Source organism: Pelomicrobium sp. P1 (genome assembly GCF_052805615.1).
This window is the reverse complement of record NZ_JBRBEM010000011.1, coordinates 54,023-141,322: the sequence shown is the minus strand read 5'-3', so window position 1 is coordinate 141,322 and position 87,300 is coordinate 54,023. Positions and strand designations below refer to the sequence as shown.

85 protein-coding genes, 1 other RNA gene and 3 pseudogenes (1 of these 89 running past the window's edge) are annotated in these 87,300 nt (G+C 67.2%); 35 read left to right on the top strand and 54 right to left on the bottom strand.

The window, feature by feature from the left end:
- The 9 genes from ACUVYZ_RS12210 to ACUVYZ_RS12170 form a co-directional block, all read left to right on the top strand.
- Positions 1-164: citrate/2-methylcitrate synthase (locus ACUVYZ_RS12210; RefSeq protein ID WP_446033068.1), on the top strand; the 164-nt coding region annotated here is incomplete at its 5' end.
- An 80-nt stretch (positions 165-244) separates the two neighbouring features.
- Entirely contained in the window at positions 245-1,687 is a 1,443-nt protein-coding gene (locus ACUVYZ_RS12205) for a bifunctional 2-methylcitrate dehydratase/aconitate hydratase (RefSeq protein ID WP_439934716.1), read from the top strand.
- A gap of 67 nt (positions 1,688-1,754) precedes the next feature.
- Positions 1,755-4,592 carry an aconitate hydratase gene (locus ACUVYZ_RS12200; protein ID WP_439934715.1) on the top strand — a complete coding sequence of 946 codons (2,838 nt, stop codon included), beginning with the start codon at positions 1,755-1,757 and terminating at the stop codon, positions 4,590-4,592.
- Positions 4,593-4,727: 135 nt separating this feature from the next.
- Positions 4,728-5,129, top strand: a complete 402-nt coding sequence (msrB, locus tag ACUVYZ_RS12195; protein WP_439934714.1) for a peptide-methionine (R)-S-oxide reductase MsrB — start codon at positions 4,728-4,730, stop codon at positions 5,127-5,129.
- On the top strand, positions 5,126-5,821 hold the full coding sequence (locus ACUVYZ_RS12190; protein WP_439934713.1) for a hypothetical protein: 696 nt from the start codon (positions 5,126-5,128) through the stop codon (positions 5,819-5,821). Before msrB ends, ACUVYZ_RS12190 begins: the two co-directional genes overlap by 4 nt.
- 83 nt (positions 5,822-5,904) lie before the next feature.
- Positions 5,905-6,444, top strand: coding sequence for a septation protein A (locus ACUVYZ_RS12185; protein WP_439934712.1), 540 nt, complete (start codon positions 5,905-5,907; stop codon positions 6,442-6,444).
- 6 nt (positions 6,445-6,450) lie between these two features.
- The gene (locus ACUVYZ_RS12180) at positions 6,451-6,753 is read left to right on the top strand and encodes a YciI family protein (protein WP_439934711.1); all 303 of its coding nucleotides are present in this window, start codon (positions 6,451-6,453) and stop codon (positions 6,751-6,753) included.
- A complete protein-coding gene (locus ACUVYZ_RS12175; RefSeq protein ID WP_439934710.1) occupies positions 6,750-7,010 on the top strand; it encodes a BolA family protein in 261 nt (86 codons plus the stop codon). Before ACUVYZ_RS12180 ends, ACUVYZ_RS12175 begins: the two co-directional genes overlap by 4 nt.
- A gap of 22 nt (positions 7,011-7,032) precedes the next feature.
- Positions 7,033-7,851, top strand: coding sequence for a peptidylprolyl isomerase (locus ACUVYZ_RS12170; RefSeq protein WP_439934709.1), 819 nt, complete (start codon positions 7,033-7,035; stop codon positions 7,849-7,851).
- A 15-nt stretch (positions 7,852-7,866) separates the two neighbouring features.
- Here the strand turns inward: ACUVYZ_RS12170 and ACUVYZ_RS12165 are convergent, their stop codons facing one another.
- Entirely contained in the window at positions 7,867-8,304 is a 438-nt protein-coding gene (locus ACUVYZ_RS12165; RefSeq protein WP_439934708.1) for a NifU family protein, read from the bottom strand.
- A complete protein-coding gene (purL, locus tag ACUVYZ_RS12160) occupies positions 8,262-12,254 on the bottom strand; it encodes a phosphoribosylformylglycinamidine synthase (protein WP_439934707.1) in 3,993 nt (1,330 codons plus the stop codon). The genes ACUVYZ_RS12165 and purL overlap by 43 nt, the downstream gene beginning before the upstream one ends.
- Before the next feature lie 134 nt (positions 12,255-12,388).
- Between purL and ACUVYZ_RS12155 the strand changes: the two genes are divergently transcribed.
- Positions 12,389-13,897: an NAD(P)H-hydrate dehydratase gene (locus tag ACUVYZ_RS12155; RefSeq protein ID WP_439934706.1), complete on the top strand. Its 1,509-nt coding sequence runs from the start codon at positions 12,389-12,391 to the stop codon at positions 13,895-13,897.
- Between the two features lie 8 nt (positions 13,898-13,905).
- Here ACUVYZ_RS12155 and ACUVYZ_RS12150 read toward each other — a convergent pair whose 3' ends face one another.
- The 12 genes from ACUVYZ_RS12150 to ACUVYZ_RS12095 form a co-directional block, all read right to left on the bottom strand.
- On the bottom strand, positions 13,906-15,027 hold the full coding sequence (locus ACUVYZ_RS12150) for an ABC transporter ATP-binding protein (protein ID WP_439934705.1): 1,122 nt from the start codon (positions 15,025-15,027) through the stop codon (positions 13,906-13,908).
- The gene (modB, locus tag ACUVYZ_RS12145; RefSeq protein ID WP_439934728.1) at positions 15,020-15,688 is read right to left on the bottom strand and encodes a molybdate ABC transporter permease subunit; all 669 of its coding nucleotides are present in this window, start codon (positions 15,686-15,688) and stop codon (positions 15,020-15,022) included. Before modB ends, ACUVYZ_RS12150 begins: the two co-directional genes overlap by 8 nt.
- An 8-nt stretch (positions 15,689-15,696) precedes the next feature.
- Positions 15,697-16,482, bottom strand: coding sequence for a molybdate ABC transporter substrate-binding protein (modA, locus tag ACUVYZ_RS12140; RefSeq protein WP_439934704.1), 786 nt, complete (start codon positions 16,480-16,482; stop codon positions 15,697-15,699).
- An 86-nt stretch (positions 16,483-16,568) separates the two neighbouring features.
- Positions 16,569-16,898: a winged helix-turn-helix domain-containing protein gene (locus ACUVYZ_RS12135; protein ID WP_205617518.1), complete on the bottom strand. Its 330-nt coding sequence runs from the start codon at positions 16,896-16,898 to the stop codon at positions 16,569-16,571.
- A gap of 117 nt (positions 16,899-17,015) precedes the next feature.
- Positions 17,016-17,468: a molybdopterin synthase catalytic subunit MoaE gene (gene moaE / locus ACUVYZ_RS12130; RefSeq protein WP_439934703.1), complete on the bottom strand. Its 453-nt coding sequence runs from the start codon at positions 17,466-17,468 to the stop codon at positions 17,016-17,018.
- 1 nt (position 17,469) lies between these two features.
- The gene (gene moaD, locus ACUVYZ_RS12125; protein ID WP_439934702.1) at positions 17,470-17,724 is read right to left on the bottom strand and encodes a molybdopterin converting factor subunit 1; all 255 of its coding nucleotides are present in this window, start codon (positions 17,722-17,724) and stop codon (positions 17,470-17,472) included.
- Between the two features lie 7 nt (positions 17,725-17,731).
- Positions 17,732-18,277, bottom strand: a complete 546-nt coding sequence (gene mobB, locus ACUVYZ_RS12120; RefSeq protein WP_439934727.1) for a molybdopterin-guanine dinucleotide biosynthesis protein B — start codon at positions 18,275-18,277, stop codon at positions 17,732-17,734.
- A gap of 32 nt (positions 18,278-18,309) precedes the next feature.
- The gene (locus tag ACUVYZ_RS12115) at positions 18,310-20,382 is read right to left on the bottom strand and encodes a sensor histidine kinase (RefSeq protein ID WP_439934701.1); all 2,073 of its coding nucleotides are present in this window, start codon (positions 20,380-20,382) and stop codon (positions 18,310-18,312) included.
- Between the two features lie 34 nt (positions 20,383-20,416).
- On the bottom strand, positions 20,417-21,817 hold the full coding sequence (locus ACUVYZ_RS12110) for a sigma-54-dependent transcriptional regulator (protein ID WP_439934700.1): 1,401 nt from the start codon (positions 21,815-21,817) through the stop codon (positions 20,417-20,419).
- A 153-nt stretch (positions 21,818-21,970) separates the two neighbouring features.
- A complete protein-coding gene (locus ACUVYZ_RS12105; protein ID WP_439934699.1) occupies positions 21,971-22,807 on the bottom strand; it encodes a substrate-binding domain-containing protein in 837 nt (278 codons plus the stop codon).
- Positions 22,798-23,541 (bottom strand): ABC transporter ATP-binding protein, encoded by a 744-nt coding sequence (locus ACUVYZ_RS12100; RefSeq protein ID WP_439934698.1) that lies wholly within the window; start codon positions 23,539-23,541, stop codon positions 22,798-22,800. The genes ACUVYZ_RS12105 and ACUVYZ_RS12100 overlap by 10 nt, the downstream gene beginning before the upstream one ends.
- A complete protein-coding gene (locus ACUVYZ_RS12095; protein WP_439934697.1) occupies positions 23,534-24,241 on the bottom strand; it encodes an ABC transporter permease in 708 nt (235 codons plus the stop codon). Before ACUVYZ_RS12095 ends, ACUVYZ_RS12100 begins: the two co-directional genes overlap by 8 nt.
- Before the next feature lie 150 nt (positions 24,242-24,391).
- On the opposite strand from ACUVYZ_RS12095, the gene ACUVYZ_RS12090 reads away from it, so the two are divergent.
- From ACUVYZ_RS12090 to moeA, 6 genes and pseudogenes are all read left to right on the top strand, one after another.
- Positions 24,392-25,501: a substrate-binding domain-containing protein gene (locus ACUVYZ_RS12090; RefSeq protein WP_439934696.1), complete on the top strand. Its 1,110-nt coding sequence runs from the start codon at positions 24,392-24,394 to the stop codon at positions 25,499-25,501.
- A 1-nt stretch (position 25,502) separates the two neighbouring features.
- On the top strand, positions 25,503-25,715 hold the full coding sequence (locus tag ACUVYZ_RS12085) for a TOBE domain-containing protein (protein ID WP_439934695.1): 213 nt from the start codon (positions 25,503-25,505) through the stop codon (positions 25,713-25,715).
- A gap of 88 nt (positions 25,716-25,803) precedes the next feature.
- Positions 25,804-26,886, top strand: a complete 1,083-nt coding sequence (locus tag ACUVYZ_RS12080) for an iron ABC transporter substrate-binding protein (RefSeq protein ID WP_439934694.1) — start codon at positions 25,804-25,806, stop codon at positions 26,884-26,886.
- Positions 26,883-27,923, top strand: coding sequence for a FecCD family ABC transporter permease (locus ACUVYZ_RS12075; RefSeq protein WP_439934693.1), 1,041 nt, complete (start codon positions 26,883-26,885; stop codon positions 27,921-27,923). The genes ACUVYZ_RS12080 and ACUVYZ_RS12075 overlap by 4 nt, the downstream gene beginning before the upstream one ends.
- Positions 27,917-28,513 (top strand): annotated as a pseudogene (locus ACUVYZ_RS12070) (ABC transporter ATP-binding protein); the annotation flags it as partial. The gene ACUVYZ_RS12075 and the pseudogene ACUVYZ_RS12070, both read left to right, overlap by 7 nt.
- A 291-nt stretch (positions 28,514-28,804) precedes the next feature.
- Positions 28,805-30,079: a molybdopterin molybdotransferase MoeA gene (moeA, locus tag ACUVYZ_RS12065; RefSeq protein WP_439934726.1), complete on the top strand. Its 1,275-nt coding sequence runs from the start codon at positions 28,805-28,807 to the stop codon at positions 30,077-30,079.
- A 152-nt stretch (positions 30,080-30,231) separates the two neighbouring features.
- Here the strand turns inward: moeA and ACUVYZ_RS12060 are convergent, their stop codons facing one another.
- The 10 genes from ACUVYZ_RS12060 to ACUVYZ_RS12015 all read right to left on the bottom strand — a co-directional run bounded on the left by ACUVYZ_RS12060 (position 30,232) and on the right by ACUVYZ_RS12015 (position 39,569).
- Entirely contained in the window at positions 30,232-30,510 is a 279-nt protein-coding gene (locus ACUVYZ_RS12060) for a hypothetical protein (protein WP_439934692.1), read from the bottom strand.
- Positions 30,511-30,521: 11 nt separating this feature from the next.
- Complete coding sequence (locus tag ACUVYZ_RS12055) at positions 30,522-31,580, bottom strand: formate dehydrogenase subunit gamma (protein WP_439934691.1); 1,059 nt, start codon at positions 31,578-31,580, stop codon at positions 30,522-30,524.
- Positions 31,581-31,589: 9 nt separating this feature from the next.
- Positions 31,590-31,829 (bottom strand): hypothetical protein, encoded by a 240-nt coding sequence (locus ACUVYZ_RS12050; protein ID WP_439934690.1) that lies wholly within the window; start codon positions 31,827-31,829, stop codon positions 31,590-31,592.
- Between the two features lie 2 nt (positions 31,830-31,831).
- Positions 31,832-32,455: a formate dehydrogenase FDH3 subunit beta gene (gene fdh3B, locus ACUVYZ_RS12045; protein WP_439934689.1), complete on the bottom strand. Its 624-nt coding sequence runs from the start codon at positions 32,453-32,455 to the stop codon at positions 31,832-31,834.
- A 22-nt stretch (positions 32,456-32,477) separates the two neighbouring features.
- Positions 32,478-35,399: a formate dehydrogenase subunit alpha gene (locus tag ACUVYZ_RS12040; protein ID WP_439934725.1), complete on the bottom strand. Its 2,922-nt coding sequence runs from the start codon at positions 35,397-35,399 to the stop codon at positions 32,478-32,480.
- Positions 35,400-35,423: 24 nt separating this feature from the next.
- Positions 35,424-35,621 (bottom strand): twin-arginine translocation signal domain-containing protein, encoded by a 198-nt coding sequence (locus tag ACUVYZ_RS12035; protein ID WP_439934688.1) that lies wholly within the window; start codon positions 35,619-35,621, stop codon positions 35,424-35,426.
- A 30-nt stretch (positions 35,622-35,651) separates the two neighbouring features.
- Complete coding sequence (locus tag ACUVYZ_RS12030; RefSeq protein ID WP_439934687.1) at positions 35,652-36,272, bottom strand: TorD/DmsD family molecular chaperone; 621 nt, start codon at positions 36,270-36,272, stop codon at positions 35,652-35,654.
- The gene (locus ACUVYZ_RS12025; RefSeq protein WP_439934686.1) at positions 36,269-38,356 is read right to left on the bottom strand and encodes a 4Fe-4S binding protein; all 2,088 of its coding nucleotides are present in this window, start codon (positions 38,354-38,356) and stop codon (positions 36,269-36,271) included. Before ACUVYZ_RS12025 ends, ACUVYZ_RS12030 begins: the two co-directional genes overlap by 4 nt.
- Positions 38,357-38,509: 153 nt before the next feature.
- Positions 38,510-39,121, bottom strand: a complete 612-nt coding sequence (locus tag ACUVYZ_RS12020; protein WP_439934685.1) for a DUF3306 domain-containing protein — start codon at positions 39,119-39,121, stop codon at positions 38,510-38,512.
- A complete protein-coding gene (locus ACUVYZ_RS12015) occupies positions 39,099-39,569 on the bottom strand; it encodes a DUF3305 domain-containing protein (protein ID WP_439934684.1) in 471 nt (156 codons plus the stop codon). The genes ACUVYZ_RS12020 and ACUVYZ_RS12015 overlap by 23 nt, the downstream gene beginning before the upstream one ends.
- Before the next feature lie 230 nt (positions 39,570-39,799).
- Here ACUVYZ_RS12015 and moaA point away from each other — a divergent pair, with 230 nt between their 5' ends.
- From moaA to ACUVYZ_RS11995, 4 genes are read left to right on the top strand one after another with little or no spacing between them, the layout of a single operon-like run.
- The gene (moaA, locus tag ACUVYZ_RS12010; protein ID WP_439934683.1) at positions 39,800-40,807 is read left to right on the top strand and encodes a GTP 3',8-cyclase MoaA; all 1,008 of its coding nucleotides are present in this window, start codon (positions 39,800-39,802) and stop codon (positions 40,805-40,807) included.
- A 4-nt stretch (positions 40,808-40,811) separates the two neighbouring features.
- Positions 40,812-41,627, top strand: a complete 816-nt coding sequence (locus ACUVYZ_RS12005; protein ID WP_439934682.1) for a formate dehydrogenase accessory sulfurtransferase FdhD — start codon at positions 40,812-40,814, stop codon at positions 41,625-41,627.
- On the top strand, positions 41,624-42,208 hold the full coding sequence (gene mobA / locus ACUVYZ_RS12000) for a molybdenum cofactor guanylyltransferase MobA (RefSeq protein ID WP_439934681.1): 585 nt from the start codon (positions 41,624-41,626) through the stop codon (positions 42,206-42,208). The genes ACUVYZ_RS12005 and mobA overlap by 4 nt, the downstream gene beginning before the upstream one ends.
- Entirely contained in the window at positions 42,193-43,113 is a 921-nt protein-coding gene (locus ACUVYZ_RS11995; RefSeq protein WP_439934680.1) for a substrate-binding domain-containing protein, read from the top strand. The genes mobA and ACUVYZ_RS11995 overlap by 16 nt, the downstream gene beginning before the upstream one ends.
- Here ACUVYZ_RS11995 and glk read toward each other — a convergent pair.
- Genes glk through ACUVYZ_RS11980 form a run of 3 tightly spaced genes read right to left on the bottom strand, consistent with a single transcriptional unit; the run spans position 43,097 to position 47,280 of the window.
- Positions 43,097-44,125: a glucokinase gene (gene glk, locus ACUVYZ_RS11990; RefSeq protein ID WP_439934679.1), complete on the bottom strand. Its 1,029-nt coding sequence runs from the start codon at positions 44,123-44,125 to the stop codon at positions 43,097-43,099. The genes ACUVYZ_RS11995 and glk overlap by 17 nt on opposite strands.
- Before the next feature lie 4 nt (positions 44,126-44,129).
- Positions 44,130-46,511 (bottom strand): EAL domain-containing protein, encoded by a 2,382-nt coding sequence (locus ACUVYZ_RS11985; RefSeq protein ID WP_439934678.1) that lies wholly within the window; start codon positions 46,509-46,511, stop codon positions 44,130-44,132.
- Positions 46,504-47,280: a M90 family metallopeptidase gene (locus ACUVYZ_RS11980; protein WP_439934677.1), complete on the bottom strand. Its 777-nt coding sequence runs from the start codon at positions 47,278-47,280 to the stop codon at positions 46,504-46,506. The genes ACUVYZ_RS11985 and ACUVYZ_RS11980 overlap by 8 nt, the downstream gene beginning before the upstream one ends.
- Positions 47,281-47,412: 132 nt before the next feature.
- On the opposite strand from ACUVYZ_RS11980, the gene ACUVYZ_RS11975 reads away from it, so the two are divergent.
- A complete protein-coding gene (locus tag ACUVYZ_RS11975; protein WP_439934676.1) occupies positions 47,413-48,099 on the top strand; it encodes a Bax inhibitor-1/YccA family protein in 687 nt (228 codons plus the stop codon).
- A gap of 37 nt (positions 48,100-48,136) precedes the next feature.
- Here ACUVYZ_RS11975 and rlmD read toward each other — a convergent pair whose 3' ends face one another.
- From rlmD to gyrA, 21 genes are all read right to left on the bottom strand, one after another.
- On the bottom strand, positions 48,137-49,438 hold the full coding sequence (gene rlmD / locus ACUVYZ_RS11970) for a 23S rRNA (uracil(1939)-C(5))-methyltransferase RlmD (protein WP_439934675.1): 1,302 nt from the start codon (positions 49,436-49,438) through the stop codon (positions 48,137-48,139).
- Between the two features lie 46 nt (positions 49,439-49,484).
- Positions 49,485-50,264 carry a 3'-5' exonuclease gene (locus ACUVYZ_RS11965; RefSeq protein WP_439934674.1) on the bottom strand — a complete coding sequence of 260 codons (780 nt, stop codon included), beginning with the start codon at positions 50,262-50,264 and terminating at the stop codon, positions 49,485-49,487.
- On the bottom strand, positions 50,261-50,683 hold the full coding sequence (locus tag ACUVYZ_RS11960; protein ID WP_439934673.1) for a YdbL family protein: 423 nt from the start codon (positions 50,681-50,683) through the stop codon (positions 50,261-50,263). Before ACUVYZ_RS11960 ends, ACUVYZ_RS11965 begins: the two co-directional genes overlap by 4 nt.
- 16 nt (positions 50,684-50,699) lie before the next feature.
- A complete protein-coding gene (locus ACUVYZ_RS11955; RefSeq protein WP_439934672.1) occupies positions 50,700-50,900 on the bottom strand; it encodes a hypothetical protein in 201 nt (66 codons plus the stop codon).
- Positions 50,901-50,944: 44 nt separating this feature from the next.
- A complete protein-coding gene (locus ACUVYZ_RS11950) occupies positions 50,945-52,798 on the bottom strand; it encodes a hypothetical protein (protein ID WP_439934671.1) in 1,854 nt (617 codons plus the stop codon).
- A gap of 151 nt (positions 52,799-52,949) precedes the next feature.
- Positions 52,950-53,867 (bottom strand): cysteine synthase CysM, encoded by a 918-nt coding sequence (gene cysM, locus ACUVYZ_RS11945; protein ID WP_439934670.1) that lies wholly within the window; start codon positions 53,865-53,867, stop codon positions 52,950-52,952.
- A 54-nt stretch (positions 53,868-53,921) separates the two neighbouring features.
- Positions 53,922-54,929 carry an ADP-glyceromanno-heptose 6-epimerase gene (gene rfaD, locus ACUVYZ_RS11940; RefSeq protein WP_439934669.1) on the bottom strand — a complete coding sequence of 336 codons (1,008 nt, stop codon included), beginning with the start codon at positions 54,927-54,929 and terminating at the stop codon, positions 53,922-53,924.
- An 18-nt stretch (positions 54,930-54,947) separates the two neighbouring features.
- Complete coding sequence (gene rfaE1, locus ACUVYZ_RS11935; protein ID WP_439934668.1) at positions 54,948-55,883, bottom strand: D-glycero-beta-D-manno-heptose-7-phosphate kinase; 936 nt, start codon at positions 55,881-55,883, stop codon at positions 54,948-54,950.
- A gap of 40 nt (positions 55,884-55,923) precedes the next feature.
- Positions 55,924-56,622, bottom strand: a complete 699-nt coding sequence (gene pyrF, locus ACUVYZ_RS11930; protein WP_439934667.1) for an orotidine-5'-phosphate decarboxylase — start codon at positions 56,620-56,622, stop codon at positions 55,924-55,926.
- Positions 56,619-57,794, bottom strand: a complete 1,176-nt coding sequence (gene lapB / locus ACUVYZ_RS11925; RefSeq protein WP_439934666.1) for a lipopolysaccharide assembly protein LapB — start codon at positions 57,792-57,794, stop codon at positions 56,619-56,621. Before lapB ends, pyrF begins: the two co-directional genes overlap by 4 nt.
- A gap of 47 nt (positions 57,795-57,841) precedes the next feature.
- Positions 57,842-58,102, bottom strand: coding sequence for a LapA family protein (locus ACUVYZ_RS11920; RefSeq protein WP_439934665.1), 261 nt, complete (start codon positions 58,100-58,102; stop codon positions 57,842-57,844).
- Positions 58,103-58,234: 132 nt separating this feature from the next.
- Positions 58,235-58,537: an integration host factor subunit beta gene (locus tag ACUVYZ_RS11915; protein WP_439934664.1), complete on the bottom strand. Its 303-nt coding sequence runs from the start codon at positions 58,535-58,537 to the stop codon at positions 58,235-58,237.
- A gap of 10 nt (positions 58,538-58,547) precedes the next feature.
- Positions 58,548-60,263 (bottom strand): 30S ribosomal protein S1, encoded by a 1,716-nt coding sequence (gene rpsA, locus ACUVYZ_RS11910; RefSeq protein ID WP_439934724.1) that lies wholly within the window; start codon positions 60,261-60,263, stop codon positions 58,548-58,550.
- A 247-nt stretch (positions 60,264-60,510) separates the two neighbouring features.
- On the bottom strand, positions 60,511-61,161 hold the full coding sequence (cmk, locus tag ACUVYZ_RS11905; RefSeq protein WP_439934663.1) for a (d)CMP kinase: 651 nt from the start codon (positions 61,159-61,161) through the stop codon (positions 60,511-60,513).
- Positions 61,162-61,214: 53 nt separating this feature from the next.
- Positions 61,215-62,525 carry a 3-phosphoshikimate 1-carboxyvinyltransferase gene (gene aroA / locus ACUVYZ_RS11900; RefSeq protein WP_439934662.1) on the bottom strand — a complete coding sequence of 437 codons (1,311 nt, stop codon included), beginning with the start codon at positions 62,523-62,525 and terminating at the stop codon, positions 61,215-61,217.
- On the bottom strand, positions 62,522-63,397 hold the full coding sequence (locus ACUVYZ_RS11895; RefSeq protein ID WP_439934661.1) for a prephenate dehydrogenase: 876 nt from the start codon (positions 63,395-63,397) through the stop codon (positions 62,522-62,524). Before ACUVYZ_RS11895 ends, aroA begins: the two co-directional genes overlap by 4 nt.
- Positions 63,394-64,488, bottom strand: a complete 1,095-nt coding sequence (gene hisC / locus ACUVYZ_RS11890) for a histidinol-phosphate transaminase (protein ID WP_439934660.1) — start codon at positions 64,486-64,488, stop codon at positions 63,394-63,396. The genes ACUVYZ_RS11895 and hisC overlap by 4 nt, the downstream gene beginning before the upstream one ends.
- A 2-nt stretch (positions 64,489-64,490) precedes the next feature.
- Positions 64,491-65,555, bottom strand: coding sequence for a prephenate dehydratase (gene pheA, locus ACUVYZ_RS11885; RefSeq protein WP_439934659.1), 1,065 nt, complete (start codon positions 65,553-65,555; stop codon positions 64,491-64,493).
- The gene (locus tag ACUVYZ_RS11880) at positions 65,539-66,741 is read right to left on the bottom strand and encodes a phosphoglycerate dehydrogenase (protein ID WP_439934658.1); all 1,203 of its coding nucleotides are present in this window, start codon (positions 66,739-66,741) and stop codon (positions 65,539-65,541) included. The genes pheA and ACUVYZ_RS11880 overlap by 17 nt, the downstream gene beginning before the upstream one ends.
- A gap of 9 nt (positions 66,742-66,750) precedes the next feature.
- Positions 66,751-67,833: a 3-phosphoserine/phosphohydroxythreonine transaminase gene (gene serC / locus ACUVYZ_RS11875; RefSeq protein ID WP_439934657.1), complete on the bottom strand. Its 1,083-nt coding sequence runs from the start codon at positions 67,831-67,833 to the stop codon at positions 66,751-66,753.
- Positions 67,834-70,428 carry a DNA gyrase subunit A gene (gyrA, locus tag ACUVYZ_RS11870; protein ID WP_439934656.1) on the bottom strand — a complete coding sequence of 865 codons (2,595 nt, stop codon included), beginning with the start codon at positions 70,426-70,428 and terminating at the stop codon, positions 67,834-67,836.
- Between the two features lie 339 nt (positions 70,429-70,767).
- Between gyrA and ACUVYZ_RS11865 the strand changes: the two genes are divergently transcribed.
- From ACUVYZ_RS11865 to ACUVYZ_RS11850, 4 genes are read left to right on the top strand one after another with little or no spacing between them, the layout of a single operon-like run.
- Entirely contained in the window at positions 70,768-71,463 is a 696-nt protein-coding gene (locus ACUVYZ_RS11865; protein WP_439934655.1) for an OmpA family protein, read from the top strand.
- A gap of 56 nt (positions 71,464-71,519) precedes the next feature.
- Positions 71,520-72,869, top strand: a complete 1,350-nt coding sequence (locus ACUVYZ_RS11860) for a TRZ/ATZ family hydrolase (protein ID WP_439934654.1) — start codon at positions 71,520-71,522, stop codon at positions 72,867-72,869.
- Between the two features lies 1 nt (position 72,870).
- Positions 72,871-73,596 (top strand): bifunctional 2-polyprenyl-6-hydroxyphenol methylase/3-demethylubiquinol 3-O-methyltransferase UbiG, encoded by a 726-nt coding sequence (gene ubiG / locus ACUVYZ_RS11855; protein WP_439934653.1) that lies wholly within the window; start codon positions 72,871-72,873, stop codon positions 73,594-73,596.
- Positions 73,593-74,246, top strand: a complete 654-nt coding sequence (locus tag ACUVYZ_RS11850; RefSeq protein WP_439934652.1) for an HAD-IA family hydrolase — start codon at positions 73,593-73,595, stop codon at positions 74,244-74,246. The genes ubiG and ACUVYZ_RS11850 overlap by 4 nt, the downstream gene beginning before the upstream one ends.
- Before the next feature lie 24 nt (positions 74,247-74,270).
- Here the strand turns inward: ACUVYZ_RS11850 and ACUVYZ_RS11845 are convergent, their stop codons facing one another.
- Complete coding sequence (locus ACUVYZ_RS11845; RefSeq protein WP_439934651.1) at positions 74,271-75,185, bottom strand: adenylate/guanylate cyclase domain-containing protein; 915 nt, start codon at positions 75,183-75,185, stop codon at positions 74,271-74,273.
- 140 nt (positions 75,186-75,325) lie between these two features.
- On the opposite strand from ACUVYZ_RS11845, the gene ssrA reads away from it, so the two are divergent.
- The 10 genes and pseudogenes from ssrA (at position 75,326) to chrA (ending at position 82,515) form a co-directional block, all read left to right on the top strand.
- Positions 75,326-75,721: a transfer-messenger RNA gene (ssrA, locus tag ACUVYZ_RS11840) on the top strand.
- 74 nt (positions 75,722-75,795) lie between these two features.
- Positions 75,796-76,521, top strand: a pseudogene (locus ACUVYZ_RS11835) (RNA polymerase sigma factor); the annotation flags it as partial.
- A gap of 20 nt (positions 76,522-76,541) precedes the next feature.
- A complete protein-coding gene (locus ACUVYZ_RS11830) occupies positions 76,542-76,664 on the top strand; it encodes a hypothetical protein (protein ID WP_439934723.1) in 123 nt (40 codons plus the stop codon).
- A 322-nt stretch (positions 76,665-76,986) separates the two neighbouring features.
- Entirely contained in the window at positions 76,987-77,478 is a 492-nt protein-coding gene (locus ACUVYZ_RS11825; protein ID WP_439934650.1) for a VOC family protein, read from the top strand.
- A 44-nt stretch (positions 77,479-77,522) separates the two neighbouring features.
- Complete coding sequence (locus ACUVYZ_RS11820) at positions 77,523-77,906, top strand: YciI family protein (RefSeq protein ID WP_439934649.1); 384 nt, start codon at positions 77,523-77,525, stop codon at positions 77,904-77,906.
- Positions 77,903-78,010 carry a DUF1579 family protein gene (locus ACUVYZ_RS11815; RefSeq protein WP_439934648.1) on the top strand — a complete coding sequence of 36 codons (108 nt, stop codon included), beginning with the start codon at positions 77,903-77,905 and terminating at the stop codon, positions 78,008-78,010. The genes ACUVYZ_RS11820 and ACUVYZ_RS11815 overlap by 4 nt, the downstream gene beginning before the upstream one ends.
- A 121-nt stretch (positions 78,011-78,131) precedes the next feature.
- Positions 78,132-79,244: a glycosyl hydrolase gene (locus tag ACUVYZ_RS11810; RefSeq protein ID WP_446033066.1), complete on the top strand. Its 1,113-nt coding sequence runs from the start codon at positions 78,132-78,134 to the stop codon at positions 79,242-79,244.
- 13 nt (positions 79,245-79,257) lie between these two features.
- Positions 79,258-79,515 (top strand): MoaD/ThiS family protein, encoded by a 258-nt coding sequence (locus ACUVYZ_RS11805; RefSeq protein ID WP_439934646.1) that lies wholly within the window; start codon positions 79,258-79,260, stop codon positions 79,513-79,515.
- 244 nt (positions 79,516-79,759) lie between these two features.
- The gene (locus ACUVYZ_RS11800) at positions 79,760-80,965 is read left to right on the top strand and encodes an MFS transporter (RefSeq protein ID WP_439934645.1); all 1,206 of its coding nucleotides are present in this window, start codon (positions 79,760-79,762) and stop codon (positions 80,963-80,965) included.
- A gap of 185 nt (positions 80,966-81,150) precedes the next feature.
- Positions 81,151-82,515 (top strand): annotated as a pseudogene (gene chrA / locus ACUVYZ_RS11795) (chromate efflux transporter).
- 86 nt (positions 82,516-82,601) lie between these two features.
- On the opposite strand, the gene ACUVYZ_RS11790 reads toward chrA, so the two are convergent.
- From ACUVYZ_RS11790 to ACUVYZ_RS11770, 5 genes are all read right to left on the bottom strand, one after another.
- A complete protein-coding gene (locus ACUVYZ_RS11790; protein WP_439934722.1) occupies positions 82,602-83,021 on the bottom strand; it encodes an ExbD/TolR family protein in 420 nt (139 codons plus the stop codon).
- 5 nt (positions 83,022-83,026) lie between these two features.
- A complete protein-coding gene (locus ACUVYZ_RS11785) occupies positions 83,027-83,710 on the bottom strand; it encodes a MotA/TolQ/ExbB proton channel family protein (protein WP_439934721.1) in 684 nt (227 codons plus the stop codon).
- 63 nt (positions 83,711-83,773) lie between these two features.
- Complete coding sequence (locus ACUVYZ_RS11780; protein WP_439934644.1) at positions 83,774-84,418, bottom strand: energy transducer TonB; 645 nt, start codon at positions 84,416-84,418, stop codon at positions 83,774-83,776.
- Between the two features lie 9 nt (positions 84,419-84,427).
- The gene (locus ACUVYZ_RS11775; protein WP_439934643.1) at positions 84,428-86,413 is read right to left on the bottom strand and encodes a TonB-dependent receptor; all 1,986 of its coding nucleotides are present in this window, start codon (positions 86,411-86,413) and stop codon (positions 84,428-84,430) included.
- A gap of 227 nt (positions 86,414-86,640) precedes the next feature.
- Positions 86,641-87,300, bottom strand: the 3' portion of a protein-coding gene (locus ACUVYZ_RS11770; RefSeq protein ID WP_446033065.1) for a HoxN/HupN/NixA family nickel/cobalt transporter. 240 nt of this gene lie beyond the right edge of the window; the window shows 660 of its 900 coding nt (coding positions 241-900); its start codon lies off the right edge, out of view; it ends in the stop codon at positions 86,641-86,643.

Genomic DNA, 87,300 nt, shown 5'->3' with positions numbered 1-87,300 from the left:
GCATTCCCACCCCCATGTTCACGCCCCTTTTCGTGATCGCGCGCACTACGGGCTGGTCGGCCCACGTGATCGAGCAGCGCCAAGACGGCAAGATCATCCGCCCGAGCGCGAACTACATCGGCCCCGAACCCCGCCCTTGGGTACCCATCGAACAGAGGGGGTAGGAGGAGTCCGGCCCGCGGGGCGATGCCCCGCGGGATACCGGACCCTGGCCGTCCCTTGCATGAGCCTGCGAAGGAGAACCATGGAAGCACAATTCTCAAACGTCCGCCCCGCTCCCGACCAGGAGCTCACAGACATCGCCGATTACGTCACCCGGTATGAGATCAGGAGCGAGGAGGCCTATTCCACCGCCCGGCTGTGCCTGATGGATACCCTAGGCTGCGGGCTGGAAGCTCTGGGCTATCCGGCCTGCACCAAGCTGCTGGGTCCCATCGTGCCGGGCACGGTGGTTCCCCACGGTGCCCGCGTCCCGGGCACCCAGTTCCAGCTCGATCCGGTGACGGCCGCCTTCAACATCGGCACCATGATTCGCTGGCTGGACTTCAACGACACCTGGCTCGCCGCCGAGTGGGGCCACCCTTCCGACAACCTGGGGGGCCTCCTGGCCACCGCCGACTGGCTGTCCCGCACCGCCATCGCCCAGGGCAAGCCCCCCCTCACCGTGCGCCACGTGCTGGAGGCCATGATCAAGGCCCACGAGATCCAGGGGGTGATCGCCCTGGAGAACAGCTTCAACCGGGTGGGCCTGGATCACGTGATCCTGGTGAAGGTGGCCACCACCGCCGTGGTGGCCCGCATGCTGGGGTGCACCCACGAGGAGATCATCAACGCGGTGTCCAACGCCTGGATCGACGGCCACAGCCTGCGCACCTACCGCCATGCCCCCAACACGGGCTCGCGCAAATCCTGGGCGGCGGGCGACGCCACCAGCCGGGGGGTGCGCCTGGCGCTGATAGCGAAGAAGGGTGAGATGGGCTACCCGTCCGCCCTCACCGCCAAGACCTGGGGCTTCTACGACGTGCTGTTCCGCGGGCAGCGGCTCAAGTTCCAGCGGCCCTACGGCTCCTACGTGATGGAGAACGTGCTGTTCAAGATCTCCTTCCCGGCGGAGTTCCATGCCCAGACCGCGGTGGAATGCGCCATGCAGCTCCATCCCCAGGTGAAGGACCGGCTCGAGGAGATCGACAGAATCGTGATCCGCACCCACGAGTCCGCTATCCGCATCATCGACAAGAAGGGACCCCTTCACAACCCGGCGGATCGGGACCACTGCCTCCAGTACATGGTGGCGGTGCCGCTGATCTTCGGCCGGCTGACCGCCGCCGACTACGAGGACGAGGTGGCCGCCGACCCGCGCATCGACCGGCTGCGGGAGAAGATGGAAGTGGTGGAGGATCCCCAGTTCAGCCGGGACTACCTCGACCCGGACAAGCGCTCCATCGCCAACGGCGTCACCGTCTATTTCAAGGACGGGACCAAGGCCGGGGAAGTGGTGGTGGAGTACCCCGTCGGCCACCGGCGCCGCCGCAGCGAGGGCATTCCCCTGCTGGAAGCCAAATTCCGCACCAACCTGGCGCGCCGCTTCCCGCCGAAGCAGGCTTCGGCCATCTTCGCCCTATGCCAGGACCAGAAGACCCTGGAAGCGACCCCGGTGCACGAATTCGTCGACATGTTCGTGATCTGACTTGCGTGGCAGCATCGATCCACCTCATACGCGAACCCGGTCAGGGACCGAGAAAGGACTTCAGGCCATGAGCCACAATCTCTTCCATTCGCTCAAGGAATTCGCCCCCGCCAAGGGCAGGAAGGGCAAGCTCTATTCCCTCGCCGCCCTGGAGAAGGCCGGCCTGGGGAAGGTGTCCCGCCTGCCCGTGTCGCTGCGCATCGTCCTGGAGTCGGTGCTGCGCAACTGCGACGGCAAAAAGATCACCGAGGAGCACGTGCGGGAGCTCGCCGCCTGGCGTCCCAACGCGCCCCGTACCCAGGAGATCCCTTTCGTCGTCTCCCGCATCGTGCTACAGGACTTCACCGGCGTGCCCCTGCTGACCGACCTAGCGGCCATGCGCGGCGTCGCCCAGCGCTTGGGCCGGGATCCTAAGCTGATCGAGCCCCTGGTCCCCGTGGACCTGGTGGTGGACCACTCGGTGCAGATCGACTACTACGGGAGCCGGGCGGCGCTGGACCTCAACATGAAGCTGGAATTCCAGCGCAACCGGGAGCGCTACCAGTTCATGAAGTGGGGCATGCAGGCCTTCGACAGCTTCCGCGTGGTGCCGCCGGGCATCGGCATCGTGCACCAGGTGAACCTGGAATATCTGGCGCGGGGCGTGCATCGCAAGAACGGGGTCTACTTCCCCGACACCCTGGTAGGCACCGACAGCCACACCACCATGATCAACGGCATCGGCGTAGTGGGCTGGGGGGTGGGGGGCATCGAGGCGGAAGCGGGCATGCTGGGCCAGCCGGTGTACTTCCTCACCCCGGACGTGGTGGGGGTGCACCTCAAGGGACGGTTGCGCTGGGGCGTGACCGCCACCGACCTAGTCCTCACCATCACCGAGATGCTGCGCAAGGCCAAGGTGGTGGGCAAGTTCGTGGAGTTCTTCGGCGAAGGCGCGGCGGCCCTTCCCGTGCCGGATCGGGCCACCATCGCCAACATGGCCCCCGAATACGGCGCCACCATGGGCTTCTTCCCCGTGGACGACAAGACCGTCCAGTACCTGGAAACCACGGGCCGCACCCAGGAAGAGGTCTCGGCGTTCAAGGCCTATTTCCAGGCCCAGGGGCTCTTCGGCATGCCCAAGACCGGCGACATCGATTACAGCCAGGTGCTGGAGCTGGATCTCGGCGCGGTGGAGCCGTCCCTGGCCGGGCCCAAGCGACCCCAGGACCGGATCCAGATCGGGCAGGTGAAGACCCGGTTCACCGAGCTTTTCGCCAAGCCCATGACCGAGAACGGCTACAACAAACCCAGGGGGGAGCTGGGCAAGCGCTACCGGGCCACCCTGGCTCCGGGCAACCCGGCGAGTGGCGGCGGCGTGATCGCCCCCGAATCCGTGAACGCCGGGGCGCCCGTGGACGTGGTGGAGATGGTGGATAACCGCCCCACCCCCGACCTGGTCACCCTGGAGCGCCCGGCGCCGGAGACGGTGGAGATCGGCCATGGGGACGTGCTGATCGCCGCCATCACTTCCTGCACCAACACCTCCAACCCCAGCGTGCTGATCGCCGCGGGCCTCCTGGCCAAGAAGGCGGTGGAGAAGGGGCTCACCGTCAGGAAGCACATCAAGACTTCCCTCGCCCCCGGATCCCGAGTCGTGACCGAATACCTGAAGCGCTCGGGACTCCTCCCTTACCTGGAGAAGCTGGGCTTCTACGTCTCCGCCTACGGCTGCACCACCTGTATCGGCAACGCCGGTCCCCTCGATCCCGGCATCGAGGAGGCGATCGTGAAGAACGACCTGGTGTGCGCGGCGGTCTTGTCGGGCAACCGCAACTTCGAGGCCCGCATCCACGCCAACATCAAGGCCAACTTCCTGGCGAGCCCACCCCTGGTGGTGGCTTACGCCATCGCCGGCACCATGCTCAAGGACCTGATGACCGAGCCCCTGGGCATCGGCAAGGGGGGCAAGCCCGTATACATCGGCGACGTCTGGCCCAGTCCTCAGGAAGTAGCCGACGCCCTGCAGTACGCCACCGACCCCAAGGTGTTCCGGCGGCTGTATTCCGATTTCACCAAGGACAACGCCCTGTGGGAGAGCATCCCGGCGCCCGAGGGGCAGGTCTACGACTGGCCGGCGTCCACCTACATCGCCGAGCCGCCCTTCTTCAAGGACTTCGACCTGCAGCCGGGCGCGGTGCCGGACATCCTGGGGGCGCGGGCGCTGGGCATCTTCGGCGATTCCCTCACCACCGACCACATCAGCCCGGCCGGCGCCATCAAGGAGGACTCCCCGGCGGGCCGCTACCTCATCGAGCACGGCGTGGGCAAGGCGGACTTCAACAGTTACGGGGCCCGCCGGGGCAATTACGAAGTCATGGTGCGCGGGACCTTCGCCAACGTGCGGATCAAGAACCTGATGCTGCCCCCCAAACCCGACGGCAGCCGGGTGGAGGGGGGCTACACCCTGTACCAGCCCAGCGGCGAGCAGATGACCATCTTCGAGGCGGCCATGCGCTACCTCGCCGAGAGAATTCCCACCGTGGTCTTCGGCGGCGAGGAATACGGCACCGGGTCGTCCCGGGACTGGGCCGCCAAGGGGACCCAGCTCCTGGGGGTGAAGGCGGTGATCGCCCGCAGCTTCGAGCGCATCCACCGGTCCAACCTAGTGGGCATGGGCGTGCTGCCGCTTCAATTCAAGGGCTCCGACAGCGTCCAGTCCCTGGGCATCCGCGGCGACGAGCGCTTCGACATCCTGGGCCTTAAGGATATCCGCCCCCAGCAGGACGTGGACCTAGTGATCCACCGCCGGGACGGCTCCCGCCAGCAGGTGACCTTGCTCTGCCGCATCGACACCCCGATCGAGGTAGACTACTTCCGACACGGCGGCATCCTGCCCTACGTCCTGAGGCAATTGATGGCGTCCTGAGCGACACGCCCGTTCACCCCCAGGGGCCTGTCCGGCTGTGCCGGGCGGGCCCCTGCCGTTTCCGGGGTCCGCCCGGGACGGAGTAAAATTCCCGAAACGGCGCAGCGGGCCGGGGCTTTCCAGGAGGTAACACAGATGGCGGAGAAGGTCGTGAAAAGCGACGAGGAATGGAAGAGACTGTTGACCCCCGAGCAGTACCGGATCACCCGGCATAAGGGCACAGAGCGGGCCTTTACCGGCGAATACTGGGACTGCAAAGAGCCGGGCCTCTACCGCTGCGTGTGTTGCGGAGCGGCGCTTTTCAGCTCCGAGACCAAGTTCGATTCCGGCACCGGCTGGCCCAGTTTCTGGGAACCCGTTTCGCCGGACGCGGTGGCGACGGAAGAGGACTATTCCTTTTTCATGCAGCGCACGGAAGTGTTGTGCAGCCGCTGCGACGCCCACCTGGGCCATGTATTCGACGACGGTCCCCAACCCACGGGGCTGCGCTATTGCATCAACTCCGCCGCCCTGCGCCTGGACCCCGGGAAGGAATGACTAGCCTCACCCAGGCTGCCAGAGTGCTGCTCGCTGCCCACGAGGCCCGGGGCGGTCAAGGCGAAGGCGCGACACCCGCCCAGTTGATCGAGGCCCTGGAGCAGGCCCTGGCCGCTTTCGCCGCCCTGGACCGGGCCCACGGCCCCACCGGAGCGCTGGAGGACGAGGACCCCAGCACGCTGGGAGAATACGCCCTGGCGTGCCTGTCCGATCTCAACCTCTGGGTCCACTGGTTGGGTTGCAGCGAAGAGCGCCAATGGCTGGATCAGGCCACGCTGGACGTGGCCGACTGGATCGTTCGCCACGGGGGCCAGCTGCGCATCCTGGAGCCCCTGGTGAACGCCTTCGCCGCCCGGGCGAATCGCCTGCAGGCGCGGGAGGCCCTGGCAGCCCTGTTCGACGCCATGGGTCCCTTCATCGACCGGGTGGACCTGGCCATCCGGACCGACCCGGACCGGGCCGCGCCCGAGCACCCGTGGCGCATCCTGCTCTCCAACTACGCTATCGTGGCCACCCGCACCCAGGATCCCGAGCGCATGGCCAGGGCCTACCGCTTGATGGAAGCCTGGCTGCCCGAAGCGTGCCCGGAGTTCTTCGAGGAGGCGCTACGCCAATCCCGCAAACCCGTGTACGGAGACGAGGTGCGGACCCTAGTGCGGGAATACCACCGGCGCTGGACCGTGCGGCATTGATCCCCTCGTGCTACAATATGCCCCTTTGATCCTCCATTCGTGATCGCCCGCGACCTCCTGGCCGTCCGGCTGCCGACCCGTTCGTGAAGCTCCTGTTCGATCTTTTCCCGGTCATCGTCTTTTTCGTTGCGTTCAAGCTTCAGGGCATCTACGTCGCCACGGCCGTCGCCATCGCGGCCACCTTCGTCCAGATCGGTTGGGTCTGGTGGCGGCGGGGCGCCGTGGACACCATGCTGTGGGTGAGCATGGCGGTGATCGTGGTCTTCGGCGGCGCGACCCTTTTGCTCCAGGACGAAACCTTCATCAAGTGGAAGCCCACGGTGCTCTACTGGCTGTTCGCGCTCGCCCTGGCCGGAGCCCGGGTCTTCTTCGGCAAGAATCTGATCCGGGTCATGCTGGGGGGGCAAATGGCCCTGCCCGACCCGGTCTGGGCCCGGCTCAACCTGAGCTGGATGGCCTTCTTCGCCGGAATGGGCGCAGCCAACCTCGCCGTCGCCTATACCCTCTCCACCGAGAGCTGGGTCAACTTCAAGGTGTTCGGCGCCATGGGCCTGCTCCTGCTTTTCGTGCTGGCGCAAGGCGTCATGCTGGCGAAATACTTGCAGGATGAGCGCGGCGGATAGCTGCCCATGCTCTACATGATCTTCGCGGAAGACGCCCCCGACAGCTTGGAGAAGCGGCTGGCTGCGCGACCGGCCCACCTGGAGCGCCTGAGGGCCCTGCAGCAGGCGGGCCGCCTGGTGCTGGCGGGGCCGCTCCCCGCCCTCGACAGCCCCGACCCCGGGCCTGCGGGATTCTCCGGCAGCTTCATCGTGGCTGAGTTTCCCTCCCTCGCCGACGCCCGGGCCTGGGCGGAGGCCGATCCTTACGCAACGGCGGGCGTCTACGCCCGGGTCACGGTGCGGCCGTTCAAGAAGGTGTTGCCGGTATGAGCACCGAGGAACGGATCCGGGAGCGGCTGAAAGCCCTCGCGCCCGAAGCGCTGGAGGTGGTGGACGAGAGCGCTCTCCACGCCGGCCACCAAGGGGCGAAGAGCGGCGGCCACTACCGGCTTACCGTGGTTTCCCCCCGATTTGCCGGCCAGAGCGTCATGGCGCGGCACCGGATGATTTACGAAGCCCTGCGCGACCTGATGCAGAAGGAGATTCATGCCTTGAGCATCCGGGCCCTCGCCCCCGACGAGTTTTAACCCCTTTACCCCAAGGAGTGTCATGACCCCCGTTTGGAATCGAATCACCCTGGCCGCGGCCTTCGCCGCGGCCGCCCTCTCGCCAGCGCTCCATGCCCAGGAAAGCGCCAAGCCCCCCGCCAAAGAAAGCAAGGCGGCCGTCGTGAACGGCGTCGTCATCCCCCAATCCCGGGTCGACCAATTGGTCAAGGAGCGGGTATCCCAAGGGCAGCCCGACACCCCCCAGTTGCGGGAGAGCGTGAAAGAGTCCCTCATCACCCAGGAGGTGGTGACCCAGGAGGCCGTCCGCCAGGGCATCGACAAACGCCCCGAAGTGGCCACCCGGCTGGAGCTCGCGCGCCAGAACGTGCTGATCCGCGCCTACCTGGAGGACTACTTCGCCAAGAACCCCGTCACCGACCAGGCGGTCAAGCAGGAATACGATCGGCTGAAGGCCCAACTGGGGGACAAGGAATACAAGGCGCGCCACATCTTGGTGGAGACCGAGGCGGAAGCCAAGAGCCTGATCAGCCAACTGAAGGGCGGGGCGAGCTTCGAGAAGCTGGCGGCGGAAAAATCCAAGGACCCCGGCTCCAAGGAAAACGGGGGCGACCTGGGCTGGAACTCGCCGGCGAGCTACGTCAAGCCCTTCGCCGAGGCCCTCACGAAACTGCAGAAGGGCCAGACGACCCAGCAGCCGGTGCAGACCAGCTTCGGCTGGCACGTGATCAAGCTGGAGGACGTGCGGCCCCTCAAGGCGCCTCCCTTGGAGGAAGTGCAGGACAACATTCGCCAACAGCTCCAGCAGCAGGCGCTGATGAAGCTGGTGGCCCAGCTACGCCAGAAGTCCAAGATCGAATAACGGCGAGCGGGCCCGCTAAAAGGTGTTCTCCACCCGGGTGATCTGGGGGAACTCCTGGCGGATCGCCCGCTCCACCACGTGCTTCAAGTCCAGCACGGAGCGCGGGCAGCCGACGCAGTTGCCCTTGAGCCGCACCCGCACCACCGTGCCGACGATTTCCACCAGCTCCAGGTCGCCCCCGTCCCGCAACAGCACCCGCCGGGCCCGCTCCAGGGCCGAGCGGAGCTCTTCCTCGGTGGGCGGCGGCGCGTCGGGGGCGGCGACGACCCGGGCCTCCAGCTCCCGCGCCAGCATCGCCTGCCGGCGGGAGATGCGCAGCGCCAGCATCGGGTCCCGTTCGTAGAGGGCGTCCAGCTCCTCTTCGGTGTAAAACGGCGGATCGTAGGTTTTGCTTTCTCCGCCCATCGGACTCACCCGATCCACCTCCGGGCATTGCGGAACATCCTCAGCCAAGGTCCCTCCTCGCCCCATTCGTCCGGGTGCCAAGAAAACTGCACGGTGCGGAACAGCCGCTCGGGGTGGGGCATGAGGATGGTAAAGCGCCCGTCCCGGCTAGTGAGCCCCGTGATGCCCCGGGGCGAGCCGTTGGGATTGCAGGGATAGATTTCCGTGGGCGCGCCTCGGTGATCGATGTAGCGCAGCGCCACCAGGGGAAGGGCGGCCTCGAGCCGCTCCTCGTCGGCGAACTCGGCGTAGCCCTCCCCGTGGGCCACCACGATGGGCAACTGGCTTCCTTCCATGCCGGAGAAGAACAGGGAGGGGCTACGGGTCACCTCCACCATCACCAGGCGCGCTTCGAACTGGTCGGAGCGGTTGCGCACGAAATGGGGCCAGGCCTCCGCCCCCGGGATGAGATCCCTGAGGCTCGCCATCATCTGGCAGCCGTTGCACACCCCCAGGGCGAAGGTGTCGCCGCGGCGGAAGAAGGCCTCGAACGCCTCCCGCGCCCGGATGTTGAACAAGATCGACTTGGCCCAGCCTTCCCCCGCTCCCAGCACGTCGCCGAAGGAAAAGCCGCCACAAGCAGCCAAGCCCTGGAAGCCCGCCAGGGTTTCCCGGCCGGCGATCACGTCGCTCATGGTCACGTCCACCGCCTCGAACCCGGCCCGGTGGAAGGCAGCCGCCATCTCCACCTGCCCGTTCACCCCCTGCTCCCGCAGGATGGCCACCCGGGGACGGACGCCGGTGGCGATGAAAGGAGCGGCCACGTCGTCGGCCGGGTCGAAGGCGAGGCGCGCCGAAAGGCCCGGATCGGTCTCGTCCAACAGCCGGTCGTGGGCTTCCTGGGCGCATTGGGGATTGTCCCGCAGCTTCTGCAGCTCGTAGCTCGTCTCGCTCCAGGCCCGCTGCAGATCGGCGCGGCTCGCCGCCAGCACCGTCACATTGTTGTGGATGAACTCGATCCGGTCGTTATCGGTCAGCCCACCGATCACGTGGAACTCGGCCCCCAGGCCCGCTTCGACGAAGGCCTGCATCACTGTCTGGCGGTCGCGCCGCCTGATCTGCAGCACCGCGCCCAGCTCCTCGCTGAACAGCACCTCCACCATGCGCCGGTGGTACACGCCGCCCATGGGCTGGGTGCGGATCTCGGCGGCGTCCACATCGCCCAAGTGGGTCAAGTAGCAAAGCGTGTCCAGGAGCACGTAGAGGCCCGTGTGGCCAGCAAAGGCCATTTCGCATAAGGTGGCGAAGAGACCCCCGTCGGAGCGGTCGTGATAGGCGAGGATCCTGCCTTCCGAGCGCAGCCGCTGCACGGTGGCGAAGAACGCTTTGAGCTTGTCCGGATCGTCCAGATCCGGCGCCCGATCGCCCACCTGGTTATAGACCTGGGCGAGGGCCGAGCCCCCCAGCCGGTTGCGGCCGCTGCCCAAATCGATCAGCACCAGCTCGGTCTCTCCCGCGTCGGTGCGCAACTGCGGCGTAAGGGTCGTGCGCACGTCCGCGACCGGCGCCACCGCGGTGACGATAAGGGAAAGGGGGGCGGTGACTTCCTTGCGCTCCGGCGCGTCCCATACCGTCTTCATGGACAGGGAATCCTTGCCCACCGGGATGCTCACCCCAAGGCGAGGGCATAGCTCCAGCGCCACCGCCCGTACCGTGTCGTAGAGGGCCGCATCCTCCCCGGGATGGCCCGCCGCCGCCATCCAGTTGGCGGAGAGCCGGATGTCGCCTATGGAGGCCACCGGCGCCGCGCACAGGTTGGTGATGGCCTCCCCCACCGCCATTCGTCCCGACGCCGGAGCGTCGATCAAGGCCAGAGGCGAGCGCTCCCCCAGGGCGAAGGCTTCGCCCCGGTAGGTGTCGAATCCCATACAGGTCACGGCCACGTCGGCCACCGGCACCTGCCACGGTCCCACCATCGGATCCCGGACCGAAAGCCCCCCTACGGTGCGGTCGCCGATGGTGATGAGGAAGGTCTTGTCCGCCACCGCCGGCAGTCGCAGCACCCGGTACGCCGCCTCCTCCAGGGAGATGGGGTACGGGTCGAAGGGCGGTAGCCGCCGGTGCAAACGGTTCGCCTGGCGGGTCATCCGGGGAGGCTTCCCCAGGATGACCGCCAGGTCCACGTCTACCGGGCGGTTGCCGAACACCGGGTCCGTCACCACCAGGCGCCCGTCCCCGGTGGTCTCCCCCAGCACGGCGTAGGGGCAGCGCTCCCGCTCGCACAGGGCGGCGAAGCGTCCCAGGTCCTCGGGAGCGATGGCGAGCACGTAGCGCTCCTGGGACTCGTTGCACCAGATCTGCATGGGGGACATGCCCGGCTCCTCGGTGGGGATCCTGCGCAGATCCACCCGGGCGCCCCGCCCCGACGCGTGTACCAGCTCGGGCAGCGCGTTGGCGAGCCCCCCGGCGCCCACGTCGTGGATTGCCAGGATGGGATTGGCCTCCCCCAACTGCCAGCAGCGGTCGATCACCTCCTGGGCGCGCCGCTGCATTTCCGCGTTGCCCCGCTGGACCGAATCGAAGTCCAGGTCGGCCACGTTGGCCCCGGTATCCATGCTGGAGGCGGCCCCTCCGCCCAAGCCGATCAGCATGCCGGGCCCCCCGAGCTGGATGAGGAGCGCACCCACGGGCAGCTCGCGCTTGAACGCTTGCCGCTCCAGGATGTTGCCGATCCCGCCGGCGATCATGATGGGCTTGTGGTAGCCCCGCACTTCCCCCGCCACCTCCACCTCGAGGGTGCGGAAGTAGCCGCCCAGGTGGGGCCGGCCGAATTCGTTGTTGAAGGAGGCGGCGCCGATGGGGCCCTCCAGCATGATTTCCAGGGCCGAGGCGATGCGCTCGGGCTTGCCATAGGGAGGCCGGCCCGGGACGTCTCCTTCCCACGGTTGCAACCACCCGGGAATCCGCAGGTTGGAGACGGAGAAACCGGTCAATCCCGCCTTGGGCTTGGCGCCCCGGCCGGTGGCGCCCTCGTCCCGGATCTCCCCGCCGGCGCCGGTGGCCGCCCCCGGGAAGGGGGAAATGGCCGTCGGATGGTTGTGGGTCTCCACCTTCACTAGGATGTGAAGGTCCTCCTCGTGGAAGCGGTACACCCGGTCCTGGGCGTCGGGACCGAACCAGGCCACCCGGGCGCCCCGGATGACGGCGGCATTGTCCGAATAGGCCACCAGCGTGTCCCGGGGGCGCCGGGCGTGGGTCGTACGGATCATGCCGAACAGGGTGTCCGGCTGCTCCACCCCGTCGACCACCCAGCGGGCGTTGAAGATCTTGTGGCGGCAGTGCTCCGAGTTCGCCTGGGCGAACATCATAAGCTCCACGTCGGTGGGGTTGCGCCCCGCCGCCTGGAAGCTCGCCGCCAGGTAGTCGATCTCGTCCTCGGAGAGGGCGAGCCCCAGGACCCGGTTGGCCTCCTCCAGGGCCGCCCGGCCCCGGGCCATGAGGTCCACCTCCTTGAGGGGAGCGGGCTCGTAGTGGCGAAACAGCCGCTCCGCATCCTCCAGGGTGGGGAAGACCGCCTCGGTCATGCGGTCGTGGATCAAGGGGGCGAGCGCCGCCTGATCCTGAGGTCCCCAAGGCCCCTCCATCATCACCCGGTAGACCACGCCCCGCTCGATGCGCTCCACGGCGCTGAGCCCGCAGCGCCGGGCGATGTCGGTGGCCTTGGACGACCAGGGGGAGAGGGTCCCCGGCCGGGGCACCACCAGGAGCATGGGAGCGGCCGCCTCCTCCGGGGAGGGGGCAACCCGGGCGGAAGCCGGTCCGTAGCTCAAGAGGGAAGCGAGGACAGCGCGGCGCTCCGGCTTGAGCTCCCCCCGCAGGGCGACGAAGTGCCAGTACCGGGCGTCCACGTCCCGCACGGCGGGGAGCTGGGCCCGAAGGCGGGCGAGGAGCTTGTCGCGCCGGAATGGGGTAAGGGCCCGAGGGCCGGGCAGGCGCAGGATGGAGGTTTCGCGCAGCATTTAGAAAAGTTTAATTTTATCCGAGAAAGGGCCCTTGGCCACGAACCCACGCGAACTCTCCTAGCCCGGGCCAGGTTGCCCGCCCTGTGCCGATCGCCGAAAATAGCCGCGCAAATCCTCCCCGCCCTGCCCTTATGCTCGCCCCCCCTTTCGGCCGCGTCTACACCACCGAGGAAATCCGCGCCATCGAGCACGCCGTGCTAGGTCGTCCCGACCCGCCTCCCCTCATGGAGCGGGCGGGCCTGGCCGCGGCCAAGTTCGCCCATGCCCGGATGCTGGACGAGCGCCGCACTTCGGTGCTGGTTCTGGCCGGCCCGGGGAACAATGGGGGCGACGCCCTGGTCGCGGCGCGCCATCTCAAGGCCTGGTGGTACCGGGTGGACGTGGTGCTCGCTGGCGATCCCGGCCGCCTCCCCCGGGACGCGACCCAGGCCCTGGAGCGCTGGCGCGCCGCGGGGGGTCGAGTGCTGGACCAGATCCCCCCGGGGCGCCGCTGGGATCTCGTGATCGACGGGTTGTTCGGGTTGGGGCTGACGCGGGACGTGGAAGGCCGCCACCGGGCCCTCATCGAATGGATGAACGGCTCCCGGCTGCCGGTGCTCGCCATCGACATTCCCAGCGGCCTGGACAGCGACACGGGCCGGGTCCGGGGCACCGCCGTGCGGGCGGCGGCCACCGTCACCTTCATGGCCTTGAAGCCTGGGCTACTGACCCTGGACGGTCCCGACCATTGCGGCGAGATTGCCGTGGATCCCCTGGGGCTCGTCCCCGAGGACTTCCCGCCCCAGAGCGTGTTCCTGGTGGAGCGGGACCGGGCCCTCGCCCCCTGGAAGCCCCGTCCACGCAACAGCCACAAAGGCCTGTTCGGCAGCGTCGGCATCCTGGGCGGTGCCCCCACCATGGTGGGCGCGGCCCTGCTGGCGGGACGCTCCGCCCTCAAGCTGGGGGCCGGCCGGGTGTACGTGGGATTGATGGCCCGGGACGGGCCCGCCTGCGACCCGGGTCAGCCCGAGCTTATGCTGCGGCCGCCGGAGGCCTTGTTCCAGCTCGAGCACCTGAGCTGCCTCGCCGTCGGGCCGGGCATGGGCCTGTCTTCCGACGCGTACCAGTGGCTCAAGGCCGCCCTGGAGACCCGGCTCCCCCTGGTGCTGGACGCCGACGCCTTGAACCTCCTCGCCGAATTCCCCCCCCTGCGGGAGGCCCTCGCCGCCCGGGGCCACGCGGTGCTCACTCCCCATCCCGCCGAAGCCGCGCGACTGCTCCAGACCTCCACCGCCCAGGTGCAATCGGACCGCCTGGCGGCGGCCCGGCGCCTGGGGGAAGCCTTCCGCTCGCCCGTGGTGCTCAAGGGGGCGGGGAGCGTCTGCGCCCTCCCCGACGGCACGCGCCATATCAACCCCACGGGCAATCCGGGCATGGCGAGCGCCGGCATGGGGGATGTCCTCACCGGCATGATCGCGGCCCTCATCGCCCAGGGGCTCTCTCCCGAGCAGGCCCTGCTTCTCGCCGTGCACCTGCACGGCGCCGCCGCCGATCGCTGCGTCGAGCAGGGCTGCGGGCCGGTGGGCCTGACCGCCGGGGAGACGGCGGACGCGGCCCGGGAGCTGCTCAATCAGTGGATCGGGCTCAAAGGCTCTACTTAACCGCGAAATCAGCGCTCGGCTGCGGATTCGGGAGGCATGAGGTGGATGGCCTCCGCCAGGAGGGACACCCGGATCGGCTCCCCCGGCGCCACCCGGTTGCGCCGGGCCACGTGGGTGGGCACCGAGAGGGCCAGGGGCAGCGCCTCGCTCCCTTCCACCCGCATGGTCACCGCGGTCATCTCCCCCAGGGGGATGCATTCGTCCACCACCCCCGCCACCGGGTTCTCCCGTTCCCCCCGGGAGGGGCGGTCGCGCCGGTGCAGGATCACGCTCTCCGGCGGGATCAACCAGGCCACGGCGGTGCCCGCGGGGAAGCGCGGGTCGTGGCGCGCCTCCAGCGTGAGGTCCCGCCAGCGGATGAGGGAAAGGCCTCGCTCGGGCCGCTCTTTCATGACAACGCCATGGAACAGGTTGGTGTGGCCGAGCAGCCGGGCCACCGCGACGGAGCCCGGGCGGGCCATCAGCTCCTCCGGCGCCGCGGCGGTCAGGGTCGCGCCCCGCTGCAGGATCACCATGCGGTCGGCCAGCATTCGCGCCTCCTCCAGGTCGTGAGTCACCAGCACGATGGGAAGCCGCAAATCCCGGCGCAACTGCACCAGTTCCCGCTGCAGCTTGCGTCGCGTGACATGGTCCACCGCCGAAAAGGGTTCGTCCATGAGCAGCACTTTGGGTTCCCGCGCGAGCGCCCGAGCCACCGCCACGCGCTGCTGCTGGCCGCCGGAGAGTTCCTTCGGTCGGCGAAATTCAAGGCCATCCAGGTGGACCTGCTTCAGGAGCTGTCGCGCCCGGGACAGTCGCTGTTCCCGCGGCAGGTGTCCCAAGGCGGCCGCCACGTTCTCCACCGCGCTCAGATGGGGAAAGAGCGCGTAGTCCTGGAACACGAAACCCACCGACCGCTCCTGGGGTCGGCGCACGATAGCGCGCCCGGTATCGAGCCACACTTCGCCATCACAGCGCACCTGTCCCCACGAGGGACGATACAAACCCGCTATACACCGAAGAATGGTGGACTTGCCGCTGCCCGATGGACCCACCAGCACCACCAGCTCTCCGGGCGCGCAGTGGAACTGGGCGTTGAGTGGAATAGGACCTGTTTGGCGAAATTCGACGGCAAGTCCCAATTCAGACACGGTAGCGCGGTGAGCGGTGGGTGATGAGGTAAACGATGCCGGTAGAGAAAAAAGAAAACGCCAACAACAGGGCCGACATGGCTCCAGCCGCCTGATGGTCGAAAGCCTGGACCCGGTCGTAGATGGCGATGGCGATGGTCTTGGTCTCTCCCGGGATGTTGCCGCCCACCATGAGCACCACGCCAAACTCCCCCAGGGTATGGGCGAAGGTAAGCGTCGCAGCGGTGAACACGCCTGGCCAAGCCAGCGGCAGCTCGATTCGCCAGAAGGTCCGCCAAGCAGACATGCCGCTGCACCAAGCCGCTTCCCGCACTTGATCGGGAATCGCTTCAAAAGCCCGTTGCAACGGCTGCACGGTGAAAGGAATGTTGAACACGATAGAGGCGATCAATAGCCCCTGGAAGCTGAATACCAGCGTTTTTCCGAACAAGGATTCGTAGAGCTGGCCGATCGGGGAGGCAGACCCCATGACCACGAGCAAGTAATAGCCCAGCACCGTGGGTGGCAGCACGAGCGGCAGCGCTACTGCCGCTTCGATCCATCCTTTACCGCGAAAAGCGTTCCACGCCAGGGAACGAGCGACGAGGATGCCAAGCGGCAGCAGCACCGCCACCGTGGCCGCAGCCAGCTTGAGCGAAAGGATGAGCGCCGTCCAGTCCATGGAAGCTTTCATCCCCCCTCGGCCGGGAGAACGAAACCGTAGCGTCTGAATACCTCTCGAGCGTCGGAAGATTGCAAGTAACGGTAAAACAGCCGCGCAACCTCCCCTGCGCCGCGCATGAGTACCATGCGTTGGCGTAACGGCGGATGCCAGTCCTCGGGGATCAGGGCGAACCGACCCAGCTCCTTGAGCTTGGGCGATAGCGCCAAAGAATAGGCGATGATGCTCCCTTGGGCGGAGCCAGAAGCGGCGAACTGGGCCGCCTGGGAAACATTCTCTCCCAGCACGAGCCGGGGCGCGATCTTCTCCCACAACCCCCGCCGACGCAACGCCGCTTCTGCCGCCCTTCCGTAGGGAGCGTGCTCAGGATTGGCGATGGCGAAACGGCGCAACCGCCCCTCATCCAAAGCGCGCGCCAAGTCCTCGAGCCGGCCGTCCGGCTCGAGGGGCGAGCCTTTGGGAACAAACAGCACGATGCGCCCCACGGCATAGAGTGTGCCCGTGTCCTCAGTGCGTCCCTGCGCAGCCAGGCGTAAGACGTAATCTTCATCGGCGGACAGAAACAGCTGGAACGGCCCGCCTTGGAGGATCTGGTGATAGAAATTCCCCGACGAGCCGTAGCTCAGCCGCAGCCGATGGCCCGTTTGTCTTTCGAACTGCTGGGCAATTTCCGACAGCGCGAACTGAAGGTCAGAGGCAGCGGCGATGACTGGCGCCTCCCCGGCCCGCGCTGGCCAGCCGAACGAAAGCGCCCAGACGAAGGCGGCGAGCACCGCCCAGGTCCTGCGGCCCATGGGAAAGCTCCGTTATGTTTTATTGAATATAACGAACCCGCGAATTATCGACGCACCCCTCGGACGATGTCAACAAACCGGTGAGGCTACTCGCCCGAACGCAGCAAGCGCCGGAACGACTCCACTTCCCCTTCTACGCTCATCCGCGCTTTGTGCTCCATGGCCCGGTAGCGCACGAGCACTTCGCGCCCGAAGGGCGTCAACACCGCGCCGCCTCCGTGACTGCCGCCGGTCGCTGTTTCCACCAGCGGCTCGCGGAAAGCTTGATTCATGCGCGCCACCAAGCTCCAAGCTCGGCGGTAAGACATGCGCATGCGCCGGGCCGCGCCGGAGATAGAGCCCGTTTCGGCGATGGCTTCCAGGAGATCCGCTTTGCCGGGTCCAATGCCCAGTTCCCGCCCCAGCAGCACCCGCACCTTGAGGGGACGAGACGAGCTTGGGGGCGATTGAGTCGTGTCGCTCGCCTTCGGTCTAGATTGGGGACGCGATGCAGAGCGGACCGAGACAGCGGGAGCGCGAGTCATGAGACGGCATCAAGCCTGCCAGCGGGCCGCGGCAATGTCGTCGGATTCGCGCGCCTCGACCCAACGGGTCCCGGAGGGCGTCTGCTCCTTTTTCCAGAAGGGCGCTCTGGTTTTGAGGTAGTCCATGATGAACTCGCAGGCGGCAAAGGCATCGCCCCGGTGCCCGCTTGCCACGGCCACCAGCACGATCTGGTCGGTGGGCTTGAGGGGCCCGACGCGATGGATGACCAGGATATCGATGACGTCCCAGCGGTCCTTCGCCTGGGTCACGATGTCCTCAAGGGCTTTTTCGGTCATGCCGGGATAGTGCTCCAGCACCATGTCCCGTATCGACTCCCCCTCGTTCACATCCCGCACCAGTCCTACGAACGCCGCTACTGCGCCCACCTTGGGATTATTCCGGCGCAGCGCCTGGATCTCCAGGCCCACGTCGAAATCTTCGGTCTGAACGCGAACGCTCATGTCAGCCTCCCGTCACGGGGGGGAAAAAGGCGACTTCGTCGCCGTCTCCGACGGCGGTGCCCAGGTCTGCCATGCGCTGGTTCACGGCCACCCGCACGGCCCGCCCTGGCGCCAGCTCCTCGGCCCACGGGCTTCCCCGCGAGCGCAGCCATTCCACCAGGGAAGCCACGTCGCGAATGCCCGAGCCCATAGCCACTTCTTCGGCGCTCGTCCCCAGGGCTTCCCGCAACCGCGCGAAATAGAGAATCCTCACCATCGCCCGATCAGCCTCCTTGCGACGTCCCGAACCTGCTAGGGCCGCGCGCTGACAGCGCGCGGCGCAGACCCGTGAAGTCCATTATAAAGCCGCAGATGGCGTCGTAATCGCAAAGATCGAACTGCGGAAGGCCGGTCTCAAGGGGCTCGTCGGTGGCCACCGCCACCACGTGGCGGTCGGTCGGATGCAGCAGCGGCTTCCCGGTGGCCTTCCGGTGCACCTCGAGCTTGGGGAAGTCTTGTTTCTTGAAACCCTCGATCAGCACCAGATCGCAAGGCGAGAAGCGCTTGAGGTGCTCTTCCAAGGCGGGCTCGGGCCGACCCCGCAGCTCGTGCATCAGCACCCAGCGGCTCGGCGAAGTGACCAGCACTTCGAAGGCGCCGGCCTCCCGGTGCCGGTACGAGTCCTTTCCCGGCTGGTCCACATCGAACCCATGGTGCGCGTGCTTGATGATCGACACCCGCAGCCCCTCCATCACGAGACGCGGAATGAGCTGCTCGATCAACGTGGTTTTGCCGCTGCCCGAGTAGCCGGCGATACCGAACACTTTCATCATTACAGCTCCTGTACCGGCCACCTCTGTCTTCACGCGTGACGATAGCGGGCGATCAGGCTGGACGCCGCCCCGGGGGCGCGCTCCTGATAGACGGGCTCCGAAAGCAGCCACACGCTAAACTCTGCCCCCTTGCCGTACTCGCTGTCCACCGAGAGGGTACCGCCGTAGCGCTCCACCAGGGTGTAACTGATGGACAGCCCCAGGCCCGTGCCGTGCTGCTTCTTGGTCGTATAGAAGGGATCGAAAATCCGGCTCAGATCCTCCGGGCGGATGCCCGGCCCCGTGTCTCGCACCGACACCACCACGCCCTTGTCCTCCCAATCCCGGCTGCTCAAGGTCAGGGTCCCCCCTTCCTCCATGGCCTGCACCGCGTTGACGATGAGGTTGATCAGCACCTGCTGCAGCTCGTTGCGATTGATACCCACGCTGCGGGTGGCCTGGTAGCGGCGCGCGATCTGGATGTCGCTCTTGGCGAGGACGTGCCGCACCAGCACCAGGCAGTCATCGAGCACGGCGTTGACCTCCACCGGCTCCACGTAGCCCGCGAATTCCGAGGGCCGGGCGAATTGCAGCAGCTTGGTCACGATCTCCCGGATGCGGTTGGCCTGCTCGTCGATTAGCCGGATCTCCCGCTTGACCGGCTCGGCCGCGGGCCCCAGCACCTCCCGCACCACCTCCAGGTTGCCCTGGATCACGGCGATGGGGTTGTTGATCTCGTGGGCCACCCCGGCGGTGAGTTCGCCGATGGCCGCCAACTTTTCCGACATGACCAGTTGCCGCTGGGCGTCGCGCAAATGGCGGTTCGCCTCCTCCAGCTCGCGGGTGCGCTCGATCACCTTCTGGTCGAGTTCGTCGGCGAGCTGCTGAAGTTCCCGGTTGCGCGCCTGGAGCCGGTCCAGCAGCTCGTCGAAGTGGGCCGCGAGCCGCCCGATCTCGTCGCGGCTGCGCACCGGACCGACCCGGGCCTCCGCTTCCCCCGCCTCCACCGCGCTCATGGTCTGGCTCATGCGCTCCAGGGGCTGGAAGACGTTGCGCGCCCAGCGCAGGGAGACCACGCTGCCCAGCACGCCCACCAGCAAGAACAGGGCGCCGATCACCCCCAGGGCGTGAAGCTTGGCCCGCTCGAAAGGCGCTTCCAGGTAGCCCACGTACAGCATGCCCACCCGCCGGCCGCGGTCGTCGGTGACGGGCTCGTAGCCGGAGACGTACCAGTCGTTGACCACGAACGCCCGGTCGAGCCAGGTATCGCCCTCCTCCAGCACTTTCTTGCGCACTTCCGCCGACACCCGGGTGCCCAGCGCCCGCTCGCCCTGGAACAAACGCACGTTGGTGGCGATGCGCACGTCGTCGAGAAATAGGGTGGCCGTGCCTTTGCTTCCGAGGGGAAGGGACCCCTCCCGGTACACGATGCTGTTGATGTTGTCCACGAAATCCAGGTTGCGGTTGAGGAGCACGCCGCCGTGCAGCACGCCCGCTAGCCGACCGCTCGCGTCGAAGACCGGCGCCGCGGAATGGATCATCATGCCTCGGTCCTCGCTCTTGCGCTCCGTGGGCACGGCCTTCTCGGTAGGCACCAGGGGAATGAAGGCCTGCTCCTTGAGCCGCGGGCTCAGCGCCCCGAGTTGCTCGGCGGAAAAGATGGCGATGGATGTGCCCCCCTCGCCGTGGGACGCGCCTTGCACCACGGGCCATTCCAGGTAATTGGCCGGCTGCCACAGATCGTGGCCGGCCGCCACCACGTTGCCCTCCAGGTCCAGCAGGTGGAGGAAGTCCAGGTGCAGATCGCCCCGCTCGGCGGAAAGCAGCCGGGCGAGGGCCTCCCGCCGGGGCGCCGTGGCGGCGGTCACCAGTCGGTGGGACGAGGCGAGCCCGTGCACCTGGGCGCCCACGCTGGCGATCACCCGCTCGAAGTACTCATGGGCCACCGCTAGGTCGGAGTTGACCTTGAAGATGAGCAGGTTGTGGTAGGAGGTGTTGCCCCAGTAGATCACCAGGGCGAGCAGGATCGGCAGCACCACCGTGATCGGCAGCAGCACCATGGCGAGCAGCTTGGCGCGCACCGACGAGCGGAAGCGATGGTGCAGGAAAAGGACGAAGGGCATGGAACGAAGCCGCGGCCGGAAAGATCGGCCTCTGTCAAGAGACCTTCCACAGAGCGCACTTGCGCTCCAGGGTCTTGCGGGAAATCCCGAGCCGCCGCGCCGCCTCGGACTTGTTGCCCGAGACCGCCCGCAGGACGTTGAGGATATGCTGCTTCTCCACTTCTTCCAGGGGCAGGACGGAAGCGGGGGCGTGCTCCTGAGCCACGGACACGGCCGCTGGCAGGTTCTCCAGGGGCACCCGCCCGAGGATCAGGGAGCGCTCCACCAGATTGCGCAGCTCCCGGGCGTTGCCCGGCCAAGGGTAGCGGACCAGGGCTTCCAGCACCTCCGGGGTGAGGGGGACGCGGGGCACGCCCAGCCGGCCCGAGAGCTCCTCCATGAAGCGGCGGGCCAGCACGGGGATGTCCTCCGGGCGCTCCCGCAGGGGCGGGATGAGGATGTTCACTACGTCCAGGCGGTAGAACAGGTCCTGCCGAAAGCGGCCTGCGGCCACCTCCGGAGCCAGGTTGCGGTTGGTGGCGGCGACGATGCGCACGTCCACCGGGATCTCCCGCTCGGAGCCGACTGGCCGGATTTTCTTCTCTTCCAGCACCCGCAGTAGCTTGGTCTGCATGGGAAGGGGCAGCTCCCCGATCTCGTCCAGGAACAGGGTGCCCCCCTGGGCGTAGAAGAAGAGCCCGTTGCGGGATTCGCTGGCCCCGGTGAAGGCTCCTTTCACGTGGCCGAAAAGCTCGCTCTCGATGATCTCCGGCGAGATGGCGCCGCAGTTGACCGGCACGAAGGGCCGCTGGGCCCGGGGGCTCAGCTTGTGCAGCGCCCGGGCGGCCACCTCCTTGCCGGTGCCGGATTCGCCCTGGATCAGGACGGTAGTGGGCAGGGGCGCCAGCCGGCGGATGATTCGGCGCAGCTCTTCCGCCGCCTCGGATTCCCCCACCAGGTCCTCCAGCCCCGCCAGCTCCCGCACTTCCCGGCGCAACACGAAGTTTTCCCGAGCGAGCCGCGCCCGGTCGAAGCAGCGCTGGATGGAATTGAGGAGCTGGTCGATGCGGAAGGGCTTGAGGATGAAGTCCGAGGCGCCCGCCCGCAGGGCGTCGATGGCGGTCTCCAGGTCCGCAAAAGCGGTGATCAGGATGACTTCCCCGTAGAACCCGGACTCCCGCAGCTCCTTGAGCCAGACCACCCCCGCCTTGCCGGGGAGGGCGATGTCCAGGATGACCAGGTCGAAATGGCAGCGCTCCACCAGCCGCGCCCCTTCCTCGGCGGTGGCCACCGTCTCCACCAGCCCGCAGCCCCGATTCTTGAGGGCGCGGCTGATGAAATTGCGCATTCCCTCCTCATCGTCCACCACCAAGACGGCGTATTGGTCCCAAGGGGTGTCCGCAGGCGTGCGTTGGACTTCCGGCGGTGCAGCCCGGGTTCTTCCAGACCCAGCCATATTCCTCCGCAGAAAACTGTTTTTTTGACAGAGCATTAGAGCATTATTGAGACATTTTGTCCACTATTTTAAGCCCCCCGCGAAGGGGGGTTAAAAAAGATCATGATCCCCAAGGCCTACCTTCCCGCGTCCTCGACCGCAAAAGGCGCATGCTCAGCGAGCTTTTGCGGTGCTCGGACCGGCGTTCGGAAAGAACAACTGCTCTCCGTCGATTTTGAAGCTCGCGATGGCCTGCTGGCCCTCCGGGGAGACGAGCCAGTCGATGAAAGTCTGCCCCCAGTCCCGCCTGACGTAGGGGTGCCGGGCCGGATTCACCAGGATCACCCCGTATTGATTGAACAACCGTTGGTCCCCTTCCACCAGGAGGGCGAGGCCGCCCCGGTTCCGGAAGCTCAACCAGGTCCCCCGGTCGGACAGGAGATAGGCGTTCATGGAGGCGGCGGTGTTGAGGGCGGGTCCCATGCCGCAGCCGCACTCCCGGTACCAGGGCCCCTTGTGCCGATCGATGTCGATCCCCGCCAGCGCCCATAGCCTGCGCTCGGCGGCGTGGGTGCCGCTCTTGTCTCCCCGGGACACGAAGGGGGCTCGCGCCGCCTCAATGTTCTTGAGGGCGGCCACGATGTCCTTGCCGCCTGCCCCAGCCGGGTCCGAGCGGGGCCCGATGAGAATGAAATCGTTGTACATCACCTGCCGGCGTTCGACCCCATGGCCCTCGGCGACGAATTTTTCTTCCGCCGCCTTATCATGGACGAACACCACGTCCGCGTCCCCCCGCCGGCCGATGTCCAGGGCCTGGCCGGTACCCACCGCCACCACCCGCACCTGGATGCCGGTTTTCTGCTCGAACAGGGGAAGCAGGTGCTTGAACAGCCCCGATTGCTCGGTGGAAGTGGTGGAAGCCACCGTGATATAGCGGTCCTCTGCCCAGGCGTTGGCGAGGGTGACCAAAGCAAGCGCCAAGACGAGGGAAATTCGCCGCTTCAATGCCATGGAAGCTCTCCCTGAATGAATGCCTCGGCTTCGACCGAGGCGGGTTTGCGGAAAAACTGGTCTGCGGCGCTCCGCTCCACCAGCCGCCCCTCGTAGAGGAACAGGACCTCGTCGGCAAGGCGGCGCGCCTGCCCCAGGTTGTGGGTGGTCATCACGATCTTGGTCCCTTCGGCATGGATCGCGGCGATGATAGCCTCCACCTCCCGAGAGGCCCCCGGGTCCAGGTTGGCCGTGGGCTCGTCCAAGAACAGGACCTCGGGCTTCAAGGCCCAGGCCCGGGCGATGGCCAGGCGCTGCTGCTCGCCACCGGAGAGCACCCGGGCCGGACGATCGGCGAGGGCGGAAAGCCCGACCCGCTCCAGGGCCTGCCAGGCCCGGGCTTCCCGCTCTCGCCGCGGCACGTGGGAAAGCTTCAGGGCATAGCGGATGTTGTCGATGGCCGAGCGGCGCAGCATCACCGGCCGCTGGAACACCATGGCTTGCCGCCGGGGCTCGCCGGGCGCCTCCGGCGCGTTCCAGCGTATCGAGCCGCTGGTCGGGGCGAGCAGCCCGTGGCACAGGCGCATGAGCACGCTCTTGCCCGCTCCGTTGGGCCCAAGGATGACGGTGCGCTGCCCCGGCCCGATCTCCGCCGTGATGCGGTCGATGAGGATGCGGCCGCCGGCCCGGTAGCTCACCTCCGTGAGGACGAGGGGCAGCAAGGAGGCGTCGAGCTTGGTCGCGGACCTATCCATAGCGGCGCTGGGCCATTTCCTTCACCAGGTACGCCGCCGCGTTGAGGGACAGCACGATGGCCATGAGGATGATCCCCAGCCCCAGGGCGAGGGGAAGATCCCCCTTGCTGGTCTCCAGGGCGATGGCGGTGGTCATGACCCGAGTCACCCCGTCGATGTTGCCGCCCACGATCATCACCGCCCCCACCTCGGCGGCGGCCCGCCCGAAGCCGGCGAGGATCGCCGTCACCAGGGAAAAGCGGCAGTCCCACAACAGGGTGAGGGCCCATTGCACCGGGCCCGCCCCCAGGGACTTGAGCTGCTCCGCGTATTCGTTCCAGGCGTCCTCGACGGCCTGGCGCGCCAGCGCGGCGATGATGGGGGCGACCAGCACGGTCTGGGCGATCACCATGGCGGCGGGGGTAAACAGCAGGCCCAGCTCGCCCAAAGGCCCAGCCCGGGACAAGAGCAGGTAGATGAGCAATCCTGCGATCACCGGTGGCAGCCCCATGAGGGCGTTGAGGATCACGGTCACCGCCCGGCGGCCGGGAAAGCGGGCCACCGCCAGGGCGGCCCCCACCGGCAGGCCGATGAGGGCGGCGAGCCCCACCGCCGTGAGGCTCACCCGCAGGCTCAAGCCCACGATCTCCCACAGGGCGGAATCGGCGCCGCCGATGAGGGCGAGGGCCTGGGAAAAAGCCAGCCCCAAGGTGCCGTTCACAGGAACAAGCCCTCCGGCCGAGAACCGCACCCCGTCTCCCCGCCCGTCGCAAAGCTTAATATGCAACTGTTATTCATAAATCGTTATATTGATTGATGCACAATACTATTTTTCGTTGCTTATTCTTGCAATATGCTCTATTTTGCATATATGCAAATCCTTGAACCCGAGCTTGCCTGGTCCCTTCAAGGGGATGAAAAGCTCCTCCTGGACGGAGGCTTTCTCGCCTTGCTCCGGGCGGTGGGCGCCACCGGCTCCCTCGCCCGGGCGGCGCGGGCGACGGGCGTTTCTTATCGCCACGCCTGGGGGCAGATCGTCCGGGCCGCCGAGGGGCTGGGCGCTCCCCTGGTGCAACTGGAACAGGGCCGGGGCGCGCGCCTCACTCCCGTCGGGGAACGCCTCCTGGCCATGGATACCCGCTTGAGGCGGCGGCTGAACACCGAAGCCGCGCCCCTCCTCGCAGAACTGGCCGAGGCGCTCCCCCACCTCGAAAAACCCAGCGGCGGAGCGCTCCCCATCCGCGCGAGCCATGATCTGTTGCTGGCGGCCTTGCGGGAGCGGCTCGATTCAGCCCTGCCCATCGACATCGTTTTTCAGGGAAGCTCGGAAAGCCTGGAGTCCCTACGGCGCGGCCAGTGCCGGCTCGCCGGATTCCACCTGTGCCCGCAAACCCTGCCTGACGGGCGGCGCATGCTGGAGCCGTTCCTCCGCGGCCATTCCATCGTCATCGTTCTGCTCGCCTGGCGGGAGCAGGGATTGATGGTGGGGCAAGGCAATCCCCGGTCGATCCGGAAGCTGGCCGATCTTACCCGCCCGCAGGTGCGTTTCATCAACCGCCAGCGGGGATCCGGAACGAGGCTGCTCTTCGACCGGCTGCTGGCCGAGGCTGGCGTGTCCGCCGCGGGCATCACAGGCTATTCCCACGAGGAATTCACCCATCAGGCGGTGGCCGCCACGGTGGCGAGCGGCGGTGCCGACGCGGGCTTCGGCATCCGCGCCGCGGCCCATCTCTACGGCCTGGAGTTCATCCCGCTGGCCCGGGAAGTCTACTATCTCGCCTGCCGGCGCAGAAGCCTGGGGGAGCCGGCCGTGCAGAAACTTTTGCAGGCGATCCGCGGATCCGAGTTGCGGGCCGCGGCCGCGGCGCTCCCCGGCTACGACGTGACCGGGGCCGGAAAGATTTTCAGCCTGTCGGAGTTGCTGGCATCGGAAACGATGTCCTCGAAGCCGGCCGGCGGCCCACACCATGGAGGCTCTTGATATGAAGCTGAGCGCACGCAACGTCCTTCCCGGAAAAATCAAACAGATTCGCAAAGGCCCCATCAGCACGGAAGTCGTTCTGGAGGTGGCCGCGGGGGTAGAGATCGTTTCCGTGATCACCACCGGATCGGCGGAAAACCTCGGGCTTAAAGAGGGCGAGGCGGCCTACGCCGTATTCAAGGCCGACAGCGTGATGGTGGGCGTGGACCGCTGAAGCCGGGCTTGTCCGCAGCCGGGAAGGCGGGGCTGCTAAAATGATTTTTTGCCGCGTTTGGTCCGTGCCGTCGCTTCGAGGGAGCCGCTTGACCCGTGCCCAGGTTGAAAAGGCCGCCGCCCCTTGGGGCCGCAGGGAGCTCGCCGGCGCGGCCTTCGCCGTCCTCCTGATGGCAGCCCTTCTTGCCAGGGCCGAGACGACGGTGACCTTCGAAGACTCGGCGGGACGGCGGATCGCCGTGCCGGCCCGAGTGGAGCGGGTGTTCGCCGCGGGACCGCCTGCCAGTGTCCTCGTCTTCGCCATCGCCCCCGATACCCTTCTCGGATGGAACCGGGCCATGACGCCCGAGGAGGCCCGCTTCATTCCCCCGCGTTACGCCGCCCTTCCGGCCCTGGGTCGGCTGACGGGGCGCGCCAACACCGCTAACGTGGAAACGGTGCTGGAGGCCCGCCCCGATCTCATCCTGGACGTGGGCTCCGTGACGCCCACCTTCGTATCCCTCGCTGATCGGGTGCAGGCCCAGACCGGCGTGCCCTACGTGCTGCTGGACGGGCGGCTCGAAGCGCTGTCTCGCACTTTGGAGCTGGCAGGGGCCCTGCTAAGGCGCGACGACCGCGCCCAGCGGCTCGCCCAGTACGTGGGCCGCACGCTGGAGGAGGTGCGCACCCAGGTATCGATGATTGCCGAAGAGCAGCGCCCGCGGGTGTACTACGCCCGGGGACCGAACGGGCTGCAGACGGCCCTGCCCGGCTCCATCAACGTGGAGGCGCTGGAGTTCGTAGGCGCCCGCAACGTGGCTGCGGGCCCACCCGGCGGCGGGCTAATCAACGTGTCCCGGGAACAGGTGCTCGCCTGGAATCCCGAGGTGATCGTCACCATCGATCCCAACTTCTACGCCGCGGTATGGAGCGATCCCGCCTGGGCCGGGGTGGCGGCCGTGCGCAGCGGACGGGTGCACCTCTCGCCCCATCTCCCGTTCGGATGGGTGGACTTTCCGCCCGGCCTCAATCGGGTGATGGGCGTGCGCTGGCTGGCGGCCGTCCTGTACCCTGATCGCTTCCCCGGCGACCTGCGGCGCGAGACCGAGGGGTTCTACCGCCTGTTCTACCATTGCTCCCCGGATCCGGCGCTCCTCGACGCGCTCCTTGCGCCGCAGAGGCCTCTCCGATGACCAGCGTCTTCGCCTTGCGTCGCGGCTCCGGGAGTGGCCTGTCCCAGTGGCCCCTCTGGGCGTCTTCCGCCCTGCTGCTGGGCTTAGTGGTCGTAGCCCTCATGGTGGGCAAATTTCCCGTCTCCCCCGGCGAGCTCTTCCACGTCCTGGTCGCCCGGCTGGGCGGGACAGCCGCCGCCCCTTCCGCCGTGGAGACCGTGATCTTCCAGATCCGCGGGCCGCGCATCGCCGCCGCCATCGTGGTGGGCGCCGCCCTCGCCGCGGCGGGGGCGGCCTACCAGGGCATGTTCCGCAACCCCCTAGTCTCCCCCGACATCCTCGGGGTCTCTTCCGGCGCAGCCTTAGGGGCGGCCCTCGCCATATTTTTTTCCCTGGGGGTCGTGGCGATCCAGGGATTCGCCTTCGTGGGAGGGCTCCTTGCCGTGGCCGTGGTGTACGCAGTGGGCTCGGCGGTGCGCCGCCACGACCCCATCCTCACCCTCATCCTGGCGGGCGTTGTGATCGGAACCCTCCTCGGGGCGCTACTCGCCCTGATCAAATACCTCGCCGACCCCTACAATCAGCTGCCCGCCATCACCTACTGGCTCCTGGGGAGCCTGGCCGCCATCACCCCCTCGGACCTGCGGGTGGCGGCGCCCCTGGCCCTCGCCGCGCTGCTGCCGCTCACGCTGTTGCGCTGGCGCATGAATCTCCTCTCGCTCCCTGACGACGAGGCCCGGGCCCTGGGCGTGAACACGGCAGCCCTGCGCCTCGCAGTGGTGTGCGCGGCGACCCTTATGACAGCGGCAAGCGTCGCGGTGAGCGGGGTGATCGGCTGGGTCGGGCTCCTCGTGCCCCACGCGGCCCGGCTCCTGGTGGGGCCGGACTTCGGCCGCCTGTTGCCCCTCAGCATGGTGTTCGGGGCGTGCTATCTGCTGGCGGTGGACACGCTGGCGCGGACCCTGGCGGCGATCGAAATCCCTCCCGGCGTGCTCACCGCCGTGATCGGGACGCCGGTGTTCCTGTGGCTGCTCGCCACCACCCGGCGGGGATGGTGATGCACCCTGCGGCGCTTGAGGTCAACGACCTCGCTTACGGCTACCCGGACCGGGTCATCGGGGCGGGATTCCGCTTTACCCTGGCGCCAGGCCAGGTGATCTGCGTGCTGGGGCCCAACGGCTGCGGCAAGACCACCCTCTTTCGCACCGTCCTGGGCCTGCTGCCCCCCAAGGCGGGGGACATCCTCGTCGAGGACGTGCCCATCGGGCGCTGGCGCCGGGACGCCCTCGCCCGGGCCATGGGCTACGTTCCCCAGGCCCACAGCGGCTATTTCGCCTTCACCGTGCGGGAGATTGTGCTCATGGGGCGCACCGCCCACCTGCCCCTGTTCGGGGCACCCGGCCGCCGCGACCACGAAGCGGCAGAGCGGATCATGGCCATGCTGGGCATCGACCACCTGGCGGACCGGATCTACACCCAGGTGAGCGGCGGCGAGCGGCAGCTCGCCCTCATCGGGCGGGCCTTGGCCCAGGAGCCGAAGCTGCTGGTGCTGGACGAGCCCACGGCCAACCTGGACTTCGGCAACCAGCTCCTGGTGCTCGCCCAGATGCGCGCCCTCGCCCGGGAAAGCATCGGCATCCTGTTCTCGACCCACGATCCGGACCAGGCCTTCATCTGCGCCGATCGGGTGCTGATGTTGCGCGACGGGGCCATCTTGTGCGACGGCCCGCCGGCGGATGCCATCACCAGCGAGAACCTGTACCGGGTGTACGGCGTCCATGTCCAGGTGATGGATGTCCCCGTGGGCCCGGGCGAGACCCGCAAGACCTGCGTCCCGTCCCTCGCGCGAAGGAATGCCGCCCCCCACGGCATCCCTCGACCGGGACGGCGTAAAATTCGAAGACCAGCCAGGCCCGAAAGAATCCACGGAGCGAAGACCATGCAACCAGCGAAATCCCTGCAGGCGGCGAGCTGCGCCGACGATTACGACCCCAACTCCCTGCCGGTGGACAAGGCCCGGCAGCTCATCCGGCAGTTTCTCGTTCCTGTGACCGGCACCGAGCGGGTGAGCCTGCGCGCCGCCCTGGGGCGGGTGCTGGGGGAGGACGTGATCTCCCCCCTGGCCGTTCCCGCCCACGACAATTCCGCCATGGACGGCTACGCCGTGCGCCACACCGATTTGAAGCCTGACGGAGAAACCGCACTCCGGGTGCTGGGCACCGCCTTCGCCGGAGCGCCTTTCCGTGGCGCGGTGGGGCCCGGCGAGTGCGTGCGCATCATGACCGGTGCCATCGTTCCCGCCGGCGCGGACACGGTAGTCATGCAGGAGCAGGTGCAGTCCGACGGGCAGACGGCCCGGATCGGGCCGGGGAACTACAAAGCCGGGCAGAACGTGCGTCGGGCGGGGGAGGATCTCAAGCCGGGACAGGTGGTGCTCGTCCGGGGCAAGCAGCTCCGGCCCGCGGAGCTGGGGCTGCTCGCCTCCCTGGGCATCGGCGAGGTCCCGGTGTTCCGGCGCCTGCGGGTGGCCTTCTTTTCCACGGGGGACGAGCTGGTGTCCATCGGCACCCCCTTGGGGGAAGGCCAGATCTACGACAGCAACCGCTATACCATCTACGGCATGCTCGCTCGCCTGGGGTGCGAGGTGATCGACATGGGGGTGGTGCGGGACGACCCGGCGGCCCTGGAGCAGGCCTTCCAGGAAGCCGCCGCCATGGCGGACGTGGTGATCACCAGCGGCGGGGTGTCCGTCGGGGAGGCCGACTACACCAAGGATCTCTTGGACAAGCTGGGGGAGGTGGTGTTCTGGAAGATCGCCATGAAGCCCGGCCGGCCCCTAGCCTACGGCAAAGTCGGAGGAGCCCACTTCTTTGGGCTGCCGGGAAACCCGGTCTCCGTCATGGTGACCTTCTACGAATTCGTCCGCGACGCGCTGCTCGTGCTGATGGGGCGAAGCGACGTGACACCCCTGCCCACCTTCCAGGTGAGATGCGTCACTCCCCTCAAGAAAGCACCCGGCCGTACCGAGTTCCAGCGGGGGATTCTGTCCCAGGAGCCCTCGGGGGAATGGGTAGTGCGGGTCACGGGGGAACAGGGCTCCGGCATCCTGCGCTCCATGGCGGAGGCCAACTGCTTCATCGTCCTGCCCCACGACCAGGGTCCCCTGCCCGCCGGCAGCCTGGTGGAGGTGCAGCTTATGGAAGGCCTGGTATAGGGGGACGGGCGGCCCGGGTCAGGTCGCCACCAAATCGAGCAGCCGCTCAATGCGCTCGATCCGCGCATCCAATCCGAACGAAAAAGCCCGGGGCGCACCAACAAAAAAGCGCAACCCGAAGGTTGCGCCCCATTTTCCGAACCGGCGGTCAGTTACTTCTTTGTCTCTTTCGCGGCGGCCGCGGCGACCGGCTTGGCAGTCTCGGGGGCCGCCCCGGCCTTGGCGCGCTTGTAGCGCTCGGAAATCATGTCTTGCACCCGGGCAAGGGCCTCCGCTTGCTTCTTCGCCGCCTCCTCGGCCTTGCGCTTGGCTTCCTCCATCTTGGCTTTTTCTTCTTCCGTCGGCGGCGGCAGCTTGGCCTGAACCGTGCCCGCCGCGCCGACCGCGAGCAGGGCCCCCATCGCCGCGGCGATCCATGTGCTGCGCTTCATTTGCCTCCTCCTCAAGCCCGTTGCGGGGCGCCGCCCACGGTGGGCGCGGCCTGGGCCCCCGCCTTCTGCTGGGCCTTGACCTCCTCGTACCAGTACTCGTGGTGGGCCTTGGCCCAGGCCTCGTCCACCATGCCGTCGTAGCGCATGGAGTGGTAGGCCCCCTGGACGCCGATGGTGCCCAGGTAGATGTGGCCCATGCCGAAGGCCATGTAGAGCAGCGCGCCGATGGCGTGGATCACGTTGGCGAGCTGCATTGCCTCACGCCCCTGCCCGAAGTTCGGGAAGTCCAGGATCAGCCCGGTGACGCTCACCACGATGGTGAGGAAAACGACGCCGATCCAGAACCACAGCTTCTCGCCGGCGTTGAAAAAGCCGGAAGGCACCTCCTTCTTGCTGAAAAAGCCCCCCAGCTTGGCGAGCCACTGCAGGTCGTAGGCGCGGGGGAGGTTGCGCCCCATGTAGGTGGCAATCATGGCCAGCGCCGAGACGATGAAGTACGGCCCCACGAAGTTGTGCAGGTTTTTCGACAGGTTGGCGAAAAACGCGAACACCGTGTAACCGAACACCGGCAGCAGCACGAACTTTCCGAAAAGGATGACGAGGCCGGTGATGGCCAGGATCACCCAGGAGATGGCCGTGGACCAGTGGATCACCCGGTCCCAAGCGCTGAAGCGCAGGATCTTGCGCCCGGTGTCGGGCTCGTGCTGCCCGATGGGGCCCCGGATCAGGTAGAAGGCGAGGATCAGGAGCGGAACCGCGATCATCAGGATGCCGCCATACAAAGTGACGGGACCGTTGCGCAGCTCCCGCCAGGTCTCTCCCTGGGACTGGACCAACACCCCGGTTTCGACGCCGCGCACCTGGGTGATGCCCTGACCCGAGCGCACCTCGCGCCACACCGGCGCGTTGTTGAGGGGCTGGGTCTCCTGGCGCGCTTGCTGCTCCTCGACCCGCTGCATCGGGACATCCACGAACGGCTGCTGCCCGGGAGCGGCCAGCGCCGTCCCCCCGATCAGCGCCAGGCCCAGCAGCCCGGTCGCCGCGAAACGGGCACAGACAAGGTTTGGCATGGATTCCTCCTATCGTCCGGCCGTATCGCCCGCGATGCGGACGTACTCGTTCTGGCCCAACTGCCGGGTCTTAATGCTCTTCTCCCAGGCCGCCTTATCGCCCTTGAACTCCTCGTTGTCCCACGGCAGGCTGTCCGGCTTGCCCTGGTACTTGCCCGCCTTGTACTGGGTCACCTGCGGCCTCTCGCCGCAGGCCCCGAGTCCCAAGGCGAGCAGGGCCGCGATGGCGGCCGCTGCCACCTTTTTCATGATCAGCCTCCTTTCCCGGCCGGCGCGCTCGGCTGCTGCTCAGGCCGCCCGTAGGCGGTCGCCCAGCCCCAGACCTCCGCGCCCCTGCCGCGCACCAGGACCCGCTGCCGATAGATGTCCGCCAGCACGTCCCCATCGCCGCCCAGGAGGGCCTTGGTGGAGCACATCTCGGCGCAGGCGGGGAGCTTTCCTTCCGCGATGCGGTTGCGGCCGTACTTCTTGAATTCCACCTCGGAGAAGTCCGGCTCGGGGCCGCCGGCGCAGAAGGTGCACTTGTCCATCTTGCCGCGCAGCCCGAAGCCCCCGTCTTGGGGAAACTGGGGCGCGCCGAACGGGCAGGCGTAGAAGCAATAGCCGCAGCCGATGCACAGATCCTTGTCGTGCAGGACGATGCCCTCCGAGGTCTTGTAGAAGCAGTCCACCGGACACACCGCCATGCACGGGGCGTCCGAGCAGTGCATGCACGCCACCGAGATGGAGCGCTCCCCGGGCACGCCGTCGTTGATGGTCACCACCCGCCGGCGGTTCACGCCCCAGGGCACCTCGTGCTCGTTCTTGCACGCGGTCACGCAGGCGTTGCACTCGATGCAGCGCTCCGCGTCGCATATGAACTTCATTCGAGCCATGGTCTAGCCTCCTCCGAATCCGTTACGCCTTGGAAATGCGGCAGAGCGTCGTCTTAGTCTCCTGCATCATGGTGACCGCGTCGTAGCCGTAGGTGGTGGCGGTGTTGACCGCTTCCCCACGGACGATGGGCGCCGCCCCCTGCGGATACTTGTCCAGCAGGTCCTGGCCCATCCACCATCCCGCGAAGTGGAACGGTAGGAACACCGTTCCCGGGGCCACGCGCTCGGTGACCAGCGCCTTGACCTTGATGCGCGCCTTGGTGGGGGACTCCACCCACACGTACTCGCCGTTGCGCACCCCGGCGTTGTTGGCGTCCTTCGGGTTCACCTCGACGAACATGTCCTGCTGCAGCTCGGCGAGCCACGGGTTGGACCGGGTCTCGTCGCCCCCGCCCTCGTACTCCACGAGCCGGCCGCTGGTCATGATTAGCGGATACTCCTTGGAGATCTCCTTGTTCGCCATCTGGATGGTCTTGAACAAGGTGGGCATGCGCCAGAACGCCTTCTTGTCGTCATGAGTGGGATACTTCTCTACAAGATCCGGCCGCGGCGAGTAGAGGGGCTCCCGGTGCTGCGGGATGGGATCGGGGAAGTTCCACACCACCGCCCGGGCCTTGGCGTTGCCGAAGGGATGGCAGCCGTGGTTCTTCATCACCACCCGGATGATGCCGCCGGAGAGGTCGGTCTTCCAGTTCTTGCCTTCGGCCTCCTTCTTCTCTTCCTCGGTCAGCTCGTCCCACCAGCCTAGTTTTTTGAGGAACACGTGGTCGAACTCGGGATAGCCGGTAGTGATGTCGGCGCCCTTGGAGTGGGAGCCGTCCTCCGCCAGCAGCGATACTCCATCCCGCTCCACGCCGAAGTTGGCGCGGAAGTTGCCGCCGCCGTCCATGACGTGCTTGGAGGTGTCGTACAGGTTGGGGGTACCCGGGTGCTTCAGCTCCGGCGTCCCATAGCAGGGCCACGGCAGCCCGAAGTAGTCGCCGTCCAGCACGTACCCGGTCTCCTTATCCACCCCGCCCTTGGCCCGCAGAGTCTTCACGTCGAAGACGTGCATGTTGCGCATGTGGGCCTTCAACCGCTCCGGCGACTGCCCCGTGTAGCCGATGGTCCAGGTCCCTCGGTTGATCTCCCGCAGGATCGATTCGGGTTCGGGTTCCTCGAACTTGTCTGGATCGGGCTTGACGATCTTCAGGTTCTTGGCGAACTCTTTTTCGAACCCGAACTTCTTGGCCAAAGCGTACATAATCGCCTGGTCGGTCTGGGACTCGAATAGGGGCTTGATCACCCGCTCCCGCCACTGGATCGACCGGTTGGACGCCGTGCAGGACCCGGACGTCTCGAACTGGGTGGCTGCCGGCAGGAGGTACGCGCCGTCGGTGCGGGCGAGGGCAGCCATGGCCGCAGTGGCGGACGGGTAAGGGTCGATCACGACGATGAGGTCGAGCTTCTTTATCGCCTCCAGCATGTCCTTGTTGCGGGACTGGCTGTTGGGCGCGTGGCCCCAGTAGATCACCGCCCGCAGGTTGGGATCTTGGTCGATGTTCTCGTTTTTCTCCAGCACCGCGTCGAACCAGCGGGACACGGTGATGCCCGGCTTGGTCATCATGGCCTCGGAGGCGAAGCGGCCCTTCAGCCACTCGTAGTCCACGCCCCACACCCTCGCCCAGTGCTTCCACGATCCCGGCGCGATGCCGTAGTAGCCCGGCAGGGAATCCGGGTTGGGCCCCACGTCGGTGGCGCCCTGCACGTTGTCGTGGCCGCGGTAGATGTTGCACCCGCCCCCTGAGACGCCCACGTTACCGAGGGCGAGCTGCAGGATGCAGGAAGCGCGCACGATGGCGTTGCCGGTGGTGTGCTGGGTCTGGCCCATGGCCCACACGATGGTGGACGGCCGGTTCTCCGCCATAAGCTTAGCCACCGTGTAGACCGACTTTTCGTCCAGGCCGGTGACGTCTTCCACCTTGTCCGGAGTCCACTTGGTCAGGACTTCCTCCTTGACCTTGTCCATGCCGTAGACCCGCTGGCGGATGTACTCCTTGTCTTCCCAGCCGTTCTTGAAAATGTGATAGAGCAGCCCCATCAGGAACGCCACGTCGCTACCGGAGCGGGTGCGGAAATAATAATCCGCCTTGGCCGCGGTGCGGGTGAAGCGGGGATCCACCACGATCACCTTGGCCCCGTTCTCCTTCGCGTGCAGCGTATGCAGCATCGACACCGGGTGCGCCTCGGCGGCGTTGGAGCCGAAGAACAGGATGCACTTGGAGAACTGCTCGTCGTTGTAGGAGTTGGTCATGGCCCCGTAACCCCAGGTGTTCGCCACCCCCGCCACGGTGGTGGAGTGGCAGATGCGCGCCTGGTGGTCGCAGTTATTCGAGCCCCACATGGACACGAACTTGCGCAGCAGGTAAGCCTGCTCGTTGCTGTGCTTGCTGGAGCCGATCCAATACACCGCGTCGGGGCCGCTCTCCTTGCGGATGGCGAGCAGCTTGTCGCCCACCTCGTTGATCGCCTGCTCCCAACTGATCTTCTGCCACTTGCCGCCCGCGAGCTTCATGGGATAGCGCAGGCGATGCTCGCCGTGGCCGTGCTCGCGCACGGATGCGCCCTTGGCGCAGTGTGAACCCAGGTTGATGGGCGAATCGAACACCGGCTCCTGCCGCACCCACACCCCGTTCTTCACCACGGCGTCGATGGCGCAACCCACCGAGCAGTGGGTACACACGGTGCGCCGCACCTCCACGGAACCCGCGCCTTCGGCCTTGGCGGCCTGGGCCCTATCCATCATGGAGAAGGGCAACTGGCTGGCAAAGGCGCCGGCACCGACCGCGATGCCGGAGCGCCTGAGGAAGGTGCGCCGGTCCATGGTGTTGCCCAGGAAAGCGGCCACGCTACGGCTCAGGCGACCCGAGCGCTGGACCTCAGTCGTCGATTTCTTGATCAGCAACATGTTTAGAGCCTCCTCCTTCCGTCAGACCCGGGCGGTCTGGTAGTACTGGCGCACGTGGGCCGTCTCCTGGTAGCCCCGCTTGGCGGCCGCCGCTTTCCCGGCTTTCGCCTTGAGGTGCGCCGGGGAAGTCCCGGTCAAAGCGGCCGTCGCGGCCGCCGCGCCGCCGGCGGTGAGCGCCAGCATGAACTTGCGCCTTCCGGCATTGGTCGTCGCGCTCATGGTCTTTACCCTCCTCTTCTCTGTCAGCCGTCAATCGGCAATGTCGAACGAAGCCACTTCCACATCGAAAAAAGCTGCAGCAAACCTGGCCACGTGCCTGAAAAAATCGGCCTCCTCGGTCCGCGCCAGGCTCTCGGCGAGCCTCGGGTACCAGGATTTCACATGGGCGGAGAAAAACCGCTTCTGGGTCTCCAGCCCGGCCCCGGAAAGAATCAGGATGCGCATCACATCGCACAGGGCCGCGATGTGATCCTCGGGTTCGCCGGCGGTGAGCTTGCGGGAAAACCCCAGCACCGCCAGGTCGTCCCGCAGCGCCGCCAGGGGCTTTTCCATCATAAACCCGGCCAGGTAATAGGAGCCGAACACCATGACCTTGGGCCGCCCCACGCCGTAGAACAGGGTCTCGAACTCTTCCCGCACCCGCGCCGGATCGGCCGCCGCGGCCGCGGCCTTCAGATCGCGCCAGGCGGAAGCGAAAGGCGACGCCCCCTCTCCTCCCGGCCCCGCATCGGATTGGGCCACCAGGCGCAGCAGCTCGTCCGACGGCGGCGCGTAGAACAAGTTGGAGATCAGCGCGTACATGTCGGCCCGGGCCAGATCCTCCGGAGCCACCGGCGCCGGGGCGTGCACGGTCATGGCGCTGCCGCTCATCGGGTCACCTCGAAGATGGACACCTTCTTCTCGCCTTGCATGAGGTCGATCACCCGGCAGTCGGCGCACATCTGCAGCCGGGTGAGCGCCCCCGCTTCGGCGAACATGGAATGGGAGGCGAGCTTGGCCGTCATGTTGTCGATCATCTGCTTCGTGGCGAAGGGCTTACCGCACTTCACGCAGTGGAAAGGCTCCGCCTCGTTGAGCACCCGCGGCTCCTTGGACGCCTTGGACAGCAGCAGCCGGGGCGCCAGGGTGATGGCACCCTCGGGACAGGTCTTGGCGCACAGGCCGCACTGCACGCAATTGGCCTCGACGAACTTGAGCTGGGGCAGCTCCTTGCCGTCCAGCAGGGCGCTCTCGGGACAGGCCCCGACGCAGGCCATGCACAGGGTGCAGCGTTCCTTGTCGAGGCGCACCTCGCCGTAAGGCGCTCCCGCCGACAGGGCGACCGCCTCCATGGGGCGGGGGGCATGGCGCAGGAGGTGCTCGAAGACGAAGTCCAGGGTGCTGCGCTTGTCGTTGGACAGGTTGAAAAGCGCGGGCGGACAGGTCTCGGCTCGGGGAAGATCCCACAGGGCCTCTTCCAGCGCCTCCACGTCAGAGGCCTCCACCAGATGCAGGTGGGTGCCGCCATAGCCCAGCCCGTGGAGAATTTCCTGGCCGTAGGTCATCTGTTGCCGCAGCGCCGCCAGATAGCCTTCCGCCTCGCCCCCGGTGCTCAACACCGCCACCTGGCCAGCCCCCAGGGCGATGGCGCCCAACATGAGGTCCAGCCCCACGGAACCCACGTGAAAGACTTCCACCGGAATCACCCGGGCGGGCAGGCCCTGGCCTTGGCGGCCGAGCTTCAAGAGGAGCTCGCGCCCGTCGGTGGCGTTGTGGAACAGCAAACAAGCGTCCTTCCCTCCGGCCCGGAGGTAGGCTTGCAGCAGAGCGCGCAAGCGAGTGCCCATGTCCGCGACCCGGGGATAGGCGTAGGTCATGGCGCCGGAGGGGCACACCGTGGCGCACCCGCCGCAACCCATGCACAGGTGAGGCTCCACCCGGACGTGATCCCCCTCCTCCGAAATGGCCGCCGTCGAGCAGACGTCGAGGCACTTGCTGCACCCGGTGATTTTCGATCGGCTGTGGGCGCAGATACTTTCTCTGTAGACGAAAAACTTCGGTTTCTCAAATTCGCCCACCAGCCCGAGCAGTTGCTGCGCCGCAAGAGCCTGGTCCAGGGGATCCCGGCCGGGGGCGAAATAGCCCTGGGGCGGCTGGGGCATGGACAACAGGGGCTTCTCGGACAGGTCCAGCACCAGGTCCCAGGTTTCCGAGCGCTCCCGCTCCGCCCGCTCGAAGTCGATGGCCCGCACCTCGCCGCAGGCCACCACACACTGGCGGTGGGCCTTGCACCGGTCCAGATCGATCTGGTAGGTGAAATCGATGGCGCGCTCCGGACAGACCCGGATGCAGGCGCCGCACCGGGTACAGACCTCCAGGTCGATGGGATTCGCCTGCTCCCAGCGGACTTGGAAAGCACCCAGGTATCCCCTGATTTCTTTCACCCGACCCGAGAACACCGGGTAGCGGCGCTCGGCGCCCAGGTCTCCCCCGCCGGCGGTGCTCGCCACCAGCACGCTCACCTCGAGTTGATTCGCCAGGCGGTCGGCCCAGGCGACGCAGGCCGCCGCCTGGCCGATGATCAGCAGGCGCCCTTCGGACTTGTAAGAGACCCGGGGTACCGGCTCGGGATCCGGCACCAGGGCCGCCGCCAGGAGGGCCGCCATCTTGGGACCGGCGTTGCGGCCGTCCCGGGACCAGCCGGCGGTTTCCCGGATATTGACGAAGCGCACCGGTGCCTGGGCGTCGATGCCCGCCGCCACCTCGGCGAAAAGGGGCGCCTCCTGGGTACAGGCCACCACCGTGTCCCCGCCGCTCTTCAGGGCCGCTTCCACTTCCCCGATCTGCCGCCGGCAAAGCTGTTGGTGGACGGGGAGAGGCGCGTCGAGCTGCATGCCCTTGGCCAACAATGACCCATCCACGGTCATCGTGCCATTGCAGGTACAGACCCGGATCGCCTTGTCGTTCAACGGCATTTCAATGGGTTAGCTTCGCTTGCGCAAAACCCTGTTGTTTATAGACCTCATAAATTCCAGCAATCCACGAGCCGGAGAAAACATGAAAGAAACGACAAGAAAGGAGAAATAAGGACAACGCCCCTTTCCGCCCGCCGATCTTTCCGGCCAGGTTCAGGCGCGGGCGTCGGGGTTCCGGGGCTCTGCTTGGTCGGGGGACGGGGTATCGGGGGCGGCGGGCGCTCCCTCGCCCCGGGCCTCGGAGGGCTCCGGGGCGGCAGGCGGCTCTTGCCCCGGCGGCGGGAGGCCCTCCCCGGCCTGGGCCAGCGCCGGTCCTTGCGGCGCCTCCTCCTCCCGGGAGCGGCTCTGCAGCAAGTGCTCCACGGTATGGGTCAGCCTGGCCAGCAGCTCTGGCTCCAGGGGCTCGAACTTGTTGTAGTCGTCGATGTACACGTCGAGCCCGTCCATGACGTTGAAATGGGGGTCGCCGAAGAGCTTTTTCAGCGCCGCCCGGCGCAGCCCGTCCTCCACCTTGGGGTGCATGAATGCCCGGAAATCCGAGTCGAAGCTCAAGCTTTCCAGGGGCGGCAGGGGCGGAGGCGGGTCGTCCGCCGGCTTGCGCTCGGGGCCGCCCGGGCTCCCTTGAGCGGCCCGGGACTCTCGCTTGAGCCGGGACCAGCGGGCGAGGAAAGGCTCCTCCCCTCGCCGCGGGACGGGCGCGGGTTCCTTCCGGCCTTCGGCCGGCTTGCCGGCGGAGGGCGGGTCAGTCCTGTCGGAGCTTGCCATGGTGTTCCAGCCTGCTGGAGGCGTAGCGGCGGCGTTTTTTCGCCTCGGGGTCCGGCCGGTAGTGGGTTTCCACGAATTCCCCGACCCAGCGGTAGATCTCCGGCGACATGGGCACCCCGTCCACCTGCTCGTTGGCGTCCATCCACCGGGCCGCTTCCCCGTAGCTCACCGTGACGAAGGCGGGACGCGCTTCTCCTTGCTCGTCGTAGCGCCACAGGACGAAGACCCGGGGCTCGCTCGCCGAGACGTTGAGCCAGTAGTCTTCTGCCTCGTCCCGGCGTAGCTCCAGGCGGAAGCCGGTATGGAGCACCCGTCGGTGCCGTTCGTCCTCGAAGATCACCCGGGGCGGGGTCTCCGGGGGCGCGCCGTCCTCCACCACCCCGATAGCCTCCCAACGGTGGGAGCACCAAGGATTGTCCAGGCGCAAACGCTCCATGACGACCGCCACGGGCAAAGTTTCTGCAGGCATAGGATCCAATATAGTCTAAAGTAACAGGCAGCGTTCGAGCCTACCGGTTCCCCCGGAAACTTCAACGCCTTCGGATCGAAACGGGTGCACGGGCGCCTTGAGCATATGTCGGAGTTTTTGTAATAATTTTTCCGCTCTTACCCGTGCGGCCCCGGAACGACCCTTGCAACAGCTATTCGGAACCGTCCTAGAAACGAGGATTGGAAAAAATGAGCCATGACCTTGGGGCAAGCCCGCTGATAGACAAGTTCGGCCGCACGGTCAACTACATCCGCCTCTCGGTCACCGACCGCTGCGACTTCCGCTGTACCTACTGCATGGCGGAAGAGATGACTTTTCTTCCCCGCGCCCAGGTCCTGTCCCTGGAAGAATGCCTGCGGCTTGCCCGGGTGTTCGTGGGCCTGGGGGTCACCAAGATCCGCATCACCGGGGGCGAGCCCCTGGTGCGCAAAAACGTGCTCTGGCTGTTCCAGCAGCTCGGGCGGCTCCCGGGGCTCAAGGAGCTGGTGCTCACCACCAACGGCTCCCAGCTCGAGCGGTTCGCCCGGCCCCTGGTGGAAGCGGGGGTGCGCCGGGTAAACGTGAGCCTGGACAGTCTCGACCCGGACAAATTCAGGCGCATCACCCGAGTCGGGGACCTGGACAAGGTGCTGCGCGGGATCGCTGCGGCCAAGGCGGCGGGCTTCGCCGGCATCAAGCTCAACACCGTGATGATCCGGGGCGTGAACGAGGACGAGTTCTGCGACCTGGTGCAGTTCGCCGTGGACCAGGAGCTCGACATCGCCTTCATCGAGGAAATGCCGCTGGGGGACGTGGGCCACGCCCGGATCGACACCTACTACAGCTCGGACGACGCGCTGGCGCTCTTGGGCAGCCGCTTCGAGCTGGTCGCCAGCACCGAGACCACCGGTGGTCCGGCCCGCTACTGGCGCATCCCCGGCACCCGAACCAAGGTGGGATTCATCTCCCCCCACTCCCATAACTTCTGTGCCGCCTGCAACCGGGTGCGCGTCACCTGCACGGGCGAGCTTTTCCCCTGCCTGGGACAGAACGATTCCGCAAATCTGCTGCCCCTGCTGCGCGCCTATCCCGACGACGACCAGCCGGTGCGCCAAGCCATCATCGATGCCATGGGCATCAAGCCCCGGGGCCACGACTTCAACCTGTTCCAGGCCAAGCCCAAGGTGATCCGCTTCATGTCGGTGACGGGAGGCTGAGGCGGTGGACGCGCCTTATCGTCCCCGGCTCACCAACGCCGCCCGCCCCGCCACTTTCACCATCACGGCGGTCAACGAGCGGGGCGAGGAGCTGCCGACCCAGATCGCCGGCGAGCATCCCCTCACCCTGTACGTGGACAAGCGGGAGATCGTCACCCTCATGACCCTGGGAGGCGCCCCGGAAGCCCTGGTCATCGGCTACCTGCGCAATCAGCGGCTGGTGAACAGCATCGAGGACATCGTGGCGGTGCAGGTGGACTGGGAGACCGAGGCGGTGGCGGTCACCACCCGCAACGGCCTCGGCGATATCGATGAAAAGATGGAGAAGCGCACCGTCACCACCGGCTGCGGCCAGGGCACCGTGTTCGGCGACCTGATGGAGGAGATCGACCGGATCCGGCTGCCCGCCGACGTGACCCTCACGGAGGAGACCCTCTATGGGCTACTAGACAACGTGCGCCGCTACGAGTCCATCTACAAGCAGGCCGGCGCGGTCCATGGCTGCGCCCTGGCCAAAGGGGCCGACATCCTCATGTTCGTGGAGGATGTGGGACGACACAACGCGGTGGACGCCATCGCGGGCATGATGTGGCTGGACCGGCTGGAAGGGGCCGACAAGATCTTCTACACCACGGGGCGGCTCACCTCCGAAATGGTGATCAAGTGCGCCCAGATGGGGATTCCCTTCCTCGTCTCCCGCTCGGGCCTCACCCAGATGGGCTACGAGATCGCCCGCAAGGTGGGCATCACCATGATCGGCCGGGCCACCGGCAAGCACTACCTGCTGTTCACCGGTCGCGAGAGGTTCGTCAAGGCGTGAAGGTCACCGGGGTCCTCCTCGCCGGCGGCATGGGCAGGCGCATGGGGGGCGTGGACAAGGGCCTGCAGCTTCTCCAAGGCAAACCCCTGGCCCAGTGGGTGCTGGAGCGCTTCGCCCCCCAGGTGGATGAAGTGCTGGTCAACGCCAACCAGAATCTCGAGCAGTACGCCCGCTTCGGCTACCGGGTCGTTCCCGACCAGGTGGGGGGCTTCGCCGGCCCCCTGGCCGGCCTGCACCGGGGCTTCAGCGAGGCCGCCCATCCCCTGGTGGCCACAGTGCCCTGCGATTCCCCTTTTTTGCCCCTGGACCTGGTGGCGCGGCTACGCACCGCTTTGGAAGCGAATGATGCCGACCTGGCGGTGGCCAAGACCTTCGATCAACCCCACCCGGTGTTCTGCCTGGGCCGCCGAGCCCTCAAGGACCACCTGGAACGATATCTGGCGAGCGGCGGCCGCAAGATCGACGCCTGGTACGCGAGCCTGCGGGTGGCGGAAGTCCCCTTCGACGACGAGGCGGACGCATTCCGCAACATCAACACCCCGGAGGAGCTGGACCAGTCCGCCCAGTGGGTGAGGCCGTGAACGAAGCGGGAGAACCTCGGGACTACTTCACGGTCAAGGAGGTGGCGGAATACCTCCACCTCAACGAGAAGAAGATCTACGCCCTGGTCAAGGAGGGAGCGATTCCCGCCACCAAGGCCGCCGGCAAGTGGTTATTTCCCCGCAGGCTGGTGGACGAGTGGCTGCTGGAGTCGGCCCACGGGGGCGTGCTCACCGACCGCCTGGTGATTGCCGGCAGCGACGATCCCCTGCTCGCCGCCGCCGTAGCCCAGCTCGCCAGCCAAATGGGGGCATCCGCCCTGGTGACCCTGTCCCCCACAGGAACCCGCCTGGGGCTCGCCCTCCTCGCCCAGCGCCGGGCCCATGCGGCGGCCATCCACTGGGGCCCGGCTGCCGCCGCCGACCGGCGCCACCCCCAGCTCGCCCGCAGCTACCCCACCCACCGGGGCTGGATGCTGGTGCGGCTGGCGCGCCGGGAACAGGGCATCCTCCTGGGCCCCGCCGTCGCCGGGGCGACCGGGCTGGAGACCCTAGTGAAACCCGGAATACGCTGGGCCCTGCGCCAGGAGGGCGCCGGCTCCCAGCACTTCCTGGAAACCCAGCTCACCCAGCGGGGGCTCACCCTTCCCGAGGACCTGATAACCGCCCGGGCCCTCTCGGAGCGCCACGCCGCGGCCCTCATCGCCCAGGGCCAGGCCGACTGCGCGCCGGGGGTACACGGGGCCGCAGGGGAGTTCGGGCTCGCGTTTCTCCCCCTGGGCTGGGAATGTTTCGACCTGGTGCTGCCCCGGTCCGTGTACTTCCGCCGCCTGTTCCAGGATTTCCTGGAGGTGCTGCGCGGGTCGGAAATGGCCGCCGTCGCCGCCGCGCTGAAAGGCTACGATCTGGAGCCCCTGGGACGGATCCTGCCTATCCCGGAGGATTGATCCGGCGAGACCGCAAGGCCAGGGCAGCCGCCCGCCGGGAAGCCCCCTTGAGACCCACCCCCTCGTCCAGCACCACCGCTACCGGCATCGCCGCCAGCAAGGCGGAGAACCGCCCCTTGGCGCGGAACGGCTCGAGGAAAGCGGCACTCGTGAGGCGCGGGAGGATCTTGGGCGCGATGCCGCCGGCGAGGTAAACCCCGCCGGTGGCGAGGAAGGCCAGGGCCACGTTCCCCGCGAAGGCGCCGTACACCGCCACGAACAAGTCCAGCGCTTGATCGGCCACTGGGTCCTCCCCCGCCAGGGCAAGGGCAGTGATCTCCCGGGCGGTGCGCTGCCGGGGCGGCGCACCGGCCTGGCTCTGCAGGTAGCGGTCGATGGCCTCCAGCCCGGCCCCCGAGAGGACCCGCTCGTAGGACACCCGCCCGAAGCGGTCGGCCAGGGCCTCGGCCAGGCCCGCCTGGCGGGGTCCCAGGGACGCGAAGTCCATGTGGCCCGCCTCGGAGGCCACCGCCTGGTAGCGCTCCCCGGTCCACACCAAGGCCGCCACCCCCAGGCCGGTCCCCGCCCCCAGGACCACTTTGGCGCCGTGGGGCGCGGCGACACCGGGCTGCAGGACCGCCTGGTCTGGGGGGGCCAAGGCTTCGACCCCGTAGGCCGCCGCGACGAAATCGTTCAAAACCTCCACCCGGGCCACCCCCAGATCGGCGGCCAGTGCCGTAGCCTCCACCTGCCAGGGGAGGTTGGTGAACCGCGCCCAGCCTTCCTGCACCGGGCCGGCCACCGCAAAGCAGGCGGCCGCAAGCCGCTTGCGCAGCTCCCGGGCTCGGGGCTGGGCGAGAAACGCCTGCGCTGCCGCGGCGAGGCTGGGGTAGCCGGCGCTTAGATATACCTGCTCCAGGAGGGGCTGGGGCGCACCGCCCGCCACCCGTCCCAGTTGCAGTCGGGTATGGGTGCCGCCGATGTCGCCGGAGAGATAGGCGAGCTCCCCTTCCCCGCGGTCGCGGCCCGCCATGGGCTCACCTAGCGGCGATGGCGGGACTCGCCACCACCCGCACCGCCAGGGGTTCCGGGGCGCCGATCAGGTCCCCCTGGGCGTAATCCACCTGGAGCTCCCTGAGCTTTTCCAGGGTGACCCGGTCGGTCACGAACTCGGCCACCGTCTTCATCCCTAGTAGATGGGCGATGCGGTTGATCGCCTCCACGATGGCGTAATCCACCGGGTTGGTGGCCAGGTCGCGGATGAAGCTGCCGTCGATTTTCAGGAAGTCCACCGGTAGATGCTTGAGGTAGGCGAAGGAGGACATGCCCACGCCGAAATCGTCCAGGGCGAAGCGGCAACCCAGGGCCCGCAGGTCGTGCATGAACTCGCTCGCCTTGGTGAGGTTGGAGATGGCGGTGGTCTCGGTCACTTCGAAGCAGAGCCGCCGGGGTGGCACCCTCGCCGTCTCCATTCGGCGGCGCAGGAAGTCGGCGAAGGTGCTGTCGTTGAGGCTCGCCCCGGACAGGTTGATGGAGTAGCTGCTCTCCAGCTCTGCCCCTTGGTTTTCCGCTTCCCGGGTCATGAAGTCGAGGAGCGCTGTCACCACCCAGCGGTCCACCATGGGCAATAGGTTGAAGCGCTCGGCCGCCGGCATGAAATCGTTGGGGGCGAGCAGGTGGCCGGATTCATCCACCATACGCACCAGCACCTCATAATGGGGGCATCCGGCCCCCTCCGCCACCGGCACGATGGGCTGGCGATAGAGCCGGAAGCCGCCCTTTTCCAAGGCGCCGGTGATCTGGTGCACCATGGCCACGTCGCCCTGGGGCGTGCGAGTGAGGCCGGTGCCGGGCTGATACAGCTCCACCCGGCTGCCGCCTTTTTCCTTGGCCGCGTAGCAGGAGGCGTCGGCCGCGGCCAGCACGTCGGCCACCGTGCCGCTGTCGGCGTCCACCATGACCAGTCCGATACTCGCTCCCAGGGAGAAGGTTTTGCCTTTCCAATGGAAGCGGAAGTCGCGCACGATTTCCCGCAGGCCGTTGGCGATGCGGATGGCCTGGTCCGCGGGGCACGCCTCCAGCAACACGCCGAACTCGTCGCCGCCGAGGCGGGCCAGGGTGTCGCTGCCCCGGATCTTGACGTGCATCACCGCCGCAAGCTGTCGCAGCAGTTCGTCCCCCGCCACGTGGCCGCAGGTGTCGTTCACCGCCTTGAACCTGTCCAGGTCCAGGTAGAGCAGGGCGTGCTTGCGGCCGTCGGTCTTGGCCGATTCCAGGAGGTAGGCGAGCCGGCGCTCGAATTCCCGGCGGTTGACCAGGCCCGTGAGGGGGTCGTGGCTCGCCTGCCAAGTGAGCCGCTGGGCCATGGCGCGCACGTGGCTCACGTCGTGGAACACTACCACCAGCCCGGTCACCGTCCCGTCCGGCCCCCGGATGGGGGAACAGGCCTCCTCCACCGGGATGCGCCGTCCGTCCCGAGCCTTGAGGATCGCCGCCCGGGTGACTAGGGTGCGGCCCGCCGCCGCGCCGAAGCCGTGGGGCAAGGGCTTCTGGGTCTCCTCGTCCAGCACCACGTAGACCGTATCCAGCGGCAAGCCCCGCGCCTCGGCGCTGCGCCAGCCGGTGAGCTGCTCCGCCACGGCGTTCAACACCTCGATTGAGCCCCGGGCGTCGGTGGTGATCACCCCCTCGGCGATGGAGTGCAACGCCACCTCGGCCCGCTCCTTTTCCCGGTGCAACGCCGCCTCCGCCCGCCCGATGTGACGGATCACCAGCACCGCCACCAGCGCGCCGATCACCAGCAGGCCGCCCCCCAGCACGGCGAGGAATAGATACGCCCCCCGGGCGCCGGTGAGGGCCTCGTCCATGGCGGCGAGCATCTCCGCCCGCTGGGTGGCCACCGCCCCCATGAGCAGTTCCTCGAAACGGCCAGCGGGCTCCGCCTGGGACGAGCGCAGGCGTAGAGCTTCGTTGATCTGGCCCGCCTGGAGGGCGGCAGCCAGGGCGTCGTGCATCCGCTGCAGGGCGCGGCCGGCGTGCAGGAGCTCCTCCAGGGCGGCCCGCCTGGCGGGGTCCTGCTCCAGGGCTTCCAGCCGGTCCATGAGCTGGGCGGAGCGCCGTCCTAAGGCCTCGAAGCGGCGATAGGGCTCCGCCTGCTGGCGCAGGGTCCGGTCCACGAAGAGGACCCCTAGCAGCTCCGAGCGCTGGCGCGTCACGTCCAGCAGGTCGGCGGTGACCTGCATCTTGGTCCCCTGACGGTAAGCGATATGGTCGATGCGGCCGGTCAACTCGTCGAGCCGCGCCATCCCCATGGCCACCAGCTCCACCATCAGGACCAGCATGACGGCGAAGCCGGCTACCGCTACCGCCCGGGGCTTGAGCCAGCGGCGCCCCCGCGTCCAGGCCAGGGTCTCAGCCATGGCCGCCACCCCGCGCGGCGGGATGCTGGCGGTAGAACCGGCGCATTTGCTCGTACACCGCCGGATAGGCCGCCTTGAGGGTCCGGGGCGCCTGGAAGAAGGCCTCGCTCGCTACCGCGAAGAACTCCCCCGGCGCTTCCGCCCCGTAGGGGTCGATCGGGGTGGGCAGGCCCCGTTCGGCGCGCCAGCGCAGGTCCTGGTAGGCCTCCTCGAAGGCCGTCTTCCAGGCCTTCGGGTCCATGCCCGGATGAAGGGGCGGCATACCGTTAGCATCGCCGTTCAGCATGTCCAGCTTGTGGGCGAACTCGTGGATCACCACATTCACCGGTCCCTCGTGCCAGGACGGGTCCACGTCGGCGGCCGAGAGGATCACGGGCCCTTGCAGCCAGGATTCTCCGGCCAGGGGCTCCCGCACCGTGTGGACCACGCCCGCCTCGTCCACGTATTCCCGCTCCGGAACGAACTCGTCGGGATAGACAATCACCTCCACCCAGTCCTTGTAATAGTCCAGATCCAGGTTGAGGATCAGAAGGCACGCCTGGGCCCCGATGACGAGCCGCGTTTCCTCGTCCACCTCGTAGCCGCCGGCGCCATGGATGCTCTTCTCGTGGAGGAAGAGAGCGGTCCAGTCTTTGAGCCGCGCGCCCTCGTCCTCGCTTAGATCCTTAAGGAACGGCACCCGTTCGATCACCCCGGCCCAGGCGCCGGGGTCGATGGGATGGCGCGCCAGCACCCGCCTGCGCTGCCATTTCCGTATTCGCCTCAGCATGGAGCCGAGTATAGCTCGACGGAACATCCCGGGTTGAAACTTCCCAGCCGCTCCGTTAGGCTTGCGGCTGAAACGACCACAGCCTCCACAATCGGAGCAGGACAATCCAAACCACCGAGGGAGAAGCGACCGATGGACCCCGTTCACAGCATCGCCCGCACCCACGCCTTAAGCCTGGAACAGCAGCGGGTGCTGCGCAACACCTACTGGCTGCTGGGCCTGTCCCTCATTCCCACCGCCCTGGGAGCGCTGCTGGGCCTGCGCATCCCCCTGTCCGTCCTGCAGGCGCATCCCATCGTCTACGGCGTCGCGGTGCTCGCCGTGTTCTACGGCATGATCTTCGCCATCGAGCGCAACCGTAACAGCAGCGTGGGCGTCTACCTGCTCCTCGCCTTCACCCTGCTCATGGGCGTGTTGCTGGGTCCCCTGCTGCAGGTTGCCCTGGGCCTCAAGAACGGCGCCCAACTGGTGGCCCTGGCCGCGGGCGGCACCGGCCTCACGTTCTTCCTGCTCTCCGGGATTGCCACCGCCGCCCGCCGGGATTTCGGCTTCCTGGGCAGCTTCCTCATGGTGGGCGTCGTCATCGCCCTGATCGGCGTGGTAGCGAACCTGTTTCTGGCGAGCCCGGTGCTGCATCTCACGCTGTGCGCGGCGATCATGCTGCTCTCGGCCGGGCTCATCCTGTGGCAGCTCAACGCCATCGTGCGCGGGGGCGAGACCAACTACGTCTCGGCCACCCTCACCCTCTACGTGAGCGTGTACAACCTGTTCAGTACCCTACTCCAGCTCTTGATGGCGTTCGGGGGCGAGCGCGAATAGGGCGCTTTCGCCAGTCTGCCCTTCCGTTCAATCCTCTTCACCGGCCGCGCTCGAAGAGGGCGATGGACTCCACGTGGGCGGTGTGGGGAAACATGTTGACTACCCCTGCAGCCCGCAGGCGGTAGTCTTTGGCGTGCACCAGCACCTGGGCGTCCCGGGCCAAGGTCGCCGGGTTGCATGAGACGTAGACGATGCGCCGGGGCGCCTCTTCCCCCAGCGCCTTGACCGCTTCAATGGCCCCGTCCCGGGGCGGATCGATCAGCATCTTAGCGAAGGCGCCTTGGTCCTGCATCCAGGCCTCGTCGGCCGCGAACAGGTCGGCGGCCACGAACCGCACCCGCTCCGCAAGGCCGTTCCCCTGGGCGTTGCGCAGGGCGGAGCGCACCAGGGCCTCCTCCCCCTCGTAGCCCACCACCTGGGCGCCGGCCCGGGCCAGGGGCAGGGAAAAATTGCCCAGCCCGCAGAACAGGTCCGCGATCCGCTCCCCGGGGCGAGGCTCCAGCAGGGCCACCACCCGGCGCACCAGCACCCGGTTCACCGCGGGATTCACCTGGGTGAACTCGGTGGGTCCGAAGCGCATCCTCAGGTTGAACTCGGGCAGGTCGTAGTAGAGATCGGCCTCCACCGGAGGATGAAACGGCGCCGCCGTGGCCGGTCCGCCCGGCTGGAGATAGAGGTGTACCCCGTGGCTTTCGGCGAACGCCCGGAGGGCGGCTTCGTCTTCCGGGGTCGGGGGCTCCAGCACCCGCAGTACCAGGACGGTGGCGGCATCTCCCACCGCCGCCTCCACCTGGGGCAGGCGCGCCCGGATGGAGAGCCCGCCGATCAGCGCCCGCAAAGGGGCGATCAGCCGCGATAGCCGCGCCGGCACCACCTCGCAGGAGGCCATGTCCGCCACGTAGCTGGAGCGCCGCTCGTGGAAACCCACCAGGACTCCGCCCTTGCGGGGCACGTAGCGCACGGCGAAGCGCGCCCGGTGCCGATAGCCCCAAGCCGGGCCGTGGACCGGGGGCAGCAGGGTCTCGGGCTTGACCCGGGCGACGTGCCAGAGCTGATCTTCCAGCACCCGCTGCTTGACCGCCACCTGGGCGTCCGGCTCCAGGTGCTGCAGGCTGCAACCGCCGCAGGTCCCGAAGTAGGGGCAACGCGGCGTCGTGCGCAGATACGACGGCCGCAATAGCTCCCTCACCTGGGCGAATTCGTAGGTGGGTTTCTTCCGGAAGGACGTGTAGGCGATCCGCTCCCGGGGAAGGGCGCCCTCCACGAACACCACCTTGCCCCCGTCCCGGACGACGCCGTGGCCTTCGTGGTCCAGGGACTCGACGGTGGCGACTTTCATGGCGCGGGAAAAACATTCGCCCGATACCCCCGGGCGCTGGGGAGGCTCAGACGTCCGGATTCCAGCAGGCGAGGAATTCCGACCAGTGGCTTTCCGTGGAGCGTTCCAGGGTGGAGCGCACCAGGGCGCACTCGGTCCGGTACTGGTCCGGGTCCAGGACGCCGCGCATGAGCTGGAAGCGCAGGAACACCAGGTAGGTGTTCAACACGTCCGCCTCGCAGTAGCGGCGTACGGCGTCCCCCTCGCCCCGGCGGTAGGCGTCCCACACGGCGCCCCCCTCCAGGCCCAGCTTGCCCGGCAGTCCCAGGAGCTGGGCCAGCTCGTCCAGGGGCACGTTGGCCCGGGACTGGTACAGGGCGAGAAGATCCATGAGGTCTAGGTGCCGGGTATGGTAGCGGCTGATGTAGTTGTTCCACTTGAAATCCCGGTCGTCATCGCCCAACTCCCAGTAGCGGGGCGCCTGGACGCCGTGGATGAGTCCCCGATAGTGGAGCACCGGGAGGTCGAAGCCGCTTCCGTTCCAGGACACGAGCTGGGGCGTGTACTTCTCGATGCCCTCGAAGAAGCGCCGCACCAGGTCGGCTTCCCCCTCCCCCGGGCCCAAGGACCAGACCCGGAAGCTGTCCCGGTCCCGCAGGGCGCAGGAGATCACGACCACCCGGTGCAGGTGCAGGGGAAGAAAGTCGCTCCCCGCCTGCTGCCGCCGACGCTGGAACGCCATCTCGGCCACCTGCACGTCCGGGACTGAGGGGCCGAGCCCGTGCAGGCGCCTCAGCCCCTCGATGTCCGGTACGGTCTCGATGTCGAAGGCGAGGACGGGGATCACTTGCGCGCCCAGGTGCCGTCGGGCCTGCGGTACCACCAGCCCGGCTGGGCCTTGTCGATCCAGCGCTGGGCGAAGGTGGCGCGGATGTCCTTTTCCCACTCGGGGTGGCCGTTGGCCCGGGCGATTTCCCGGTACAGGGCGAGGCGGTCCTGGTTTTCCGCCGCGATCAAGGCGTTGACCGCGGCCCGCTGGGGCAGGGGCACCGCGTTGGCGTCCCGCAGGCCCACCAGCCCGTCCTGGGTCAGCCCCACGGCGCCGCTCGCGTAATGGGGCGCGAGCTGGGCGTGGCGTCGCTGCATGCTCTCCTTGAGGGCCGCGATGGCCGGGGTGTTGATCTCCAGGTCCGCCTGGGCCCAGGCGGTAACCCCAACCAGCATCAGGGCAAACAGTGCCACCAGGCGGTGAAATGGGCGCTTCATATTCCCTCTGTCTGCATCACGGGGTGCGGGAAGGGGCAGGACCCTTCTGCTCCGATCCCTGACTTCCGCCTCCCGGTTCCTGGAGCCGCCATACCTCGTCGATGATCCGGTCGGCCGCCTTCTCGGCGGCCGCGGCGGGAAAATAGATGTTAATGGTGACGCAACCGCCCGCCGCCACCGCGGCGGCAAGCAAGAGCGCGCTTCGCCCCCGCTTCATGGCGTGCCTCGCGGGCGGTGCGCAGCCCTTGGCTTTTTTGCGCGTCATTGGATGACGGGCCGAACGTTTTCCTGGGTGATGCGCCGGAGCCGCTCCAGCAGCTCGCTCCAGCCGACCGCGCGATTGTAACCGATGACCGTGATGGCCGGTATGCCGCCGCCCTCCACGATCACGTAGCCGCCTGGCGCCTCGGTGATGCCGCCCATTTCGCACACCCCGCCGGCGAGCCGGCAGGACAGGCCCAGGCGGCGATAGCGGAAGCGCTCGAAGAAGCGCAGGAAACTGCGCTGCAACGCCGCCGCCGCGCCCGCACCCCCCAGGGCGGAGATGTTCTCCACCGCCCGCTGGCTGATGGTCCTGGGGTAGTCCCCCGGGCTGCTTTCCAGGCGGGCATCGAAACGCACGGGCTTCCACCGAACGAGCTCGAGCCCCTTCACGTCTACGTCCACCCGCCCCTCCATGCTGCCGAAGGAGAAGGTGCGGGTGAGGAGATCCAGATCCAGGCGGCGCATCTCCAGGTCGGCGAACAAACGCGGCACCCGCCCCAGGGGATCCACCAGGCGCAGGTTCCGCATCACCGCTGTCCCGTCGAATACCCGGAAGAGCAGCGCCCCGTCCACGGCGAGAACCGAATCGGCGTAGGAGACCCGGGGAACCACCGCGGACAGGCTCCCGTGCATGGGGGTGATGTCCAGGGCTTCGCACAACGCCTCCATGGACACCGCGCTCAAGCCCCCGGTCACCTGCCAGCGCCAGCCCTCGGTCGATCGGCCCACCCGCCCGTCCCGCAGGCTCAACACCCCGTCCAGGACCGGCACTTCCAGGGGTTCGAACCGGGCCTCCTCCGGAAACAATCGCCAGCGCACCGTGCTCGGTCCGAACGGGATTCTCAAAAGCTTTCCCCCGCGCCATCGGAGCCATCCCGCCCGGGGCGCATCCCCGTCCCAGGCGATCTCCGCGTAGAGCCCTTCCAGGGCAAACCGCCGCTCCTCCACGCGGGCATCGCGCAGGACGACGTCCAGCGCCTGCCAGCGCCCCTGGGCGAAGGAGAGTCGCACATCGGCGCTTCCCGCCACAGTGGCGTCGGCAAGCTGGAGCGCCGGCGCGAGGGGCGCCAGGAAGCGCTGGTACAGGCCGCCCAGGTCGAGCCGGCGGGCATGGAGGACCAGCTCGGCGAGCGCCCGGCGGTCGAGCCGGTATGTACCCCGGCCTTCCAGCCGGCCGACCTCCGTGACTTCGGCGCTGAAGGCCTTGACCGTCACCGCCTCCCGCACCGCCTCTCCCTCCGCTTCCAGCTTCACCCCCGCCGGCAGGTAGACCGGTTGCCAGAAAATCCCGCCGGCATGCCAGTCCACGCCGGCGCGGAAGCGTCCTCCCCCAGCGGAAGCCCGCCAGGAAAACTCGACCCGGACGCCCAAGCCCTCCCCCGCGCGCAACCCCGCGGCGTCGGAAAACGCTGCCCCCTCCACGTCGAGCCGCGCTTCCAAGGTATCCAGGCGGGCGCCGTCCCCCTGGAGCGCCACCGTGCCGCTCGCAGTGCCTGCGCCGGGGCGCGGCGCTTCCCGGGGCAGGAGCCCCGCAAACCGATCGATGCGGGCCCTGCGCAGCTCCACGGTGGCGCTCCACCGCCCGTCTTTGACCCGGCCCCGAGCCCGCCACCGCTCCCCGGCGGGAGAGAGGACGAGGTCGAAGTCGCCCGTGTCGGCGCGAAAGCGAAAGCTGAGCGGGACACGTTCCTTCGCGGCGTCCAGCACGCCCCGGGCGCAGGCGATGCGTGAGGGCTCCAAGCGCGCGGCGCGGCAATCGAGGGCCACGTCCCGGAACCTTCGTCCCGCCACCACCAGCCGTTCTGCCGTGAGGCGTAGGCGCGCCTCCTCCGCCGTCCAGTGGCCGCGCAAGCCCGAGACGGAAAACCCTGGCCCCTCCAGTCGGTCGATGGACAGGCTTAGCGTGGGCGGGGAAGGAGAAGCGCCGCCCGCGCTCAGGAGAAGGAGGGCCCAGGCAGCGCCGGCCCGAAGGCGCGGCGCAAGGCCAGGCGCTGGAGGTTCCTCAGGCGGGAAACACGCCGGTGGAGAGATACCGATCCCCCCGGTCGCAAACGATGGAGACGATGACCGCGTTCTCCACTTCCCGCGAGATCTTCAGCGCCACCGCCATGGCGCCGCCGGAAGAAATCCCGGCGAAGATGCCCTCTTCCCGCGCCAGGCGCCGGGTCATCTCCTCGGCCTCCGCCTGGGATACCAGCTCGATGCGGTCCACTCGGGACGGATCGTAGATCGCCGGAAGATAGGCCTCCGGCCACTTGCGGATGCCCGGGATCTGGGCCCCCTCCTCGGGCTGCACCCCGACGATCTGGATGGCCGGGTTCTTTTCCTTGAAGAAGCGGGAGCACCCCATGATGGTGCCGGTGGTGCCCATGCTGCTCACGAAATGGGTGAGGGTGCCCCGGGTGTCGCGCCAGATCTCCGGGCCGGTGCCCTCGTAGTGGGAAAGGGGATTGTCCGGATTGGCGAACTGGTCCAGGATCACGCCCCGCCCCTCGTCCCGCATGCGGTTGGCCACGTCCCGGGCCTCTTCCATCCCGCCCTCCCTGGGCGTGAGGATGATTTCAGCGCCGAACGCCCGCATGGTCTGCCGCCGCTCCAGGGAAAGGTGCTCGGGCATCACCAGTACCATGCGGTAGCCCATGATGGCCGCCGCCATGGCTAGGGCGATGCCGGTGTTGCCGCTGGTCGCTTCGATCAGGGTGTCGCCCGGCTTGATCCGCCTGCGCTGCTCGGCGCGCTTGATCATGTAGAGCGCTGGCCGGTCTTTCACCGATCCTGCCGGGTTGTTGCCCTCCAGCTTCGCCAGCACTACGTTGCGGGTCCTGCCCGGCAGGCGCTTGAGCCGCACCAAGGGCGTGTTGCCGACGAAGTCTTCGATGCTCGGGTAGCGGACGCTTTTGCCCGCGGTTGCCTCGTTCATTCAATCCACGCTTCGGTTGGAATCGCCCCGGGGATTATCCCATCCACCGGCCCGTCAGGGCGAGCCTTGGAGCAGAGCCTTCACGTAGCGGCTGACGCCCTCCTCCACCGTGAGGAACGGCTTTTGATAGCCGGCCCGGCGCAGGGCGCTCACGTCCGCCTGGGTATAGCTCTGATACCTGCCCTCCAGGGCCTCGGGAAACGGCACGTACTGGATGATGCCCTGATCCCGCAACGCCGCCAGGGTAAGGGGCGGCAAGCCTTCGGCCGCCCGACAGGCGTTGACGGTAGCGAGCGCCACGTCGTTGAACGTCTGGGAGACCCCGGTGCCCACGTTGAAGATGCCGGAGATCTCCCCGGTCTCGAGAAAATACATGACCACCTGGACCACGTCCTCCACCGAGACGAAGTCCCGCCGCTGCTCGCCGTCGTCGTAGCCTCCGGAGCCCTGGAACAGGCGCACCCGTCCCTCGCGCCGGTACTGATGAAACAGGTGGTGGGCCACGGAGGCCATGCGGCCCTTGTGGGACTCCCGCGGCCCGTATACGTTGAAGTAGCGCAGGCCCACGATCGGCCCGGTCGCCTCCGGCAGCCGGCGGCGCACCACCTGGTCGAACAGGAACTTGGAGTAGCCGTAGACGTTGAGCGGCGCCTCGAACTCCCGCGCCTCCTTGAACACGGTGCCCGCGCCGTAGACCGCCGCCGACGAGGCGTACAGGAGCGGCACGCTCTCGTTCTGGCAGAACTCCAGGAGCGCCAGGGAATAGCGGTAGTTGTTCTCCATCATGTAGCGGCCATCCGTCTCCATGGTGTCGGAGCAGGCCCCCTGGTGCAGCACCGCCGCCACCGTGCCCTCGAACTCGCCCTGCCGGAGCCGCTCCAGGAACTCCTCCTTGTCCAGGTAATCGGCGATCTCGCAGTCCGTTAGGTTGCGGAACTTGTCCGCCCGCTTGAGATTGTCCACGGCGAGGATGTGGGTCTCGCCCCGCTCGTTGAGCGCCTTGACCAGGTTGGAGCCGATAAAACCGGCTGCGCCAGTGACTACGTAATAAAGGGAAGCCATGCCTTTCCCAATCCCTTCTCAGAGTTCGTCTTCGCCCGGCTCGAATAGCTCGTCGGGCTTCACCACCGCCGTTCCCAGCTTCCCTACCACGATGCCGGCCGCCCGATTGGCAATGCGCACCGCGGTGGGAAGATCGGCCCCCGCCGCCAGCATCACCCCTAGGGTGCCGATGACCGTGTCGCCAGCCCCAGACACGTCGAATACCTCCTTGGCGTCCGCCGGCTCGTGCAGCACGTCCCCTTGGCGGTAGAGGGTCATGCCTTCCTCGCTGCGGGTGACAAGCAGCGCCGTGAGCTCGAGCTCCTGGCGCAGGCGCTGGGCTTTCTCGGTGAGCTCTTGCTCGCTCTTCCAGCTTCCCGCCACCGCCCGGAACTCGCTGCGGTTGGGGGTAAGAAGCGTCGCTCCCCGGTAGCGGTTGTAGTCGTCCCCCTTCGGATCCACCAGCACCGGTTTGCCGTTGGCCGTGGAGAGCGCGATCATCTGCTCGATGTGGGCAAGCCCCCCTTTGCCGTAGTCGGAGAGTACCACCACGTCCGCCTGAGGCAGCAGGCGCTTGAAGTCTTCCAGCTTGGAGGCGAGCACCTCGTGGGACGGCGGGGTCTCGAAATCGATGCGCAGGAGCTGCTGGTGGCGGGCGATGGCGCGCAGCTTGATAGTGGTGGTGAGCTGGGGATCCCGGTGCAGCACCGCCTGCACCGACTCCCTGGCCAGCAGCCGCTCCAGGGCCGCGCCCGCCTCGTCGTCCCCCACCACCGAGAGCAGCCACACCTGGGCCCCCAGGGCCGCCGCGTTGCGGGCCACGTTGGCCGCTCCGCCGGGCCGTTCCTCGACCCGCTCGATCTTGATCACGGGCACCGGGGCTTCCGGAGAAATGCGGCTCACTTCGCCGAACCAGTAGCGGTCCAGCATGACGTCGCCCACCACCAGCACGCGGGCCGCGCGCAAGTTTCGCATCGGGGGAACGGAGAAGGCAGCCACCAGACGCACGCTCCTGTCAGTCGTGGATCTCACGATGGACGGCCTCCAGGGCCGCCCGGGGATCGGGGGCGCGGGTAATGGGCCGTCCGATGACCAGATAATCGGCGCCGGCCGCCAGCGCCTCCCGGGGCGCGGCCACCCGCTGCTGGTCATCGCTGGCAGGACCCGAAGGCCGCACCCCGGGCGTGACCAGGCGAAAATCCGGACCCAGGGCGGCGCGCAGGCGCGCCGCCTCCAGGGGCGAGCACACCACCCCGTCCAGGCCACAGGCCTGGGCGAGGCGCGCGAGCCTGAGCGCCGCTTCCTCCAGCGGCCCCCCGATGCCCACCTCTTCCAGGTCCGAAGGGACGAGGCTCGTGAGTACCGTCACGGCTACCAACCGCGGGCGGGGGCTGAGGCCCTCCAGGGTCTCGGCCGCCGCGGCCAGCATGGCCCGCCCGCCCAGGGCGTGGACGGTGAGCATCCAGGCGCCCAGTCGGGCGGCCGCCCGGCAGGCTCGGGCCACGGTGTGGGGAATATCGTGGAATTTGAGGTCCAGGAACACGTCGAACCCGCTTCCCGCGAGCTCCCGAACCAGCCGCGGCCCTTCGGCCACGAACAGCTCCTTACCCACCTTTACGCGGCACAGCCGCGGATCCAGCACCCGGGCGAGCTCCAGGGCCTCTTGACGGGAGCCCACGTCCAGGGCCACTACGATGCGCGGACCGTCGTTCAATGGGTGAGCTCCTTCTCTTCCGTGCGCAGGGGCGAGTACGTCTCCCAGCCCCCGCAGGCGGGGCAGCGCCAGTAGTATTGGCGGGCGCGGAAACCGCAGGCCGAGCACCGGTACATGGCCAGGCTGCGGGTGTGGTTCTGGACCAGGCTTTTGATCAGTTCCAGGTCCGGGCGGCGCGCGGGCGGGGTCTCCAGGAGCTGAGCTTCCAGCAGCCGGTCGAGCCCGAGGAGGGTGGGATGGCGGCGCAGCTCCTCCCGCACCAGCCGGTAGGCCGCCTCGGTGCCCTGCAGCTCCAAGGTCCCCCGGAACACCGCGTCCAGGAGGTCCACCGAAGGCTGCAAGGCCAGGTAACTGCGCAGCAACTGCAGTCCCTCCTCCGGTTTGCCCAGTTGGCGGTACGCCTCCATCAGTCGCTCGGCCACCAGGGCAAAATAGGCGGGATTCTGGGTCTCGATCCTCTTCCACGCCGCGATGGCCTCCGCCGGGTTGCCCTGCTGCATTTCTAGCTCCCCGAGCAGGAGATTGGCGCGCACGCACTTGCGATTCACCTGGAGCGCCTCCTGCAGCCGCTCCCGCGCTTCCTGCGGGCGCGAATGGGTCATGGCGGCGGCCGCCTGCTCGCAGTAGTAATTGGCGATGTCCTTGGCGCTCGACTGGCCCGTGATGGCGTCCATGCGCCGGGAGGTGGCGATGGCCTTGTCCCAATCCTTTTCGGTCTCGTAGATCTCGAGGAGCTGCTTGAGGGCCGCCTGCTCATGCCGCGTCCCTTCGAGCTGGTGCAGCAGTTCCTCGGCCCGGTCCAGGAGCCCCGCCTTGAAGTAGTCCTGGGCCAGCTCGTAGAGGGCGTCCTCGCGGAACTCCCGGGGCAGGTCCTCGCGCTCCACCAGGTTCTGGTGCATGCGGATCGCCCGCTCTACCTCGCCCCGGCGGCGAAAGAGGCTCCCCAGAGCGAAGTGCAGCTCGATGGTCTCCGGGTCCACCTTCACCACCTCGATGAAGGCCTCGATCGCCTTGTCCGGCTGCTCGTTGAGCAGGAAATTGAGCCCCTTGAAATAGGACGAGGGAACGCGCCGGGATTCGGACAAAAGCTGGTTGATGTCCACCCGGGCCGCCATCCACCCCAGGGCGAAGAACAGGGGCAGGGCCAGAAACCACCAGTATTCGAACTCCATGGCGCTCGGCAGAGGCGGTGCGATCGGACGCCCGCGCAGTATCCGGGCTAGGCCCGGGGGTCTGGGGGCGACTGGGCCTGGAGGGCCTGGGCCCTGCGCCGGCGGCGCCGCCCCAGCTCGCCGATGAAACCGGCCAGGATGCCCACCACCAGCCCGGCCAGGAAGAACGCGAAGATCACCAGAGCGAGGGGGGCCTGCCACTCCATGCCCAGGTAGTAGCGGACCGTCACCGGGTCCATGTTCTTCAGGGCGAAGGTGAGCAGCAGAAGAAACAGGACGATGCGAACGATCCAGGAGAGAATGCGCATAGGCGAATCGCCGGCGGAAGAATCCTCATGGCGCTGGAATGCCCCGGCGGCGCACCGGGCATCGGAACGCGCCGCGCCGACCGCTCATGGGCGCCGGCAGGCCCCGGGCCGCCCTGGGCCGGCGCCATGGGCTCAGGACGACGACGGTTTCTTGCTGTTATAGTCCACCCGCTCCCGCAGTTCCTTGCCGGCCTTGAAGTGGGGTACGTACTTCTCCGGCACCTCCACCTTCTCTCCGGACTTGGGGTTGCGCCCGATGCGTGGCGGGCGGTAGTTCAGGCCGAAGCTGCCGAACCCCCGGATCTCGATGCGCTCGCCCTTGGCGAGGCTGGAAGCCATCGCGTCCAGGATCATTTTCACCGCCAGCTCCGCGTCTTTCGCTACCAACTGGGGATGGCGCGCCGCCAGCCGCGCGATCAGTTCCGACTTGGTCATGGTCAGGCCCTTATTCTTCGGTGTTCTTCCCGTCCAGCTTGGCCTTGAGCAGCGCTCCCAGGTTGGTAGTGCCCGCACCGGAGGCGCTTTCGGCCGCCATCTTCTGCAGCGCCTCGTTCTGCTCGGCCAGATCCTTGGCCTTGATGGACAGGTTGATGGTGCGGTTCTTGCGATCCACGTTGATGATCATCGCCTCGACGGCGTCGCCCTCCTTCAGGCGCGTGCGGATATCCTCGACCCGGTCCCGGGACACTTCCGACGCCCGCAGGTAGCCTTCCACGTCGTTGTCGAGCTGGATCACGGCGCCCTTGGCGTCGATGGACTTGACGGTGCCGGAGACGATGGAGTTCTTGTCGTGCTTGGCCACGTAGGCCGTGAAGGGGTCGCCCTCGAGCTGCTTGATGCCCAGGGAGATGCGCTCCCGCTCCACGTCGATGGCGAGCACCACGGCTTCCACCTCGTCGCCTTTCTTGTACTGGCGCACCGCCTCCTCCCCAGGAGCGCTCCAGGACAGGTCGGACAGATGCACCAGGCCGTCGATGCCGCCCGGAAGCCCGATGAAGATGCCGAAGTCGGTGATGGACTTGATCTGCCCTTTCACCCGGTCGCCTTTCTTGAAGTTCATGGCGAATTCTTCCCACGGGTTGGGCATGCACTGCTTCATCCCCAGGGAGATGCGCCGGCGCTCCTCGTCGATCTCCAGGATCATGACCTCCACCTCGTCGCCCACCTGCACCACCTTGGACGGGTGGATGTTCTTGTTGGTCCAGTCCATCTCGGAGACGTGCACCAGCCCCTCGATGCCTTCCTCGATCTCGACGAAGGCGCCGTAGTCGGTGATGTTGGTGACCTTGCCGAAGAGGCGTGTGCCCTGGGGATAGCGGCGGGAGATGCCGACCCAGGGATCCTCGCCCAGTTGCTTGAGGCCCAGGGAGACCCGGTTCTTCTCCTGGTCGAACTTGAGCACCTTGGCGGTGACCTCGTCGCCCACCGAAAGCACCTCGGAAGGATGCTTCACCCGGCGCCACGCCAGGTCGGTGATGTGCAGCAGGCCGTCGATGCCGCCCAGGTCCACGAACGCGCCGTAGTCGGTGATGTTCTTGACGATGCCCTTCACCACCGCCCCCTCCTTCAGGCTCTCCAGCAGGGCCTGGCGCTCGGCGCCCAGAGTCTGCTCCAGCACCGCCCGGCGCGACACCACCACGTTGTTGCGCTTGCGGTCAAGCTTGATGACCTTGAACTCCAGCTCCTTGCCCTCGAGGGGGGAGGTGTCCTTCATCGGCCGGATGTCCACCAGGGACCCAGGAAGGAAGGCGCGGATGCCGTTGATCATGACGGTGAGGCCGCCCTTCACCTTGCCGGCCACCACCCCCTTGACCAGCTCGCCTTTTTCCATCGCCCGCTCCAGGTCGTGCCAGGCGGCCAGGCGCTTGGCCCGCTCCCGGGAAAGCCGCGTTTCGCCGTAGCCGTCTTCCAGCGCTTCGATGGCCACGCTCACGAAATCGCCCGGCTTGACCTCGATCTCGCCCCGGTCGTTGCGGAACTCGTCGATGGGAATGAGGCTTTCCGACTTGAGCCCTGCATTGACCACCACGTAATTGGGATCGACCCGCACGACTTCCGCGGTAATCACCTCGCCCACGCGCATCTCCTTGCGCGCCAGGCTTTCCTCGAACAGGGCCGCGAAAGTCTCACCGGTCTGGGATGCAGGGGAAACGTTAGCCATCATCAAAAGAGTCCGATAAAAAACCCGCCCTTTTGCTCAAGCGGGATAAGTTGATAAACAGTCACTTGCGTTCCGCGCCGGCGGCTCATGAGATGCCGGGCCGGCAAAGAATTCCGGTGACAACCCTATCGAGCGTCTTCAAAATGCTCGAGGACGCTCGGCCTCCTCCCGTCCACCCTCTCCCGGGAGAGGAAGAACAACGATAAATGATTCGTCAACCAATTCGTCAACCATTTACCGGAGGCGTTCAACACGGCGCCAGGGACCGATAGCGCTCCACCACCGCCCGCACGATCTCGTCGACGGTGAGCGAGGTGGTATCGATCAGGACTGCGTCCTCGGCCTGTCTCAAGGGCGCCACGGCCCGTTCGCGGTCCCGGCGGTCGCGCTCGGCGATCTCCCTAACGAGGTCGCTCATGCTAACACGCATTCCTTTGTCCATCAACTGCTTATAACGGCGCCGGGCCCGTTCCTCGGCGCTGGCGGTGAGAAAGATCTTGAGCCGCGCGTCGGGAAAGACCTGGGTGCCCATGTCCCGCCCTTCGGCCACCAGCCCCGGCGGCTGCCGGAAGGCCCGCTGCCGCGCGAGGAGGGCGGAGCGCACCGGTGCCAGGGCGGCCACCCGGGAGGCGGCCTGGGACACCTCTTCGCTGCGGATCGCGTCGGTCACCCGCTCCCCTTCCAGGATCACCTGGTCGCCGTCGAAGGTGGCCTCGAGCCCCTGGGCCAAGGCCGCCAGCGCCTGCGGGTCGGAAAGCCCGATGCCCTGGCGCCGGGCGGCCAGGGCCACCAGGCGGTAGAGGGCGCCACTATCCAGGTAATGGAACCCGAGGGCCCGGGCCACCCCCTGGGCAATGGTTCCCTTGCCCGAGGCGGAAGGGCCGTCGATGGCGATCACCGGTGGGCTTTCTTCAACACCCCTGTCCGTCACGTCTCACCCCGAGGCCGCCCCTACCCCTTATGCTCTTCGATGTCCAGGCCCACGCTGCGGGCCGCGGGAACGAACCCCGGAAACGAGGTGGCCACGTTGGCGCAATCCAGGATCTCGATGGGCCCGCCGGCCCGCAGGGCCGCCACGGCGAAGGCCATGGCCACCCGGTGGTCGCCGTGGCTGTCCACCACTCCGCCCCCGTAGGCGCCGCCCCGGATGCGCATGCCGTCGGGCATCGGCTGTGCATCCACCCCCAGGCGGCGCAGCCCCTCGGCCATCACGGCGATGCGGTCGCTTTCCTTCACCCGCAGCTCTTCGGCGCCGGTCACCAGGGTCTCGCCCTCCGCGCAGGCCGCGGCGACGAACAGCACCGGGAACTCGTCGATGGCGAGGGGCACCAGCTCGGGCGGCACCTCGATGCCCTTAAGCGGCGCGTGCCGCACCCGCAGATCGGCCACCGGCTCTCCCCCCACCTCCCGCGGGTTCACGAAGGTGATGTTGGCGCCCATGCGCCTCAAGATTTCCAGCACGCCGGTGCGGGAAGGATTGACCCCCACGTGGGTAAGGGTTAGATCGGACCCCGGCGCGATGCTTCCCGCCACCAAGAAAAAGGCGGCGGAGGAGATGTCCGCGGGCACCTCGATCTCGCAGGCGGTGAGCTTGCCGCCCCCTTCCACGCACACGGTGGAACCGGAGGAGAGAACCGGATAGCCGAAGGCGCGCAGCATCCGTTCGGTATGGTCCCGGGTGGGGGCCGGCTCGGTCACGCAGGTGCGCCCGCTGGCGTAGAGGCCCGCCAGCAAGAGGGCGGACTTCACCTGGGCGCTCGCCACTCGCAGGGTGTGCTCCACGCCCTTGAGCCGGGTGGTGCCGTAGACCGTGAGGGGCGGCCGGCCCTCGGGAGCCGTTTCGATGCGTGCCCCCATGCGCGCCAGGGGCTCGGTCACGCGCCGCATGGGTCGCCGCCGCAGAGATGCGTCCCCGGTGAGCACGGAGGTAAACGGCTGCCCCGCCAGCAGCCCCGCCAGCAGCCGCATGGAGGTGCCGGAGTTGCCGCAGTCCAGCTCCCGGACCGGCGCCCGCAGCCCCCGCGGGCCCACGCCATGCACCATGACGCGGCCTTGCGCCGGGCCCTCGATGGGCACGCCCAGGGCCCGGAAGATATTCATGGTGGCCAGGGCGTCCTCGCCTTCCAGGAAGCCCGTGATCCGGGTCGTGCCCTCGGCGATGGAGCCCAGCATGATGGCCCGGTGGGAAATCGATTTGTCCCCGGGGACCCGCAGCCGGCCGCGCACCGCACCGCCGGGGTTGACGCGATAGAGGGTGCTCATGCTTCCTCGTCCAGTCGTTGGCGCGCCTCACGGGCCCGGGTGAAGAGCCGCTCGAGACCTTCCCCGTCCCCTTGGGCCAGCCGGCCGCGCACCTCATCAAGCCTGGACCGGTAGGCGTCGATCAGCTCGAGCAAGGTCGCCCGGTTGGCGAGGCACACGTCCCGCCACATCTCCGGGGAGCTGGCGGCGATGCGGGTCACGTCCCGGAAGCCGGGGCCGGCGAAGCGCAACAGGGTCTCGGCCTCGGGCTCGCCCGCGATGAGATCCATCAGGGCGAAGGCGAGCAGATGGGGGAGATGGCTCACGGCCGCCAGGATCCGGTCGTGCCGCTCCGGGGCCATTTCCACCACCCGCGCCCCGCACGCTTCCCACAGGGCGCGGACCGTGTCCCGGGCCTGGGGATCGGTTTCCGGCAGGGGCGTGAGCACCACGGTGCGGTCCCGGTAGAGGGCCGCGGTGGCCGCGCCCGCGCCGCTTTTCTCCGCGCCCGCGATGGGATGGGCAGGAACGAAGCGGGGCAGGTGATGGCCGAGAAGTTTCCGGGTGATCGCCACCACGTCCTGCTTGGTGCTGCCCGCGTCGGTCACCAGGGTGCGGCCGTCGAGCCCCGCCGCGAGCCGGGCTATCAGGCGCGCGTTCTGGCCCACCGGTGCCGCCAGCAGTACCAGGTCGGCTCCGGGCAGCGCCGTCTCCAGGGATCCGGCCGTTTCGTCCACCACGCCTGCAGCCAGGGCCCGCTCCAGGTTGGCGCTGCTGCGTCCCACGCCTACCACCCGCTCCACCCGGCCCGCCGCCTTCAGCGCCAGGGCGAAGGAGCCGCCGATCAGGCCCACGCCCGCCACCACCAGCTTCTTGAGCCGGACGTCCCTCACCCGGCCAGCACCTCCCGCAAGGCGGCGAGGAAGCGGGCGTTCTCCGACTCCAGGCCTACGCTCACCCGCAGGTGTTCGGGCAGGCCGTAGCTCGCCACCGGCCGCACGATCACCCCCTTGCGCAGGAGCGCCTGGAACACGCCGTTCGCGTCCCCCACCCGGAAGCAGACGAAGTTGCCGTAGGACGGGATGAAGGAAAGCTCAAGCTCCATCAGCCCCGCGGTGATCTGGATCATTCCCGCCCGGTTGAGAGCCACGCTCTTGGCCACAAATTCTGTGTCTTCGAGCGCTGCGGTGGCGGCGACCTGGCCTAGGGTGTTCACGTTGAACGGCTGGCGCACCCGGTTCATGAGGTCGGCGATACGCGGCGGCGCCAAGGCGTAGCCCACCCGCAAGGCCGCCAGCCCGTAGGCCTTGGAGAAGGTGCGGGTCACCACCAAGTTGGAGAACTCCCCGATCCAGGTCTCGCTGCGGCTCTTCATTTCCTGGGACAGGTACTCGTAATAGGCCTCGTCCAGCACTACCACCACCGTGGGCGGGACGCGGCGCAGGAAGGCCAGGAGCTGGGCCGGGCTCACCATCGTCCCCGTGGGGTTGTTGGGATTGGCGATGAAGACCAGGCGGGTATGCTCCTCGATCGCGTCCAGCATGGCCTCCAGGTCGTGCCCGTAGTCCCGCGCCGGCACCTCGATTCCCTGGGCGCCGATGGCCTGCACCGCCAGGGGGTACACGGCGAAGGCGTGCCGGGAATAGACGGCGGAGAGGCCCGGGGTCAGGAACGCCCGGGCCACCAGCTCCAGCACGTCGTTGGAGCCGTTACCCAGCACCACCTGATCCATGTTGACCCCCAGCTTGCGGCACAGGGCCGCCTTCAGCTCGAAGCCGTTACCGTCGGGATAGCGGGAGAGCTCCGGTAGTGCCTCCCGCACGGCTGCCAGGGCCCGGGGGCTGGGCCCCAGAGGGTTTTCGTTGGAAGCGAGCTTGACCACCTCCCTCAAGCCCAACTCCCGCTCCAGCTCGGAGATGGGCTTGCCCGGCTGGTACGGCGCGATGGCGCGCACATACCCGGGCGAGAGCTCACATACGTCCACCGTCAGTCCTTGGCGCACGGGTACGACCCGAGGATCTTGAAGAGGGAGGCCTTCTCCCGCACCTCAGTGAGGGCCGCCGCCACCGGAGAATCCTCCCGATGGCCCTTGATGTCCACGTAAAACACGTACTCCCACAGCCCGGTGCGCGAAGGCCGGGATTCGAGCCGGGTGAGGTCGATCCGGCGGCGGGCGAAGGGCTCCAGCAGGTCGCGCATGGCTCCTGGGCGGTTGGTGGTGGAAATGACCAGGGAGGTCTTGTCGGCGCCCGAGGGGCCCGCATCCTCGGGGCCGATCACCAGGAAGCGGGTGGTGTTGCGCGGGTCGTCCTCGATGTTCTCCGCGAACACCTTGAGCCCGAAGCGGCCGGCGGCGCGCCGGCTGGCGATGGCCGCCGCCCCCGGCTCCTGGGCCGCCAGGCGGGCCGCCTCCCCGTTGCTCGGTGCCGTCACCCGCTCGGCGTGGGAGAGGTTAGCCGCGAGCCACTGCTGGCACTGGGCGAAGGACTGGGGATGGGAGTAGACCCGTTTCACCTGAGCCAAGCTTTCCCCGTTGAACAGCAGGGCCTGGTGGACCTGCAGCATGATTTCCCCGCACACCTTGAGGGGCGTCTGCAGCAGCAGATCCAGGGTGCGGCCCACGGCGCCTTCGGTGGAGTTCTCCACCGGCACCACCCCGTAGTGGGCGCGCTGGGATTCCACCGCCCGGAACACCTCGTCGATGGAGGCGCAGGGAGTCCCCGCCGCGGCACTGCCGAAACGCTTGATCGCCGACTCTTCGGAGAAGGTGCCCTCCGGCCCCAGGTAGGCCACGGTGATCGGCTCCTCCAGCGCCCGGCAGGCGGAGATGATCTCCACGAACAGCCGCTCCACCGCCTCCGCTGGCAACGGCCCCCCGTTCAATCGCTTGAGCCGCTTAAGCACCTGGGCCTCCCGCTCCGGCCGGTAGACGTTCCCGTTCTTGAGGCCGCCGATCTGCCGCGCCAGCTCGGCGCGCTGGTTGAGCAGCTTCAGCAGCTCGGCGTCCAACGCGTCGATGCGGCTGCGCAACTCGTCAATCGGCTCGCTCATGGCCGTCTCCGGAGGGGAGATAGCGCACCGCCAGCACGCCCGGAATCGCGGCGATCTCCTCGATCACCCGGGGTGGCGGCGGGCTGTCCAGATCCACCAGGGTGTAGGCGGCCGCACCCCGGGACTTGTTCAGCATGTTGTGGATGTTGAGCCCGGCCCTGGCCATGGCGGTGGAGATCTGGCCCACCATGTTGGGCACGTTCATGTTGGCCACCCCAATACGATAGGGGGATTCCCGGGCCATCACCACCGTCGGGAAGTTGACCGAGTTCACGATGTTGCCGTTTTCCAGGTAGTCCATGACCTGATCCACCACCATCACGGCGCAGTTGTCCTCCGCCTCCTGGGTGGAGGCGCCCAGGTGAGGCAGGGCGATCACGGCGGGGTGATGCACCAGGCCGGGATGGGGGAAATCGGTCACGTAATACTTGATGCGGTGCTCGGAGAGGCCGGCCAGGACGGCCTCCACGTCCACCACCCCGTCGCGGGCGAAGTTGAGCAGGATCGCTCCCGGCTTCATCTTGTGCACCAGCTTGTGATCCACCAGGTGGCGCGTCATGTCGAGCAGGGGCACGTGGACGGTCACGAAGTCGGCTGCCCGCACCAGCTCTTCCAGGGTGTGGGCCTTGCGTACCTGGGAGGGCAGGCTCCAGGCCGCCTCCACGGTGATTTCCGGATCGTAGCCCACCACCTTCATTCCCAGCTTGATCCCGGCGTCGGCCACCAGGCTGCCGATCGCCCCCAGGCCGATGACGCCTAGAGTCCTGCCCGGCAGCTCGAAGCCGGCGAACTGCTTCTTACCCTCCTCGATCAGGCGGTGCAGGGTCGTCTCGTCCCCCATGAGGCCTTCGGTGAAGCGGATCGCCGGCACCAGGTTGCGAGCGGCCATCAGCATGCCCGCCACCACCAGCTCCTTCACCGCGTTGGCGTTGGCCCCCGGAGTGTTGAACACCGGCACGCCCCGCTCGGTCATGCGCTCCACGGGGATGTTGTTGGTGCCCGCCCCGGCGCGCCCGATGGCTTTCACGCTCGCCGGTATCTCCATCTTGAGCATGTTGTGGGAGCGCACTAGGATGGCGTCCGGCTCCGGGACGTGGGGGCCCACCGTGTAGCGCGCTCCAGGAAAGCGCTTAAGGCCCTGGGGCGAGATGTTGTTGAGCGTCAGGATGTGATAGCGTTCGGCCATGCTTCGAGCTCAGCCGTGTTTCACCGCGAACTCGCGCATGAACTCCACCAGCCGCCGCACCCCCTCGATGGGCATGGCATTGTAGATCGACGCCCGCATGCCCCCCACCGAGCGGTGCCCCTTGAGCTGGACCAGGCCGCGCTCCTTCGCCTGCCGCAGGAATTCTTCGTCGAGGGCCGGATTCCTGAGAGTGAAGGGGACATTCATGCGGGAACGGTCCGCCTTCGCCACCGGAGAAGCGTAGAAGTCGCTCGAGTCCAGGAAATCGTAGAGCAGGCGGGCCTTCTCCGCGTTGATCCGCTCCATGGCCGCGAGCCCGCCCTTGTCCTTGATCCACTCGAACACGAGCCCGGCGATGTAGATGGCGAAGGTGGGCGGCGTGTTAAGCATGGACTCGTTCTCCGCCTGCACCTTGTAGTCGAAAATGCTGGGAGTGGCGGTCAGCGCCGACCCGATCAGGTCCTCCCGCACGATGACGATGGCGAGCCCCGCCGGGCCGATGTTCTTCTGCGCGCCGGCGTAGATCAGGCCGAAGCGGGTCACGTCCATCGGCCGGGACAGGATATGGGATGAGGCGTCCGTCACCAGGGGCACGTCGCCCGTGTCGGGAATCCAGTGGTATTCCACGCCGCCGATGGTCTCGTTGGACGTGATGTGCACGTAGGCCGCGTCGGAAGAGAGCCTCCAGCGGTCCCGGGGCGGCACGTAGCTGAAGTTGCGGTCCTCGGCGCTGGCGGCCACGTGCACCTCGCAGTATTTCCTCGCCTCGGCCATCGCCCGCTTGGCCCAGTGGCCGGTGTTCACGTAATCGGCCTTGCGCTTCCCCCGCAGGAGATTCATCGGCACCGCGGCGAACTGGGCCGTCGCCCCCCCCTGCAGGAACAGGACCTTGTAGTGGGCGGGAATGGCCATAAGCTCCCGCAGGTCGGCTTCGGCCTTTCGCGCGATGGAAACGAACTCCTTGCCGCGGTGGCTCATCTCCATCACCGACATGCCGCTCGCGTGCCAGTCGAGCAGCTCGTCCCGCGCCCGGGCGAGCACTTCTTCCGGCAGCACCGCCGGCCCCGCGCTGAAATTGTAGACGCGTCCCATTTACCGCTCTTCTCCTTCGCCCGGCGTGCTCACCCTGGCCTCCCCGGCGGCTTCTCCCTCCGCCTCCGACTCCACCACCTTGCCAAGCCCCGCCAGCTTCTCGGAGGCGTCCAGGTCGATGAGCCGCACCCCCTGGGTAGCGCGCCCCATCTCGCTGATTTCCGCTACCCGGGTGCGGATCAGCACGCCTCCCGTGGTGATCAGCATCACCTCGTCCTCCGGCGCAACCAGGGTGGCGGCCACCACGTTGCCGTTGCGGGCGGTGGTCTGGATGGCGATCACCCCCTGGCCGCCCCGGCCATGGCGCGGGTACTCGGCCAAGGGCGTACGCTTGCCGTAGCCGTTTTCCGTGGCGGTAAGCACTTGCCGCTCCTCCCCGTCCGCCACCACCAGGGAAATCACCTGCTGCCCCGGCTCCAGCCGCATGCCGCGCACGCCCCGCGCGAGCCGGCCCATGGGCCGCACGTCTTCCTCGGAAAAGCGCACCGCCTTGCCCGCGTCGGAGAACAGCATCACGTCCTGGTGGCCGCTGGTGAGCTCGGCGCCGATCAGGAAGTCGCCCTCGGTGAGCTCCACCGCGATGATACCGGAGGGGCGGGGCCGGGAAAATTCGGAGAGGGGCGTCTTCTTCACCGTCCCCTGGGCGGTGGCCATGAAGACGTAATGCTGGTCGTCGAACTCCTTCACCGGCAGCACGGCGGTGATCTTCTCCTCCGGTTGCAGGGGCACCAGGTTCACGATGGGCTTGCCCCGGGACAGGCGCGCCCCCTGGGGCACCTCGTAGACCTTGAGCCAGTAGAGCCTGCCCCGGTTGGAGAAGCACAGGATGTAGTCATGGGTATGGGCGATGAAGAGGTGATCGATGAAATCGTCCTCCCGCGTGCCCGCCGCCTGCTTGCCCCGGCCGCCGCGCCGCTGGGCCCGGTAGTCGGCCACGGGCTGGCACTTGATGTAGCCCGCGTGGGACAGGGTCACCACCACGTCCTCGGGCGTGATCAGGTCTTCCAGGGACAGCTCCTGGGCCCGGGTGACGATCTCGCTGCGGCGCTCGTCGCCGTACTGCTCCTTCACGGCCCGCAGCTCGTCGGCGACGATGGCGTCCACCCGCTCGGGGCGCGCCAGCACGTCCAGGAGGTCGGTGATGGCGTCCATCACTTGCCGGTACTCGGCCACGATCTTGTCCCGCTCCAGCCCGGTCAGGCGCTGCAGTTGCATCTCCAGGATGCGCTGAGCCTGGACATCCGAGAGCCGGTAGCCCTGGGCGGACAGGCCGAATTCCGGCGCCAGGCCCTCGGGGCGGGCCGCCTCGGCGTCGACCCGCGCCAGCATCTCCTCCACCAGCGCGGAGCGCCAGATGCGCTCCATCAGCCGCTCTCTGGCCGCCGCCGGCGAGGGGGCCTCCTTGATCAAGGCGATGATCTCGTCCACGTTGGACAGGGCCACCGCCAGGCCTTCCAGGATGTGGCCCCGTTCCCGGGCCTTGCGCAGCTCGTACACCGTGCGCCGCGTCACCACCTCCCGGCGGTGGCGCAGGAACGCTTCCAGCAGCTCCTTCAGGTTGAGCAGCCGCGGCTGGTTGTCCACCAGGGCCACCATGTTCATGCTGAAGGTGTCCTGCATCGGGGTTTCTTTGTACAGGTTGTTCAGGACCACTTCCGGCATTTCGCCGCGCTTGAGCTCGATCACCACCCGCATGCCCGACTTGTCCGACTCGTCCCGCAGGTCGGCGATGCCCTCCAGCTTCTTTTCCCGCACCAGCTCGCCGATGCGCACCAGCAGGTTCGCCTTGTTCACCTGATAAGGCAGCTCGTCGATGACGATGGCCTGGCGGTCCCCCTTCTCCAGGTCCTCCACGTGGGTGCGGGCGCGGATCACCACCCGGCCGCGCCCGCTGCGGTAGCCCTCCCGCACGCCCTCCAGGCCGTAAATGATTCCCCGGGTGGGAAAATCCGGCGCCGGGACGATCTCCATCAGCTCGTCGATGGTCATTCCCGGCCGCGCGAGAAGCGCAAGGCAGGCGTCCACCACTTCCCGCAGGTTGTGGGGCGGCACGTTGGTGGCCATGCCTACCGCGATGCCCGAGGACCCATTGATCAACAGATTGGGCACCCGGGTGGGCAGGCAGACGGGCTCCCGCTCCTTCTCGTCGTAGTTGGGCTGGAAATCCACCGTCTCCTTGTCGATGTCGGCCATCAGCTCGGAGGCGATGCGGGACAGCCGGCACTCGGTGTAGCGCATGGCCGCCGGGTTGTCCCCATCCACCGAGCCGAAGTTGCCCTGGCCGTCGATCAAGGGATAGCGCATGGAGAAGTCTTGGGCCATGCGCACCAGGGTGTCATAGATGGCGGCGTCGCCGTGAGGGTGGTATTTCCCCATCACGTCGCCCACCACCCGGGCGCATTTCACGTACGGCCGGTTCCAGACGATGTTGGCCTCGTGCATCGCGTACAGGATGCGCCGGTGCACGGGCTTTAAGCCGTCCCTCACGTCGGGAAGCGCCCGGCCCACGATCACGCTCATGGCGTAATCCAAGTAAGAGCGGCGCATTTCCTCTTCGAGGCTGACGGGAACGGTTTCTTTAGCGAATGAATCCATATGGCCGAAACGGCTCACATAACGGGAAACAGGCCCGGCGCTTGCACCCTGCACGGCATGGCGCAAACATTCAATTCAAAAAAACGAAAATTTTATCATGGACAACCTGGCACGGACTATCCGCGGTTCCTGATTCCAGGCGCCAGGAGCGCGCGCAAGGGGTTGACATAACAAAGATTTTAACCGGATAATGCTTTCACGCCCTAGCGCGGATCGACCTCGTTCAACAGAGGTTTTGCGTTAACTCGAGGCGCAAAGGGAGTCCCGGAGCATTCGTGAACACCTCCCCGCCGGGGCTCGTATTGCTTTTTTTTTGGAACGAACAAGAAAGGTGCAAGCATGAAAACTTACTCCCCGAAGCATCTGATGTTGGGCCTGACGGCTGCCGCCGTTCTCGCATCGGGCCCGGTGCTCGCCGCCGCGGACAAGTCCGGCTACTGGGTGGATTCCCGCGGCACGGTCACCAAGAACAGCTACGGACAGTGCTGGCGCGCCGGCTACTGGACCCCGGCGATGGCCATCGAGGAGTGCGATCCGGACCTGGTGAAGAAGGCCGAGCCGCCCGCGCCGCCACCCGCGCCCGCCCCGGTCGCCCCGGCGCCGGCGCCCTCGCCGGCGCCTGCCCCGGCCCCCGCGCCGGCTCCCGTGATGATGCCGGAGAAGGTCACCTTCGCGGCCGACGTGCTGTTCGATTTCGACAAGGCGGAGCTGCGGCCGGAGGGCAAGCAAGCCCTGGACAACTTCGTGCAGAAGCTGGAAGGGGTGGAGTACGAAGTCATCGTGACCGTGGGCCACGCCGACCGCATCGGCCCCGAGGCCTACAACAAGAAGCTTTCCCTGCGCCGGGCCGAATCGGTGAAGGCCTACCTGGTGTCCAAGGGCATCCCGGCCAACAAGGTGTACACTGACGGCAAGGGCGAATCCGATCCCGTCACCAAGCCCGAGGACTGCAAGGGCAAGCGCGGCGCGGCGCTCATCAAGTGCTATCAGCCGGATCGGCGTGTGGAAGTGGAGGTGGCGGGCACCCGCAAGTAAGCGCAAGCCGCCTTCCGCGGACGAACAAAGCCCTGCCCGCGCAGGGCTTTCTTTTTATGGCGCGCGACACGGTCGATCTTCTGGTTGACGCCCGCTGGCTGCTGCCCATGGAGCCGGCGGGCCGGGTGCTGGAGCGCCACTCGGTGGCGGTCCGGGACGGCCGCATCCGCGCCCTGCTGCCCTGGCAGGAAGCCGAAGGACGCTTCGAGGCCCGGGAGCGCCTGCGGCTCGAGCGCCACGCCCTCATGCCGGGGCTCGTCAACCTGCACACCCACGCTGCCATGACCCTGCTGCGGGGTCTCGCGGACGATCTGCCCCTTATGGAATGGCTGCAGAAGCACATCTGGCCGGCGGAGATGCGCTTCGTGACGCCCGAGTTCGTCCACGACGGGACGCTCCTCGCCTGCGCCGAGATGATCCGGGGCGGGATCACCTGCTTCAACGACATGTATTTCTTCCCCGAGGCGGCCGCCCGGGCGGTGATGGAGGCCGGGATGCGGGCGGCCCTAGGGATGATCGTGGTGGATTTCCCCACACCCTACGCCGCCGATCCCGACGACTATCTGAGCAAGGGCATGGCGCTGAGGGACGAGCACCGGGCGAACGCCCTGCTCTCCTTCTGCATGGCGCCCCACGCCCCGTACACCGTGAGCGATAGGACCTTCGAAAAGCTGCTCACCTACGCGGAGCAGCTCCAGGTGCCCATCCACGTGCACCTGCACGAGACCGACGAAGAAATCCGGGAAAGCCTGCGCCAGTACGGGGTGCGGCCCTTGGAGCGGCTGCGGCGCCTCGGGCTCCTGGGACCCGGCCTGGTGGCGGTGCATATGGTGCACTTAACGCCGGAGGAGATGGAGCTCGTCGCCCGCGCCAACGCCAGCGTCGCCCACTGCCCCTCCTCTAACCTGAAGCTCGCCAGCGGTTTCGCCCCCATCGCCCAGCTCGTGGAGCGAGGCGTCAACGTGGGGCTCGGCACGGACGGGGCGGCCAGCAACAACCGGCTCGACCTCTTCCAGGAGATGCGCACCGCGGCCCTTCTCGCCAAGGCGGTGAGCGGCCGGGCGGACGCCCTTCCCGCCCACCGCACCCTGGAAATGGCCACCCTGGACGGGGCCCGGGCCCTCGGTCTAGAAAAGGAAATCGGCTCCCTCGTCCCGGGGAAACGGGCCGACATGGCCGCGGTGGACTTGGGCGCCCTGGAGCTTACTCCCTGCTACGATCCCCAGTCCCACCTGGTCTACGCCGCCGGCCGGGAGCACGTGAGCCACGTTTGGGTCGAGGGGCGGCTCTTGCTGGACGACGGGCGGCTCACCACCCTGGAGCCGGGCGAGCTCGCCACCCGCGCGAGCCGCTGGGGACGCCGCATCGCCAAAGCGGACGCCAACGTTCGACAAGACGGCAATTGAAATGGCCCGCGAATCCGGGCTTGAGGCCATGAACAACGTCGATCCCCTGGAGATCGAGAAATTCAACCAGCTCGCCCACCGCTGGTGGGATCCCCACAGCGAGTTCAAGCCGCTGCACGACATCAACCCCCTGCGCCTGAAGCTCATCGAAGAGGCGGCCGGCGGGCTGGCGGGCAAAGAGGTCCTGGACGTGGGCTGCGGGGGCGGGATTCTCGCCGAAAGCATGGCGGCCCGGGGCGCCCGGGTGACAGGAATCGACCTGGGAGAAAAAGCCCTCAAGGTAGCCAAACTGCACCTGCTGGAAAGCGGCCTGCAGGTGGACTACCGCCACTGCTCGGTGGAGCAATTGGCGGCCGAAATGCAGGAGCGCTACGACGTAGTCACCTGCATGGAGCTCTTGGAGCACGTGCCGGATCCCGCGAGCACCGTAAAGGCCTGCGCCGCCGTGGCCCGGCCGGGGGCGCCGGTGGTCTTCTCCACCATCAACCGCAACCTGAAGTCCTTCCTCTTCGCCATCGTGGGAGCGGAATACGTGTTGGGGCTGCTACCCCGCGGCACCCACGAGTACGCCCGCCTGATCCGCCCGGCCGAGCTCGCCCGCATGGCCCGCGAGGCAGGGCTCGACGTGACGGGCTTCACCGGTCTGACCTACAACCCGTTCACCAGGCAGTACGCCCTGGGAGCCGACATCGACGTGAACTACTTCGCCCTCACCCGGAAGACATGACCCGTCCCCGAGCGGTTTTCTTCGACCTGGACGGTACCTTCGCCGATACCGCCCCCGACCTGGGTCATGCCTTGAACCGCATGCGGGAGCGGCGAAACCTGCCTCCTTTGGCCATCGAAACGGTGCGACCCCACGCTTCGGCGGGTGCCCGGGGTCTGCTCCACCTGAGCTTCGGCCTCACGCCGGAAGACCCCGATTACGGCGTGCTGCGGGAGGAGTTCCTGGCCCTCTATAGCGAGGCCCTGTGCCGCCACACCCGGCTCTTCCCCGGCATTCCCGAGCTGCTGGACAGGCTCGAGGCCCGGGGTATCGTATGGGGCATCGTGACCAACAAGCCGGAGCGTTTCACCCGCCCCCTGCTCGCGGCCCTGGGCGTGGCAAGCCGCGCCCGCTGCATCGTCAGCGCCGACACCTGCCCTCATCCCAAGCCCCACCCCGAACCCCTGCTCACCGCCAGCCGGCAGGTGGGCATCGAGCCGCCGGCGTGCCTTTACCTGGGCGACGACGAGCGGGACGTGCAGGCGAGCCTCGCCGCCGGCATGCGTCCCGTCGTGGCCCGCTACGGCTACCTGGGTGACGGCAGGCCGTGGCAGGCCTGGGGCGCCCAGGGCGCCATCACCCAGCCGCTGGAGCTGCTCGACCTCCTTTAGAGAAGAGAGAAGACAAATCCGGACCTAGACCCGATAGAGCGAACGGCGGTCCCGCTCGAAGCGCACCGCATCCTCAAAGGATGCACCCCGCTTGCCGCCGGGCCAGATCCAGCCGGCGCTCTCCAGGGAAATCTCTCGCCGCAGGAGCTGAATGGAACGGCCGTCCTCGAATTCCACCACGGTGCCATTGATGCTGCTGTCGGTGAGATAGAACTGCACCCCCTCCAGCCGGACGATGGCATGCTCCCGGGAGACGAAGCGGTCCGCCAGCCGCACATCGCAGTGGAGAGCCCGGCCGATCACGACGCGGTAACGGAAACGATCCACGGTGATCCGCTGCCCCCGGTGGGTGAGCACCAAGCCGCCTGGGTCCGCCGGCAGCAAGCGCCGTCCCTCCAGGTTCAAATCGGTCACCGTCGTGCTGTCATGGTCCCAAAGGACTTGATAGATCACCGTCTCCCGGGCGGTGTCTTTGATCCGGACCTGGAAAATGGGCCGGCATGTCGCCTTGAGCTCTTCGGAGAGGGTGCCGTAGGTGGCCTCGGAAGTGAGAATCTGCTCCGGGCTTGCCATATCGCTCAGGTAGGCGGCCAGGTTCACGGTATCGCCAAAGATGTCCCGCCCCTCCTCCATCAGATCCCCGTAATGGATCCCGATGTGGAGTCGCACCTTCTCCCCGGCACAGGGCTGGCTCGCCGCCTGCCGCTGCAGGACGCCGGCCGCGCGGAGCGCCTGGTCCGCGGAGGGAAAGACGCTCAAGGCGGCGTCCCCCACCGCCTTGACCAGCCGGCCGCCATGCTCCTGGGTGACCCGGGCGCTCCGCTGCACGAAGGCTTCCACCACCGCGCGGCCGGCCAGATTGCCTAGGACGGCGTAGATCCGGGTGCTGCCCACCAGATCGGCGAACATCACCGCGCATCGGGCCAGGCTTCGACTCATATCAAGAACAAACTATAAGCATTTGAGGAAAATATACTTTTCATTTAGCCGAAATGGTATCACCGGTGGAACGAATCGCAAATCCTCGGGTCTCATAGGTTGAACCTGTCTGAAAGCGCTAGAATTCTGCATCCAATGCAGGGGGCGACCTGGTTTCGACGCGGGTTGCGAAGCAGCGCAGGGCATGCCGAGGACCAGTTCCCTCGTAAATCCACTGGAAACCAATAGACGCCAACGACGAGCGTTACGCTCTCGCCGCCTAACACCGGCGAGACGCTGCACTAGCCTGCTGATGGGCTAGGCCCTGCCGGGCGAGGGAGGCGCAAGCCGAGCTTGCTCGAAGGGGTGCAGCGTCATTCACATCAGCCCCTGCGCACGGTCTGGCCGCTTGGCCGTGCGCATCCGTCGAAGCGGCTGGCCAAGCGTCAGCCTGCCGGCCGGCGGGCGCGAGGCGAGATGCAATAGACCCGGCTAAGCATGTAGGCCTGACTGCGGAGGATTCGCGGACGGGGGTTCGATTCCCCCCGCCTCCACCATTTTCCTGAAACCCGGAACCTTTCCGGGTTTTCTCATCGGCTCAACCGGCAGATTCTTCTGGAGCTTAGGGCGGATGGCGGAGATACCCCGAGAGGGAAATCCTGGCACAGCCGAGCCAGCGCGCGAGGCGGTGGAGGCGACCTACCGCGCCGAGTCCCGGCGAGTGCTCGCCACCCCGATCCGCCTGCTCGGCGACTTCGATCTCGCCGAAGAAGCGCTGCACGATGCCTTCAAGGCCGCTTTGAAGCAATGGCCCCAGGAAGGCATGCCGGCCAACCCCCGGGCGTGGCTCGTCTCCACCGGCCGCTTCAAGGCGATCGACGGCATCCGCAAGCGCGCCCGCTTCGATCCCCTGGACGAGATGGCCGAGCAGGTGGAGGCGATCGTTGCCGACGCGCCGGCGTGGAGCGGCGACGAAGACATCGAGGACGACCGGCTGCGGTTGATCTTCACCTGCTGCCATCCGGCCTTGTCCCCCGACGCCCAGGTGGCGCTCACGCTGCGGGAAGTGTGCGACCTCGCCACCGAAGAGATCGCCCACGCCTTCTTGATTCCCGCCCCCACCCTCGCCCAGCGCATCGTGCGCGCCAAAGCGAAGATCCGAGAGGCCCGCATTCCCTATCAGGTGCCCGAACGAGCCGAGCTCCCCGAGCGGCTGGACAGCGTGCTGCGGGTCATCTACCTGGTGTTCAACGAAGGCTACGCCACCAGCTCGGGTGCCTCCCTCACCCGGCCCGATCTCTCGGGGGAGGCGATCCGGTTGGGGAGGCTGCTGGTCGAGCTGTTGCCTGAACCCGAGCCCACGCGGCGCGGGCGGAGCTGTGCCGGCGGCTGGGAAGGACGGCGGAGGCCCGGGCCGCTTACCAGCGAGCCCTTGCCCTGACGCGCCAGGCGCCGGAGCGGCGGTTTCTCGGACGGCGGCTGGCCGAGCTGCAAACTTGATCGGTCCATTGTCGATTTGGCGCCCCGCCGAACGACTATGGATCGTAAACGGCCCTCAAAGCCGGAGGCCGGGCGCTCAGGCCGGCCGAAAACTACACAGGCTTCAGAAACAAAGACTTAATCGAGGTACGTCAACTGTTCGAGCTGGAAGACTTCGAGACCGCGCTCGGCATGAAATCGGAGGCGGTCGAGCGCTGGCGCGAGATGGGGATCGGGACGAAGAAAGAGGCGCCATTCGAAGGGCCCCGCGCACATCCGGGACGGGGCCGTCATCGCCTTCTCCCCTTCTCCTTCTGCCGGCACCCAAAAGGAGCGAAACACCATGCAGAGAATCACCCCTTGCCTTTGGTTCGACAATCAGGCCGAAGAGGCCGCAAGGTTCTACACGTCGATCTTTAGGAATTCCAGGATCGGAAGAATCAGCCGCTATGGGAAGGAAGGCCACGAGATTCACGGAAGGCCCGAGGGGTCGGTCATGACCGTCGAGTTCGAGATTGACGGTCACGGGTTTATCGCACTGAACGGCGGACCGGTCTTCAAATTCAACGAGGCCATCTCGTTTCAGGTACATTGCGAAACGCAGGAGGAGGTGGACTATCTCTGGGAGAAGCTTTCCGAGGACGGCGACCCGAGTGCGCAGCAGTGCGGCTGGCTCAAGGACAAGTACGGCGTATCCTGGCAGATCGTTCCGACGGCCCTGATCGAGATGCTGCTGGACAAGGATGTCCGGCGAACCGAACGGGTCATGAAGGCGATGTTGCAAATGAAAAAGATCGAGATCGCGAAATTGAAGCAGGCATACGGGGAAGAATAGCCAGCCCGTGCACGGGCCGCCCCCTCAACGAAAAGGAGAACGCAATGAAATACCTGTGTCTGGTTTATCTCGACGAGAAACGGCTCCCGGAGCTGCCCGACGAAGACTGCGTGGAATACGACGCGGCGATCCGCAAGAGCGGCCAGTGCATCGCCTCGGAGGCCCTAGAGTCCGTACATACCGCCACTACCGTTCGGGTCAGGAACGGCAAGCTGTCCGTCACCGACGGCCCCTTCGCCGAAACCAAGGAGCAGCTCGCCGGCTCCTACCTGATCGAGGCGCAGGACCTGAACGAGCCCATCCAGCTAGCCTCGAAAATCCCACCGGCGCGGGTGGGCAGCATCGAGATACGACCGATCCGGCCGATCCGGGAAACGGTACAAGCCGAAGCAAAACGGAGGGCGAAGGAGGCCGGCGCAGGGACGTGATCGAACTGAAGAGCGACGATCATCGGGTGCTGACGTCCCACAGTCTGGACGACGACGGCCGATGGCACCATTTCATGACAGCCCACTATCGCCGGAAGAAGTAGTGGCGCGGCTCAATCTTCCCAGGAGGAACGATCGATGACGAGCAATCCCGAGAAAACCGCGACTCGAACCCGCAACCCGGCCGCCCGCGCCCAGCGCTCCCGGTCGACGGGTCGCGTGGTAGTGCTGGTCGCTACGCGCAAAGGGGCGTGGTTGTATCACGGCGATGGAGCACGGAAGGCCTGGCGGGTCGACGGGCCGCACTTTCTCGGTCACATCGTCAATCATCTCGTGCTCGACCCGCGCGACGGGCGGACGCTGCTCGCGGCGGCGAAGACCGGGCACCTGGGCCCGACCATCTTCCGCTCTACCGATCTGGGCCGCACCTGGAAGGAAGCAGAGCGGCCGCCGGCCTTCGCCAAAGCGCCGGCGGGCGAGCAGGGCCGCGTGGTCGACCAGACGTTCTGGCTGACGCCCGCCCGCGCCGCCGAGCCGGACGTCTGGTACGCGGGAACTTCGCCCCAGGGGCTGTTCCGCTCGGAGGACGGGGGCGTCACCTGGACGCCGTTCTCTAGCATCAACGACGACCCCCGGTACCGGAAGTGGATGGGCACCGTGCAGGACGGCACCCCCGATGGGCCGAAGCTGCACTCCATCATCGTCGACCCGCGCGATCCCAAGCATCTCTACTTCGCCATGTCGGGCGGCGGGGTGCACGAATCGCGAGATGGGGGCCGGACCTGGGCGCCCCTCCTGAAAGGGCTCGACGTGGTGGAAGGTTTCGATGCGACCAATCCCACGTTCCACGACCCGCACTGCGTGCGGCTTTGTCCGAGCAACCCGGATCGTTTGTATCAGCAGAATCACTGCGGCATTTACCGGCTCGACCGTCCGTCCGACGAGTGGATACGCATCGGCAAGACCATGCCCGAGCGGGTCGGCGACATCGGCTTTCCCATCGTGGTGCACCCGCGGGACGCGGACACCGCGTGGGTGTTCCCGATGGACGGCGCCACCGTCTGGCCGCGCACCAGTCCCGATGGGGCTCCAGCGGTGTATGCGACCCGTGACGGCGGCGAGACCTGGCAGCGGCTCGACGACGGCCTGCCCAAAAGCCAGGCCTGGTGGACCGTGAAGCGCCAGGCGATGACGGCGGACGCGCAGGATCCCGTGGGCCTGTATTTCGGCACCACCAGCGGCGAGCTGTGGATGAGCCGGGACGAAGGTCGCCAGTGGGCCTGTATCGCGCGGCACCTTCCGGAGATCTACGCCGTGGAAGCGGCTGAATTACCGTAGGCAGACCCACCCGATGAAAGTGCTCATCCCCAGCCCGCTGCGTTCATACACGGGGCGATCGTCGGTCGAGGCGAGCGGTTCCACCCTCGCCGCGCTCCTCGACGATCTGGACCGTCAATACCCGGGAATCCGCTTCCGCATGATCGACGAGCAGGACGGGATCCGGTCCCACATGCGCTTCTTCGTCGGCGGCAAGCAGGTCTTCGATCTGGCGCAGCCGCTGGGCGCCACCGAGGAAGTGATCATCGTCCAGGCGTTAAGCGGCGGCTGACGGCGCGGGACCTGCGCGCGGACGCGCCCAGCTTCAGGATTCCCACGCGCCGACCGAGAAGGGGACTGTGTCGATTCGCGGTCGTTCCGAACGACTACCTGCAGATCGACCACGGGCCTCCAACCGGGGGCGTCGCGATACGAACCGGGAATGTTGCGATACGATTCGGGATGATCCAGGACGCCCTTGATACCCGGTGCACAACCGCCCCGCCGAAGAAAACCGCCCTCGCGCCCGAGCGAGCGTGATCCTGCCCGCCGGCGCCGCACCCGAGGCGCGCCTGCTGCTCATCGGACGCGGCATGCGGGCGCTCTGCGACGGGTACGTCGCCGTGCTGCTGCCCGCTTACCTGCTGGCGCTGGGTTTTGGCACCTGGGAGGTGGGGCTGCTCAGCACCGCGACCCTGCTGGGATCGGCCCTCGCCACCCTGGCCGTGGGCGCCTGGGGACATCGTTTTCACCACCGCAGCCTGCTGCTCGGGGCGGCCCTGCTGATGACCGCTACGGGGCTTGCCTTCGCCAGCCTGTCCGCGTTCTGGCCGCTGCTGGTGGTCGCCTTTGTCGGTACGCTGAATCCCAGCGCCGGCGATGTCAGCGTGTTCCTCCCCCTGGAGCACGCCCGTCTGGCCGAAGCCGCCCAAGGCCACGTCCGCACCGCGCTGTTCGCCCGTTACAGCCTGACTGGCGCGCTCGCCGCCGCGTTCGGCGCGCTTGCCGCCGCCGTGCCGGACGGTTTGGCAACGCTGGGGGTCGATCGCCTCACCGCGTTGCGGGCCATGTTCGTCCTCTACGGCGCAGCCGGCTTCGTGGTCTGGTTGCTGTACGCACGGCTGCCGAGGCCGTCGTCCAGCCAAGCCCACCGCAGTCCGCCTGCCCCCCTTGGACCCTCGCGCGGCCTCGTCATCAAACTAGCGGCGTTGTTTTCGGTTGATGCCTTTGCCGGCGGGCTGATCGTGCACTCACTGCTGGCCTTGTGGCTGTTCGAGCGCTTCGAGCTGTCGCTTTCCGCAGCCGGCGCGTTCTTCTTCTGGGCGGGGCTTTGCACTGCCCTCTCTCAGCTCGCGGCGCCGTGGGTGGCCCGTCGCATCGGCCTGCTCAATACCATGGTGTTCACCCACATTCCCGCCAGCCTCGCCCTCATCGGGGCGGCATTCGCACCTCGTCTGGAGATTGCCCTGGGTCTGCTGCTTCTACGCGCTGCGCTGTCGCAGATGGACGTGCCGACCCGGTCGGCTTACGTCATGGCCGTGGTCACACCGCCGGAACGAGCAGCGGCGGCGAGCTACACTGCGGTGCCGCGGAGCTTGGCCTCGGCGCTCAGCCCCTCTCTGGGCGGCGCCTTGTTCGCGGCGGGATGGCTCGCCGCGCCGTTGGTAGTGTGCGGGATGCTGAAAATCCTCTATGATCTGGCGCTGCTCAAGGCCTTCCGGCGGGTAAAACCAGCGCACTGAGAAGGGCGTACCCGGCTCAGCGACAACCCCCGGAGCCCTGGGAAACACCGCCCCCGGGGGCGAGCGGCCTCGAACAGGTGCTGAGGGGCTCGCGCGAGACGATTGGCCTACGACGATCAACTTCTGGCGACCGCCGGCAGCGCGTTCGACGGCCTGCTGGCCGCCTTTGAAAAGGAGGCGAAGACATGAGCCAATCCACCGCCACACCGGCGCAACACGACGCCAGAACCCAGCCATCCGTTGTGAGCTTCTGGGAAGCTTTCCGCTTCTGGTTCAAACTCGGCTTCATCAGTTTCGGCGGTCCGGCCGGACAGATCGCTGTCATGCACACCGAGCTGGTCGAGCGTAGACGCTGGATCAGTGAGAGACGCTTCCTGCACGCGCTCAACTACTGCATGGTGCTGCCCGGCCCGGAAGCGCAGCAGCTCGCCACTTACATCGGTTAGCTGATGCACCGCACCTGGGGCGGCATCGTCGCCGGTACGCTCTTCGTCTTGCCTTCCCTGTTCATCCTGATCGTGCTGTCGTGGATCTACATTGCCTTCGGCGACGTGCCCCTGGTGGCCGGGCTGTTTTATGGCATCAAGCCCGCCGTGACCGCCATCGTCGTGCATGCGGCCTACCGCATCGGTTCTCGGGCCCTCAAGAACCACGTGCTGTGGGCAATTTCCGCAGCCTCGTTCGTGGCCATCTTCGCGCTCAATGTGCCGTTTCCGGCGATCGTTGCCGGCGCGGCGCTGATCGGCTATCTCGGCGGGCGCATCGTCCCAGACAAGTTCAAGGCGGGTGGCGGGCATGGCAAGGTTGACAAGTCCTTCGGTCCGGCGCTGATCGACGACGATACCCCCCCGCCAGAGCACGCCCGCTTTCACTTAAGCCGCCTTGTCCGCGTGCTCGTGATTGGAGCGTTGTTGTGGGCCGTGCCGATGGCAGGGCTTTCGGCGCTCTACGGCTGGAATGGCACGCTCACACAGATGGGCTGGTTCTTCACCAAGGCAGCCTTACTCACTTTCGGCGGCGCGTATGCAGTGCTGCCCTACGTCTACCAAGGCGCAGTCGGACATTACGGCTGGCTCACGCCGACGCAGATGATCGACGGCCTGGCGCTCGGCGAAACCACGCCAGGGCCGCTCATCATGGTGGTGGCCTTCGTCGGCTTTGTGGGTGGCTATGTCAAGGCATTGTTCGGGCCGGACATGCTTTTCGCGGCTGGTGCAGTCGCGGCCTGTGTGGTGACGTGGTTCACTTTTCTCCCTTCCTTTCTGTTCATCCTGGCCGGCGGCCCGCTCGTGGAATCGACCCACGGCGACCTCAAGTTCACCGCGCCGCTGACCGCGATCACTGCGGCCGTGGTCGGCGTGATCCTCAACCTGGCCCTGTTCTTCGGCTATCACGTGCTATGGCCGCAAGGGTTTGCTGGGAACTTCGATTGGGTATCGGCCCTGATCGCGCTAGCGGCGGTCGTCTCGCTCTTCCGCTACCAGGTCGGCGTCATCCCGCTCATCGCGGCGTGCGGCGTGTCTGGCCTTGTCTACCAGCTCGTCCTTTGAGGATGCCGGCCTGGACGACGATAGGCTCTTCACAGGAAAAGCAAAGTCTATCGAGCGTGGCGATCCGAGGCCGCGGGTTACCGCGCTCAAGGATGATTTTGGACCGGTTCGGTCACGAAGCCAATCCGCCTCAGCCCGCTGGCTTGCGCATCTGACATCACTTCGACGACGTTTTCATAGAGCGTTTTGCGATCGGCACGGATATGCACTTCCGGTTGCGGTTCGCGCTTTGCCGCCTCGGCAAAGCGCCCCGGCAAGGCGGCCCGGTCAAGGGGTTGCTCATTCCAGTACACTTGCCCCAGCGTGTCGATGCTGATCGTGATGGTCTGCGGTTTTGCTTCGTTGGGCTGGCTGGTGGCACGCGGCAAGTCGATCTTCACCGCGTGGTGCATGACCGGAATGGTGATGATAAAGAGGATCAGCAGCACCAGCATGATGTCCACCAGCGGCGTGGTGTTGATCTCGGCGTTGAGATCGTCGTCTTCGTTGAGTGTCGAGAAAGCCATCATGCTCACCGCGCGTCAATCGATACCACGTGCACGGGGGCCCCGTCACGGTGGGTTTCAGGCAAGTGTCGTGTCATGCCGGTGATGGCGAAGGTGCAGACGTCATGGGAAAAGCGGCGCAGCCGCGCAAGCAAGGCCTTGTTGTTGCGTACTGCCGCGTTGTAACCAAAGGTGGCCGGAATGGCCACCGCCAGGCCCAGCGCCGTCATGATCAGCGCTTCGCCCACCGGGCCAGCCACTTTTTCGATGCTGGCCTGTCCCGCTATGCCTATGCCGATGAGGGCGTGGTAGATGCCCCACACTGTGCCGAACAGGCCGATGAATGGCGCGGTACTGCTGATCGAGGCGAGCAAACCAAGCCCGCTCTGCAAGCGCGCAGAGGCGTCATCGATCGCCTGGCGCAGGTGGCTGGCCAGCCACTCGGCACCCGGTGGGGCTGCGTCGCCGCGCGCCCGCATGACCGGGTGTAGTTGAAGGCAGATCGTGGCCTCGTCGATCACCCGCCGGAAGGCGTTGTCCGGTGCAGGCTCAAGTCGAGGCCCAAGGTCGGACAGCGCTCGCGCATCGCGCAGGGAACGCTCGGCGATATTGGCTAGGCGGTTCATGCGGAGCGCCTGCCAGCCGCGCATCAGCATCACGTACCAGGACAGTACGGACATGGTGAGCAGCAGGAGGGCGACACCCCGCATGACCCAATCGCCCTGCGACCACAAATTGATTAGCCCGTAAAGATTGTTCACGATTTCCTCCCTTCATTGCAGCTTGAAAACGACGGGCACCAGTACCCAGGCGTCCACCGGCTGGTCGCCTTGGCGGGCGGGGACGAAACGCCATTGCGCCACGGCGCGCACGGCGGCCTCGTCCAGGCGCGCGGAGCCGCTCGTCGCATGCAACTTCACCTGGCTGGCACGACCATCGGCGGTGACCAGCACTCTCAGCAGTACCCGTCCTTCCTCGCCCAAGCGCCGCGCCAGCGCGGGATAGTCGGGTGCGGGATTATTGAGGTAGGCCGCGTCAAACCGTGGCGGTGTCACCGGCGTGGGCGGGGCAGGGGGGGCAGGAGGTGCGCTCATTGCCACGGGTTCGGAAGTGGGCGCCACTATCGCTGGCGCTTCTGGGGGAGAGATGGCGCGCTCGCTGGGTTCTGGATCCGCCATGGGCGGTATCGCCGGCTGCACGATGCGAGGCTTGTGCACCACTTCGGGCGGTCGCGGCGAAAGAGGCGGAGGTGGCTGCGGCACGGGGGGTGCAATGATTTCAGCGTACATCACCTTGGGTAATACGCGCTGCGCGAGATCGCGTGCCAAACCGGACTGCAAGGCGTACAGAAATGCGACGTGCAGCAGCAGTACCAGTCCGAAGGTGAATAGAGAGGTGCGCGGGGAGAAGATATCCATCTCAAGACGCTAGAAATTGGCGATCAGCGTCAAGCGGTAGGATCTCGGCTCCACGGGATGGAAGTGGATGTCGTTCACCCCTTGAGCCGGCTCGCCCGGCAAGCGGGAGGCATAAAAGTAAGCGATCTGATCGTCCCGGGAGTTCAACAGATTGTGGATGTCCAACGCCACCCGGAGGTTTTTGTCGATCCTGTATCCCACCCGGGCTTCCACCAGGGTGGTGGAATCGGAGCGCACGCTGTTGTCCTCGATCAAGGCCCGTGGACCGAAATACCGCAGCCGCAGCGCGCCGAAATAAGGGCCCAGGCGATCCACCGACAGGCCGATCGACGCAACCCCCTCCACCGCCCCGGGGATGCGATCTCCCGCAGGATCGGCGTTTCTGAACCTCGCCCGCGCGTAGGCGAAGTCCGCATCGACGGTCAGCCACGAGGTGGGGGCGTAGTAGTTGGCGAACTCGAAGCCGACGCGGCGGCTGGGACGGCCCGCCTCGGTGGTTCCGGCATCGCCGACGAAGACCAGCTCGGAGTCAAAGTCCAGCAGGAAAACGGCCAGAGAGCTCTGCAAACCCGGCACGATCGCGCTGCGCAGGCCGACCTCGGCCCCCTTGGCGCGCACCAGCAGCGGCGCCTTGTCCTGGGGCAGGTTGGCGTTGGGGCCGTTCCCCGGGGTGACGGTGATCGTGGCGCCGCGCGCGTCGTTGCTGTGGAATCCACCCCCCAGATTGACGTAATACTCGGTCTTCGCCCAGGGACCGAAAACCAAGCTCAATTGCGGGTTGGCGATGCTGGCGCTCACCTCGCCCGAGTTGGCCGGATTGTCGGACTCGACCTTGGCGCGATAAAAATCGCCGCGTATCCCTGCCACGGTGCGGAATTTCTCCAGCCATTGAGTGCGGTTCTGGAAATACACGCCGAGGCTGCCCTCGGTGACGTGATCTTGACGGACGGTGGAGAGCGTCTCCCGCTGGCGAGTCTTGAACAATCCGTTGAAGATGTTGTCATTGCGCACCTGCAGCCCGATGGTGTTTTCCACCTCCCGTCCGTTCCAGTTGCCAAGCCAGGTGTGGCTCGCGTTCATTCCCCAGAAAACGCGGCTGTCGGGCTGCTCGAATTGATCGCCGTTCACGGGATCGTCGAGAAAATAAGTGAAATTCGAAAATAGACTGAGTTTGCTCCTGACCAGATACGCATTGGCCTGGGTCACCGAATTGCCGGCGGTGCGCTTCCAGGCCCCGGACAGGCTATAGCGGGAAGCCTCGCCCCCATCGGTGGGATCCAGCGCGTCGAAGCGCCCGATCAGGCCGGAGTCCACGGCGCGCTTCGCCACCTGGTCGGTGGCGTTCCAGGTTCCGTGGTAGGCCATGGCGGTCAGGTTAAACCCATTCAGTGCCGTGCCCTGGCTGTAGCGCAACACGGCGTTGACTTTCTTGTAATCGTCCGGATGCGTCCAGGGGCCGTCGTTATGAAAGAGCTCTAGCGCGTACAGCAGATGGCCCTCGCCCCATTTGGGAGAATTGGCCACGAGTAAGCGTCCATAGCCGCCGCTGCCCCCGCCTAAGGACGCCACCCCCTGGGGCAGGGCATCGGCGTAATGGATATGCACCGCGCCGGCGGCCGCGAAATCTCCTTCCTCCGGGTAGTAGGGCCCTTTCTTGTATTGGAGGCTACTCACCAGCTCCGGAATCATGAAATTGAGGTCCGACCATCCCTGGCCATGGGCATGGGAGCGCAGATTGACCGGCATGCCGTCCACGAAAATCGCAAGATCGGTGCCGTGGTCCAGGTTGAAGCCGCGCAGAAAGTACTGGTTCGCCTTGCCCTCCCCGCTGTGCTGCGTCAAGATCAGCCCGGGGGTTTCCTCCAGCACTTCCCCCACTCGATACACCGGGTGGGCTTCCAGCTGAGCCCGGTTCACCGTTCCCACGTTCGCAGAATCGGCAGTCCCGATGAGGTCCTCGCGGCTGGCCGTGACTTCCACGGGTTCCAGCGTCAAGGTGGGGATGCCGCCCGCCAGGACAGGTTGCGTCCACCCCAAACCGAGGCCGGCCAGAAGCCACGGAGCAAGGCGAGCCGGGATAGGGCCCCTATGAGGCGGGTTTCTCATGCCCATTCTGTCGATCCCCTTCTCCAAACCGATCACGCCACAACACGCGCTTCCCCTGCCCGCACCAGGACTCGTCCGGGTCGCGGCGTATGAAAAAAACTAAATTCTTCTTACCGTTAGGGAAAAAATTCGGCGCTTTTCCCGTCCAAGTCAAAACGCGCCGAAGACGGCCGCGCGAGGCGCAACGCCAACGCGAAGCTTGCCGCGACCACAACGATCACAATGGCCCCGAAAGCAAGCTCCTTGCCCCGGCTCCACTGGTCCACCGCCGGAAAGAAGTATCGGGCGATGCCGAAGCCCGCCACCCCCAGGCTCAGGCTGGAAACCACCAGCCCCATCACCCGCGAGGCAATGCGCGCCGTCTCGTCCGCCCGCTGGATCAGGCGCGAGATCCAAAGCCCATTGATACCGTCGGTCACCATCATGCCGAGCATGAATAAAAGCCCCAGCATCAGCGAATACCAGGGACGGCCGAACTGGGCGCCTGTGAGCGCAAACAGCGCGGCCTGGCTGAGCGTATCGAAAGAAAGGGCAAAGGCTGCGCCGACCAGGGCGATGAGCAGCGGATTTCCGGTCCTCTGCAGGCGGCCGAGAAAACGCCCCTTGAGTCCGATGGTGCGCACCACTTCGCTGGGGTCGGTCTTGAGGACTGCCGTGAGGTTGAGTATTCCCAGGAGAAGCAGAAAAACGATGGAAATCCAGCCTCCCACCTCCTCCATCCAGACCGGAATCCGCCATCGCTGGGCGAGCGTGCCCACCATCAAGGCGACCGCCAG

What these genes read in the sequence shown, in the direction of transcription:
- ACUVYZ_RS12205 (WP_439934716.1), top strand. Translation starts at nt 245, where the DNA reads ATGGAAGCACAATTCTCAAACGTCCGCCCCGCTCCCGACCAGGAGCTC.
- ACUVYZ_RS12200 (WP_439934715.1), top strand. Translation starts at nt 1,755, where the DNA reads ATGAGCCACAATCTCTTCCATTCGCTCAAGGAATTCGCCCCCGCCAAG.
- msrB (WP_439934714.1), top strand. Translation starts at nt 4,728, where the DNA reads ATGGCGGAGAAGGTCGTGAAAAGCGACGAGGAATGGAAGAGACTGTTG.
- ACUVYZ_RS12190 (WP_439934713.1), top strand. Translation starts at nt 5,126, where the DNA reads ATGACTAGCCTCACCCAGGCTGCCAGAGTGCTGCTCGCTGCCCACGAG.
- ACUVYZ_RS12180 (WP_439934711.1), top strand. Translation starts at nt 6,451, where the DNA reads ATGCTCTACATGATCTTCGCGGAAGACGCCCCCGACAGCTTGGAGAAG.
- ACUVYZ_RS12175 (WP_439934710.1), top strand. Translation starts at nt 6,750, where the DNA reads ATGAGCACCGAGGAACGGATCCGGGAGCGGCTGAAAGCCCTCGCGCCC.
- ACUVYZ_RS12170 (WP_439934709.1), top strand. Translation starts at nt 7,033, where the DNA reads ATGACCCCCGTTTGGAATCGAATCACCCTGGCCGCGGCCTTCGCCGCG.
- purL (WP_439934707.1), bottom strand. Translation starts at nt 12,254, where the DNA reads ATGCTGCGCGAAACCTCCATCCTGCGCCTGCCCGGCCCTCGGGCCCTT.
- ACUVYZ_RS12155 (WP_439934706.1), top strand. Translation starts at nt 12,389, where the DNA reads ATGCTCGCCCCCCCTTTCGGCCGCGTCTACACCACCGAGGAAATCCGC.
- modB (WP_439934728.1), bottom strand. Translation starts at nt 15,688, where the DNA reads ATGGACTGGACGGCGCTCATCCTTTCGCTCAAGCTGGCTGCGGCCACG.
- modA (WP_439934704.1), bottom strand. Translation starts at nt 16,482, where the DNA reads ATGGGCCGCAGGACCTGGGCGGTGCTCGCCGCCTTCGTCTGGGCGCTT.
- moaE (WP_439934703.1), bottom strand. Translation starts at nt 17,468, where the DNA reads ATGAGCGTTCGCGTTCAGACCGAAGATTTCGACGTGGGCCTGGAGATC.
- moaD (WP_439934702.1), bottom strand. Translation starts at nt 17,724, where the DNA reads ATGGTGAGGATTCTCTATTTCGCGCGGTTGCGGGAAGCCCTGGGGACG.
- mobB (WP_439934727.1), bottom strand. Translation starts at nt 18,277, where the DNA reads ATGAAAGTGTTCGGTATCGCCGGCTACTCGGGCAGCGGCAAAACCACG.
- ACUVYZ_RS12115 (WP_439934701.1), bottom strand. Translation starts at nt 20,382, where the DNA reads ATGCCCTTCGTCCTTTTCCTGCACCATCGCTTCCGCTCGTCGGTGCGC.
- ACUVYZ_RS12110 (WP_439934700.1), bottom strand. Translation starts at nt 21,817, where the DNA reads ATGGCTGGGTCTGGAAGAACCCGGGCTGCACCGCCGGAAGTCCAACGC.
- ACUVYZ_RS12105 (WP_439934699.1), bottom strand. Translation starts at nt 22,807, where the DNA reads ATGGCATTGAAGCGGCGAATTTCCCTCGTCTTGGCGCTTGCTTTGGTC.
- ACUVYZ_RS12100 (WP_439934698.1), bottom strand. Translation starts at nt 23,541, where the DNA reads ATGGATAGGTCCGCGACCAAGCTCGACGCCTCCTTGCTGCCCCTCGTC.
- ACUVYZ_RS12090 (WP_439934696.1), top strand. Translation starts at nt 24,392, where the DNA reads ATGCAAATCCTTGAACCCGAGCTTGCCTGGTCCCTTCAAGGGGATGAA.
- ACUVYZ_RS12085 (WP_439934695.1), top strand. Translation starts at nt 25,503, where the DNA reads ATGAAGCTGAGCGCACGCAACGTCCTTCCCGGAAAAATCAAACAGATT.
- ACUVYZ_RS12075 (WP_439934693.1), top strand. Translation starts at nt 26,883, where the DNA reads ATGACCAGCGTCTTCGCCTTGCGTCGCGGCTCCGGGAGTGGCCTGTCC.
- moeA (WP_439934726.1), top strand. Translation starts at nt 28,805, where the DNA reads ATGCAACCAGCGAAATCCCTGCAGGCGGCGAGCTGCGCCGACGATTAC.
- ACUVYZ_RS12060 (WP_439934692.1), bottom strand. Translation starts at nt 30,510, where the DNA reads ATGAAGCGCAGCACATGGATCGCCGCGGCGATGGGGGCCCTGCTCGCG.
- ACUVYZ_RS12055 (WP_439934691.1), bottom strand. Translation starts at nt 31,580, where the DNA reads ATGCCAAACCTTGTCTGTGCCCGTTTCGCGGCGACCGGGCTGCTGGGC.
- ACUVYZ_RS12050 (WP_439934690.1), bottom strand. Translation starts at nt 31,829, where the DNA reads ATGAAAAAGGTGGCAGCGGCCGCCATCGCGGCCCTGCTCGCCTTGGGA.
- fdh3B (WP_439934689.1), bottom strand. Translation starts at nt 32,455, where the DNA reads ATGGCTCGAATGAAGTTCATATGCGACGCGGAGCGCTGCATCGAGTGC.
- ACUVYZ_RS12035 (WP_439934688.1), bottom strand. Translation starts at nt 35,621, where the DNA reads ATGAGCGCGACGACCAATGCCGGAAGGCGCAAGTTCATGCTGGCGCTC.
- ACUVYZ_RS12030 (WP_439934687.1), bottom strand. Translation starts at nt 36,272, where the DNA reads ATGAGCGGCAGCGCCATGACCGTGCACGCCCCGGCGCCGGTGGCTCCG.
- ACUVYZ_RS12025 (WP_439934686.1), bottom strand. Translation starts at nt 38,356, where the DNA reads ATGCCGTTGAACGACAAGGCGATCCGGGTCTGTACCTGCAATGGCACG.
- ACUVYZ_RS12020 (WP_439934685.1), bottom strand. Translation starts at nt 39,121, where the DNA reads ATGGCAAGCTCCGACAGGACTGACCCGCCCTCCGCCGGCAAGCCGGCC.
- moaA (WP_439934683.1), top strand. Translation starts at nt 39,800, where the DNA reads ATGAGCCATGACCTTGGGGCAAGCCCGCTGATAGACAAGTTCGGCCGC.
- glk (WP_439934679.1), bottom strand. Translation starts at nt 44,125, where the DNA reads ATGGCGGGCCGCGACCGCGGGGAAGGGGAGCTCGCCTATCTCTCCGGC.
- ACUVYZ_RS11985 (WP_439934678.1), bottom strand. Translation starts at nt 46,511, where the DNA reads ATGGCTGAGACCCTGGCCTGGACGCGGGGGCGCCGCTGGCTCAAGCCC.
- ACUVYZ_RS11980 (WP_439934677.1), bottom strand. Translation starts at nt 47,280, where the DNA reads ATGCTGAGGCGAATACGGAAATGGCAGCGCAGGCGGGTGCTGGCGCGC.
- ACUVYZ_RS11975 (WP_439934676.1), top strand. Translation starts at nt 47,413, where the DNA reads ATGGACCCCGTTCACAGCATCGCCCGCACCCACGCCTTAAGCCTGGAA.
- rlmD (WP_439934675.1), bottom strand. Translation starts at nt 49,438, where the DNA reads ATGAAAGTCGCCACCGTCGAGTCCCTGGACCACGAAGGCCACGGCGTC.
- ACUVYZ_RS11960 (WP_439934673.1), bottom strand. Translation starts at nt 50,683, where the DNA reads ATGAAGCGCCCATTTCACCGCCTGGTGGCACTGTTTGCCCTGATGCTG.
- ACUVYZ_RS11955 (WP_439934672.1), bottom strand. Translation starts at nt 50,900, where the DNA reads ATGAAGCGGGGGCGAAGCGCGCTCTTGCTTGCCGCCGCGGTGGCGGCG.
- cysM (WP_439934670.1), bottom strand. Translation starts at nt 53,867, where the DNA reads ATGAACGAGGCAACCGCGGGCAAAAGCGTCCGCTACCCGAGCATCGAA.
- rfaD (WP_439934669.1), bottom strand. Translation starts at nt 54,929, where the DNA reads ATGGCTTCCCTTTATTACGTAGTCACTGGCGCAGCCGGTTTTATCGGC.
- rfaE1 (WP_439934668.1), bottom strand. Translation starts at nt 55,883, where the DNA reads ATGCGAAACTTGCGCGCGGCCCGCGTGCTGGTGGTGGGCGACGTCATG.
- lapB (WP_439934666.1), bottom strand. Translation starts at nt 57,794, where the DNA reads ATGGAGTTCGAATACTGGTGGTTTCTGGCCCTGCCCCTGTTCTTCGCC.
- ACUVYZ_RS11920 (WP_439934665.1), bottom strand. Translation starts at nt 58,102, where the DNA reads ATGCGCATTCTCTCCTGGATCGTTCGCATCGTCCTGTTTCTTCTGCTG.
- ACUVYZ_RS11915 (WP_439934664.1), bottom strand. Translation starts at nt 58,537, where the DNA reads ATGACCAAGTCGGAACTGATCGCGCGGCTGGCGGCGCGCCATCCCCAG.
- rpsA (WP_439934724.1), bottom strand. Translation starts at nt 60,263, where the DNA reads ATGGCTAACGTTTCCCCTGCATCCCAGACCGGTGAGACTTTCGCGGCC.
- aroA (WP_439934662.1), bottom strand. Translation starts at nt 62,525, where the DNA reads ATGAGCACCCTCTATCGCGTCAACCCCGGCGGTGCGGTGCGCGGCCGG.
- pheA (WP_439934659.1), bottom strand. Translation starts at nt 65,555, where the DNA reads ATGAGCGAGCCGATTGACGAGTTGCGCAGCCGCATCGACGCGTTGGAC.
- ACUVYZ_RS11880 (WP_439934658.1), bottom strand. Translation starts at nt 66,741, where the DNA reads ATGGCCGAACGCTATCACATCCTGACGCTCAACAACATCTCGCCCCAG.
- serC (WP_439934657.1), bottom strand. Translation starts at nt 67,833, where the DNA reads ATGGGACGCGTCTACAATTTCAGCGCGGGGCCGGCGGTGCTGCCGGAA.
- gyrA (WP_439934656.1), bottom strand. Translation starts at nt 70,428, where the DNA reads ATGGATTCATTCGCTAAAGAAACCGTTCCCGTCAGCCTCGAAGAGGAA.
- ACUVYZ_RS11865 (WP_439934655.1), top strand. Translation starts at nt 70,768, where the DNA reads ATGAAAACTTACTCCCCGAAGCATCTGATGTTGGGCCTGACGGCTGCC.
- ACUVYZ_RS11860 (WP_439934654.1), top strand. Translation starts at nt 71,520, where the DNA reads ATGGCGCGCGACACGGTCGATCTTCTGGTTGACGCCCGCTGGCTGCTG.
- ubiG (WP_439934653.1), top strand. Translation starts at nt 72,871, where the DNA reads ATGGCCCGCGAATCCGGGCTTGAGGCCATGAACAACGTCGATCCCCTG.
- ACUVYZ_RS11850 (WP_439934652.1), top strand. Translation starts at nt 73,593, where the DNA reads ATGACCCGTCCCCGAGCGGTTTTCTTCGACCTGGACGGTACCTTCGCC.
- ACUVYZ_RS11845 (WP_439934651.1), bottom strand. Translation starts at nt 75,185, where the DNA reads ATGAGTCGAAGCCTGGCCCGATGCGCGGTGATGTTCGCCGATCTGGTG.
- ACUVYZ_RS11825 (WP_439934650.1), top strand. Translation starts at nt 76,987, where the DNA reads ATGCAGAGAATCACCCCTTGCCTTTGGTTCGACAATCAGGCCGAAGAG.
- ACUVYZ_RS11820 (WP_439934649.1), top strand. Translation starts at nt 77,523, where the DNA reads ATGAAATACCTGTGTCTGGTTTATCTCGACGAGAAACGGCTCCCGGAG.
- ACUVYZ_RS11805 (WP_439934646.1), top strand. Translation starts at nt 79,258, where the DNA reads ATGAAAGTGCTCATCCCCAGCCCGCTGCGTTCATACACGGGGCGATCG.
- ACUVYZ_RS11790 (WP_439934722.1), bottom strand. Translation starts at nt 83,021, where the DNA reads ATGGCTTTCTCGACACTCAACGAAGACGACGATCTCAACGCCGAGATC.
- ACUVYZ_RS11785 (WP_439934721.1), bottom strand. Translation starts at nt 83,710, where the DNA reads ATGCGGGGTGTCGCCCTCCTGCTGCTCACCATGTCCGTACTGTCCTGG.
- ACUVYZ_RS11780 (WP_439934644.1), bottom strand. Translation starts at nt 84,418, where the DNA reads ATGGATATCTTCTCCCCGCGCACCTCTCTATTCACCTTCGGACTGGTA.